The 115,343-nt window shown below is 51.9% G+C and carries 104 protein-coding genes and 1 pseudogene (1 of these 105 cut by a window edge); 39 read left to right on the top strand and 66 right to left on the bottom strand.

Annotated features, from left to right (window positions below; genetic code table 11):
* Window positions 1-463: 463 nt before the first annotated feature.
* Window positions 464-2,860 carry an AAA family ATPase gene (locus HRU77_15660; protein ID QOJ21997.1) on the top strand — a complete coding sequence of 799 codons (2,397 nt, stop codon included), beginning with the start codon at window positions 464-466 and terminating at the stop codon, window positions 2,858-2,860.
* 80 nt (window positions 2,861-2,940) lie between these two features.
* On the opposite strand, the gene HRU77_15655 is transcribed toward HRU77_15660, so the two are convergent.
* The 8 genes from HRU77_15655 to HRU77_15620 all read right to left on the bottom strand — a co-directional run bounded on the left by HRU77_15655 (window position 2,941) and on the right by HRU77_15620 (window position 16,326).
* Window positions 2,941-8,064 carry a malto-oligosyltrehalose synthase gene (locus HRU77_15655; protein QOJ21996.1) on the bottom strand — a complete coding sequence of 1,708 codons (5,124 nt, stop codon included), beginning with the start codon at window positions 8,062-8,064 and terminating at the stop codon, window positions 2,941-2,943.
* A complete protein-coding gene (gene treZ, locus HRU77_15650; protein ID QOJ21995.1) occupies window positions 8,057-9,886 on the bottom strand; it encodes a malto-oligosyltrehalose trehalohydrolase in 1,830 nt (609 codons plus the stop codon). Before treZ ends, HRU77_15655 begins: the two co-directional genes overlap by 8 nt.
* A 42-nt stretch (window positions 9,887-9,928) precedes the next feature.
* Window positions 9,929-13,252, bottom strand: a complete 3,324-nt coding sequence (treS, locus tag HRU77_15645; protein QOJ21994.1) for a maltose alpha-D-glucosyltransferase — start codon at window positions 13,250-13,252, stop codon at window positions 9,929-9,931.
* A 160-nt stretch (window positions 13,253-13,412) separates the two neighbouring features.
* A complete protein-coding gene (locus HRU77_15640) occupies window positions 13,413-13,946 on the bottom strand; it encodes a peptide deformylase (GenBank protein QOJ21993.1) in 534 nt (177 codons plus the stop codon).
* Window positions 13,936-14,682: an S-methyl-5'-thioinosine phosphorylase gene (locus HRU77_15635; protein QOJ21992.1), complete on the bottom strand. Its 747-nt coding sequence runs from the start codon at window positions 14,680-14,682 to the stop codon at window positions 13,936-13,938. Before HRU77_15635 ends, HRU77_15640 begins: the two co-directional genes overlap by 11 nt.
* Before the next feature lie 14 nt (window positions 14,683-14,696).
* The gene (locus HRU77_15630; protein ID QOJ21991.1) at window positions 14,697-15,242 is read right to left on the bottom strand and encodes a hypoxanthine-guanine phosphoribosyltransferase; all 546 of its coding nucleotides are present in this window, start codon (window positions 15,240-15,242) and stop codon (window positions 14,697-14,699) included.
* A gap of 286 nt (window positions 15,243-15,528) precedes the next feature.
* Window positions 15,529-15,966 carry a DUF2231 domain-containing protein gene (locus tag HRU77_15625; protein ID QOJ21990.1) on the bottom strand — a complete coding sequence of 146 codons (438 nt, stop codon included), beginning with the start codon at window positions 15,964-15,966 and terminating at the stop codon, window positions 15,529-15,531.
* Window positions 15,967-15,987: 21 nt separating this feature from the next.
* Window positions 15,988-16,326 carry a hypothetical protein gene (locus HRU77_15620; GenBank protein QOJ21989.1) on the bottom strand — a complete coding sequence of 113 codons (339 nt, stop codon included), beginning with the start codon at window positions 16,324-16,326 and terminating at the stop codon, window positions 15,988-15,990.
* A gap of 110 nt (window positions 16,327-16,436) precedes the next feature.
* Here HRU77_15620 and HRU77_15615 point away from each other — a divergent pair, with 110 nt between their 5' ends.
* Window positions 16,437-17,081 (top strand): ArsR family transcriptional regulator, encoded by a 645-nt coding sequence (locus tag HRU77_15615; protein QOJ21988.1) that lies wholly within the window; start codon window positions 16,437-16,439, stop codon window positions 17,079-17,081.
* A 30-nt stretch (window positions 17,082-17,111) separates the two neighbouring features.
* Here HRU77_15615 and ligA read toward each other — a convergent pair whose 3' ends face one another.
* Window positions 17,112-19,139: an NAD-dependent DNA ligase LigA gene (gene ligA / locus HRU77_15610; GenBank protein ID QOJ21987.1), complete on the bottom strand. Its 2,028-nt coding sequence runs from the start codon at window positions 19,137-19,139 to the stop codon at window positions 17,112-17,114.
* Window positions 19,140-19,266: 127 nt separating this feature from the next.
* Between ligA and HRU77_15605 the strand changes: the two genes are divergently transcribed.
* From HRU77_15605 to HRU77_15570, 8 genes are all read left to right on the top strand, one after another.
* The gene (locus tag HRU77_15605) at window positions 19,267-20,124 is read left to right on the top strand and encodes a DUF2914 domain-containing protein (protein ID QOJ22214.1); all 858 of its coding nucleotides are present in this window, start codon (window positions 19,267-19,269) and stop codon (window positions 20,122-20,124) included.
* A 40-nt stretch (window positions 20,125-20,164) separates the two neighbouring features.
* Window positions 20,165-20,710 (top strand): NUDIX hydrolase, encoded by a 546-nt coding sequence (locus HRU77_15600; protein ID QOJ21986.1) that lies wholly within the window; start codon window positions 20,165-20,167, stop codon window positions 20,708-20,710.
* A 94-nt stretch (window positions 20,711-20,804) separates the two neighbouring features.
* On the top strand, window positions 20,805-21,926 hold the full coding sequence (locus tag HRU77_15595; protein ID QOJ21985.1) for a D-alanyl-D-alanine carboxypeptidase: 1,122 nt from the start codon (window positions 20,805-20,807) through the stop codon (window positions 21,924-21,926).
* 30 nt (window positions 21,927-21,956) lie between these two features.
* Window positions 21,957-22,826, top strand: coding sequence for a D-amino acid aminotransferase (locus tag HRU77_15590; GenBank protein ID QOJ21984.1), 870 nt, complete (start codon window positions 21,957-21,959; stop codon window positions 22,824-22,826).
* 20 nt (window positions 22,827-22,846) lie between these two features.
* Window positions 22,847-23,113: a DUF493 domain-containing protein gene (locus tag HRU77_15585; GenBank protein QOJ21983.1), complete on the top strand. Its 267-nt coding sequence runs from the start codon at window positions 22,847-22,849 to the stop codon at window positions 23,111-23,113.
* Between the two features lie 18 nt (window positions 23,114-23,131).
* Entirely contained in the window at window positions 23,132-23,785 is a 654-nt protein-coding gene (gene lipB / locus HRU77_15580; GenBank protein ID QOJ21982.1) for a lipoyl(octanoyl) transferase LipB, read from the top strand.
* 4 nt (window positions 23,786-23,789) lie between these two features.
* Window positions 23,790-24,734, top strand: a complete 945-nt coding sequence (gene lipA, locus HRU77_15575) for a lipoyl synthase (protein ID QOJ21981.1) — start codon at window positions 23,790-23,792, stop codon at window positions 24,732-24,734.
* 263 nt (window positions 24,735-24,997) lie between these two features.
* Window positions 24,998-25,855: an HDOD domain-containing protein gene (locus HRU77_15570; GenBank protein QOJ21980.1), complete on the top strand. Its 858-nt coding sequence runs from the start codon at window positions 24,998-25,000 to the stop codon at window positions 25,853-25,855.
* Window positions 25,856-25,925: 70 nt separating this feature from the next.
* Here HRU77_15570 and HRU77_15565 read toward each other — a convergent pair whose 3' ends face one another.
* The 3 genes from HRU77_15565 to ilvD all read right to left on the bottom strand — a co-directional run bounded on the left by HRU77_15565 (window position 25,926) and on the right by ilvD (window position 28,733).
* Window positions 25,926-26,342, bottom strand: coding sequence for an OsmC family protein (locus HRU77_15565; protein QOJ21979.1), 417 nt, complete (start codon window positions 26,340-26,342; stop codon window positions 25,926-25,928).
* Window positions 26,343-26,439: 97 nt separating this feature from the next.
* The gene (locus tag HRU77_15560; protein QOJ21978.1) at window positions 26,440-26,751 is read right to left on the bottom strand and encodes a c-type cytochrome; all 312 of its coding nucleotides are present in this window, start codon (window positions 26,749-26,751) and stop codon (window positions 26,440-26,442) included.
* Between the two features lie 308 nt (window positions 26,752-27,059).
* Window positions 27,060-28,733, bottom strand: coding sequence for a dihydroxy-acid dehydratase (gene ilvD, locus HRU77_15555; protein QOJ21977.1), 1,674 nt, complete (start codon window positions 28,731-28,733; stop codon window positions 27,060-27,062).
* Between the two features lie 99 nt (window positions 28,734-28,832).
* On the opposite strand from ilvD, the gene HRU77_15550 reads away from it, so the two are divergent.
* Together HRU77_15550 and HRU77_15545 are read left to right on the top strand one after the other, a co-directional pair.
* Entirely contained in the window at window positions 28,833-29,669 is an 837-nt protein-coding gene (locus tag HRU77_15550) for a prolipoprotein diacylglyceryl transferase (protein ID QOJ21976.1), read from the top strand.
* Between the two features lie 170 nt (window positions 29,670-29,839).
* Window positions 29,840-30,223, top strand: coding sequence for a hypothetical protein (locus HRU77_15545; protein QOJ21975.1), 384 nt, complete (start codon window positions 29,840-29,842; stop codon window positions 30,221-30,223).
* A gap of 82 nt (window positions 30,224-30,305) precedes the next feature.
* Here HRU77_15545 and phoR read toward each other — a convergent pair whose 3' ends face one another.
* Entirely contained in the window at window positions 30,306-31,613 is a 1,308-nt protein-coding gene (phoR, locus tag HRU77_15540; protein QOJ21974.1) for a phosphate regulon sensor histidine kinase PhoR, read from the bottom strand.
* A 50-nt stretch (window positions 31,614-31,663) separates the two neighbouring features.
* The gene (gene phoB, locus HRU77_15535) at window positions 31,664-32,386 is read right to left on the bottom strand and encodes a phosphate regulon transcriptional regulator PhoB (protein QOJ21973.1); all 723 of its coding nucleotides are present in this window, start codon (window positions 32,384-32,386) and stop codon (window positions 31,664-31,666) included.
* A gap of 85 nt (window positions 32,387-32,471) precedes the next feature.
* Between phoB and HRU77_15530 the strand changes: the two genes are divergently transcribed.
* Window positions 32,472-32,882 (top strand): DUF971 domain-containing protein, encoded by a 411-nt coding sequence (locus HRU77_15530; GenBank protein QOJ21972.1) that lies wholly within the window; start codon window positions 32,472-32,474, stop codon window positions 32,880-32,882.
* Between the two features lie 44 nt (window positions 32,883-32,926).
* Window positions 32,927-33,661, top strand: a complete 735-nt coding sequence (ubiE, locus tag HRU77_15525; protein QOJ21971.1) for a bifunctional demethylmenaquinone methyltransferase/2-methoxy-6-polyprenyl-1,4-benzoquinol methylase UbiE — start codon at window positions 32,927-32,929, stop codon at window positions 33,659-33,661.
* Window positions 33,662-33,693: 32 nt separating this feature from the next.
* Here the strand turns inward: ubiE and HRU77_15520 are convergent, their stop codons facing one another.
* Entirely contained in the window at window positions 33,694-35,112 is a 1,419-nt protein-coding gene (locus HRU77_15520; GenBank protein ID QOJ21970.1) for a hypothetical protein, read from the bottom strand.
* Between the two features lie 425 nt (window positions 35,113-35,537).
* Between HRU77_15520 and HRU77_15515 the strand changes: the two genes are divergently transcribed.
* Window positions 35,538-36,488 (top strand): chemotaxis protein CheV, encoded by a 951-nt coding sequence (locus HRU77_15515; protein ID QOJ21969.1) that lies wholly within the window; start codon window positions 35,538-35,540, stop codon window positions 36,486-36,488.
* Between the two features lie 31 nt (window positions 36,489-36,519).
* Here HRU77_15515 and HRU77_15510 read toward each other — a convergent pair whose 3' ends face one another.
* The 3 genes from HRU77_15510 to HRU77_15500 all read right to left on the bottom strand — a co-directional run bounded on the left by HRU77_15510 (window position 36,520) and on the right by HRU77_15500 (window position 40,279).
* On the bottom strand, window positions 36,520-37,173 hold the full coding sequence (locus HRU77_15510; protein QOJ21968.1) for a redoxin domain-containing protein: 654 nt from the start codon (window positions 37,171-37,173) through the stop codon (window positions 36,520-36,522).
* A gap of 167 nt (window positions 37,174-37,340) precedes the next feature.
* On the bottom strand, window positions 37,341-39,695 hold the full coding sequence (locus HRU77_15505; GenBank protein QOJ21967.1) for a polysaccharide deacetylase family protein: 2,355 nt from the start codon (window positions 39,693-39,695) through the stop codon (window positions 37,341-37,343).
* Window positions 39,692-40,279 (bottom strand): hypothetical protein, encoded by a 588-nt coding sequence (locus tag HRU77_15500; protein ID QOJ21966.1) that lies wholly within the window; start codon window positions 40,277-40,279, stop codon window positions 39,692-39,694. Before HRU77_15500 ends, HRU77_15505 begins: the two co-directional genes overlap by 4 nt.
* Before the next feature lie 202 nt (window positions 40,280-40,481).
* Between HRU77_15500 and HRU77_15495 the strand changes: the two genes are divergently transcribed.
* The 3 genes from HRU77_15495 (at window position 40,482) to HRU77_15485 (ending at window position 42,038) form a co-directional block, all read left to right on the top strand.
* A complete protein-coding gene (locus tag HRU77_15495; protein ID QOJ21965.1) occupies window positions 40,482-40,937 on the top strand; it encodes an EVE domain-containing protein in 456 nt (151 codons plus the stop codon).
* 32 nt (window positions 40,938-40,969) lie between these two features.
* Window positions 40,970-41,767: a sulfite exporter TauE/SafE family protein gene (locus tag HRU77_15490; GenBank protein ID QOJ21964.1), complete on the top strand. Its 798-nt coding sequence runs from the start codon at window positions 40,970-40,972 to the stop codon at window positions 41,765-41,767.
* A gap of 112 nt (window positions 41,768-41,879) precedes the next feature.
* A complete protein-coding gene (locus tag HRU77_15485) occupies window positions 41,880-42,038 on the top strand; it encodes a hypothetical protein (GenBank protein ID QOJ21963.1) in 159 nt (52 codons plus the stop codon).
* A 139-nt stretch (window positions 42,039-42,177) separates the two neighbouring features.
* On the opposite strand, the gene HRU77_15480 is transcribed toward HRU77_15485, so the two are convergent.
* The 8 genes from HRU77_15480 to HRU77_15445 all read right to left on the bottom strand — a co-directional run bounded on the left by HRU77_15480 (window position 42,178) and on the right by HRU77_15445 (window position 52,117).
* Window positions 42,178-43,479, bottom strand: a complete 1,302-nt coding sequence (locus HRU77_15480; protein ID QOJ21962.1) for an MFS transporter — start codon at window positions 43,477-43,479, stop codon at window positions 42,178-42,180.
* A gap of 6 nt (window positions 43,480-43,485) precedes the next feature.
* A complete protein-coding gene (fumC, locus tag HRU77_15475) occupies window positions 43,486-44,871 on the bottom strand; it encodes a class II fumarate hydratase (protein ID QOJ21961.1) in 1,386 nt (461 codons plus the stop codon).
* Between the two features lie 94 nt (window positions 44,872-44,965).
* Window positions 44,966-45,298, bottom strand: coding sequence for a helix-turn-helix transcriptional regulator (locus tag HRU77_15470; GenBank protein ID QOJ21960.1), 333 nt, complete (start codon window positions 45,296-45,298; stop codon window positions 44,966-44,968).
* A gap of 107 nt (window positions 45,299-45,405) precedes the next feature.
* Window positions 45,406-45,642 (bottom strand): type II toxin-antitoxin system RelE/ParE family toxin, encoded by a 237-nt coding sequence (locus HRU77_15465; protein ID QOJ21959.1) that lies wholly within the window; start codon window positions 45,640-45,642, stop codon window positions 45,406-45,408.
* A 216-nt stretch (window positions 45,643-45,858) separates the two neighbouring features.
* Window positions 45,859-47,178, bottom strand: coding sequence for a hypothetical protein (locus HRU77_15460; protein ID QOJ21958.1), 1,320 nt, complete (start codon window positions 47,176-47,178; stop codon window positions 45,859-45,861).
* Window positions 47,179-47,224: 46 nt separating this feature from the next.
* Window positions 47,225-48,424 (bottom strand): ribonucleotide-diphosphate reductase subunit beta, encoded by a 1,200-nt coding sequence (locus tag HRU77_15455; protein ID QOJ21957.1) that lies wholly within the window; start codon window positions 48,422-48,424, stop codon window positions 47,225-47,227.
* Between the two features lie 36 nt (window positions 48,425-48,460).
* Entirely contained in the window at window positions 48,461-51,319 is a 2,859-nt protein-coding gene (locus tag HRU77_15450; GenBank protein ID QOJ21956.1) for a ribonucleoside-diphosphate reductase subunit alpha, read from the bottom strand.
* A 357-nt stretch (window positions 51,320-51,676) separates the two neighbouring features.
* Window positions 51,677-52,117: a YaiI/YqxD family protein gene (locus HRU77_15445; GenBank protein ID QOJ21955.1), complete on the bottom strand. Its 441-nt coding sequence runs from the start codon at window positions 52,115-52,117 to the stop codon at window positions 51,677-51,679.
* A gap of 376 nt (window positions 52,118-52,493) precedes the next feature.
* Here HRU77_15445 and HRU77_15440 point away from each other — a divergent pair, with 376 nt between their 5' ends.
* Complete coding sequence (locus HRU77_15440) at window positions 52,494-54,152, top strand: alkaline phosphatase D family protein (GenBank protein ID QOJ21954.1); 1,659 nt, start codon at window positions 52,494-52,496, stop codon at window positions 54,150-54,152.
* Window positions 54,153-54,205: 53 nt separating this feature from the next.
* Here HRU77_15440 and pgsA read toward each other — a convergent pair whose 3' ends face one another.
* The 16 genes from pgsA to HRU77_15360 form a co-directional block, all read right to left on the bottom strand.
* Window positions 54,206-54,799, bottom strand: coding sequence for a CDP-diacylglycerol--glycerol-3-phosphate 3-phosphatidyltransferase (pgsA, locus tag HRU77_15435; GenBank protein ID QOJ21953.1), 594 nt, complete (start codon window positions 54,797-54,799; stop codon window positions 54,206-54,208).
* Window positions 54,800-54,858: 59 nt separating this feature from the next.
* A complete protein-coding gene (gene uvrC / locus HRU77_15430) occupies window positions 54,859-56,676 on the bottom strand; it encodes an excinuclease ABC subunit UvrC (GenBank protein QOJ21952.1) in 1,818 nt (605 codons plus the stop codon).
* A 5-nt stretch (window positions 56,677-56,681) separates the two neighbouring features.
* Window positions 56,682-56,870, bottom strand: a complete 189-nt coding sequence (locus tag HRU77_15425; GenBank protein ID QOJ21951.1) for a 4-oxalocrotonate tautomerase family protein — start codon at window positions 56,868-56,870, stop codon at window positions 56,682-56,684.
* A 27-nt stretch (window positions 56,871-56,897) separates the two neighbouring features.
* Window positions 56,898-57,572: a uracil-DNA glycosylase gene (locus HRU77_15420; GenBank protein QOJ21950.1), complete on the bottom strand. Its 675-nt coding sequence runs from the start codon at window positions 57,570-57,572 to the stop codon at window positions 56,898-56,900.
* 69 nt (window positions 57,573-57,641) lie between these two features.
* Entirely contained in the window at window positions 57,642-60,320 is a 2,679-nt protein-coding gene (locus tag HRU77_15415) for a bifunctional acetate--CoA ligase family protein/GNAT family N-acetyltransferase (protein ID QOJ21949.1), read from the bottom strand.
* Window positions 60,321-60,426: 106 nt separating this feature from the next.
* A complete protein-coding gene (der, locus tag HRU77_15410) occupies window positions 60,427-61,824 on the bottom strand; it encodes a ribosome biogenesis GTPase Der (GenBank protein QOJ21948.1) in 1,398 nt (465 codons plus the stop codon).
* Between the two features lie 209 nt (window positions 61,825-62,033).
* Complete coding sequence (bamB, locus tag HRU77_15405; GenBank protein QOJ21947.1) at window positions 62,034-63,296, bottom strand: outer membrane protein assembly factor BamB; 1,263 nt, start codon at window positions 63,294-63,296, stop codon at window positions 62,034-62,036.
* Window positions 63,274-63,909, bottom strand: a complete 636-nt coding sequence (locus HRU77_15400; GenBank protein ID QOJ21946.1) for a tetratricopeptide repeat protein — start codon at window positions 63,907-63,909, stop codon at window positions 63,274-63,276. Before HRU77_15400 ends, bamB begins: the two co-directional genes overlap by 23 nt.
* A 27-nt stretch (window positions 63,910-63,936) precedes the next feature.
* The gene (gene hisS, locus HRU77_15395; protein QOJ21945.1) at window positions 63,937-65,214 is read right to left on the bottom strand and encodes a histidine--tRNA ligase; all 1,278 of its coding nucleotides are present in this window, start codon (window positions 65,212-65,214) and stop codon (window positions 63,937-63,939) included.
* Complete coding sequence (ispG, locus tag HRU77_15390) at window positions 65,214-66,452, bottom strand: flavodoxin-dependent (E)-4-hydroxy-3-methylbut-2-enyl-diphosphate synthase (protein QOJ21944.1); 1,239 nt, start codon at window positions 66,450-66,452, stop codon at window positions 65,214-65,216. Before ispG ends, hisS begins: the two co-directional genes overlap by 1 nt.
* A gap of 38 nt (window positions 66,453-66,490) precedes the next feature.
* On the bottom strand, window positions 66,491-67,774 hold the full coding sequence (locus HRU77_15385; GenBank protein ID QOJ21943.1) for a DUF4115 domain-containing protein: 1,284 nt from the start codon (window positions 67,772-67,774) through the stop codon (window positions 66,491-66,493).
* Window positions 67,771-68,562, bottom strand: a complete 792-nt coding sequence (gene pilW, locus HRU77_15380; protein QOJ21942.1) for a type IV pilus biogenesis/stability protein PilW — start codon at window positions 68,560-68,562, stop codon at window positions 67,771-67,773. The genes HRU77_15385 and pilW overlap by 4 nt, the downstream gene beginning before the upstream one ends.
* Window positions 68,559-69,659: a 23S rRNA (adenine(2503)-C(2))-methyltransferase RlmN gene (rlmN, locus tag HRU77_15375; protein ID QOJ21941.1), complete on the bottom strand. Its 1,101-nt coding sequence runs from the start codon at window positions 69,657-69,659 to the stop codon at window positions 68,559-68,561. Before rlmN ends, pilW begins: the two co-directional genes overlap by 4 nt.
* A 24-nt stretch (window positions 69,660-69,683) precedes the next feature.
* Window positions 69,684-70,109, bottom strand: coding sequence for a nucleoside-diphosphate kinase (gene ndk / locus HRU77_15370; protein ID QOJ21940.1), 426 nt, complete (start codon window positions 70,107-70,109; stop codon window positions 69,684-69,686).
* 148 nt (window positions 70,110-70,257) lie between these two features.
* Window positions 70,258-71,091 (bottom strand): DUF3025 domain-containing protein, encoded by an 834-nt coding sequence (locus HRU77_15365; GenBank protein QOJ21939.1) that lies wholly within the window; start codon window positions 71,089-71,091, stop codon window positions 70,258-70,260.
* Between the two features lie 48 nt (window positions 71,092-71,139).
* Window positions 71,140-71,889, bottom strand: a complete 750-nt coding sequence (locus tag HRU77_15360; protein QOJ21938.1) for an EI24 domain-containing protein — start codon at window positions 71,887-71,889, stop codon at window positions 71,140-71,142.
* Window positions 71,890-72,172: 283 nt separating this feature from the next.
* Between HRU77_15360 and flgM the strand changes: the two genes are divergently transcribed.
* On the top strand, window positions 72,173-72,478 hold the full coding sequence (flgM, locus tag HRU77_15355) for a flagellar biosynthesis anti-sigma factor FlgM (GenBank protein ID QOJ21937.1): 306 nt from the start codon (window positions 72,173-72,175) through the stop codon (window positions 72,476-72,478).
* Window positions 72,478-72,942 (top strand): flagellar protein FlgN, encoded by a 465-nt coding sequence (locus tag HRU77_15350; protein QOJ21936.1) that lies wholly within the window; start codon window positions 72,478-72,480, stop codon window positions 72,940-72,942. The genes flgM and HRU77_15350 overlap by 1 nt, the downstream gene beginning before the upstream one ends.
* 11 nt (window positions 72,943-72,953) lie before the next feature.
* Here HRU77_15350 and motD read toward each other — a convergent pair whose 3' ends face one another.
* The 7 genes from motD to flhB all read right to left on the bottom strand — a co-directional run bounded on the left by motD (window position 72,954) and on the right by flhB (window position 80,785).
* Entirely contained in the window at window positions 72,954-73,748 is a 795-nt protein-coding gene (motD, locus tag HRU77_15345; protein QOJ22213.1) for a flagellar motor protein MotD, read from the bottom strand.
* Window positions 73,749-73,782: 34 nt separating this feature from the next.
* A complete protein-coding gene (locus HRU77_15340) occupies window positions 73,783-74,523 on the bottom strand; it encodes a flagellar motor protein (protein QOJ22212.1) in 741 nt (246 codons plus the stop codon).
* A 70-nt stretch (window positions 74,524-74,593) separates the two neighbouring features.
* Window positions 74,594-75,310 carry an RNA polymerase sigma factor FliA gene (locus tag HRU77_15335; GenBank protein ID QOJ21935.1) on the bottom strand — a complete coding sequence of 239 codons (717 nt, stop codon included), beginning with the start codon at window positions 75,308-75,310 and terminating at the stop codon, window positions 74,594-74,596.
* 6 nt (window positions 75,311-75,316) lie between these two features.
* The gene (locus HRU77_15330; GenBank protein QOJ21934.1) at window positions 75,317-76,213 is read right to left on the bottom strand and encodes an AAA family ATPase; all 897 of its coding nucleotides are present in this window, start codon (window positions 76,211-76,213) and stop codon (window positions 75,317-75,319) included.
* Window positions 76,206-77,513, bottom strand: a complete 1,308-nt coding sequence (gene flhF, locus HRU77_15325; protein QOJ21933.1) for a flagellar biosynthesis protein FlhF — start codon at window positions 77,511-77,513, stop codon at window positions 76,206-76,208. Before flhF ends, HRU77_15330 begins: the two co-directional genes overlap by 8 nt.
* A complete protein-coding gene (gene flhA / locus HRU77_15320) occupies window positions 77,510-79,594 on the bottom strand; it encodes a flagellar biosynthesis protein FlhA (GenBank protein QOJ21932.1) in 2,085 nt (694 codons plus the stop codon). Before flhA ends, flhF begins: the two co-directional genes overlap by 4 nt.
* Before the next feature lie 39 nt (window positions 79,595-79,633).
* Window positions 79,634-80,785, bottom strand: coding sequence for a flagellar type III secretion system protein FlhB (gene flhB, locus HRU77_15315; protein ID QOJ21931.1), 1,152 nt, complete (start codon window positions 80,783-80,785; stop codon window positions 79,634-79,636).
* Between the two features lie 210 nt (window positions 80,786-80,995).
* Here flhB and HRU77_15310 point away from each other — a divergent pair, with 210 nt between their 5' ends.
* Complete coding sequence (locus HRU77_15310; GenBank protein ID QOJ21930.1) at window positions 80,996-83,380, top strand: penicillin acylase family protein; 2,385 nt, start codon at window positions 80,996-80,998, stop codon at window positions 83,378-83,380.
* A 36-nt stretch (window positions 83,381-83,416) separates the two neighbouring features.
* Here HRU77_15310 and HRU77_15305 read toward each other — a convergent pair whose 3' ends face one another.
* Genes HRU77_15305 through HRU77_15290 form a run of 4 tightly spaced genes read right to left on the bottom strand, consistent with a single transcriptional unit; the run spans window position 83,417 to window position 86,851 of the window.
* Window positions 83,417-83,785 (bottom strand): hypothetical protein, encoded by a 369-nt coding sequence (locus tag HRU77_15305; protein QOJ21929.1) that lies wholly within the window; start codon window positions 83,783-83,785, stop codon window positions 83,417-83,419.
* The gene (pepP, locus tag HRU77_15300; protein ID QOJ21928.1) at window positions 83,782-85,089 is read right to left on the bottom strand and encodes a Xaa-Pro aminopeptidase; all 1,308 of its coding nucleotides are present in this window, start codon (window positions 85,087-85,089) and stop codon (window positions 83,782-83,784) included. The genes HRU77_15305 and pepP overlap by 4 nt, the downstream gene beginning before the upstream one ends.
* Window positions 85,090-85,107: 18 nt before the next feature.
* Window positions 85,108-85,824, bottom strand: a complete 717-nt coding sequence (locus HRU77_15295) for a nucleotidyltransferase family protein (protein QOJ22211.1) — start codon at window positions 85,822-85,824, stop codon at window positions 85,108-85,110.
* Window positions 85,825-85,843: 19 nt separating this feature from the next.
* Window positions 85,844-86,851, bottom strand: coding sequence for a phosphotransferase (locus HRU77_15290; GenBank protein ID QOJ21927.1), 1,008 nt, complete (start codon window positions 86,849-86,851; stop codon window positions 85,844-85,846).
* Between the two features lie 230 nt (window positions 86,852-87,081).
* On the opposite strand from HRU77_15290, the gene HRU77_15285 reads away from it, so the two are divergent.
* Window positions 87,082-87,378, top strand: coding sequence for an accessory factor UbiK family protein (locus tag HRU77_15285; GenBank protein QOJ21926.1), 297 nt, complete (start codon window positions 87,082-87,084; stop codon window positions 87,376-87,378).
* Between the two features lie 84 nt (window positions 87,379-87,462).
* Window positions 87,463-88,974, top strand: coding sequence for a YifB family Mg chelatase-like AAA ATPase (locus HRU77_15280; protein QOJ21925.1), 1,512 nt, complete (start codon window positions 87,463-87,465; stop codon window positions 88,972-88,974).
* 134 nt (window positions 88,975-89,108) lie between these two features.
* Here HRU77_15280 and HRU77_15275 read toward each other — a convergent pair whose 3' ends face one another.
* From HRU77_15275 to HRU77_15265, 3 genes are all read right to left on the bottom strand, one after another.
* Window positions 89,109-89,873: a hypothetical protein gene (locus HRU77_15275; protein QOJ21924.1), complete on the bottom strand. Its 765-nt coding sequence runs from the start codon at window positions 89,871-89,873 to the stop codon at window positions 89,109-89,111.
* A gap of 21 nt (window positions 89,874-89,894) precedes the next feature.
* A complete protein-coding gene (locus tag HRU77_15270) occupies window positions 89,895-91,673 on the bottom strand; it encodes a hypothetical protein (protein ID QOJ21923.1) in 1,779 nt (592 codons plus the stop codon).
* A 300-nt stretch (window positions 91,674-91,973) separates the two neighbouring features.
* Window positions 91,974-92,429: a helix-turn-helix transcriptional regulator gene (locus HRU77_15265; GenBank protein ID QOJ21922.1), complete on the bottom strand. Its 456-nt coding sequence runs from the start codon at window positions 92,427-92,429 to the stop codon at window positions 91,974-91,976.
* Between HRU77_15265 and HRU77_15260 the strand changes: the two genes are divergently transcribed.
* The 4 genes from HRU77_15260 to trmB all read left to right on the top strand — a co-directional run bounded on the left by HRU77_15260 (window position 92,395) and on the right by trmB (window position 94,880).
* Window positions 92,395-92,907: an ATP-binding protein gene (locus HRU77_15260; GenBank protein QOJ22210.1), complete on the top strand. Its 513-nt coding sequence runs from the start codon at window positions 92,395-92,397 to the stop codon at window positions 92,905-92,907. The two genes, HRU77_15265 and HRU77_15260, sit on opposite strands and share 35 nt — an antisense overlap.
* Before the next feature lie 219 nt (window positions 92,908-93,126).
* A complete protein-coding gene (gene thiS / locus HRU77_15255) occupies window positions 93,127-93,330 on the top strand; it encodes a sulfur carrier protein ThiS (protein QOJ21921.1) in 204 nt (67 codons plus the stop codon).
* Between the two features lie 41 nt (window positions 93,331-93,371).
* Window positions 93,372-94,184 carry a thiazole synthase gene (locus HRU77_15250; GenBank protein QOJ21920.1) on the top strand — a complete coding sequence of 271 codons (813 nt, stop codon included), beginning with the start codon at window positions 93,372-93,374 and terminating at the stop codon, window positions 94,182-94,184.
* A gap of 30 nt (window positions 94,185-94,214) precedes the next feature.
* On the top strand, window positions 94,215-94,880 hold the full coding sequence (gene trmB / locus HRU77_15245; GenBank protein QOJ21919.1) for a tRNA (guanosine(46)-N7)-methyltransferase TrmB: 666 nt from the start codon (window positions 94,215-94,217) through the stop codon (window positions 94,878-94,880).
* Between the two features lie 29 nt (window positions 94,881-94,909).
* Here the strand turns inward: trmB and HRU77_15240 are convergent, their stop codons facing one another.
* From HRU77_15240 to HRU77_15215, 6 genes are all read right to left on the bottom strand, one after another.
* The gene (locus HRU77_15240) at window positions 94,910-96,154 is read right to left on the bottom strand and encodes a vanadium-dependent haloperoxidase (GenBank protein QOJ22209.1); all 1,245 of its coding nucleotides are present in this window, start codon (window positions 96,152-96,154) and stop codon (window positions 94,910-94,912) included.
* Between the two features lie 78 nt (window positions 96,155-96,232).
* Window positions 96,233-97,441, bottom strand: coding sequence for an HD-GYP domain-containing protein (locus tag HRU77_15235; GenBank protein QOJ21918.1), 1,209 nt, complete (start codon window positions 97,439-97,441; stop codon window positions 96,233-96,235).
* Window positions 97,442-97,779: 338 nt separating this feature from the next.
* A complete protein-coding gene (locus HRU77_15230; protein QOJ21917.1) occupies window positions 97,780-98,565 on the bottom strand; it encodes an aldolase in 786 nt (261 codons plus the stop codon).
* 26 nt (window positions 98,566-98,591) lie between these two features.
* Window positions 98,592-98,993 carry an RNA-binding S4 domain-containing protein gene (locus tag HRU77_15225; protein ID QOJ21916.1) on the bottom strand — a complete coding sequence of 134 codons (402 nt, stop codon included), beginning with the start codon at window positions 98,991-98,993 and terminating at the stop codon, window positions 98,592-98,594.
* A 7-nt stretch (window positions 98,994-99,000) separates the two neighbouring features.
* Window positions 99,001-100,233, bottom strand: a complete 1,233-nt coding sequence (locus tag HRU77_15220) for an OsmC family protein (protein ID QOJ21915.1) — start codon at window positions 100,231-100,233, stop codon at window positions 99,001-99,003.
* A 168-nt stretch (window positions 100,234-100,401) separates the two neighbouring features.
* Window positions 100,402-100,614: a hypothetical protein gene (locus tag HRU77_15215; GenBank protein QOJ21914.1), complete on the bottom strand. Its 213-nt coding sequence runs from the start codon at window positions 100,612-100,614 to the stop codon at window positions 100,402-100,404.
* A 141-nt stretch (window positions 100,615-100,755) separates the two neighbouring features.
* On the opposite strand from HRU77_15215, the gene HRU77_15210 reads away from it, so the two are divergent.
* Entirely contained in the window at window positions 100,756-101,568 is an 813-nt protein-coding gene (locus HRU77_15210; GenBank protein QOJ21913.1) for a transposase family protein, read from the top strand.
* Here HRU77_15210 and HRU77_15205 read toward each other — a convergent pair.
* Complete coding sequence (locus HRU77_15205) at window positions 101,544-102,179, bottom strand: hypothetical protein (GenBank protein ID QOJ21912.1); 636 nt, start codon at window positions 102,177-102,179, stop codon at window positions 101,544-101,546. The genes HRU77_15210 and HRU77_15205 overlap by 25 nt on opposite strands.
* 197 nt (window positions 102,180-102,376) lie before the next feature.
* On the opposite strand from HRU77_15205, the gene HRU77_15200 reads away from it, so the two are divergent.
* The 10 genes from HRU77_15200 (at window position 102,377) to HRU77_15155 (ending at window position 113,202) form a co-directional block, all read left to right on the top strand.
* Window positions 102,377-103,273: a hypothetical protein gene (locus tag HRU77_15200; GenBank protein QOJ21911.1), complete on the top strand. Its 897-nt coding sequence runs from the start codon at window positions 102,377-102,379 to the stop codon at window positions 103,271-103,273.
* A gap of 126 nt (window positions 103,274-103,399) precedes the next feature.
* Window positions 103,400-104,320, top strand: a complete 921-nt coding sequence (locus tag HRU77_15195; protein ID QOJ21910.1) for a branched-chain amino acid transaminase — start codon at window positions 103,400-103,402, stop codon at window positions 104,318-104,320.
* A 24-nt stretch (window positions 104,321-104,344) separates the two neighbouring features.
* On the top strand, window positions 104,345-104,548 hold the full coding sequence (locus tag HRU77_15190; GenBank protein QOJ21909.1) for a zinc-finger domain-containing protein: 204 nt from the start codon (window positions 104,345-104,347) through the stop codon (window positions 104,546-104,548).
* A gap of 102 nt (window positions 104,549-104,650) precedes the next feature.
* Entirely contained in the window at window positions 104,651-106,027 is a 1,377-nt protein-coding gene (locus HRU77_15185; protein ID QOJ21908.1) for a phosphomannomutase/phosphoglucomutase, read from the top strand.
* A 25-nt stretch (window positions 106,028-106,052) separates the two neighbouring features.
* The gene (locus HRU77_15180; GenBank protein QOJ21907.1) at window positions 106,053-107,687 is read left to right on the top strand and encodes an NAD+ synthase; all 1,635 of its coding nucleotides are present in this window, start codon (window positions 106,053-106,055) and stop codon (window positions 107,685-107,687) included.
* Window positions 107,688-107,724: 37 nt separating this feature from the next.
* Window positions 107,725-109,239, top strand: a complete 1,515-nt coding sequence (locus HRU77_15175) for a M48 family metallopeptidase (GenBank protein ID QOJ21906.1) — start codon at window positions 107,725-107,727, stop codon at window positions 109,237-109,239.
* 74 nt (window positions 109,240-109,313) lie between these two features.
* Window positions 109,314-110,459, top strand: a complete 1,146-nt coding sequence (locus HRU77_15170; GenBank protein QOJ21905.1) for an efflux RND transporter periplasmic adaptor subunit — start codon at window positions 109,314-109,316, stop codon at window positions 110,457-110,459.
* The gene (locus HRU77_15165; GenBank protein ID QOJ21904.1) at window positions 110,459-111,220 is read left to right on the top strand and encodes an ABC transporter ATP-binding protein; all 762 of its coding nucleotides are present in this window, start codon (window positions 110,459-110,461) and stop codon (window positions 111,218-111,220) included. The genes HRU77_15170 and HRU77_15165 overlap by 1 nt, the downstream gene beginning before the upstream one ends.
* 4 nt (window positions 111,221-111,224) lie before the next feature.
* The gene (locus tag HRU77_15160; GenBank protein ID QOJ21903.1) at window positions 111,225-112,448 is read left to right on the top strand and encodes an ABC transporter permease; all 1,224 of its coding nucleotides are present in this window, start codon (window positions 111,225-111,227) and stop codon (window positions 112,446-112,448) included.
* A gap of 136 nt (window positions 112,449-112,584) precedes the next feature.
* Window positions 112,585-113,202 (top strand): exopolysaccharide biosynthesis protein, encoded by a 618-nt coding sequence (locus HRU77_15155; protein ID QOJ21902.1) that lies wholly within the window; start codon window positions 112,585-112,587, stop codon window positions 113,200-113,202.
* 17 nt (window positions 113,203-113,219) lie between these two features.
* Here the strand turns inward: HRU77_15155 and rimO are convergent, their stop codons facing one another.
* The 3 genes and pseudogenes from rimO to HRU77_15140 form a co-directional block, all read right to left on the bottom strand.
* Window positions 113,220-114,560: a 30S ribosomal protein S12 methylthiotransferase RimO gene (gene rimO, locus HRU77_15150; GenBank protein ID QOJ21901.1), complete on the bottom strand. Its 1,341-nt coding sequence runs from the start codon at window positions 114,558-114,560 to the stop codon at window positions 113,220-113,222.
* A gap of 95 nt (window positions 114,561-114,655) precedes the next feature.
* Complete coding sequence (locus HRU77_15145) at window positions 114,656-114,883, bottom strand: hypothetical protein (GenBank protein ID QOJ22208.1); 228 nt, start codon at window positions 114,881-114,883, stop codon at window positions 114,656-114,658.
* A gap of 31 nt (window positions 114,884-114,914) precedes the next feature.
* Window positions 114,915-115,343, bottom strand: a pseudogene (locus tag HRU77_15140) (hypothetical protein) (it continues 266 nt past the right edge of the window).

The raw sequence follows: 115,343 nt of genomic DNA, 5'->3' as shown, positions 1-115,343 counted from the left end.
ACACGATTAACCGGCTCATTATTAAGCATGGCTTCCCCGGTTCACTATGGTTTTTGTCACAAAAACCGCTATTCCGGCAGTACACGATCAGTTCCGGGTTAACAGGCCGTTGAAAAACTATCTGCGTTGCCGCTACGGTGTTAAAAACAGGCTCAAAATGCTCATTTAATACACATAAACTGCGCTTTTTCTCCTGTTTTTGCCTTGTATCGACTGTCTCGAAAACGTTTTTCAACGACCTGTTAAGGGGATGTAATCAACAAATCTTTCCGGCCCGGCATCCGTGCTCGCGCCTACACGACTTGCAGTGCGCTATTGATTATCTTCTGAAAAAGTAAATTGTATTGGTCAAGCGCTTACTTCCATTACAATATGGCTATTGCATCAATGCTCTGGGCGCTACTTTACTCACAAAAGCATCCATCAGGCAACCCATTATCAGTTAATCCAGTCAAGAAAAACAATGACCACAATGACTCCTCTGGAAGCGCGGCAGCTTCACCGGGCGTGCGATCCCGATCAATTTTCATTCCGAACAACGGCGGAAGTAGCGGACCTGACGGACATCATCGGCCAGGCGCGGGCCATGGATGCAGTGCGCTTCGGTTCGGATATCCGCCGCGAAGGCTACAACCTTTTTGTACTCGGCTCATCTGGCATGGGCAAGCACAGCTTGGTGAAGCAATTCCTCGAAAGCCGGGCGAGCCGGGAAGCGGAACCGGCGGATTGGTGTTATCTGAACAATTTTACCCAGCCACACAAGCCGAAAGTGCTCAAACTTCCGTGCGGCAAAGGAGAAGAATTGCGCCAGCACATGGAACGGCTGGTGGATTATCTGCGCAGCGCCGTTCCGGTACAATTTGAAAGCGAAGAGTACCGCAACCGGGTCAATGCGATCCAGCAAGAATATAACGAGCGCCAGGAACGTGAAATTGCCGATCTAGGGGAAGAAGCGGAGAAAAAAGAAATCATCCTGCTGCGCACACCGGAAGGATTCGCTCTGGCGCCGAGCCGCGATCGCGAAGTCATACCGCCGGAAGAATACGACAAGCTGCCGCAGGAAAAAAAAGACCGGATCGAAGCGGACATCAGCGAGTTGCAAGCGCATCTGGAAAAAATCCTCAGCCATCTGCCGCAGCGTCGTCGCGAGCGCAGTGAGCGCATCAAGCAGCTCAATCGCGAGATGATGTTATCCAGCGTTGCGCACATGATCGACGAATTGCGCGCAATCTATGCCGGTTTACCTGACGTGCTCGCCTATTTCGACGCTGTGCAGCAGGACATGGTGATGCGCGTCGACGATTTCCGCAAACCCGATGAATCGATCAACATTTCCGGCATGTCGGTCGTCACGCACCAGACGTTCAATAATTATCAAGTGAATGTGCTGACCTCCAACCATCATACAGCCGGTGCGCCGGTCATCAGCGAAGATAATCCGACGTACAGCAATCTGGTCGGACGGGTCGAGCATATTTCCCAGTTCGGCGCGCTGGTCACCAATTTCACATTGATTAAACCGGGCGCGTTGCACCAAGCCAACGGCGGCTACCTGCTGCTGGATATCCGCAAAGTGCTGATGCAGCCGTTTGCCTGGGAAGGTTTGAAACGCGCATTGCAAGCACGCAAGATTCATATCGAATCGCTCGGGCAGGTTTACAGTCTCGTCAGCACCGTATCGCTCGAACCGGAACCGGTTCCGCTCGATGTCAAAGTGATCCTGTTCGGCGAGCGGTTATTTTATTACCTGTTGCAAGAATACGATCCGGATTTCAAAGAACTGTTCAAAGTCGCCGCGGATTTCGAGGAAACCATCGAGCGCACGCCGGATAACCATTTTCTCTACGCGCAACTGATCGCCACATTGACTCGTAAGGAGGGATTGCTGCCTTACGACCGCCATGCAGTCGCCCGGGTGATCGACCATAGCGCCCGCCTGACGGGAGATTCGGAGAAACTCTCCATGCATATGCGCAGCATCGCCGATCTGTTGCATGAGGCCGATTACTGGGCGCGCGCCAACAATCTCGATGCCGTGCGGGCACGCGATGTGCAGCAAGCGATCGACGCGCAGATCCGCCGCCAGGATCGCATTCGCGACCGGTTATACGAAGCGATTCAACGCGATATTCTGATGATCGGCACGCAAGGCGCGGTAACCGGACAAGTCAACGGTTTGTCGGTGATCGAACTGGGCGGCTTCGCCTTCGCGCAACCAACCCGCATCACCGCCACCACGCGTTTCGGTAAAGGCGATGTCATCAACGTGGAACGCGAAGTCAAGCTGTCCGGCGCCATTCACTCCAAAGGCGTGTTCATTCTCTCCTCCTTCCTCGCCGCGCGTTACGCCAAGGATCAGCCGTTCGCGTTGTCCGCCAGCCTGGCGTTCGAGCAATCGTACGGTATGATCGACGGCGACAGCGCGTCGCTGGCGGAATTGTGCGCACTGCTCTCCAATCTGGCGGATGTGCCGGTCAACCAATCGCTGGCAGTGACCGGTTCCATCAACCAGCTCGGCCAGGTTCAAGCCATCGGCGCCGTCAACGAAAAAATCGAAGGTTTCTTTGACATCTGCAACGCGCGCGGACTAACCGGCAATCAAGGCGTATTAATTCCCGCAGCTAATGTGCAGCACCTGATGTTGCGCCAGGACGTCGTCGAAGCGGCAGCGGCGGGTAAATTTCACATTTATGCGGTAGCGGATATCGATCAGGCCATTGCGCTGCTGACCGGCCTAACGGCGGGAGAAGCAGATGCAAACGGTGAATATCCGCAAGGCAGTATCAATGGGCTGGTAGCAGCGCGCGTGACAGAACTTGGAAAAATCAGCCAATCGTACCTGGGAAATAAATCGCACTAAAGGGGAAACTCGGGCGCATCGGCGGTACGCGGCAGGTCAGTCCGATTCTCTCAGAAAGCCCGGTTGCTCCGCTTAATCCATTAGAATTGCAGCAACGCAACCGGAAACGATGTAAACAAGCTTGAAACGAGCAGTTGCGGCACGCCATCCCTATCAGTGACCGGTACCGCTTCTTGCGTCAATACATTCAAACCTTGCCGCTTGACGGTAAGGTCAGGAATATCGATCACTGTCGTATCATCCCACTGGAGGGTTTCCATCAGCGGTCCGCCGGCATCCGCCGCTACCAGCTGCGAAAACCAGCGCGGCGCAATGATGACTAACGTCGTTTCTTCGCTCCGGCGGGCAAATGCGCAAATATGATCTTTTTGAGCACCCGCCGCGGCCAGCGGCAGGTAAGCGCCATTCTGAAAAACTTCCGGCCATCGTTTGCGGCATTGTAACAGCCGCCACGTTAAGTACAGCTTGGCGCGCCCGTCGGTCATATCCTCCAGCAGCTGTTTTACCTGTTGCGCCAGCGCATTCTGCGGTACGTTGACATGAGCTTCCAGGTCTTTCAGCAGTTGCTGGTTTTGCGTGTAATCGACAGCTTTCCGGTTATCCGGATCTACCAGACTGAAATTCCATAATTCATTACCCTGATAGATATCGGGCACACCCGGCACGGTCAATTTGAGCAAAGTTTGCGATAACGAATTCAGCATTCCCCATTGCGCGATGATTGGATGAAACGCCTGAAAGGCTGATAAAAAAGTATTCTTTTCCGGAAAACACAACAGTTTCTTAATGAAAGCCGACAAACCTTCTTCATAGACTGTATTGGGATTGATCCAACTCGTGTGCTGTTTCGCTTCGCGCACTGCTTTGAGCATATAGGCTTCCATGCGCTCGATCAGTGTTTGGTGTTTATCTCCGGTGAATTCTCCCAATGGCCAGATACCGGCCAACGTTTGATAAATCAGGTATTCATCATTAGCACTCGGGATTTCTTCGTCATTGACACGCATTTTCTTATGCTTATTCAGTTGCCGCCAGCGCAGTACTTGTTTATGCCAATTACCGGAAATCTCGGATAAGACATTGATGCGCGCACGCACATCTTCGCTGCGCTTAGTGTCGTGCGTGGAAGTGTTGAGCATGGAATGCGGCCAATATTCCAAACGCTTGCTATTTTCGGAATGAAAGGCATTGACCGAAACACCGAAAATACGCGGATCGCCGCCGACTTCATTCAGCGAAATCAAGCGGTGATACTGGTAAAAGGCGGTATCTTCGTAACCTTTGGCCATCACCGGGCTGGAAAATTGCTGAAACTTCATGGCAAAGCCGGTGATAGCGGCTGCATAAAGCGGGTCTTCATCCGTTGCGGCATCAAGCAACAACACCGAACCGAGAAAATCGAAAATACTAATATCCATGATTTGGGTGAGTTTCTTGGCCTTGGCTATCGCCCACTCAACGTAGCGCCGATCCAACGCCGTGACTTGATTGTCACGGACATAAGTACGGTAAACCGGCAAGCAAGCGGTTACCTCGGCCAGTGCATGGCGCAGATTATTGGTAGTGAAGTCTCTTGTGTAAGGCCGCAGCTCGCAGATACGGCTCAATTGCCCCGCCATGACATTGAGCTCGCTCGCCATCGCATGCTTCATAATCTGATGCTTGCTGTAATAAGCCAGTTCTTCAAAATCGAACCGGCTATGAGCAAACGAACGGTAAGTGCGTTCCAATGCGGCTTTGGCTTGAGGATTAACAAACAGTCCATTGACTAAGTTGCAGAAATCATAGCCGGTGGTGCCATGAATGGCCCAGTCCGGGCGTAATGATTCGTGGCTGGCGAGGATTTTCTCGGCTACGATGTAAATCGCTTTTTCTCCCTCCACCGGCAGCGATCGCATGGCGGCACGGTCCTGCAGCCGCTGAAAATACTGCAAGGGATCGTACAATCCGTCGGGATGATCGATACGCAGACCGTCAACTTTGCCGCCGGCAATCAATTCCAGCGCCAGCTGGTGGGTGATCTCAAAAACATGATGATCTTCCATACGCAAGGCTGCCAGATCGTTGATATCAAAAAAGCGGCGGTAATTGATTTCATCGGAGGCGACGCGCCAGTTGGCAATCCGCCAGGACTGAACTTCAAGCAATTCATGCATCAGCGTAAAAGATCCGAGACTATCCAAGCTGCCGTTATAATCGTTGAGGGTGTCTTGCACCATCTGCCTAATGGATGGCGAAACCTCGATCAATGCCGCCAGACGTCTCTTGAGTAATTCCTGATCGCGCCGCCGTTCCAGAATTTTTTCAGGTGCGGTAGTTTCCTGCGGCGGCAGATTATCAAAAGCGGTGACCAGGCTTGCTAGTTCTTGCAAGTAAAGATCATCGGGAGGCAATTGCGCTTCCACTAGCGACAAGCGATGCCGCAATAACCGCGGATAGGCGCGTGGAGTAATCGGCAGACGATGTTGGTAATACCATAAACTGAAGCTACCGCAATTCTCGTCGAAGCTGAGCTTCAATTCACCATCTTCCAGCGTCTTGCCGTAGGATTTCCCCAGTATGGGCAGCAGCACTTTGCCGCATAACTCTTTTTTGAGCGGCTGCCAGTCGATATCGAAAAAAGACGCAAAAGCCGAGGCAGGCCCGTTTTCGAGTACATCAAGCCACCATTGGTTATCGGCTCCCATCACGCCCATGTGATTGGGAACCAGATCGAGGATTTGCCCCATACCGTGCGCATGTAGCGCTGCGCAGAACGATTCAAATTCCTCCTTTGTTCCGATTTCAGGATTTAACGCGTTGTGATTAACGATATCGTAACCGTGATTACTGCCGGGGCGCGCCTTGAGATAAGGCGAACAATACACATGGCTGATGCCGAGCTGAGCCAGATAAGGCACCAGCCACGCCGCCTGCACAAAAGTAAAATCCCGGCTGAGCTGCAAACGGTAGGTAGACAACGGGATGCGCAAATGCCGGTTGCGCTTGGCTATAGTGCGCATTCGAGGGCGTTCCTGACGCATTGCGGCACATAGGGCAAGCACCCTATGGTCGGTTGCGCAAGCTTCGAGGCAAATGGGAATTTTGCGGCGCCAATTCGGATGTTGCGTCGTGGTGGAAGGAATATTGATCTGCTCCGCCACCTCGAGCACATCCTCCATTTGCACCATCAATAGCTTGGCGGGGCTGCGCGCCAGGTAACTATAGACCGCGACAATGAATTCCGGCGTTGCAGTGGACAGTGACGCGGGATTGGCCGCCAAACCTTGCGGCAATAATTCCGCTTGCTCCAGCAACAGCAGCAGATGAGCGCGCTCCTGCGCGCGGCCGACAATTTGAGCGCGGCGCGCGTCATCCGAGCTGAATAATTGCAATGCCGTGCGCTGCACAATATCCCGTCCTTGCCAATAACCCGGCAGCGTCGGCAAGTCATGCGTTGTCACCGCTGCAAGCGCTTGGGCGGGATAGTTCTGTGGCGCAATGAAGTTGCCGGCCGTATCCTTTTCCAATATCAACAACCGGTAAGAAAGAATATCCGCCGGCGGCAAAGCAGCCTGCACCTCGGCCGGCACCGTTCCCAAATCTTCACCGATAATCAAGCATTGGTTGCGTTGACTTTCCAGAGCCAGGATCCCGAGCAATTCTTCAAAAGGATAACGCACATAAGCACCTTCCGCGGGCGTCAGGCCAGCCGGTATCCAGTACTGACGCATCAATCCCATGACATGATCAAGACGCAAAGCGCCCGCATATCGCATAGCGTGCCTGAGCGTCGCAATGAACGGCGCATAGCCCGCTTCGCGCAGGCGATCGGGTACGAGCGGCGGCAATCCCCAATCCTGGCCTCGCTGATTGTTCAGTTCCGGCGGCGCCCCTATTCCGACCCCCATTGCGTAAAGCGCCTGATTGGCCCAGGCCTCGGCCCCGCTGCCATCCACCGAAACCGCCAGATCCAGATACAAACCCACACCAAGCCCTAATTCCAATGAACGCCATCCGGCCGCACCCAGCTGCAAATCCGCCTGCCATTGCAGGTAAGCAAAAAATTTGATGCGGTCAAGGTGCTGTTGTTCAAATGCATGTACTTCGTCCGATCCGAATTGGCGGTATGGTTCCGGCCATACCGGCCAGCCCCATACGCCGGGGTCTTGATTATGGAAATATTCTTGCAGCGCTTCGAATAAGGCAAGATGATGCAAATGCTCGCCTTCCTGCGCCTGGAAAGCGCGAAAGGCCGTGGCACGTTCGCTGTTTACCGCAATATGCCGTGTTGAAAAATGCTGGAATAACATTTCCAGCAAAGGCAACTTAAGCGCGGCGACACCGGCATAATCGACCCTATCGGTTGCGCGCAATCCTTCCAAGCGGATTTGAAACTCCGGCGTTCTCAGGATGGAACGCACCGCCTCGCATTCATGAAAATCGGCAATCGCCTCGACATCAAGGTAAAGAATGTTCAGAAACAGACGGCTGGAAGGACTATACGGGCTGGCATGCTCCGGGTTATGTGGAAACAATGCATGCAGCGGATTGATGCCGATAACATCGGCGCCTTGCGCCGCCCATTGCTCCAGCAGTCTGCGCAGATCGGTGAAATCACCCATGCCCCAATTGCGTTCCGACCGCACGGCATAGAGCTGGATGGCGGGGCCCCAGATGCGGCCGGTGCGGGCAACCGCTTCCGGTTGATAACAGTTAACCGGGGTAACAATGAGTGTCTGCTGCGCGCAAGATTCACCGGAGCGTAATAGCGTCAGATGGTGGTAGCCCGGCGTCAGGCACTTGGGTAAATTCAGACGCCAAGCGGTATGAGCAACGCGATCGATTTTTCTGGTTTTAATTTTTCGCAACACTTGAGGACTACAATGTCCTTGCAGGCTACCGCCTGTCTCAAGATCCAAACGCCACTCCCAGTCACCGGAAAAAAGATTGTCCGGTATAGCCAGGCGCACCCAGGGCGTATGCCAGGGCACTACCGATACCGGCTCAAGTATGCAGCGCCAAGGGCGCAGTTTGTGTTCCTGGATGGCGGCCGCGATTTTTTCCGCTGTGGAAACATCGAACCCCATGGCGGTCAACAGCAGACGCTGGGTTGTTGCAGAGGTGAGATGCCGCCGCTGCCAGTTATCGGTATATTCCGGCAAGATGCCGGCCAGATCGCTCAGTTGCGCCAATAACTCGGTTTCATTTCCGGACTTAGCCATGATGCTCGTTCAAATACCAGACGGTAGCGAAAGCGGGTAGGATGCCGGATGAAAGGCTCTGCTCCAGTTTCTCTTCACTGCCGAAGAATGCCTTGCCTTGCGGCAAACCGGCCAAGCTGACCGGTATCGCACCCAAATTGACATAGACCGACAATTGCGCGTCAGCTTCAAGTGACCAGCTGGCATGCAGCGCAGAGGGCGAAAGCACTGCAAAATGGCCGTCATGCACACCATGCAGACGCGGCACAATGATGCGTTGACGGATCTCCAGCAACGTATGATACAGCTTGAGCCAGTTGCGATTGTCCGGCTGCTCTTGCGCCTGCCAATCCAGTTTGGCCAGCTTGAAGGTTGACGCGGCGCAAGGATCCGGGATTCTATTGCGTGCCGCAGGATCATGGAAACGCTCAAAGCGGGCGAACTCGTTGCGCCGCCCCTGTGTCACAGCTTCCGCAAGATCGCCGCTGAATTCGCAAAAAAAGGGAAACGGTTCACGCGCACCCCATTCCTCTCCCATGAACAGCAACGGCACGGCGGGCGATAGCAAAAACAAGGCTACGGCGGCACGTAATGGTGCGGCTACCGTCAAGGTCACCAAGCGCTCACCCATAGCACGATTACCGATCTGATCATGATTCTGAAGAAAGCTGACAAAAGCCGAAGGCGGCAGAAAGGCGCTTGATTCACCGCGCGGCTTGCCGTTGCGATAAACGGAAATTTCGCCCTGATACGCGAATCCTTCCGTGAGGCAGCGCCCGAGATGACAGATCGGCTGGCGGACGTAATCCGCGTAATAACCATCGCTTTCATGGGTTAGCAGAACATGACAGGCATGGTGTGCATCGTCGTTCCACTGCGCGTTGTAGCGTAGCGCTTGTCCGTCCCGCTCGCGCATTAGATAACGGACGGCATTGCGATCATTTTCCAGAATCAGGTGAATAGGGCGTTGTGCGGCGAACGTTTGCCGCACGGTGTGCGCCAGCTCCTCGAGAATATCGGGATGACCGTTATCGTGCATAGCATGCACGGCATCCAGCCGCAAGCCGTCGAAATGGTATTCTTCCAGCCAATAGAGCGCGTTATGCCGGTAAAAATCACGCACCGTTGTTGAACCGTCGCGATCGAAGTTGATCGCCGCGCCCCAGGGCGTATGATGCCGATCATTAAAGAACTGCGGAGCGTAATGATGGAGGTAATTACCTTCCGGTCCAAAATGGTTGTAAACGACATCCAGCAGCACCATTAACCCGCGCCGGTGAGCGCTTTGTATCAAACGCTTGAGATCGTCCGGAGTTCCGTAAACGCTATCCGGAGCAAATAACAGGGTACCGTCATAGCCCCAATTGCGTTGCCCGGGAAAATCGGCTACCGGCATCAGTTCGATCGCGGTCACACCCAGTGCAGCCAAATAATCCAGCCGCTGCTCAACGGCGGCGAAAGTCCCTTCAGGCGTGAAAGCGCCCACATGGATTTCGTATATCACCGCCTCTTCCCACGGCCTGCCGCACCAGTCGTCATCTTGCCAATCGAATGCGGCAGGATCGATGACCTGACTGGCTCCATGCACATCGTCAGGGTTATAGCGCGCGGCGGGATCGGGTACGCACAGCCCGTCATCGATTTGGTAACGATAGAGACAGCCTGCTTGCGCTCGCGGACTTATCCACTCATACCAGCCTTCTTCCGCAGCGGGCATGGCAACAGGCGCTTCATCGCCGATAAGCAGCACGACCCGGGCGGCCGATGGCGCCCATAAGCGGAAACGCACCTGGCTGGCTTGTGTCAATTCGGCGCCGAAGGGCATGCTGTGTTGTCGTTTCATATGTTCCCTTATCAATAGTGCTGCTGTAAGGAGCGAAGCCGGTCAGATGTCGGTATTATTTTCCGCGCCTGCGATGGCCTGATCAAACAAGTCGAGCAATAAGAGTACTGGACTCTCCAGCAATACAGGGTCGCCGTCGAGTGCTTTTTTTACTTCAGCGAGTATTTTCTCAAGCTGAAACCGCAGGAGTAATTGATGCCATTGCACCGGCTCGATCGGATATGAATCGACTTCAGCCATAGTCATGCGGTAGCCCGAAAGAAAACTATCGATGGCCGCTCTTTGCCATTGCAGCGCGCGGCTCTCGAGCAAATCGCGGAGCGTCCGGTTTTCAGTAAAATGCCGTTTTACCGTGAGCGCGGCGGCCATGCTCAGCGAATAGCACATTGCCGCAACATCCTTGAGAGGTGGCTGCTTGGCGCGGCGGAGTTCGAGCGGCAGACTGGGATCACCTTCAAAATCGGTAATTATGAAATCGCTATGCGCCATCAATATCTGATCGAGATGATAATTTCCGTGGGTGCGGCTTTTGTACCCGCACAACTCATCGCCTTGCGCACTCGCAAAACGGTCCAGTACAGGCTGGCGCAGACTGAGCAGGCGCGCGCAAACAGTTTGCAGCGGCTCGGGCAACTCGAAGGATTTCCGTTCGAGTTGATTAAAAGTATCGATGAGATCCGCGCGCAATTGTTCCGCGTGCGCCGCCGCTTCGCTCATTGTCAGCGTTTCAGGGTCGAATGCCGGATCTCCGGTGATCTTGGCTAAGGCACAATGCAAGCCGGCAGTGCACCGCCCCAGCACTTCCATCTGCGATAGGTAACCGGCATGTATTTCCGGCTCGCACGCTTGATCGAGTTCCGTGGCGCATAGTTTGAAGTAGCGATCCAGATAATCCTGCGTGTAATCCCAGGCAGTACCTTGATTGGGAATATAACCATGCAACACGGCAATGGCAGTCGCGCCATTTGCGGTCTGATACTGCAAACTTCCTGCCAAAGGCGCCACACACCGGCAGGGTGAAGTTTCGGTCAAAAACCTGCCCATTTCCAGTTCAGGATTGATACCCTCTCGCACCCGCCGGTAAACCTTGAGAATCAACTGTTCACCATACACGATGGCGGTATTGCTTTGCTTGAGCCGGGGTCGCGTCACCTGGATCGTTTCCGGCAGATCGGGAAATGCCGCAGTGCTGGAAAACACCATTTCACCGGAAGCGAAGGGAAAGCGTAGGTTGGCTGCGATAGCTCGCAGAAAAAAACAGCAAAATGCATCTTCACCCAAGGCATCATAAAGTATACCCTCGCGCGCATGCTGCCTGACCTTCGCCAGCATCCAAGGCGACATCGCATGGTATTGCTGTTCCGCTGTTTCGCCGAGCGACAGGCCCAATGGCAAGAAATAGGTTTGCGCCGTACCGTTATCCAGTGCAAGTTTGATCAATAGCGGCAACCATCCTTGGCCTTCCGCAGTTTTCCAGACATCGCTCAGCTGCAGATCCAATTCAAGTTGCGCAATCGCATGTTCCGCCCCGGCATACCAGTATTGCGCGGCAAGAAACGGCGGCAATATTTCCGTCTCCAATTGCAGCCGGGTTTTACGCGTCAGCAGATCACTCACTTTACCAACCGGATCGGCCATCAACGCGCTTAGCAATCCTTCAGGCAAAACCAATACCGGCATCATTTCCCGGGGAAGCTTGTCAATGTGCCAGACGGGCGCTGCCACATCGGTTGCCAATCGAAACCAGTAAAAACTGTAACTCGGCAAACTCAATAGATAGGGCAACTCGCCAATGGCTGGAAAAGCGGTACTGCCGATCAACTCAACCGGTACGCGGCCCTTGTACGCAACCAGATCCAGTTCGACGGGCTGCGCGCTGCTCGCAAGGTTGGCTACGCACAGAATGCTTTCTTCCTGATATTCGCGTAAATAGGCGAGTACTTTGCGATTGCCCGGATGTAAAAATTTGATGCTCCCGCGTCCAAAGGCTTTATGACTTTTACGCGTCACAATCAAGCGGCGCATCCAGTTCAGCAGCGAGCTTGCATTGCGGCTTTGCGCTTCCACATTCACGGCCTCATAGCCGTAGAGCGGATCCATAATGGGTGGCAAATAAAGCCGCTGCGGGTCGACATTGGAAAACCCGGCATTGCGGTCGGGGCTCCATTGCATCGGTGTGCGCACGCCGTTACGGTCGCCGAGGTAGATATTGTCGCCCATGCCGATTTCATCACCATAATAAATGATCGGAGAGCCGGGCATCGACAGCAGCAAACTATTGAGCAGTTCTATTTTGGCGCGGCTACCGCCCATCAACGGCGCAAAACGACGCCGGATGCCCAAATTAAGCCGCGCGCGCGAATCGACAGCATAAATCCCGTACATGTAATCACGTTCCCGGTCAGTCACCATTTCCAGCGTCAATTCATCGTGATTACGCAGAAAAACCGCCCACTGACAGTTTGCCGGTATCTCCGGAGTCTGCGCCAGTATTTCAATGATGGGATGGCGATCCTCCTGGGCTACCGCCATGAAAATACGCGGCATCAAAGGAAAGTGAAAAGCCATGTGACACTCATCGCCGTCGCCGAAATACTCGCGCACGTCTTCCGGCCATTGATTAGCTTCGGCCAGAAAAATACGATCGGTATAATGCCGGTCCAGGCCCGCGCGCAAATGTTTGATGACGGCATGGGTTTCGGGAAGATTTTCATTATGCGTTCCCTCGCGCTCGCACAGATAGGGAACGGCGTCCAAGCGCATGCCATCCACGCCCAGATCGAACCAGAATCGCATGGCACGCAGTATTGCGTTCATCACGTGAGGGTTGGCAAAATTGAGATCGGGCTGGTGGGAAAAGAAACGATGCCAGTAATACGCTTTGGCCACTTCATCCCAAGCCCAGTTCGATTTCTCCGTATCGGTGAAAATGATACGGGTATCTTCGTACTTCTTGATCGTCTCGCTCCAGACATAATAATCACGCTTGGCGGAGCCTGGCGGTGCTGCGCGCGCTGCTTGGAACCACGGATGCTGATCGGAAGTATGGTTGATAACCAGTTCGGTAATCACTCTCAGATTACGTCTGTGCGCTTCTTTCAAAAAGACCCGGAACTCGGCCAACGTTCCGTAATGGCTATGAATATCGCGGTAATTCGAAATATCGTAACCGTCGTCGCGCAACGGCGATGGATAGAATGGCAACAGCCACAGGGTATCGATGCCGAGATCCTTTAAGTAATCCAGCTTGGTGACCAAGCCGGGAAAGTCGCCGATGCCATCGCCATTACTATCGCAATACGCACGTACATGCAGCTGATAAATAATGGCGTCTTTGTACCAAAGGGTATTTTCTGCGGTATTCATAAACTCCCTCCGCCAGTCAAATAATTGATACCTCTGCGATTGCTTAAAAGATTACCGCGCAGCCGGCCGCTTTAATTCACTTTAATAGTCAGTACTTCAAATAATTCATCTATTCACGCAAATTGTTCTGTATTTTCTCTGTGTTTCAAATTGCACCCATCTAATCGTCCGCAATCCCCTGCCCCGGAAACAGCACATCGGTGAATCCGAACAAGCGAAAATCCTTGATGCGCATCGGATACAAAATGCCTTGCAGATGATCGCATTCATGTTGCACGACGCGCGCATGAAAACCGCTGACGCTGCGGTCGATGATCTTGCCGTATTGATCCGCGCCGTGATAGCGCAACCGCGCGTAGCGCGGCACCATGCCGCGCATTCCCGGCACACTCAGGCAACCTTCCCAGTCGTCCTCTAGTTCATCCGATAACGGTGTCAGTTGGGGATTGATCAACACGGTGAAAGGCACTTCTTCGGCACGGGGATAACGCGGATTTTGCTCGAAGCCGAAAATTACCACCTGCAGGCTCACACCGATCTGCGGCGCGGCCAAGCCTGCGCCGTTGAGATACGCCATGGTATCCTGCATATCCTGGATCAATTCGTGCAACTCGGCGGTATCGAAGCGCTCGACCGGTTTGGCGGCTTGCAACAATACCGGATCGCCCATTTTAAGTACCGATCTAATGGCCATCGCAACCCACCGCATGTTCCAGGATGTTTCTGACATGCGCCATCGCTTGCTCCAAAACCGCATAGATTTCCTTTAGCGCTATGGCATTCACATTGGCGCCCCGCCCGGCGGCATGGTTGGCAACCACCGCGAGAGTGGCATAGCTTAATCCCAATTCTCTCGCCAAGGCCGTTTCCGGCATACCGGTCATGCCGACCATATCCGCGCCATCGAGCTCCAGCCGGTTGATTTCCGCAGCGGTTTCCAATCGCGGCCCTTGGGTCGCAGCGTAAACGCCGCCATCGGTAATGGCTTGCTGTGCATTATGCGCCGCTTGCAGCAACAGCGCGCGCGTCTGCTGGCTGTACGGCAAGGTAAAATCAATATGTGTCACCGGTTGATCCTTTCCTTCAAAAAAAGTGAAATTGCGTCCATAGGTATAATCGATAATCTGATGCGGCACCACCAGTCTGCCCGGCGCCAGATCGGCGCGGATACCGCCGACCGAAGCTACTGAGATGACATGCTCCGGTTTCAGCGAATGCAGCGCCCATAAATTCGCGCGGTAATTGATCGCATGCGGCGGGATGGTGTGGCCATGTCCGTGCCGCGCCAGAAATACGATGTCCACACCGCGCAATTTGCCGAATGTCAGCGGCCCGGAAGGTTCGCCGTACGGCGTGCGGATGATTTGCCGGTGTGATATTTCGAGACAGGATAATTGCGTCAACCCGCTGCCGCCGATAATTGCCAGCACTGTTTCCCTCCGTTTTAGTCTTTTGCTGCATAAACTGCGGGCAGATTGCGCCACGCGCCATGAATATCCATGCCGAAGCCGAACACGTAACGATCCGGCACCGTCAAGCCGGTAAAATCGGCCTGGAACGGTTTCGGCCTGCCCGTTTGTTTCTCAGCAAAAACCGCACTATAAAACGCTTTCGCGCCGTTCTCCAGCACTTTGTCGCGGATCGCCGCCAGCGTGATGCCTTCATCGAGAATATCATCCAGCACTAGTATCACCCGGTCCTTGACACATTCTCTGGGCTCCACCCGCCAGCGGATTTCTCCACCCTTCAATGCATTGCCGTAGCGCGTCAAATGCACATAATCAAAATCCAACGGAAATTGCAACTGCGGCAGTAACTGTCCGGCGAAAATCACCGCCCCTCGCATCACGCACAAGACTAACGGTTGCTGCTGCGATAACACGTGTGTGATTTGCGCTGCCAAACGATGCACGGTTTGCTGCACGGTTTGCTCGGAATGAATCAGCTCGGCTGTTGCAAATATTTGCTGCGCTTGCGAGGCATTTATCATGACAATGAAATGTTCAAACTTAACAGGATCAAGTTTGAGTAGTGTGCAACAAAACCGGATATTTTCCTACTGGTACAGAATACTCATTTGCAACTTGTAAACCGCGCTTTTTCACTTGGTTCCGCCTTGCTTGACCACCGCTCGCCAGCATTTTCAGAGCCTCCAAGGAAAATCTCACGTGAAATCATTGCAATACACACGATTTGGCAGGATAGCGGCGAATTCCGCCGCTCATCGCCTTGACGATTGGCAGTTTATTGAATACGGCAGGAAATACTTGCGGGGATTACTTGGAACGGCTCGGATTGTTGAGATGAGTACCTACGCCATATTCATACACCAGTTTCCCGCCCAGCCATCCGGCGCCGCAAAGAAAAACAAAACCGGTAACCGACAAAGCGATGGCGATCAAACCCGGTTGTTCGAGTTGCGTGCCGCTCAGTCGCAAAAATAAACTGACCGCATAACAAGACCAGCTGGTCATGACCAGTATCATGTGCTGATTGGCTATCTTTGCCGCTGGGCTCTGCGGATCGATTTTCCCTAGTTCCAGCAGGCCGGTCGTCATCGCCAGCAACGCGGTAATCGTGCCGGTAACCAGCAACACCCCAGCCACCCAACCGACTTGTTCATTAGTAAATAAACTGGCAATGTCTGCGAGCGTGGCAAGAAACCAGGTTGCTACCGGGAAATGAACCAACATCGGATGGATAGGGTGTTTCATGGGCGTTATTTTCCTTGTTAACTAAAGAAACAGACTCAGCAGTGTAAGAAAACCAGCTACTGCCACACCTGCATGGATCAACACGACACTCTTAGGAGCGACGGTATTTTTAATATGAATCGAAGCCAAATAGAAGCCGCCCAATGCCGCCACGACCAGCAAACCCAATGCGGCGGTCAGGCGCGAATCCCCCGAGCCTTCCAGCACCAGCATGATGAGCATGACCAAACCTGCCGCTCCCAGCAAAGCATGCACAATGGACAAAGACCAAGGCGCCAACTGCCCGGCAAATACTTTCAGAGCCAATACGGCGCCACCGACAGCTGCGATTGCTAAAACAATGACTAAATATGTAAGCATTCACTTCTCCTTTCCTTATAATGTCAGGGCCTGTACTTTACTGCACCTTTTATAACTTTTGCAATATAAAAATGTCAAAACTGATTTTATTAAATATTTCAAATAGTTAAATGTCATCGTTATCCTTCCTAGGCCAGAGCCAGCAATCATTAGTCACCGCTTTACTGCGCAACCGCGCCGGACTCACGGTGGACGAGTTGTCACAGTTATTGTCTATTTCCCGTAACGCGGTCAATCAGCATCTATCCAGCCTGGGAAACAGCGGCTTGATCCAAAGCGCCCAGCGGGAAAGTACCGGCGGCAGGCCCAGCAAAATTTATTCGTTGTCACCGGACGGTTTGGAGCTTTTTCACAGGCGCTATTCGTTCATTGCCAAACTGCTGCTTTCCTGGGTCGACAAAAGCCTGGGCGAACAGGAACTGCAAGCGTGTTTGCAATCGCTGGGAGAGCAAATAGCAGGCGAGTTCGAGCATCGCATGGCGAAACAGCCAACACCGGCTGATAAACTTCGTGAGGCGGCGGCGATTATGTCCGAGCTGGGCTACGATGCCAACGTGAGGCAGGATTCGGAGAATTCCGCCGAGATAATCGCCAATAATTGCATTTATTATCAATTGGCCGAACAACACCAAGGATTTTGCGCACTCGATTTGAGTTTCCTGTCCGCTTTGTTAAAAGCCGACATTCAACACAAAGAATGCATCGTCAAAAAGGGGAACTACTGCTGCTTCGCGATTGCGGGGCATGCGGAATAATGGAAACGCGCGATTAGAAAGCACTGAAAACTACTGCAACAATGCTTGCAATCCGGTTTCATCGAGCAACGTTATCCCCAAACTGACCGCTTTGTCATACTTACTGCCGGGATCGGCACCCACGACGACATAATCGGTTTTCTTGGAAACGCTGCCGCTGACTCTGCCGCCCAGCGCTTCGATTTTTTCCTTGGCGTCTTCTCGGCTCATCGTCGGCAACGTGCCGGTGAGCACGAATGTTTTACCGCTCAACGGTACGGCTGTTCCGGTTAGTAACGATTTCCCTTCGTGCTCATCCCAATGCACGCCGCAGGCGCGCAGTTGTTCGATGACTTCACGGTTATGCGCTTCGGCAAAAAAATCGGCGACACTTTGCGCCACGACCGGGCCGACATCGGGAATTTGCTGCAAATGCTCGCTGTCCGCTGCCATCAAGCGGTCCAGACTACCCAAATGCGCCGCCAGATCTTTCGCCGTCGCTTCACCGACATTGCGGATACCGAGTGCGTAGATAAATCGCGCCAGTGTGGTGCGCTTGCTTTTTTCGATCGCGTTTACAATGTTGTTCGCCGATTTATCCGCCATGCGTTCCAGATTAGCCAGCGCAGCGATTCCCAATCGATACAGATCCGCCGGTGTACGCACGATCGCCTGGTCGACTAATTGATCGACCAGTTTATCACCCAAACCTTCGATATCCATCGCCCGGCGCGAAGCAAAATGTAACAGCGCCTGTTTGCGCTGCGCCGGACAAAACAATCCACCGGTGCAGCGCGCCACCGCCTCGCCCAGCAAGCGCACCGCTTTCGCGCCGCACACCGGACAATGTTCCGGCATGGTAAATACCAAAGCACCCGGCAGGCGTTTTTCCGCCACCACCGCTACCACTTCCGGGATCACATCGCCGGCGCGGCGTACAATCACGGTATCGCCGATGCGTATATCCTTGCGTTCGATCTCGTCAGCGTTGTGCAAGGTCGCATTGGTCACGGTGACACCGCCGACAAATACCGGTTGCAGCCGCGCAACCGGCGTCAACGCACCGGTGCGGCCGACCTGCACGTCGATATCGAGCAATTGCGTCATCGCTTCTTGCGCGGGAAATTTATGCGCAATGGCGAAGCGCGGCGCGCGTGACACGAACCCGAGCTTCTCCTGGAACGCCAGTGAATTGACTTTATATACCACACCGTCGATAGCATACGGCAGATCGTCCCGCTTGGCGCCAATCGCTCGATAGTATTCCAGCAATCCGGGTAATCCCGTCACTACCCGGCATTCCTGAGATACCGGAAAATGCAAGGCGGAAAGATATTGCAGCATCCGATAATGCGTATCCCGCGGTAAATTTGCATCGTCGCATTGCCCAATGCCATACGCGAAAAAAGTGAGCCGCCGGGTCGCCGTTATACCGGGATCGAGTTGACGCAACGAGCCCGCGGCGGCGTTGCGCGGATTGGCGAATTCCTTTTCACTTTTGGCCAATTGCTGCTGATTTAGGCGTTGAAAATCTTTTTTCAACATCAATACCTCACCGCGCACTTCCAGCAACGCGGGTGGATGAGACAGCGGCAATCTTAAGGGAATCGACCGGATTGTCCTCAGGTTCAGCGTAATATCTTCACCGGTATAGCCATCGCCGCGCGTTGCGCCGGTTTTAAAGTCACCATCCTCATAACGCAAACTGACTGCCAATCCGTCAAATTTCGGTTCTGCGGTATATTCGATCTCATCAACAGCCAGCCCTTCGCGCGCACGCCGGTCGAAGGCGTCGGCTTCGCTATCTTCAAACGCATTGCTCAACGACAACATCGGAATAGCATGCGTAATTTGCGCGAAGGCTTTGAGCGGCGCTGCACCCACCCGTTGCGTCGGTGAATCGGCGGTGATCAGTTGCGGATAATCCTGCTCGATTTGCTGCAATTCGCGCAGCAATCGATCGTAATCCGCATCGGGAATGGCAGGATCATCGAGCACATAATAACGGTAATTATGCCGCTCGATCTCCGTTCGTAACGCCTGCGCGCGCCGATTCATTTTTTCAATATTGTCGTGCATTGCCAAAGTATAACCAATCGCGGCAAAACGCGGTTTTAGTTATTGGCTAAAAATCCTTTATACTGCGCACTCCATCGAAAAATTCCTTTACGAAATCCCAATGTCTCAAGAAGAAACGTCACGCGACATGAGTAGCAACACATTAAAAATCCGCATTCAGATTCAACAACCGCAACCGCAAGCCATCGAAGAGCTTTATCCCGAACCGGAAGTTACTTATGAAGAAACGCTGGATTGGAATAGAATCGCCATCGCAGCGGTATTACTGCTGTCTCTGCTTGTTTTGACCGGCTATTTGCTCTTTGCCGGTGGAGATGGCGAGAAAATTCCGGCGGACAGTACAACCGCTACGGTTCCTGAGGATTCGGCGCTGCAGAAAAAAACCAAACCGCAGCTCGGCACGGCAAACGACACAACCGGAACGCAATTCAGCGAATTGATCAGCGCACAAAAACCGACGTCCGAACCAGCCGAGCCAGTCAAATCCAAAACCTCGAACAATTCGATCAAACCCGTCGTAATACCGGCCAGAAAACCGCCATTCAATTCAACAGCCAATCCATCCGGCAATGCCGGAAAAAAAATCCCAAAAACGGCTGTACAAACGAAGCCGCAGGCATTAGCCGAGGTGAAACCGCAAGTGCCAACGGATCAGGCGGAGGTTGTCCGGGCGCAATTGAGTCATGCGATCGAAGCACGCGAACCGGTCGATTCCATCGACGCAGTGCATCTGCAACCGGGAGAATCCAAACCCATTTATTTCTATCTGCATTTAAAGAATTTGCAAGGAAAGAATGTCCGCATCGACTGGTATTACAATGACAAATTGGATTCAAAATTGAATCTGCGTGTGCACAACAACAATTGGCGCACGCACGCCAGCAAACAACTGGATCAACGGCGCCTGGGCGCATGGCGCGTTGAATTGGTCGATGAAACCGGAAACCGCCTGGCGGCAAGAAACTTTACCGTCACTCAGCCGTGATGTCCGCTCACAACCTGTTGTACGCATCCAAGGATTAATTATGAAATATTGCAGCCATTGCAGCGCCACCGTCGAATTGAGCATCCCGGAAGGCGACTCATTGCTACGCTACATATGCACTGTGTGCAAAACCATTCACTATCAAAATCCCAAAATGGTGGTCGGCTGCATTCCGGAATGGGAGGATAAAATCTTGCTGTGCCGCCGCGCCATCGAACCGCGGCTGGGCTGGTGGACACTGCCGGCCGGTTTTATGGAAAACAATGAAACGCTGGCGCAAGCCGCGGCGCGCGAAACGTTGGAAGAAGCCAATGCGCGCGTGGAAATCGGCGATTTGTACGCTGTCTATAGCCTGCCGCATATCAGCCAGGTTTATTTCTTATTTCGCGCACGGCTGCTCGACCTCGATTTCAAACCCGGCATCGAAAGCCTGGAAGTCAAATTGGTTTCCGAGCACGAAATACCCTGGGAAGAAATGGCGTTTCGCGTCATCCACGATCCATTGCAGCAATATTTCAAGGAACGCAAAGAAGGGAAACTGGGATTTCATATGGGTGTTATCGACAAGCCATCTGGTCGTTCCTGAGTAAGGCTATTGTTTCCTTGTGCAAAACACCCCTAAGGTTTTAGATTCCCCCTCGGCGCGCTATAATGTCCATTTTTCCAGACTTCAGACTCCTATGAAGCATTTACTCGGATTATTGTTATTGTTTTTCGCTTTTTCATCGGTATCCGCCCAGCCGCAAAATATCTCCGTCGCAGCCAAGGCTTACATGCTCTCGGATTTTCAAACCGGTCAAGTACTGGCCGGTCAAAACGAAGATGAGCGCATAGAGCCGGCGTCATTGACAAAACTCATGACGGCGTATGTGGTATTTGCCGCGATCAAACAAAAATTGCTGGCACTGGATCAAGCGGTTCCGGTATCCGAAAGCGCCTGGCGCATGATCGGTTCGCGCATGTTCATCGAACCCAATAAACCGGTGACTGTGGACGAGTTAATCCGCGGCATGATCGTGCAATCCGGCAATGATGCGTGTATCGCTTTGGCGGAAGCAGTCGCGGGCTCGGAAGCCGGCTTTACCGATCTGATGAACAAAGAAGCAGCCCGGCTGGGAATGAAAAACACTCATTTCACCAATTCGACCGGCTTGCCCGATCCGGATCATTACACAACAGCGCACGATCTGACACTACTGGCAACGGCGATCATCCGCGATTTTCCGGAATTTTATCCGCATTATTCGCAAAAAGAATATACCTACAACAATATCACGCAACCGAATAGAAACCGGTTGCTATGGATAGATCCGCATGTCGACGGCATGAAAACGGGATGGACCAAAACCGCAGGCTATTGTCTGATTACCTCGGCGATTCGCGACAAACGGCGGCTCATTTCAGTCGTCATCGGCGCCAAATCCGCCAATGCGCGCAGCCAAGAAAGCCAACGGTTACTTAATTATGGCTTCCAATTCTACGATACGCTGCATTTATACAAAAAGAACGACTCATTGACCACCATCCATCTATGGAAAGGCGCACGCAACGAGCTAAAAGCCGGGTTCGACCGGGATGTTTATTTCACGCTGCCTAAAGGCCAAGGTGACAAACTGAAGGCCACCATGGAATACAAGCAGCCACTCATCGCTCCGGTGCAACTCGGTCAGGAAGTAGGCACGGTAAAATTCACACTGGACGACAAAACCATCGAAACCTATCCGTTAGTCGCGCTGGAAAAAGTCGATAGCGCGAACTTCATCGGCCGGGCCTGGGATAGTGTAAAATTACTCTTTAATTAATACAGTCTTAACCCATTACGGAAGGTTCGCATGATATATCTGAACGGTAAGTTTATGCCTATTGAGGAAGCGTGCATTCCGGTGCTGGATCGCGGTTTTATTTTCGGCGACGGTGTGTACGAAGTCATTCCGGCTTATTCGCGCAAACCCTTTCGTCTCGGCAAGCATCTCAAGCGATTACAACACAGTCTGGACGGCATCCGCTTGAAAAACCCGTTCAGCAACGACGAATGGAAAAATCTGCTAGAACAAGTCATCGCAAAAAATGACGGAGAGGATCAATATCTCTACCTGCACATCACACGCGGTGTCGCCAAACGCGATCATGCATTTCCGGCCAACGTGCCGCCGACTGTTTTCATCATGAGCAATCCGCTGCTGCCGCCGCCCGCGGAGCTGCTGGTCAGCGGCGCTTCGGCCATCACCGCACTCGATAACCGCTGGATCCGCTGCGACGTCAAGGCCATTTCGCTGTTGCCAAATGTGTTGTTGCGGCAACTGGCGGTGGATGTGCAGGCGCTGGAAACGATCCTGATCCGCGACGGATTCCTGACCGAAGGCGCTGCCAGTAACATTTTCGTGGTCAAGAACGGCGTGCTGCTGGCGCCACCGAAAAGTAATTTGATGCTGCCCGGTATCACGTACGACGTGGTGCTGGAGCTGGCGGCGGCGAATCGCATTCCGCACGAAGTGCGCGACATTTCAGAAGCGGAAGTACGCACGGCGGACGAGATTCTGTTAACTTCCTCGACCAAGGAAATCATGCCGATCACTTCACTGGACAATCAACCGGTTGGAAAAGGAAAACCGGGCGAACTGTTCGCGCGTTTGCACGCGCTGTATCAGGACTATAAGGCCACGAACATGCGCGGTCATTCCTGCGGTTGCTCGCATTCGTAACCGACAGTTTGAATTCACCGATGTCAGAACAACCTTCACTGATCGAATATCCTTGCGACTTTCCCATCAAAATCATGGGCAAGGCTCAGCAGGATTTCACCCAGATTGCGCTGGCGATTGTTAAATTTCATGCGCCCGATTTCGATACCGCGACTTTGGCGGTCAAAGCCAGCAAGAACGGCACTTATTTAAGCCTTACCTGCACCATCCGCGCGACTTCCCGCTCGCAACTGGATGCTCTGTACCAGGCTTTATCGAGCCATCCCATGGTTGCCGTGGTATTGTAATTGTTGTGCTCTTTCACGATGCAAAATCAATCCTTGTCTGTTTCCACTCCACAACATTTCGTCGTCAAAACACTGGGGTTATGCGATTACCAGACAACCTGGCAGGCCATGAAGGATTTTACGCATCACCGCAGCGAGCAAACCCGCGATGAAATTTGGCTTTTGCAACACCCGCCGGTTTTTACTCAAGGCATTGCCGGAAAACCGGAGCATCTGCTGCACGATCATGGCATTGCGGTGATTAAGACGGATCGCGGCGGCCAGATTACTTATCATGGGCCGGGACAAATTATTGCGTATTTGTTGCTGGACATCCGCCGCCTGAAACTCAGTGTGCGCGAATTGGTCAGACAAATGGAAAATGCCGTGATCGACGTGCTGCAAGATTATCACGTCAAAGCCGCCGGCCGCACAGAAGCGCCCGGCGTGTATGTCGGCAAAGCCAAAATCGCATCGTTGGGTCTTAAAATCCGGAAAAACTTTTGTTACCACGGCATCGCGCTGAATGTGGATATGGACTTAACGCCGTTTTCGTACATCAATCCTTGCGGTTACCAAGGATTACAAGTCACGCAAACCAAAGATCTGGGCATTCCCGACGGCGTGGAAGTTTTAGGTGCAAAACTAGCAAATCATTTACAAGAAACACTTCTTACCAGAAAAATCAACTGAATATATGACTACCGATACCCGCCAAAAAGGCGCCGACAAAACGGCGCGCAATCCCGTCAAAATAGCACCGCAATCGCGTGACGATCTGCTGCGCAAACCCTCGTGGATTCGCGTGCGCTCATCCAACAGCGAAAATTATTACGAAGTCAAACGTCTGTTGCGCGAGCATAAACTACACACCGTATGCGAAGAAGCATCCTGCCCCAACATCGGCGAGTGTTTCGGCAAAGGCACCGCCACCTTCATGATTCTGGGCGATTTATGCACGCGCCGCTGCCCGTTCTGCGATGTTTCGCACGGCCGGCCAAAACCGCCGGATGCCGATGAACCGCTGCATCTGGCACAATCGATCGGTGCCATGAAACTACGCTATGTGGTCATCACCAGCGTGGATCGTGACGACTTACGCGACGGCGGCGCACAGCATTTTGCCGATTGTATCCGGGAAATACGCGCCCATTCGCCACACACTAAAATCGAAACCTTGGTACCGGATTTCCGCGGCCGTCTCGAAGTGGCGCTGGAAAAACTCGCCGCCTGCCCGCCGGATGTTTTAAACCATAATCTTGAAACGGTACCCCGCTTGTACAAACAATGCCGCCCCGGTGCAGACTATGCGAATTCCTTAAAACTGCTGAAAGACTTCAAGGCGCAATTTCCGCATATTCCGACTAAATCCGGTCTGATGCTGGGATTGGGCGAAACCGACGAAGAAATCCTGCAAGTTTTGCGCGACCTGCGCGAACACAATGTGGAAATGCTGACCATCGGGCAATATTTGCAGCCCAGCATCGGTCATCTGCCGGTCATGCGCTACGTCACGCCCGAAGGCTTTAAAGTGTTTGAACAAGCCGCGCTGGAAATGGGTTTCAGCCACGCCGCCTGCGGCCCGATGGTACGCTCCAGCTATCATGCCGACCAACAGGCGCACGAATCCGGTTTGCTTTAAGAAGAAAATTCGAGAAAACCGCTACACTCAGCGATACTGCGTTGAAATCAGGTTATAAAGCTCATTGTCCACTCGAAAACTGCGCTTTTCCACCTGATTTCACTTGCCTGATCATCGCCCTCACTACCTTTTTCAGAAACTTCCCTAAGCAGAATCAGAAAAAGCTTCAACTCATCGCATTTTTTCCGATATTACTTCCCAAATGTTTGCAGTAAACTGCGGATCGTTGATCCACCTTGATTCAAAAATAAACAGGGGTAACTATGGAGAAAAGCGCAATACTGAGTGCGTTGGCTACCGAAGTCGAGCAAGGAAGATTGATTTTTCCCACCTCGACGCATGCAGCGATCAAAATTAATCGTGCTTTAAACGATCCCGATTGCAATCTTGAGATGGTGATCAAATTGATACAGTTGGAGCCGTTGTTGTCGGCCAAAGTTGTCGCTATCGCCAATTCCGTGGTTTTCAACCGTTCGGGAAAAAGAATCACCGATGTACGTTCGGCCGTGAATTTGATCGGCGTGCGGACGGTGCGCAATCTAGCAACGGCTGTCGTGGTGCAGCAGCTTGCCGGAGCGCAAGCGCGAAGCGAAATGGTGACACAATTATGGCAGCATTCCGCTCATGTGGCTGCACTGGCGCAAGTCATCGCCCGCCGCATTACAAAGCAAGACCCGGAGACCGCGATGTTTGCGGGCATCATTCATGAGATCAGCTGGTTCTATCTGTTAGCGCGCGAAAAGTATTATCCCGGCTTGGTCGATGAGAGCCTAGCCAGTTCCTGGAACAGCGACGAAGATTTGGAGGATGAAACGGAACTCGAGTGCGAAATAAAAATCGGCAGCGCGATCCTCAAAGCGCTATCGATTCCGGAATCGATCATCGACAATATCGTTTATTTATGGCGCGGTTACCTGGCATTTCCTCCTGCCACGCTCGGCGATACGCTGTTGTTCGCCGATCAACTGGCTCCCGTCAAATCTCCTTTCATGCTACCTTCAAATCAAACGGGTTTCAGCATCGCAAATATCGATCTATTATCCGACGAGGAAACGTTGAGTAATATCCTCAAAAACTCGCAAGAGGAAGTCAACTCGCTAACACACGCACTGTGTGTATAAAAAGCCGGTGATTTTTTTGCCAGCCTGAAACCTCTCTATGATTCCATTCGCTGCCAGGCACACAGAATTATCAAGCAGCAATGATCTCAAAATCATGCGTTATGTTTACCGTCTGCTTCAGCATGATGGAAGCCGAGCAATATTTCTCCGCGGACAGATTAATGGCGCGCTCGACCGTTTGCGGATTCAGATTGTGACCAGTAATAACGAAGTGCAAATGAATATCGGTGAATACTTTCGGATCGACCGGCGCGCGTTCGGCTTCGATTTCAACGACGCAATCGGTGATGTCCTGACGGCTTTTTTTCAGAATCAGCACCACGTCGAATGAAGTGCAACCGCCCAACCCCATTAGCAACATCTCCATCGGCCTCGGTCCAAGATTCTGTCCGCCGGCATCCGGTGCACCATCCAACAATACCGAATGACCACTGCCAGATTCCGCCAGGAAACTGACATTTCCTTTCCATTTAATACGAGTTTTCATCACGCCCTCAGCAAATCAGGATTTGTCGCAAATTTTGTTTTGATGCAAATAAAAAGCCGACGGTGTTAGGCGTCGGCTTTCCTGAATTCAGGATGAATTACTTCAGGGTCAGAATAAAGTCGGCTAACGCTTTAGCATTTTCCGGGCTGACGTTAGCATTAGGTGGCATTGGGATTGTGCCCCAAACACCGCTACTTCCTTTTAATATTTTATCTGTCAGGTATGCAGAAGCATCAGCTTGGCCTGCGTATTTACCAGCGATATCTTTCAGAGCCGGGCCAACCAGTTTGGTGTCTACATTATGGCAATTCAAACATCCACTACTTTTTGCCAAATCAGCGTTGGCTTGAGCAACACCAGCTAATAAAATGGCAGATGCAGCAACTGCTCCAATTAAAACTTTTTTCATATCTCTTCCTTATAAAAATAATAAAAGGGTTGATATTCTAACCCGAACTTAACAGACTTGCAGCAATTCCTGTCAATTTGCACCAGCAGTACGGCGTTGTCGCGCTTCGACTCGAACATTGACCGGCTCGCTGCTAACTCCGATGATACTGCGTTGCTGAGACTTAAAGGTAAATTATTTAGTTCCGGCGCAACAACGAAATTGCAGCGAGCATTCCTTCACGGCGGAGGAGCCAGCTTAACCGGCAACCAGCACACCTCCGCCAGGAACTGATACCACTGACCACTGTCGGGAATGTCACTTCCGGGCTAATCCGTTATCGCACCTGCGCTGGCGCTGGAAACCAGTTGCGCGTATTTCGCCAAAACCCCGCGCGCATAACGCGGTTGCGGCGGTTGCCAGGCGGCGCGCCGCTGCGCCAAAACGTCATCCGGCACATTCAGTTGCAGTAAGCGCTGCTCGGCATCGATGGTGATTGAATCGCCTTCCTGCACCAATGCGATAGTACCGCCGACAAAAGCCTCCGGAGCAACATGCCCGACCACCATGCCGTAAGTGCCGCCGGAGAAACGCCCGTCGGTGATTAAACCAACGGAATCGCCCAAGCCTTCGCCGATTAGCGCAGCGGTCGGTGATAACATTTCCCGCATGCCGGGGCCGCCTTTCGGACCTTCGTAGCGGATCACCACGACATCACCCGGCTGGATTTTACGCGCCATGATGGCCACCATACAGGTTTCTTCCGATTCGAACACGCGCGCAGGCCCGGTAATTTTCGGATTCTTGATGCCGGAAATTTTCGCCACGCACCCTTCGGTCGACAGGTTGCCTTTCAGAATCGCCAGATGACCTTGCGCGTACATCGGATTACCCCATTGCCGGATCACGTTTTGGTCGGCGCGCGGGGTATCGGGAATATCCTTCAGCACTTCCGCCACGGTTTGACCGCTGATGGTGATGCAATCGCCGTGCAGCAATCCATGATTCAGCAACATTTTCATCACTTGCGGAATACCGCCTGCTTGATGCAAATCGGCCGCCACATAACGCCCGGATGGTTTCAGGTCGCACAATACCGGTACTTTGGCGCGTATCCGTTCGAAATCGTCTATGCGCCATTCGACTTCGGCGGCGTGCGCAATCGCCAGAAAATGCAAAATCGCATTAGTGGAGCCGCCCACCGCCATGATAACGGTCACGGCATTTTCAATCGATTGTCGCGTGATGATGTCGCGCGGCAGGATTTGCTTTTTGATCGCATTGACCAGCGCTTCGGCGGATTGTCCCGCGCTGATCAGCTTCTCGTCGTCTTCCGCCGACATGGTGGAAGAATACGGCAAACTCATACCCATCGCTTCGAACGCCGACGACATGGTATTCGCGGTATACATACCGCCGCACGAACCGGCACCGGGACACGCATGCCGTTCGATCTGCAACAATTCCTCGTCGTCGATCTTATGCGCGCTGTGCTGCCCTACCGCCTCAAATACGCTGACCACCGTCAAATCCTGATTCTTATAGTGACCCGGCTTGATCGTGCCGCCATAAACAAAAATCGCCGGCACATTCATGCGCGCGATCGCGATCATCGCACCCGGCATATTTTTGTCGCAGCCGCCGATAGCGATCACACCGTCCATGCTTCCGCCCTGCACGCAGGTTTCGATCGAATCGGCAATCACTTCGCGCGACACCAGCGAATACTTCATGCCCTCGGTGCCCATCGAAATACCATCCGATACCGTGATGGTACCGAACATCTGCGGCATCGCCCCTGCTTTTCTAAGCGCCGATTCGGCTTTCAATGACAGATCGTTCAATCCTTTATTACACGGCGTAATCGTCGAATAACCGTTAGCCACACCGACAATCGGCTTGTTAAAATCCCCATCGCTGAAACCGACCGCGCGCAACATGGCGCGGCTGGGTGCGTGTTGTGTCCCTTGGGTAATAATCTGGCTCCGTTTATTGTCTGGCATGCTTGCTCCTGAATAAAATAAAAATACAATTTATGACCAAGCGTGCGCAAACGCACTTGGTATAATGTCCGCTATTTTACCGTAAATAAGGCCGAAACTATGCTCATTCACCCGCAAATTAATCCCGTTGCCATCGCTATCGGACCGCTTTCCATTCATTGGTACGGATTGATGTATTTGCTGGGTTTCACGTTCTTTATTTTGCTTGGCCGGTATCGCATCAAACACAATCCGCAATCAGCTTTTACTTATGAAATGCTCGATGATGCCCTGTTTTATGGCATGCTCGGCGTGATTCTGGGCGGACGCCTGGGGCACGTGCTGTTCTACCAATTCGGTTATTACCTGGAACACCCATTGCATATTTTCGCCATTTGGGAAGGCGGCATGTCGTTTCACGGCGGCTTTCTCGGCGTTTTCGCCGCCATGATGTTACTGGCGCGCAAATACAAACTCTCCTGGCTTACTGTCACCGACTTCGTTACTCCGCTCATTCCACCGGGATTAGCCGCGGGCCGCATCGGCAATTTCATCAACGGCGAACTGTGGGGACGGCACACCGATGTACCATGGGGCATGGTTTTTCCTTATGTCGACGAATTCCCTCGCCATCCGTCCCAGTTGTATCAATTCGCGCTCGAAGGCGTATTGTTGTTTATTTTTATCTGGATTTATTCGTCCAAACCGCGCGCCACCGGCGCGGTCACCGGTATGTTCATGATCGGTTACGGCGTATTACGTTCATTTGCGGAATTCTTCCGCGAACCGGAAGACGGTTTCATGGGCGTAATGACACTCGGAATTACGATGGGTCAATGGTTATCGATTCCGATGATTGTGGCGGGAATTGCTGTCGTGCTGTGGTCCAAGCGGCAAAAATCTAGTGACATCGGCGTTTCCTTAAGAAATAATCAGCGGAAAAGTAAAAAACATTAAGGATTGGCAAGAACATATTCACATCTAATAAAATACCTTATCATATAATCAAATTACCCAAGCCGCATCTAGTGTAAATCATTAGATAAAAACAAAGATTTCCCCAATAGGCACATACCCTCCCGTACGATAAGATGGCATCGTACATTCATCCTCGGAGGGTACTGATCATGAAAGCATCAAAATCATTCTCCATTATACTTTTAGCTGCCGTTGGTTTTCTTGCCACACCCGCAATTGCTGTCGATGGCATTCACGATAACGATCATGCCGCACTGGCGCAATATTACGAAAATCTAGCCGATGAGGCAAAAGTAAAGCTCCAGCAAAATAAATCCTTACTTGAACAATACGAAATGCACCCCTACTACTTCGGGCGGCAAGGACAGGATATCAAATCGCATTCCTCCGCCAATGTTCGTGAATACGAAAAAATTTTACGTCAATACTTGAAGCAAGCGGATTTGCACAAAAGAATGGCTGCCGATCAAGAAAATCGGGCTATAAACAAAGCCAGAATCAATCATAACCCGGATACAACTGTAATCAGATAGTGCCGGCTAAGTAATCGGCGATCAAAAACCGCAACCGGAAGTTCACCCGTCGGATTCTGGCGGGTGAGTCATTGCAATACAATCACTCATCCGCCTCCAGCAACCGCTTGGCAGGAAACCAGACGGTGAACCGGCTGCCTTTTCCCACTGTGCTGGTAATTTCGAGACGCGCTTCGTGCCGGTTCAACACATGCTTGACGATCGCCAGCCCCAATCCGGTTCCGCCGGTTTCTCGCGAACGGCTGCTGTCGACACGATAAAAACGCTCCGTTAAGCGCGGAATGTGCTCCGATTCTATGCCGATACCGCTATCCTGCACAAAGAATACCCCTTGCCCGGCGCGCTTCTCCCAATTAATCGTAATTTCACCCTTATCCGGCGTATAGCGGATGGCATTGCTGATCAAGTTTCCAAATGCGCTACGCAACTCTTGCTCGCTTCCCAGCAACTGGTCATGCGTTGCAATGTTTAATTTGATTTGGTGGCGACCCGAGCTGAGCGATTCGGCATCCTGCAGGACATCGTTCAACAAGCTGACGACATTTACGGTCTTTTCGCTTGCTTTACTCTGTTCATTTTCCAGGCGCGATAAAATCAGCAAATCTTCGATCAGCCGCTGCATACGGGTTGTTTGTTCCGTCATCAAAGCCAGAGCGCGCTTATTGAAGCCGTTATTCACGTTTTCATCGGCTGACAAAGTTTCGAGAAATCCGCCAATCACCGTTAGCGGCGTGCGCAATTCGTGCGAAACATTGGCGATGAAATCGCGCCGCATCGTTTCTATTTTCTCAAAGCGCGTAATATCCCGGCTGATCAGAAGCTTCTGGTTATAACCGTACGGTACTAGTTGCAACGAAACGATCATACCGTGCTGGCGCGTTTGTTTCAAAATCAGCGGATTACTGAATTGGCGCGCAGCCAGATACTCGACGAACGGTATTTGCCTGACCAGATAAGTGATTTGCTGCCCGGCATCCAATGTCAGATTAATCCCCAAATGTTGCTCGGCCACCGGATTACACCACTCAATCCGGTCATGTTCATCCAGAATGACGATGCCATCCGGCATCGCCGACGTCACACTACGCATACGCTCCAGCGCCAGGCTCAATAATTCCCGGCTCTGGCTATGCTGACGCACGTAGCGCGCCAAATGCGCAAAAACATCATCCCATGCGCCGGAACCGGCCGGGATGCTGCCCGGTGTATGATCGGAAAGCTGCAACCAGCGTTCCAGCGCAACGATGTGGCGGGTATGATGCAATACCATCCATAGCATCGCTACGCCAAAAAAGATCAATGCATTCACGCCGCCGAGAATCATCCACAACACTGCGGTAATAAAGATGATCATCAGAATGTTAGAAGATCGTTGCCAAATATCAGACACTGAATAAATCCTGAAAAAAATGATTGCGCGGAAAAAAGTTGGGGAATGGCTTAAATTTCCGCATCGGAATCTTTTACCGGCGGCGCAGCCAGCGCGGAAAACCGGTAACCTGTGCCCCGCACCGTTTGTATCCATTCATCCTTACCCGCTGGTTGCAATGCCTTGCGTAATCGCCGGATATGCACATCGACGGTGCGTTCTTCGACAAACACATGATCGCCCCAAACCCGGTCGAGCAATTGACTGCGCGAATAAACCCGTTCGATATGTGTCATCATAAAATGCAGTAAACGATATTCCGTCGGTCCCAATGCAATTTCCTGATTCCCGGCCATCACACGATGATTAACCGGTTCAAGCCGCAAACCGTCAATTTCAACTGCCTCGTCCGAAGCTTCCGGAATCAGCCTGCGCAGCACGGCGTTGATGCGAGCGATCAATTCACGCGACGAAAAAGGTTTGGTGATGTAATCGTCCGCTCCCATTTCCAATCCCGTCACCTTATCCAATTCCTGCGTGCGCGCTGTCAACATGATGATCGGAATCAACCGGGTGCGGTCATCGCGCCGCAAAACGCGCGCAAATTCAATGCCGCTCATTCCGGGCAACATCCAATCCAGCAAAATCAAATCGGGTAAGGCTGCCTTGATAACTGCCATGGCTTTTTCGGCGTTATCCGCGCAAACCGTTTCATAACCGGCTTGCTGCAGATTATAGGTAATCAACTCCTGTATGGCCGCTTCATCTTCCACAATCAATATCGTTGCCGTCATATACGCTCCTAAACCGGTCGATTTTTCCCTGCAGTTTGCTACAATGCGGTCAATGAATTTTTAGTCCGTAAACATTGAATACACTATGGCCGGTTTAACCAAAGATACACCTTACCCTACCGAAATTAAGCTGCACACGAAATCCAGGATACTCGACATCGCTTTCTCCGACGGCAAAGCATTTCAATTTCCCTGCGAGTTTCTGCGCGTTTATTCACCATCAGCCGAAGTAAGCGGCCATGGCCCAGGGCAGGAAGTACTGCAAACCGGCAAGAAAATGGTCAACATCACCAAAATCGAACCCGTTGGCAATTATGCCATACAGCTTAATTTTACTGACGGCCATAACACCGGGTTGTATTCATGGGATCTGTTGTATAACTTCGGGCTCAATCAGGATAAAATGTGGCAGCATTATTTGCAACGCATGGCTGAGGCCAGCGCCAGCAGGGAGCCGGCAACCCGTCCTAATACTGTAAATCATTCCTGCAAATAAATTTTTTAGCCTTCGCCAACTAACCTGAGAACTCAATTCCTGTCATGACAAAAACCACCCATTTTGGCTTTAATACCGTTGCGGAAGAAGAAAAAGCCGGCAAGGTCGCGGAAGTCTTTCATTCGGTAGCGGAACGCTATAACTTGATGAACGATTTGATGTCGGCAGGTCTGCACCGTCTATGGAAGCGCTTTGCTATCGAAGTCAGCGGCATTAAAAGCGGCGACAAGGTTTTGGATATCGCCGGCGGCACCGGGGATCTAACCGCACTTTTTTTACAGAAAGTGGGCAAGTCCGGCGAGGTTTGGCTGACCGACATCAACAATTCCATGCTGTCGATCGGCCGCGACCGCATGATCGACGAAGGCACGCCGACACCTGTCGCGCAGTGCGATGCGGAAAAATTACCCTTCCCCGATAACTATTTCAACTGTGTGAGCGTCGCTTTCGGTCTGAGAAACATGACGCACAAGGATGCCGCTCTCAGGGAAATGCTGCGCGTCATCAAACCGGGAGGAACTGTCATTGTGCTCGAGTTTTCAAAAGTCTGGAAACCGCTGCAACCGGCCTATGATGCGTACTCATTCAAATTACTTCCCGCCATGGGAAAAGTCTTCGCGAATGATGCGGATAGCTACCGCTACTTAGCCGAATCCATCCGCATGCACCCTTCCCAGAATGAATTAAAGGATTTGATGGAGCAAGCGGGCTTTGAACGTGTCGAATACTTCAATATGACGGCGGGCATCGTGGCACTTCACCGCGGCTATAAGCTATAAGTAAAAACAAACGATTTCCCGGCGGCTTCCGCTCAATTCAGTTGATCCTGGGGAATCGCCGCTTTTGCAATATCCCGTTCCAACAATTTCAATTTTTCCTTCATCAGCTTACCGATAAATAATTGCGGTTCCGAAGGGATCAGATTTTCGTGCAACTCACGTTGCCGGACTTTCTCCATCGCCTGAACAAAATGTTCGACAAACTGATAGGGTTTGTCGTCCATATTTTTAAATAGCGCTTCGCCAAAATAGGTATATTCATTTTCGTTGGCACAACCGAAAGAGGCTTTGTCGGACGCAGCCGCAGTAAAAATCAGACTGTGTTCGTTTTGCAGCGCCTTGATAAACCCACCGGAATAGCAAGCCGAAATCAGAATAATGCGCCAGTGGATACCGGCATCATCCAGGTATGTTCTGATATCTTCCGGGCGTATGTAATTGAGATCGAGCGGCCACATTTCCACAGCCAGTTCATGATTCATCGATCCATGGCTGGTCAAATAAAGCAATACCACATCCTCGTCACGATTCATTTTACTGCCGATATGCTGCAGCGCAATCCTGAGATTGGTGGACGATGCCAGCGGTGTCGTATCGAGCGTTTTCAGGTTATTGACCAAAGCAACGGAACGCCCTGACACGCCCAGACGCTCGGTCATGACGCGCTGCACATGGTCGATTTCCCGCATAAAAACATCTTGCGTGGAATCGGCGCCAAAACCGACAAAGAACAAATCGTTAATCCCTGCGACGCCCGGTTTGATTGGATCCAGCGCATTGTTCAACAGCCGATACTGGCTATAGTAAACATACTCCTGATTGACATCGTAGCGGGCGTCATCGGCATGCGCAGCCAGCTCACCGCCATCGTCATAACCTTCGTACCAGAAACTGAACGATAAATTGGCCAGCGGATAAGATGCGCTCAACCACAACAGGGTAATCAAGGCAGCTTTAGGTTTATTTCCTGCGAGCAATTGCAGTGCGATATAAAAACAAACCGCTAAGGCCCAGGCGATAAAAAGGATATAACCGGCAGCCAGGAATGTTTCCGGCAAGTAAGTCAGAAGAGTAAAAGAAATCAAGTAAAAGAAAGGCAAAACACAATACGTGATCACCAAAATTTTCAGCAAATCGCCTCGATTACCGGTCAGCTTTGCAAATACAAAACTGACCAATAGAGCAATCAATAATTTGACACCGACATAACCCAGTCCCGACAAATCAAAAATTGCACTGGGTGTAACCACATACGAAACAACCACTGCCGTCAACGCATAAAACCCCAGCAACAGAATGAGCTGATCGTAAGAAACGGTTATTTTTTCGATGCTATCGCGGCGAAAAGCCAGCAACCGGATTCCGCAATAAAGATTCAGAAACACAATCTGGAATTCCCCGATCAACCCGGATTGTTTCGATTCTTTAGAAATGCTTGCGTATAAATCCATTCTTTTCTCCAGAATAATGTCAGCTGCTATAGCGCGTTATGAACGGCATTTATCGATCCGAATATAGGGGATGTGAAAGCCGATTCTGGCGAAATCATCGCCCATGCGCATCCCATCTAAGTTTGATCAAATTGAGGAAAAACAAAGGAAACCAGCTTTCATTCAGATAACCATTGTGCGGCAAAGTTCAGTGATCGTCATCAAGGTTTTATCACATGAGCGCTTCCGGCAAGATTAGTTTCCGGCTGCGGAGCAGAATGTATCCACTAGCATCGCTAAAACGCAAATAAGCGGGTATTTTGCCGCGCTTCTAAAGTTTTTCCCGCGCGGATCGATACGATACACTTCTGATATTAATCCCGATTTTCTCTTGGGTTAGCCAAAGATCCAAATATAACTTACTTATCAATTGCGGGGAATACCACATGAGCACAGCATTGCATGAAATCGACGAGCGCGCTAATTTGACCACCAGCAACAAGTTCGAACTATTGCTGTTCAGGTTGGGCGAGGCCTCCGGCGATGGACAGCGGGAGTTGTTCGGCATCAATGTTTTCAAAATTCGCGAGATTCTGGTCATGCCGACCATCACCGCCATCGCCAATGCACCTGCTAATGTAATGGGCGTGGCCAACATCCGCGGCCAAGTGATTACCGTCATCAATCTGCCCAAGGTCGTCGGCTGCACGCCGAAAAAAGGACTCCCGATTCTATTGGTTACCGAGTATGCACGCTCGACGCAGGCTTTTGCTGTCGAGGAAGTCAACGAAATCGTGCGTCTTGAATGGAATCAGGTCATCGCGGCGGAAGGCAAAGGCGGCAAACTAGTCACCAGCATCGCCAGAATCGACGGTAATACGGAAGATTCCCGCTTGGCGCAAGTACTCGACGTCGAACAAATACTGCGCGACGTTTTACCCGCACCCGATAACGAAATGACGCCGGAAAAACTAGGCCCGGCGATAAAACTCCCGGACGGGAAAGTCATTCTGGCGGCAGACGATTCCCCGCTTGCCCGCAGCATGATCGAAAGCGAACTGAAAGCGCTAAATGTTCCATTTGTCATGACCAAAACCGGACTGGAAGCTTGGAATCGCATCCAATCGATGTCGGATGCCGCCGCCACCGAAGGCAAAACCATTCAGGATAAAGTCGCGTTAGTGCTGACCGACTTGGAAATGCCGGAAATGGATGGCTTCACGCTCACCCGCAACATCAAGAACGATCAACGATTCAAATCGATCCCGGTGGTGATTCATTCCTCATTGACCGGCGAAACCAATGAAAAACACGTCAAATCGGTAGGTGCGGATGCTTATATCGCCAAATTTGTCGCGGAAGAACTGGCCGAAACCATCCGCAAGGCGTTAGCGTAGTGATTGCTGCGGCTGATATAAACTCCGGCTATCATTTTTCCGCCAAAAAATGTTCGACCATGGCTTGTTTATAATCGATCTGGCCAAACGAAATGTCCTTTAACTCGCCCTTGCGGTCGAACAAAATACAGGACGGCGTTCCCTGGAGCGCAAAGCGCTCGAAAGTTTCCGCGCGCATCGATTTCTGCTCCATGTAACGCCGCACCTGCTGCAGCACGGTTTGTTGCTGCTCGGCGCTGAATTTATCGAAATCGGGCAGAAACTTTTGCGCATACTGCAGTACACGCTCATCGGTCACCGGCTCGGTTTCCGCCACGACGCGATCCATCCCCACGGCAAACGGTATTTTCCACGGCAACATGCCTTCCCGCAACAGGTTATATTGACTGAGCGCCTTATGGGTTTCGCCGATCACTTCACCGCTAGTCACCAGCTTCTGCAAGTTCTCCAGTGTATTTTTATCGTAATCCTCAAATGCGGTAGCCAGACCGATCACAACCAGCCCCCGCTGATGATAGCGTTCATGTAAATCAATCGCCCTGGGAAGCGAATAAATAAAACAACCGGGACAGTTCACCTGAAAAACCTCGATCAATACCACCGAACCGGTCAGATCGTTGAGCGAAAGCGGGCCGCCTTGCACCCAGGTAGCCACCGTAATATCGGAAAATGTGTGATTAGTCATTGTTTAAAAGCGTTAGAAAGTGCAAATATTTTGGAATATTACAGAAACTGTCGGCTAGCGTGCAGAATTTTCGAGATCTTTGCGAATCTCTATCGCTCAAAAAATTTTAATCAACAGAAAAATGATCGAACTCCCCCATAAACTAAGATATCGTTATTCCATCCGTTTTATTTTGAAACTGTCACATTGAATGTTCGGTATGCAGTAGCGACACCGTCACTGACTTGTATTGTGAAAGTATCTGGACCGAGATAAGCGGGTTTTGGTCGGTAAGAAATGGTACCGTGAGGAGTGATATTGGTACTACCGGAACTAGCCGTAGCACCTGAAATAGTCAATGCGCCTTTTATTGGTGCAACAGCTTGACTCCAAGTTAATGTTTGCCCGCTATCCTTATCGCTGACATGCAGGTAAGGTTTCAGGTCTGTTACGCTATTTTTGTGCACCAGGATAGTGGTAGAACCGCCCACAAAGACGGGTGCCACGTTCGGCAGCGGCGAGACCGTGACGGTGAACACTCGCGCTTCGCCGGCCGTGCCGTCGCTCACATGCACGGTAAACGTGTCGCTACCGTTATAACCAGGTGCCGGCTGATAGGTGATGATGCCACCGGGGGTGATGTCGCTTGCGCCCGTGCCGGCGGTCGCGCCCGAGATTGTCACCGTGCCGTGCGCGGGCACCGCATTCAAAGTCCATGTCAGCGTTTGGCCGCTGTCGGTGTCGCTGACATGCAGGTTAGGTTTCAGATCGAGCGGCGGGCTGTCTTGCGCAACCGTCAGCACCGCCGTTCCTCCCACAAAAGTTGGCGCTACGTTCGGCAGCGGCGTGACCGTTACGGTGAACACCCGCGCTTCACTGGCCGTGCCGTCGCTCACTTGTATGGTAAATGCATCGCTACCGTTATAACCAGCCGCGGGTTGGTAAGTGATGATGCCGCCGGGGGTGATGTCGCTTGCACCCGTGCCGGCGGTCGCGCCCGAGATTGTCACCGTGCCGTGTGCGGGCACCGCGCTCAAAGTCCATGTCAGCGTTTGGCCGCTGTCGGTGTCGCTGACATGCAGGTTAGGTTTCAGATCGAGCGGCAGGCTATCCTGCGCAACTGTTAGCGCCGCCGCCCCCCCCACGAAAGTGGGCGTTACGTTGGAATCCAGAACCTCGGTCATTAAGTACTCGTCCGTTGTGAGAGTGCCGACACCGGTTAGTGCGATACCAAAACTTAAAGCTTGCGCACCCTCAGGTAATGGTCCGATTACATAACTCATGTGCGTCCAATCGCTGGCCGCTTGCAAGCTCGGAGCAGTACGCCAATACTTCCAGACACCATTTGCATCAAGATAAAATAGAGGCACCCAAGCTGAAATGGTGGATTTATAGTAGGCCTCAATCTGATAATTGGTACCCGGATTCACAGAAGGAGCACACTGACCGGATCGCTGACCGGCATCGAGTTTGGGCAGTAGTTTACGGTCACCGCTGGTATAAGAAGTGATCTGAAGTTTTTCTGCGAAGTCACCGGCATAAGCATCGCTAGTATGTGTCCACGTTGCAGTACTGACTCCATAGTCGCCAACCTGCCAGCAATACGGAAAACCGTTACTGGCCAGTACCTCAAGCGATGAATTGATGATCATGTTGGGACCAAGCGGCGGAGGCGGTAATGCCGGCGGATAGTCTCCGGACATGACTTGATGGACGGTTCTCACATAAGTACCTTGCGATTCCCGGTCTTTTAACCATGTCAGAAAATTAATCAGCGTTTCTTGCGTTATTGAGCCTGTATCGCAGCCATCGCACACGCTATGAAACAACAATACAACCCATCCTCCCGAATAGGCTTCCGCTTGCAGTACGTATTTTTGTATATCCGCCAGCGTATCCGTTGACAGCACCCCTTTGACTGTCGGCAAATAATATGGATTGGCCGGTGGCAACGGCACACCCCACGGACAACCTTGGCACCCTATCCCCGTGGTGGTCCGCGCGCTTTCGTATTTACCAATCGGTTTATCCAAAACGCCATAGGTGCCAGGGCATCCTCCTGCGATAAGGCTTTGCGTAGTAGGTCCGGTAGATCCGTACGGATAAGCGAATGAATGCACTTCATCGCCGTACCACTCCCGGAGATTCTTCAGGTCGTCGCAAATAGCCTGCAATTGACCGGCATCATCCAGTGTCGCGAGATTGACATGGTTTATGGTATGTCCGCCGATTTCATAACCGTTGCCAAACAGAATATCAAGCTCGCCTTTGGTCAACCAATTGTTGCCGTCAATGGATCCAGTCAGGCGTATTTTATTGGAGTTGACGTAGAAAGTAGCCTTCAGTCCGCTATCCAGCAGTGGAACAATTGCGGCCGACTGTCTCAAACCATCGTCGAATGTAAGCGACACTACCGTGCGGTATTTCGGACTCGAAGCTTCAACCGGTAATATCGGATGTAACAACAGCAGAAAGCACAGCAACCACATCTTTACGATGAATGGAATTCTGCGCCGTTCGCTGTGCAACACGAATAACTTCACAATACCTCCACCGTGATGAATGAAGGTTCTGCCAAATGAGTGTTGCCGTTATCGGGTGAAACCGCCGCCACCAGTTGATACACACCGGGTTTGTGCGCCGTAATCCGCAGTTGCCATAGCACGCCTGATTCATTCTGTATCGCAAAACTCGCATGCCGATGCTTCCCATCATGCCCAATCTCGGCTAAATCGATAGCGCTCATCGCACCGCCGTCAATCGGCTCAGCTGGGATTGACACCCATGATGCCGCATCTTTCCTTACCTCGATAGCGATGTCGTTTGCTTCAATATCAAAATCATGCACTTCGCTTCCCAAATGGATAAAAAAGCGCAATTGCGCATCTTGTCTGATTCTTTCGGAACTGGGAAAGTACACATTAATGGCAAACGGCTGGTGTGCGATGACTGCCAATCGTTCGGTCGATTTTTGCGGTTCCATTAGTTTGAGATTAAGTTTCGGTAAAGCTACCGATGCGGCCTGCAATCCGTAATCAGTTCCGCTCAGAATCGACAGTGCGAGAATACAGAAAAACTTACATAATCTAGCGGTCGATACGGCCACATAACGTCTGCAGTTTCTCATATGGCTTACCTCATGCAAGGGTAATGTCAGAATTATTATTATGTTTGAAGAATTATTTCGGTATTTTTCTAGGGCGGGGTTAAAATGAATCTCGCCATTTCAACTTCAATAATCATTTCTTCAAGACATTTCCATGATAACAGTAAGGGATGCTGAAGAAAATAAGCAAATCTCTTATTTTCAAGGAAAAATACTAAGTGTCATGCGCTACTGGTTAATGAAGTCCGAGCCTTATGAATTCAGTATCGACGATTTTGCCGCACGGCCTAATCAAACGGTTGCGTGGGAAGGTGTGCGCAATTATCAGTCGCGCAATTTCATGCGCCATCAAATGGCGGTTGGAGATCCGGTGTTTTTCTATCATTCGTGCTGCAAGGATCCCGGCATCATGGGCATTGCTGCCGTGAGCAAACCGGCTTACCCGGATGCCACACAGTTCGACCCCGCCAGCAAATATTTCGATTCCAAAGCGGCCAAAGACAACCCGCGCTGGTTTAACGTCGAGATTACCCTGCAACGAAGAACCCGTCTGATCGCGATCAAGGAACTGCGGCAGTATCCCGAGTTGCAGCGCATGCGCGTGTTGCAGACCGGCAACCGCTTATCGATCACGCCGGTCGATCCGGCCGAATGGCAGTTCATCATGGGTATTCTGTAATGCGGTTCGACTCTTCTTATCCGGCTTAAATCATGGAATGGTGGTTGATTTATCTGTTGACCGGAGCATTTGTGGGATTCTTTGCCGGTTTACTCGGCATTGGCGGCGGCCTCATCATCGTGCCGGTGCTGATTTCGCTCTTCACCGCGCAAGATTTTCCCGCCGGCCGCATCATTCATCTGGCGCTGGGCACCACGATGGCGACGATCATTTTCACTTCGGCTGTCAGTTTGCGCACGCATCATTTACACGGCGCAGTGAATTGGCCGGTTGTGAAAAACATCACCCCCGGCATTTTTCTCGGCACATTCGGCGGCGCAGCGCTCGCCGGATCGATGACCGGGCAGCTGTTGAGCATTATTTTCGTCATTTTCATCTTTTACGCCGCCACCCAAATGCTATTGCAATTCCGCCCCAGTCCGATGTTCCAGCTGCCCGGGCGAATCGGCTTGTTTCTCGTGGGTAACGTCATCGGCGCGTTGTCCAGCCTGGTTGCAATCGGCGGCGGATTGTTATCGGTGCCTTTCCTGACGCTGTGCAACGTTAAACTGCAACACGCCATCGGTACCGCTGCCGCGATCGGTTTTCCCATCGCACTGGCCGGCACGGCCGGTTACATCGTGAACGGCATGCTGCAAGCGGAAAGACTGCCCGATTATTGCCTAGGTTATGTGTATCTACCGGCTTTGTTCTGGCTGGTAGCCGCCAGCATGATGACAGCGCCGCTCGGAGCGCGACTCACGCATTCCACCCGGACGGCCATCCTGCGGTCAATCTTTGTGGTACTGCTTTATGGCTTGGGTATCCGCATGCTGATCGGTATTCTTTAAGGAAATACCAGATAACAATTTTTCAGAGTTTTTTTCTTGTATCATGCTATAGTCGCAATGTAGTAAAAAAGTAAGTGATGTATTTTTTAAAATTTTAAGGATATAGCTACAAATGAAACTCTCAGTATTTTTGATCGCAGCAATGTTCGCATTAACATTATTAACCGCATGCGGCAAGCCTACAGCACCGGAAAGCGCAAGTTCCGACAACTACGGCACCACGCACGAAGGTAAACCAGCTGAAGGCCGTAACGAGCTGCCAGGTAAATAATCGTTACTTTAATTACGAAGTAACAGATTTATCGTTTCAAGTTGTTGAGTTGCACCCTGTAGGATCTATCATTGTTCCTACAGGAATTTTCAAATAAGCAGTCAATCCTCAAAAATTTCCCTGGTTTTAAAAAAGTCTGTCAGTAATCGGCTTTAGCCATTTCACGCCCTCTTTTCTCATCGACGGCTGCAAGCATCACAAGACCAAGAACAAAAAACGCCAGCGTGCTGAGTAACGCAATGCGGTGATCTCCGGCAAACAGGTAAACCATGCCGCCATACGTCAGCGGGCCGATAATCGCGGACAGTTTGGTCGCCAATCCCCATAAACCGAAAAATTCGCCCTGCCGCCCGGGTGGTGTAAATTGTCCCACCAGCGCCCTGCCCGCCGACTGCGCGCCGCCGAGTGCAGTGCCGATCAAATTGGCGGCGACCCAAAACAGCCATTCATCCGTCGCGAAATACGCGCAGACGATTGCCGCAATCCAGATCAGCAGCGTGATGGCGATACAGCGCAGCGAGCCGATGCGATCCTGCAAGTGGCCGAACAGAAAAGCGCCGATCGCCGCAGTGACATTCACCACCATAATCAGGATGATCGTATCCTGCGTTTTGAATCCCATCACCTCTTGCGCGTACACCGCCGCCAGCACGATCACGATATGGATACCCGCATAGTACGTAGTCAACGCCAGTAGAAAACGAAACAGATCGATGTGCAAACGCGCTTCGCGCAGCGTGGCGCGCAAACGACTAAACCCTTGCCGCACGATATGCGCGCTGTCGAACGATTCCACAACCGTGGCGCGCTCGCGCAGCCACAGCAGCGTCGGTAGCGCGGCCAGCGCAAACAACGCCGCCACGATCAGATTGGTCACCGGCACATACTGCGCGGCTTCGATGCCCTGCTTCTCGGCGTACGTGACATAAGCCAGACACAACACCAGCGCCAGCAAGCCGCCCAAATAACCGAGCGCCCAGCCGTAGCCGGACAGCCGCCCGATCGTCTCCGGTGTGCTGATTTCCGGCAAAAAAGCCGCGATCAGGTTTTCGCCGCTGGAAAACATGAACGTCGCCAGAATCACTAGCGCCATCGCCAACGCAATATCTCCTGGCCCGGCAAAATACAACAATGCGGTAAACACCACGCAACCGATGGTGGTGACCGTCAGAAAGCGTTTCTTAGCGCCGGAATAATCGGCAATCGCGCCCACCACCGGCGCGCTGATTAAAACCAGCGCATTCGCCGCCGCCATCGCCAGTGTCCATAGCAGCGTGGCATCGCCACTACCCTGCCCGGCGGCAATCACGCCGACAAAGTAAGCATTGAAAATAGCCGTCAGGATAACGGTGGTATAGCCGGAATTGGCGAAATCGTACATGCACCACGCGAAACGTTCGCGGCGCGTGACCGGTCCGGAAGTATGGGAAGACGAATTCATCAAGCGCTATTTGCCCACCATCTTTTCCGGCACCACCCACGCGTCGAACTGCTCCGCCGTGACATAGCCGGTGGCAATCGCGGCGGCTTTCAGAGTCGTGCCTTCGCGGTGTGCTTTTTTGGCGATCTCGGCGGCTTTGTCGTAACCGATATGCGGATTCAGTGCGGTCACCAGCATCAACGAGTGATGCATCAGCGCATCGATGCGTTCAATATTGGCTTCGATACCGGTGGCGCAATGATCGTTGAAACTGACCATAGCATCCGCGAGCAGCCGCACGCTTTGCAGGAAATTATGAATGATCAGCGGTTTCATCACGTTCAGCTCGAAATTCCCCAACGCGCCGCCCATGTTGACCGCGACATCGTTGCCCATGACCTGGCAGCACACCATCGTCATCGCTTCCGATTGCGTCGGATTGACCTTGCCCGGCATGATCGAACTGCCCGGCTCGTTCTCGGGAATGCGCAATTCGCCGATGCCGCAACGCGGCCCGGATGCCAGCCAGCGAATATCGTTGGCGATTTTCATCAGCGATGCGGCCAGCGTTTTCAACGCGCCGTGCGCATGCACCAAGGCATCATTACTTGCCAGCGCCTCGAATTTATTCGGTGCGGTGACGAACGGCAGCCCGGTCAGACGCGACAACTCCGCCGCCACGCGCACGGCGAATTCCGGATGCGCGTTCAGCCCGGTGCCGACCGCCGTGCCGCCGAGCGCCAGTTCGCACACATGCGGCAACGACGCTTGCACATGCTTCAACCCGTGATCCAATTGCGCGACATAACCAGAAAATTCCTGCCCCAGCGTCAGCGGGGTCGCATCCTGCAAATGCGTGCGGCCGATTTTGACGATGGCTTCAAACGCTTGCGCCTTGGCCGCCAAGGTGCCGCGCAACAATTGAATCGCCGGAATCAAGCGCTGCTGCAATTCCTGCACCGCGGCGACGTGCATCGCGGTCGGGAACACGTCGTTGGAAGATTGCCCTTTATTGACGTCGTCGTTCGGGTGCACCTTGCGATCCGCGCCGCGCCCGCCGCCGAGAATTTCCGACGCGCGATTCGCCAGCACCTCGTTGACGTTCATATTGGTCTGCGTGCCGGAACCGGTTTGCCACACCACCAGCGGAAACTGATCGTCGAAATTCCCGGCGATCACTTCATCGGCCGCCTCGATGATCGCCGCTGCACTCGCCGCATCGAGCAATCCCAAATCGTGATTAACCTTGGCGGCGGCGCGCTTGACCCGGGCCAGCGCATGAATCAGCGCCACCGGCATATGCTCGCCGGAAATCTTGAAATTCTGCAACGAGCGCTGCGTTTGCGCGCCCCACAATGCTGCGGCGGGCACTTCGACCACGCCCATGGTGTCGCGTTCTTCACGAGTTTGCATGCGGTTTTACCTCATTAAATAAATGGGATGAATTGGAGAAATTGGGAGGATTGGTTAATCGAAATTGCGATTTTGTTTAACACAAACGCGCCTTTCAATACGCGAGCTGTTCCAAGGTAATACCCATAGCCGCCGCGGCTTTCTCGAGTGTTGCCTTGCGCGGGCGTTTGGCAGCTTCGATCTGCGCGTAACCGGCTTGCGTAATCCCCATGCGTTTAGCCATTTCCTCTTGCGTCAGCATCAGGTATTCGCGCCAGGCGGCGAGCATACTGACTTCATTCATGATGCGTTTACCAACGACCTCGTTGGGGATCATGCCCGGGCGTACCACGCCGGGAAGTTTGACAAACTCGGCATAAGGCACGACGACAAAAGCCGGTTTTCCGTTGCTATCCAGAATGGTTTGGTAATTAATAAGTGCGCTCATCGCGTTTTTTCACCTCTTCAATATCAATATTCCGTTTCCAAATCAAACATGACGCGAAAGCTATCCGAAGGACAGTATAATTAATACGACAAGGATGGCTGACAAACTCATGTTTGATTTAGAAATGGAATAACATGCACGCTGCCGTCAAACTCGAAAAATACCCGATATTCACCAACCCGCAACCGGTAGCTATACGCATGATTGGCGAGTTTCTTGACACCTTGGCAATCAGGAAAATAAGCCAGCGACTGAACCTCAGTAAAAATTCTTTTGCGCACGGCGGTAGCCTTGATTTTCTCAATCTGTTTAAGCGCTTTGGGTTTCCAGTCAATGTCATTCACACTTATGATTATAAGCCTAAAATAAGTTTTTTAACAAAAATATAAGATTTAAGGTCTTTGTAAGCTTTATCTCCTAAAATGCGACCCTGCCGCCGAGCTCCGCGTCATCTTCAATGGCAACAACCCGTAGGTTGGGTTGAATGAAATGAAGCCCAACGATTGGCGACCTTGTTGATGTTAGGGTTCGTGCCTCACCCCAACCTACGAGCTGCTGTGCTATTTAAGAAATGTCTCGTAATCGGCCTTAACCCCACTTGGTACACTTGCAGCATCAATCAAATTTAGTGCTTCTTTATACCTGCTCTTGCATGATGTGTTACTTGAAATTCTCCTATTAAGAGCACCGCCTGCGCCTGCAAGCTTAATCATGTGTGAGATTTCGCGAGGCGAGAATGACTCAATCATCTTCTTGTAGTAGGGTTCAGCCGCCCACGAGACACCATATCCATTCCCAATATAACAACCAACCACTGCGGACACATACGCCTCTTGGGCAGTTTCTGGAACCTCGCCTTGCCGTGATAACTCAGAAAGCCTTTCTGCGAATGGGGGTTCATTATAAAAATTATTCAGGGCCAGATGCGCCGTCATCAATCTTTCAATCGCCCTTGAAAATACCGCGTGTTGTTCAGACTCATTTAGAAGACCAAGCAAACCTAGCTTTTCAAAGAATTGCTGTGATGCGATGTAGCGTTTTTCGTCACCCTTCGCTAAATATTCCGAGTGCTTATTTATAAGATCAGATTTTACAGAAGCGGTAAATCCTTCTTTTAGTGCAAAGCAAATATCCAGCGAATTTAGACGGGCTGGCTCAGGCGTGCTTGGATCGCAGTAAATCCCATGAGCCATACCAATCAGTAGTTGGCGTTGGGCATCATGTGTTTGAGTTAATCGGTCTATCCAGATTTGGCATTGCCCCCCAGAAAACCGAGCATTCTTGATTGCAGTAATGTACGCGCTTATATCTACGCCGCGAGGTGATGATGATTCACCCAATGCATACTTGGTACATCTGTTAAGGAATGTAACAAACTCCCTGTCATTGATTTTGCCAAGCGTAGGATGCGCTGCTGAAAAGTTGTTTCTTACATCACGGCATTGATCCAAGAAGAAAAAACCGTCTTCATTTATAAGATTCAGCTTTAAGCAAAGCTCCAGCAACTTGCTGTCTTGCAACTCAAGCAAGTGTTTTTCTTCAAAATCAGATGCCAATATTTGAGCAACAACGGGTAGCCCGAAGTTACGAACTTTATCTCTCAAATGAAGTATTGCGGCGTTCCATGCGTAGTTAACCGCGCCATCAAATAAGCCAGTACTGACTGCAACACACATGCGGGCTACCAACTCGCCACGCAACTGAGGGGGAATTTGCTTTAATTCCCTAGGCAGATCCTTCCATGCGTATTCTATTTCCTCGTCACTAGCGAGCACTTCACGAGGAATACCAAGCGAAGCCACTAATTCGTTAATTGCTGGCATCACTTTTTCAGGCAAGGCAGGTAGTTTTGGTTCTTCGTACTTTATGATTTCAGCCATGAATGTGTCCTGTTCATATTGCGCGGCTAACGTGCTACAGCAACCCTCAATCCCAACTCAACGCCCCACCCGTTTGATACTCCGTCACGCGTGTCTCAAAGAAATTCTTTTCCTTTTTGAGATCGATCATTTCCGACATCCACGGGAACGGGTTGTTGGCGTTCGGGTACAGCGCGTCCAGGCCGATTTGCTGGCAGCGGCGGTTGGCGATGTAGCGTAGGTATTCCTTGAACATCGGCGCGTTCATGCCGAGCACGCCGCGCGGCATGGTGTCTTCGGCGTAGCGGTATTCCAATGCGACGGCTTTTTGCATCAGCGCGCTGATTTCGTCGCGGAACGCTTTGGTCCACAGGTGCGGATTTTCCATTTTGATCTGGTTGATGACATCGATGCCGAAATTGCAGTGCATCGATTCGTCGCGCAGGATGTATTGGTATTGTTCCGCCGCACCGGTCATTTTGTTTTGCCGGCCCAACGCCAGGATTTGCGTGAAGCCGACGTAGAAGAACAAGCCTTCCATGATGCAGGCGAACACGATCAGGCTTTTCAGCAATTGCTGATCGGTTTCCAAGGTGCCGGTTCTAAAATTCGGATTGGTCAGCGTGTCGATGAACGGAATCAGAAACTCGTCCTTGTCGCGGATCGACGATACTTCATGATACGCGTTGAAGATCTCGCCTTCGTCCAGGCCCAGCGATTCGACGATATATTGATACGCATGGGTATGAATCGCTTCCTCGAATGCCTGGCGCAGCAGATACTGGCGGCATTCCGGGTTGGTGATGTGGCGGTAGGTGCCGAGCACGATGTTGTTCGCCGCCAATGAGTCGGCGGTGACGAAAAAGCCGAGATTGCGCTTGACCAGGCGGCGCTCGTCCTCGGTCAGGCCGTTCGGGTCTTTCCACAACGCGATGTCGCGGCTCATGCTGATTTCCTGCGGCATCCAATGATTGGCGCAAGCACCGAGGTATTTATCCCACGCCCATTTGTACTTGAACGGCACCAGTTGATTGACGTCCGCTTTGCAATTGATGATGGATTTGTCCTCGACTGAGATGCGGCGGTTAGCGCTGCCCGCTACGTCTTGCGCGCCCTCCATCCCTGCTGGATGGCTGGCGGTGCTGTGATCGCGGTCATCCTGTGCCGGTGTGGCCAGCGGCAATTCAAAATCGTGCAAGGCGGTGCGCGGCATGGCGTTGACCGGCGGTGTTTGCGGTTGTTGCGGTTCGTCTTCAAATGTCAGCATTCTTCACTCCTCGTTATTCTCATTGATTCGGGCAGGTTATTGGCAGGATTCGCAGCTCTCGTCATCGATCGCGCAGTACTTGATTTCCACCGTGGACACTTCCACCGCGGCTTTGACCACACCACCGTCGGACGGCACCGCGTTCAATGAACCGGCGCGCACCGTGGATTTTTCCGCTGCTGTCGCGCCCATCGAACGCAGGTAATACGTGGTTTTCAAACCGCGCAGCCACGCCAGCTTGTAAGTTTCGTCCAGTTTCTTACCGGAAACGCCACCCATGTAAATATTCAGCGATTGCGATTGGTCGATCCATTTCTGCCGCCGCGCGCCCGCTTCGATCAGCCAGCGCGGATCCATCTCGAACGCGGTAGCGTACAGCGTGCGGATATTGTCCGGAATGCGGTCGATCTTGCTGATCGCGCCGTCGAAATATTTCAGATCGGCGATCATCACTTCGTCCCACAGATTGAGTTTTTTCAGATCGTTGACCAGCGATTTATTCGCAATGGTAAATTCGCCCGACAGATTGGATTTGACGTACAGGTTCTGATACGTCGGCTCGATACTGGCGGACACGCCGACGATGTTGGAAATCGTCGCGGTCGGCGCAATCGCCAGGCAGTTGGAATTGCGCATGCCGTATTGCTGGATGCGCGCACGCAATGCGTCCCAATCGAGTGTCGCGGACAGATCCGCTTCGACAAAGCCGCCGCGCTCGTTACGCAACACTTCCAGCGTGTCGTGCGGCAGAATACCGCGATCCCACAGGCTGCCTTTGTAGCTGCTGTAGCAGCCGCGCTCTTGCGCCAATTCGGTCGACGCCCAATAGGCGTGATACGCCACCGCTTCCATCGAACGATCAGCGAATTCCACCGCTTCTTGCGAGCTGTATGGAATGCCCAGTTGATGCAGACAATCCTGGAATCCCATGATGCCCAGGCCGACCGGACGGTGCTTCAGGTTGGCGTTGCGCGCTTTGGCGACGGCGTAGAAATTGATGTCGATGACGTTGTCGAGCATGCGCATGGCAATGCGCACGGTGCGCTTCAGTTTGTCCAGATCGAGCGCGCCGTCCTTCAGATGCGCGAGCAGATTGACCGAACCGAGATTGCACACGGCGATTTCCTTGTCGTTGGTGTTCAACGTGATTTCGGTGCACAGATTCGAGCTGTGCACCACGCCGATATGGTTCTGCGGCGAACGCACGTTGCACGGATCCTTGAACGTGATCCACGGATGGCCGGTTTCAAACAGCATGCTCAGCATCTTGCGCCACAACTGCACCGCCGGGATTTTTTTGTACAGCGTCAGTTCGCCGCGCTCGATTTTCGCTTCGTAGCCGAGATACGCTTGCTCGAACTGCTGGCCGAATTTTTCGTGCAAGTCGGGCGTATCCGATGGCGAGAACAGCGTCCAATCGCTGCCGTCCATGACGCGTTTCATGAACAGATCGGGAATCCACGTCGCGGTGTTCATGTCGTGCGTGCGGCGGCGGTCGTCGCCGGTGTTTTTGCGCAATTCCAGGAATTCCTCGATGTCCAGATGCCAGCATTCCAGGTACGCGCACACCGCGCCCTTGCGCTTGCCGCCTTGGTTGACCGCCACGGCGGTGTCGGACACCACTTTCAGGAACGGCACCACACCTTGCGATTTGCCGTTGGTGCCCTTGATGCGCGCACCCATCGCCCGCACCGGCGTCCAGTCGTTACCCAAGCCGCCGGCGTATTTGGCCAGCAGCGCGTTTTCCTTGATCGCTTCGTAAATGCCGTCGAGATCGTCCGGCACGGTGGTCAAGTAGCACGACGACAATTGCGAACGGCAAGTGCCGGAATTGAATAAGGTCGGTGTCGAGCTCATAAAATCGAAACTCGACAACACGTGATAAAACTCGATGGCGCGCGCTTCGCGGTCGATTTCGTTCAACGCCAATCCCATCGCCACGCGCATGAAGAACGCTTGCGGCAATTCGATGCGGCGTTCCTTGATATGCAGGAAATAGCGGTCGTACAGCGTTTGCAAACCGAGGTAATCGAATTGCAAGTCGCGATCGGCGTCCAGCGCTTCGGACAAGCGCTTCAAGTCGAATTGCGCCAGGCGCGGATCGAGCAATTCGGCTTCGATGCCGCGTTTGATGAATACCGGGAAATAATCCTGGTAGTGCGCCTGCATCGCCTGTTGCGTGACTTCCTCGCCCAGCACTTCGTGGCGCACGTTGTTCAGCAACAAGCGCGCGGTGACATAACTGTACGCCGGGTCTTTCTCGATCAGCACGCGCGCCGACAGCACGACGGATTTGCGCACTTCGTCGAGCGATACGCCGTCGTACAAATCTTTCAAGGTAGCCTTCAGAATCAGCGACGGGTCGACGGTGTTGCCGAGACCGGCGCAGGAGGATTCGATCAATGCGGATAATTTGGCGACATCGAGCGGCACGCGCTGGCCATTGTCGGTCACGGTCAGCGTTTCCACCACCGCTTCGGCGCTTTGCTTCAGCTTGGCGCGTTCACGCGCCCGCGCTTCGCGGTACAGCACATACGCGCGCGCCACATCGTGTTCGCCGGAGCGCATCAATGCCAGCTCGACTTGATCCTGAATGTCCTCGATATGGAACGTACCACCGTCCGGCTGACGGCGCAGCAGTGCATTCACCACATCGTTGGTCAACCCGGCCACCACTTCGCGCACCCGCACCGACGCCGCGCCCTGCCCGCCGTCGACGGCGATAAACGCCTTGGTCATCGCTACTGAAATCTTGCCCGGCTCGAACGACACCACCGCACCGTTGCGGCGGATGACTTTATGCTGGGAAAAACGGGAATTTTGCGCGGGTGTATCCATAAAACTTTGACTTCCGGAAACCGGTTTGTGGTGAATTTGTTCTGTCGCGAGCTGCATGGGTGATCCTCCTGACTGGTGATTCATCAAAGAAAAATACAAATTTCTGTTGATTCAATGAAATAGCATTACTTTCGATAAAACCACAATATCTAGTGGTTAATGAAGAATGCTACGGCACTAATGGTACAACACAAATTATTTTTATGCAGGAAATTTTTAACAATTTTGCAATTCAGAAAAGAAAATCCGCCACCGCTCCCGGCTAAGATCGATTGCTATCAGCGAGTTGGAAATTGTTGTTTTTGATACAGCGGAAAAAGAAAATGACCCGGGCGCAGCCAGGCGGAGGACTTATAGCGATGAATTGCGGCAACGGGCGGAAGCAATCACCGCGTCATGACAGACCCGCGAATGCTATTGTGCCAGCAATTTATCCAATTGATTGGCAAACGTTTTTCGGTCATTTTGACTCAAGGCGGACAGGCCGCCGGTATCGACGCCGCTGGCGCGCAAATCTTCCATGAAATTCCGCATACTCAAGCGCGCACCGATGTTTTCCCGGGTATACAGCTCGCCGCGCGGACTCAGCACCAGACCTTGTTTTTCGATGACTTGCGCCGCCAGCGGTATATCGCTGGTAATCACGAGATCGCCGCTTTCCAGCCTTTTGACGATTTCATTATCGGCCACATCGAACCCGTGCTCGACTTGCTGCATGCGGATAAAGGGCGACGGCGGAACATACAAAGGATGATTGGCGATCAATATCAAATGCCGTTTCGTTCTTTCCGCCGCGCGAAAGAGAATTTCTTTGATCACGCCGGGGCAAGCATCCGCATCAATCCATATTTTCATTTTTGTTCACTTGAGTTGAGCACATTCATTTTCAGTTTTTTCTTTTTCGCGTGCTTCATGCACCTTGGCCTGCGAATGACACCGCAAAAAACCGGATCGGCGTCTATATTAATACAAGAATGCCGGCGCTATGGCACAATGGCTTTTATAGCGGCTACCTAAAATAAAAAAAGTCTCTGCAGCGCGTTGATGTTTTTCTAAGGAAGCGCTGATTAATTCGGTGAACGAGATGAAGCACGAGACGCACGGAACGCAGCAACCGAGACATATCAACATGATAGGCGAGGAAGCGAGTACCGCGCAATGAAGTGATTCGCTCGTGTAGTCAATTAATCAGCGTTTCCCTAACCCGACTTATTTTCACTAAGGAGTTCACATGCCTTTACTTGATCCGACCTCGAATGAGCTGAAGAAAGACAAGCTATATAGCGCAGCAATCATCGGCGCCACCACATCCGGCAGCTCGCGCATCTGGATACGCACGTATACGGAAGGCCATTGGACGCTGGTGATTGCCAGGACACCCTTGCACGGCGACCTGGTGCGGCTGCAGGAAAAACCGATTGCGCAATTCATGGCGGATATGGGCATAGACATCGCCGATACGCAATCGCATGACTTTACCCAGCAAACGAACCTGACACATACCTTCGATGTTACCGGTCTGGACGCCGATACCATTTATTACTACGCCGTGATCTCCGGCGAGCTGGACGCCGCTAAAGTACCGCGCCGTACCGAATTGGGCGGCGACAAGCCGCTGTGGTTCCGCACCATGCCCGAGTCACCGGCAGAACTCACCTTCGGCTTTTATAGCTGCCACGATCATATCAGCGCCAACGGCGATGTCGGCGCCTGGCCGCATTTTCATGAAAAACTGACCGATACCGGCGCGCATTTCGTCATCGGCGGCGGCGATCAGATTTATGTCGATACCAATGCCAAACAAGGCTTCCCGGATATTTGGCAGTGGCTGAAAGACAATAGGGAAGATTTGCTGAAAACTTTCGCCAAGGGCGATAATTATGACCGGGAAGGCATTCAGCTGTACTTGCTGAATATTTACCGCTGGTATTACCGGGTTTATTGGAATGTATCGTCGTTGCGCGAAGTATACGAGCGTTTTCCGCAATACATGGTATGGGACGATCACGAAATCATGGACGGCTGGGGCTCTTACACGCACGACGACAGACTGGACAGAATTTTCCGCATGTTTGAACACGAGGACGAAAAAGTCGGCGATATGCTGGTCGATTTGATGTGGAAAGCAGCTTGTCAGGCTTATTACGAATATGAACACAGCCACAATCCGCCGACGGCGATCAATTTGCAGAACCCCGACGAGTGTCAATGGGATTATGCCTTCAGTCACGGCGGCTCGGCGTTTTATATGCTGGAAATGCGCGGCCATCACGATCTGGAAAAGGATAAAAAAATCGATCCGTACATCATTCTCGGCCGCGATCAATTCAACCGCTTCAAAAACTGGCTGGCTGCGCAAGCCAACAGCGACAGCAGGTTTCTGTTTGTCGTTTCGCCCGTTCCCATCCTGCATTGGATCGATAACATCGTGAATTACGCCGATCTGGGCGGCGCGAAAGACGATTTCATGGACGAATGGAGTCATGAATCCAACTGGAGTGAACGGAATCAGTTGCTGGAGGAAGTGTTCAACCAACTGAAGAACGGCAATAAGACGCTGATTTTTCTCAGCGGCGATGTACATTGCGCCTCGGTATTCAGGCTGCACCATAAAAACTACCGCGGCGCAAAAGTCTATCAACTGACATCCAGCGCTATTTCCCGTAAACCCGCTCCGTCGATCAGTTATCTAGGTATTACGAATGGCGGTGCGATGAAAGGAAATGACAATATTTACAGTGAACGCCTGTTCGCACTCGCCGGCAACAAGAATTTCTCTATTTTTCGTGTACGGCAAAACGAATCCGGTGCGCCAATGGTAACCGCCGACTTATACTGGCCTTCCGGCGATAGCGGCGAAATCACCAAGAAGCAAATCGTTTTCGACTGAAGCCGGGGATTCGTTCAATGAGCAGTGTGCGGCTTCTCTGTTGTACGAATGATTCAATGCTCAGGCGGCGTATTTTTTTCGCTGGTCAAAACCTGCGGCAGCGCCGCCTTCAAATAATAAAACATCGACCATAACGTCAGCACCGCGGCAATGTAAATCAACCATGTGCCGGCTTGTTGCGGATCGAAGTGTTCACCGATTTTCTCGTGATACAGCAGCAGCGGGATCGCGATCATTTGCGACGTGGTTTTGATTTTGCCGAGAAAAGACACGGCCACGCTTTTCGACCGGCCGATTTGCGCCATCCATTCGCGCAGCGCCGACACGGTGATTTCGCGTCCGATGATGACGAGCGCAATCGGCGCGTCGAGCCGCCCCAAGTAAACCAGCACGATCAGCGCGGCGGATACCATCAGCTTGTCGGCGACCGGATCGAGAAAAGCGCCGAATGCCGAAGTTTGATTCAGAACACGCGCCAGATAACCGTCGAACCAATCGGTAATCGCCGCACCGGCAAAAATCAGCGTTGCCACCAGATTTTGTTCGGATGGCGGCAACCATGAATGCGGCAGATAGAAAATACCGACAAATAACGGAATGGCGAGAATGCGCAGCCAGGTCAGAATATTGGGAAGATTGAAAGGCATGATGATAGAGCGATTAAGTGTTTAACGGATAGCCGCCTGGATTGCTATCCAGCACGCGGTCAATGTAATTCCTTGTAGATTTTTTCTGCCAGCTTGCGACTGATCCCTTCTGTTTGTTGCAGCTCTTCGATGCTTGCGGTCAACACCCCTTTCAATCCGCCGAACCGCCCCAGCAACTGCTGCCTGCGCTTGGCGCCGACGCCCTCGATATTTTCCAGCGTGGAACTGGTGCGGGCTTTGGCGCGCCGCCCGCGATGGCCTTGAATGGCAAAACGGTGCGCTTCGTCGCGGATTTGCTGAATCAGGTGTAGCGCCGCATGCTCACTGGGCAATTGTAACGGCTTTTCGAACAGCGGAGAAATCAATTGTTCCAATCCGGGCTTGCGTTCTTCGCCTTTCGCCACGCCGAGCAGATTGGCGTCGGATATGCCGAGCTCCTGCAACGCTTCCTGCGCCGCCGCGACCTGCCCCTTGCCGCCATCGATCAGAATCAGATCGGGCAATTGCCCTTCGCCGCTGACTACTTTCTGATAACGCCGGGTCAGCGCCTCGCGCATCGCGGCATAGTCGTCGCCCGGCGTGATGCCTTCGATGTTATAACGGCGGTATTCGTTATTGCGCATGGCGCAATTATCGTACACCACGCACGACGCCACGGTCGCTTCGCCGAGTGTATGGCTGATGTCGAAACACTCGATGCGCTGGATTCCCGGCATATTCAATTCCTGCTGCAACGCGTGCAAGCGTTTTTCCTGGCTGGCCTGACGGCCCATCATCTGCTGCAACGCCAACTGCGCATTTTCGGCCGCCATGTTGAGCCACACGCGCTTTTCACCGATCGGATTCAATTGGATGGTGATTTTATGCCCGCATTGCTCGGTCAGTAATTGCTGCAATGCCTCGCGCTCGATTTTCTCGCCCAGAATAATCAGCGGCGGCGCGCTGCGGTTCAGGTAATGCTGCGCCAGAAATGCTTCCAGCACACCGGCTGCGCTGTAATCGTCGGCGTTCTGCGGGAAAAAGCTCTTGTCGCCCAAATGCCGCCCGCCGCGGATCATCGCCAGATTCACACATACCTTGCCGGAACCATCCAGCGATTGTACGCAAGCGACCACATCGGCATCCAGCGCCTTGCCGCTATCGACGAACTGTTTTTCGCGGATGCGGCGCAACGCCTGAATCTGATCGCGCAATAACGCGGCTTGCTCGTACTCCATCCGTTCGGAGGCTTGCAGCATCTTGGTGTTGATCACTTCCATCACTTCCGTTTGCTTGCCTTGCAAAAACAATTCCGCGTTTTTCACATCCGCTTCGTAAGCCTGCCGGCCGATTTGCCCAATGCACGGACCGCTGCAACGCTTGATCTGATACAACAGGCATGGCCGGGTGCGATTGCTGAATACGCTGTCTTCGCAGGTGCGCAAGCGAAAGATTTTTTGCAGCAATTGGATGCTTTCGCGCACGATACCGGCGTTCGGATACGGCCCGAAGTACTGATGCGCTTTGTCCAGCACGCCGCGGTAAAACCCCAAGCGGGGAAATTCGTGTCCGCTCAGAATCACGTACGGATACGATTTATCGTCGCGGAACAGAATGTTGTAGCGCGGCTTCAGGCTTTTGATCAGATTGTTTTCCAGCAGCAACGCTTCGGCTTCCGAACGCGTCACCGTGGTTTCAATCCCGCTCACTTGCGACACCATCAATTGCGTCCGGGGCGCCAGATTGCTTTTCTGAAAATACGAAGACACTCGCTTTCTCAGGCTCACCGCCTTGCCGACGTAGATCACCTCACCCTTGCCGTTGAGCATGCGGTAAACGCCCGGCTGCAACGGCAAACCGCGGCAAAACGCCTTGGCGTCAAAAACGGTATCGGTCAAACCGCTTAATCCCCGTTGCCGAGCAGTTTTCCGCCCACCGCCCAATTTTCATCGGGCAGCTCGTCGAAACTGATGTAAGTGTACGACTTCGGTTTCTTGGCGATGCGTTCCAGCGTATCGGTCAATTCCTCGGCAATCTGTTGTTTCTGCTCGCGCGTTAATGTTCCCGCCACGCGGATATTGACGTAAGGCATGTAAAATTCCTCCTTCCAAATAGGTTGTTATGGTTGTATATCAGCAACAATGTCCGCAAACACCTGCTCGAACATTTCCGCCGTCAAGCGTTTGGTTTGCGTATTGTAGCGGCTGCAATGATAGCTGTCATAAAGCCGCACACCGCTGCCCGGCGGCAAACGATGCGTCGCGCCGTGCGCAAACGGATAATCCTTGGCTTTCAGGCGCAAGCTCAGCAACACCGCTTGATGCGCCACCGTGCCGAGCGCCAGCACGGCGGCGCCACCGCGCTGCACGAACCGGTTCATCTCAACGGCGAGATATTGATTGCACTGCTTGATTTCCTGCGGCACCGGCTTGTTTTCCGGCGGCAGGCATTTCACCGCATTGGTGATGCGGCAGCCGGTCAATTGCAACCCGTCATCGGCGGAAACCGATTCGGACCGGGTGGCAAATCCGTACTTGTGCAGGGTTTGGTATAGCAAAATCCCGGCATAGTCGCCGGTAAACGGCCGCCCGGTCCGGTTGGCGCCGTGCATGCCGGGCGCCAAGCCGACGATCAGCAACTTGGCGTCCGCATCGCCGAATGCGCTGACGGGGCGCGCGTGATAATCCGGGTAACGCGTTTTCACCGTTTGCAAAAAACCGGCTAGACGCGGGCATTGCGTGCAGTTCAGCACGTCCACGTCATCGTATGGGTGGGGTGAAGAATCGTTCGTCATTGGAGAAACCGGAATTGTAGTTTTAGGTACATCGTTTCAATCACGCCAGGAATAATTTGCCGTCAAACATCACAATTGTTTGACAATCCTTTTCACGGCAACGTCCTCCTGGCTGGCACTCACCGCGAAACCAAGACGGCGCACCAATTCCAGCATTGGCCGGTTGGCCGCCAGCACTTCGCCTTCCATGACTTGGATGCCCTTGGCGCGCGCGGCGTCGAACAGGCAATTCATCAGTTTGTTACCGATGCCCTTGTTTTGCCATTCGTCGGCAACCACCAAGGCAAACTCGCACGATTGATTGTCGGCGCTTGCCACGTAGCGGCATACGCCCAATTCCTGTTCCTGCTCATCCCGTTCCAGCACCGCGACCAACGCCATTTCGCGGTCGTAGTCGATCTGCGTGAAACGCACCAGCATGCCTTGCGATAATTCCTGCAGCGCATCCATGAAGCGGAAATATTTCGATTCATCGGACAATCCGCGCACAAACGCCTGCTCGATCCCGGCGTCTTCCGGGCGGATCGGGCGAATGGTCAAGTTGGTGCCGTCCGGCAACTGCCAGTGCGTGATCAAATGCGTGGGATACGGATGTATCGCCATATGCGCGTAGCGGTCGGCGGAGGGTTGCAGATAATCCACGACGATGCGCGCGTCGACGGCGCACGCGCCATGCTCGTCGACGATCAGCGGGTTGATATCCATTTCCTTGATCCACGGCAGCGCGCACACCATTTCCGATACGCGCAGCAAAACACTTTCCAGCGCCGCCCGGTCGGCCGGCGGCATATGGCGGAAAGCGCCCAGCAAGCGGGCGATCCGCGTGCGTTGGATCATGTCCTTGACCAAGAAACCGTTCAGCGGCGGCAAAGCCACCGCGCGGTCGCCGAGCACTTCGACCAGCACGCCACCCGCGCCGAATGTGATGACGGGACCGAACACCGCGTCAGTGGTCATGCCGACCATCAATTCCCTGCCGTTGGGTTTGACGATCATCGGTTCGACGACGATGCCATCGATCCTTGCACCGGGATTTTTCTTTTGCACCGACTGAACGATGTCGTGATACGCCGACCGCACAGCTTGCGCGTTACCGAGGTTGAGGCGGATTCCGCCGCAATCGGATTTGTGCGTAATGTCCGGCGAGTTGATTTTCATCGCCACCGGGAAACCGAATTCTTCCGCAATCAGCAAGGCTTCATTTGGAGAACGAGCCACCACGGCCTTGGCGATCGGAATGCGAAACGCCGCCAGAATCGCTTTCGATTCCATCTCGCTCAGAATCTTGCGATGTTCAGCCAACGCGCCTTCGATCAGCAAGCGTGCGCCCTCCTCATCCGGCACGCAGTGATCGGCAATCGGACCAGGCGTCTGCAATAGCAATTTCTGGTTTTGATAATAGGCGGAAATGAAGGAAAACACTTCAACCGCCGGTTCCGGTGTGCGGAAATTAGGTATTTTCGCTTGGTCAAAGGCTTGCCGGCATGCAGCAACTTGCACCTCCCCCATCCAGCAAGCAATCAACGGTTTGTCGAACTTCGCTGCGAGCTCAATGACCGCATGGGCGACTTCCAGCGGTTGCGTCATCGCTTGCGGCGTCAGAATGACCAGCACGCCATCCACGCCGTCATCTTGCAAACACTGCGCAACTGCATAACGGTAGCGCTCCGCAGTCGCGTCGCCGATGATATCGAGCGGATTACCGTGCGACCAGGTCGCGGGTAACAACGCATTCAATTGCGCCAGCGATTCGGCGGATAATGCCGCCAGCGTCACGCCCAGATCCGCTGCGCGATCCGCCGCCATGACACCGGGGCCGCCGCCGTTGGTGACAATCGCCAGACGGTTGCCGCTCGGGCGGAAATGTGTTGAGAGCGCTTGTGCGGCGGAAAACAGTTGCACGATCGTATCCACCCGGACAACCCCGGCGCGCTGCAAGGCCGCATCGAATACATCGTCCGAGCCGACTAGCGCGCCGGTATGTGAAAACGCCGCTTTCGAGCCTGCCGTATGGCGCCCTGCTTTGACGATGAAAATGGGTTTGATCCGGGCCGCTGCGCGCAATGCGCTCATAAAACTACGAACGCGTTGGATGCCTTCGATATAGAGCAAAATGCTGTGAGTGTGCGGGTCGGACGCGAGGTAATCGAGAATCTCGCCGAAATCCATCCCGGCGGCGCTACCCATGGAAATAATGTTGGAGAAACCTACGTCGTTGGGCTTGGCCCAATCCATGATGGCGGTACAGAATGCGCCCGATTGGGAAATCAACGCCAATCCGCCCGCTTGCGCGCCACCGTTGCTGAAAGTCACGTTCAAACCCGACGCAGGACACAGAATCCCCAGGCAATTTGGCCCGACCAGCCGTATACCGTAACGCCGGGCATTTTCAACCACAGCCTGTTCCAGTGCCGCGCCCTGCGGCCCGGTTTCCCTGAATCCGGCCGACAACACTAGGGCAAAACGCACGCCGCGTTTACCGCACGACTCGATGATGTCCGGCACCGTCGCCGCGCGTGTGATGATGACCGCCAGGTCGACCGGCTCAGGAATCGACTCGATTCCGGCATGGGTGCGCACGCCTTGTATTTCGGCGTGATTCGGATTCACCGCATAAAGCTTGCCCTGGTAACCGCTTTCCCGCATGTTGCGGAACACCACGCCACCGACGGAATCCATACGGCTGCTGGCGCCGATCACCGCCACGGAACGAGGAGAAAACAGCAGACTGAGATAATGTGCATTCATGGATTTATCCGCCTCAATTAATCAGCGTCTCCTTTACTGACAGACAAAAGGCGCGAAGCTTGATGATACCGAGCGCAATCACTTCGCTCCGGCCGGTTATTCCGATTTAACCATACTTCTTGCGATTACGGCGCCGCCGGTTATGCGCGCGGCGCAAGTCATCCTCGGTCGGCGGAGCGGGTTTTTTGTCGGCGTAGGGATTATGACCAACTTTAAAATCGACGCGCAGCGGCGTACCGGTCAGTTTGAAAGTTTCGCGGAAGGTGTTTTCCAGATAACGCCGGTAGCTATCCGGCACATGTTCGAGCATGCTGCCGTGCACGATGATCAGCGGCGGATTGGAACCGCCTTGATGGGCGTAGCGCATTTTCGGGCGCGACATGCCGCCGCGCGGCGGCGGATGTTTCGCGACGGCGGCGATCAACGCGCGCGTCAGTTTTGGTGTCGGCAAATGCGCCATGGCCGCGGCATAGGCGGCATCGATCGAAGGCAACAAGTTTTTCATACCGCTGCCGTGCAGTGCGGAAATATAGTGCAGCTGCGCAAAACCCAAGAAGGCCAATTTGCGGTTCAATTCACGTTTGATGGTGTCGCGCTGGTAGTCGTCCAAACCGTCCCACTTATTCACCACGATGACCAATGCACGGCCGGTTTCCAGGATAAATCCGGCAATATGCGCATCCTGGTCGGAAATTTCATTGCGCGCGTCCAGCACCAGCACCACGACATTGGCGTCCTCGATCGTTTGCAGCGTTTTGATGACGGAGAATTTTTCCACGGTTTCATGCACCTGGCCGCGGCGGCGCAATCCGGCCGTGTCGATCAGCGTGTATTGTTTGTCCTTGTGGGTAAAGTCGATGTAAATGCTATCGCGCGTGGTGCCCGGCTGATCGAAGGCGATCACCCGCTCTTCGCCGAGCAATGTATTGATCAATGTCGATTTGCCGACATTCGGGCGGCCAACGATGGCGATTTTGGGATGATTGCTTTCCGGTTCTTCCTCTTCAGCCTCGGGAAAATCCGCCAGCGCCACATCGGCGAGTTCCTGGATGTTATCGCCATGCATGGCGGAAATCGCATGCGGTTCGCCCAAGCCCAATTCGAAAAACTCTGCCGTAACGACAGCGGTCGCCATGCCTTCGGTTTTATTCACCACCAGTAAAATTTTTTGCCCGGATTTGCGCAATTGCTCGGCGATGATCCTGTCGTGCGCCGTTACACCTTGGCGACCGTCGACGATGAACAATACTTTGTCCGCTTCGTCGATCGCTTGCAGCGTCTGTTTCGCCATGGCGTGCAAAATACCGTCCTTGACAACCGGTTCGAGACCGCCGGTATCCATGACCAGATAGGGTTTGTCCCCCACCCTGCCCTGGCCATAATGCCGGTCCCGTGTCAAGCCGGGAATATCCGCGACGATGGCGTCGCGCGTGCGCGTCAGGCGGTTAAATAAAGTCGATTTGCCGACATTCGGACGGCCAACCAGAACAAGGGTGGGTTTCATGATTTTTTACTGCTACCGTAATGCGGTGTGTGCCGCTTAATGAAAAAATGGAAAAAATGCGGTTGCTAGGGAAACTCTGAAAAACTACTGCACGCGGTTATGCTGCATTGAAATCAGTCTCAAAATGCTCATTTACTACCTGTAAATTGCGCTTTTTCGTTTGATTTCACTTTGCCTGACCATCGCTCGCTACCTTTTTCAGAGCTTCCCTAGAATTGCGTGCTGAAAGCGTAAACGCCACCATTGTCTGTCTGCACCGCAAAACCATCCGGCAACAGGCTGGCGGCGTTGTGAATCATACTGCCATCGGTGGGTGCGCGGGCGATCAAGGCGCCATCGTAATTGCGCAGCAAATTGACATAACCCTGATCGTCCGCCACCACAATATATTGTCCGGTAATGACGGGCCGGGTTAGTTTCTTGCTGCCCAATCGGCCTTGTTTCCACATACTGGCCCCGCTGAGCAAATCGTAAGCGGCCACCACGCCGTTCTCTTCGGTTACATAGACATAATCGTTATCCATTGCCAGGCCGGCGCTGCTGGAAGATTCGCGCGCCCAAATCGGCGCGCCATCGTTAATGGCAAAGCACGCGACACGGCCGCGATAGGCAGCCGCACACACCAGGCGGTCATTGATCACCGGCGCGCTGGTAATATCCGTCATGCGCTCCAGTTCAGTCACGCCGCGCGGCTGGGAAACGGCGACTTCCCAGCCGATGTTGCCGTTGAATAAGCTCATCGCCACCATTTTGCCACCCGGAAAACCGGCGAATATCGCGCCGTGCGCCAAAGTTATCCCGGCTGTGCTGCGCACCGTCAAGGACGGCGTTGCGCCCTGGTAAATCCACTTGCGCTTGCCGTCGATGGCGTCGAGCGCGAAGATGCGGCCATCGACAGTGCGCACGGCGACAACATTATTTTGCACTTGCGGCGGACTCAGGATTTCGCTGGTAACCGACGATTGCCATAACATATGACCGGATTCGTTATAGGCCAGCACTTCGCCCTTGAAAGTTCCGATCAGAATCAATCCATCGCCAATGCCCACGCCGGCGGAAAATTTGCTTTTGGTTTTGACTTGCCACTCTTGCTTACCTGTCGCGGCGTTATATTTAGTCAGTTTTCCTGCTTCATCGGCGACATAGACCGCGCCGTTGTCATACGCAGTATAGAAGGAAGCAATTTCGTTCTCGCTGACTTTGTCTTTCCATTTCAGCGGAATACGCTCAACGGCCTTTAAAGCGGCCAGTTCTTCCTTGTCGTAAACAATCGGTTCATCGGTTATCATCAGATCGGATATCCCTGTGCTCATCGATTCAATGAGGCGCATATCAAAGGGATTCATCGTGCCACACCCCGGCAGTAGCAACGCGCAAATCAATCCGCAGTAAAATAATCGCCCGAAGGATCGGGCGCAATCCGGCAGGATAGCCACTGCAATGCGTAATCTAGTCGGAAACACCCAGCGCATCCAATTTCATTTGGACAATATTGAAATAATTGTTACTTTTACTTAATTTGTCGATCGCTTCCTGATAACTCAACTTGGCTTCGGCAATTTTACCCGCCGCAACCTGAATGTCGCCCTTGCGATCCAGATACAACCCGGCGAACGCTTTACCGTGACCGGTGCTCAACGTCCGTAATGCTTCATCGTATTTACCTTCGTCGAGCAAAATACCGGAAATTCTCAACCGCGCCACATCGTGCATTTCCGTTTCCTTGGCGTGATCGATAATCCATTGCAGGTTTTGTATCGCGCGTTTGTTGTTGCCCGCTTGCACATCCGCTTGCGCGGCAATCAACGCTGCACGGGGCGCGTAACCGCTGGAAGGGTATCCTGCCGTCAGCAATTGCGCCGCGTCGTTGATTTTCGCCGCATCGCCGCCGGATTGCACTTGCTGCAATAAAGCATACAAATCGGCCGCCTGCGACGCCTGCTTCTGTTGATAATATTGCCATGCCTTGGTAGCACCGGCCGCTACCAGAACCGCCGTCAACACGATAGTGATCGCGTTGCCGTATTGCTTCCACCATGCCGCGAGTCCTTCGATTCTTTCCTGATCTTCATGAGAGTATGCCATGGTATTTTCCTAATTAACGCCAGTTTATTAATAGTGTGATTCTTTGTTATTAATCAATTCAGCAACCAGATCCAGCTTCACGCTCGCCTGTTCAACCGGTTCGCGCAACGGCTTGAGCATCACTTCTTGCGCCTTACATTCATCGTCACCGATAATCATGGCATAGCGCGCGCCGCAAGCATCGGCTTTCTTCATTTGCGATTTAAAGCTGCCGCCGCCGCAATGCAAAATGACGTTAAGACCTTGATCGCGGAGCGATTCGGCGCACTTCCAGGCATAGCCCGCCGCCTGTTCTCCTTGATGCACGATATAAATATCCGGTATCGGTTGCGGAGGAATCTTTCCACCGCCTTCCTGCATCAGCGCAAGCAAGCGCTCAATGCCCATGGCAAAACCGCAAGCGGGCGCCGGTTTCCCGCCGACCTGTTCGATCAAGCCATCGTATCGTCCACCCGCACAGACAGTTCCTTGCGCGCCGAGCTTATCGGTGACCCATTCGAATACCGTGCGATTGTAGTAGTCGAGCCCTCTGACCAAACGCGGATTAATTTCGAAGTTAATCCCCTGCTCGCGCAAGATATGCTGTAAGGATTCAAAGTGACTGAGCGATTCGGTATCGAGATCGTCCATCAGCTTCGGTGCATTATCGATGATGCCCTGCATGGCCGGATTCTTGCTGTCGAGGATGCGCAATGGATTGGTATGCAAGCGCCGCAGTGAATCTTCGTCGAGCACGCCGCGATGTTGCTCGAAGTATTTGATCAGCCGGGAACGATGCAACGCGCGCGACTCGGCGTTTCCCAGCGTACTGATTTCCAGCCGCAAACCGGAAATTCCCAGCAAATCCCACAGACGCGCGCACATCACGATCAATTCCGCGTCGATATCCGATCCGGCGTAGCCTAATGCTTCCACACCGACCTGGTGAAATTGCCGGTAGCGGCCCTTTTGCGGGCGTTCGTGCCGGAACATCGGGCCGGCATAATACAAGCGCTGCGGGCCGGCATATAACAAACTATGTTCGATCACCGCACGCACACAGGAAGCGGTGCCTTCCGGCCGCAGCGTCAGACTGTCATTGTTGAGATGATCGACAAAGGTATACATCTCTTTTTCCACAATGTCAGTCACTTCGCCGATGGAACGGATAAACAAATCGGTCTGTTCGACGATCGGCGTGCGGATATTGCGGTAACCGTAAGCGGCGAGCCAGCGTTGCACGGTCTGCTCAAAATGCACCCACAAATACGATTCATCCGGCAGGATGTCATTCATCCCGCGGATCGCTTTTACGCCATTAGCCATCAGACAGCTTTTCTCGGATACTTTTCGCTGACATAGCGATCGACAATCGCGCGGAATTCGTTGGCGATATTATCGCCTTTCAAAGTCACTGTTTTTTGACCGTCGACGAATACCGGCGCAACCGGGGTCTCGCCGGAACCGGGCAGGCTGATGCCGATATTGGCATGCTTGCTTTCACCCGGGCCGTTCACCACACACCCCATGACCGCCAGCGTCATATTTTCCACGCCATCGTATTGCTCGCGCCACACCACCATTTCGTCGCGCACATACGCTTGAATGCTTTCCGCCAGCTCCTGAAAATACGTGCTGGTGGTGCGTCCGCACCCCGGGCAAGCGGCTACCAACGGAACAAACGCGCGCAATCCCATAGTTTGCAGAATTTCCTGCGCGACGATCACTTCGCGCGAACGCGTTCCACCCGGTTCCGGTGTTAGCGAGATGCGGATGGTATCGCCGATACCTTCCTGCAGCAGCACGGCCAATGCCGCCGTCGATGCCACAATCCCTTTGGAGCCCATGCCCGCTTCGGTCAGGCCTAGGTGTAGCGCATAATTGCAACGCTCGGCCAGTTCCCGGTACACCATAATCAAATCCTGCACGCCGCTCACTTTGCAGGACAATACAATCTTGCTGCGTGGCAGACCGATTTCCTCCGCCTTGGCCGCACTCTCCAGCGCCGACGTAATCAACGCCTCGCGCATGACGTATTTGGCGTCTTGCGGATCACTGGAAGCCGCATTCTCATCCATGATGCGCGCCAGCATTTCCGGATCCAGACTTCCCCAGTTGACACCGATGCGTACCGGCTTGTCGTACTTGCAGGCAATTTCGATCAGCGTGCTGAATTGTTCGTCGCGTTTCTTGCCATGCCCGACATTACCCGGATTAATCCGCAATTTATCCAGTGCTTGTGCGCATTCCGGGTAACTGGTCAACAACTTGTGACCGTTGAAATGAAAATCGCCCACTAACGGCACGTGGCAACCCATATCATCCAGACGCGCGCGAATTCCCGCTACCGCTTTCGCCGCTTCCATCGAATTGACGGTTATACGCACCAGCTCGGAGCCGGCGCGCGCCAATTGCGCCACTTGTTCGGTTGTGGCAACCTCATCCACCGTATCGGTGTTGGTCATGGATTGCACTACGATCGGTGCGCCACCGCCCACCATAATTGGGCCAACCCGGACGCCCACACTGGGCCGGCGATTTATTGAAGAACTATTGTCAGACATAATTTAATGGTATTGAGATCAAAAGATTACAGAGATTTTTATTCGAGCGTGAAACGCGCGGTTCCACCTTGTTTTTTATAGGACGAAATGTCGATTTCCTTGTCATTATAGGTGAGATTGACACCCGATGCATTGCCTATCACGATCGACAATGGCCGCTTGCCGGTGACCATCTGCTCGCTGCCGCCCTTCTTGAGCTGTTCGAATACGGAAGTACCGGCGCCGTCAACAACTTTGACCCAGGAGTCGGCAGTAAATTTGAAATATAAATGGCCTATGTTTTTCGCCGTATCCGCTTTCTTCTCTACTTTCTCGGTTTTTTCGGTTTTTTCGGTTTTTTCGGTTTTTTCGGTTTTTTCGGCTTTTTCGGCTTTTTCGGCTTTTTCGGCTTTTTCAGTCTTCTCTATTTTTTCGGTTTTCTCAGTTTTCTCTATAACAGGCTTAATGTCGACTACTACGGTAGTTGTTTTTACGTCCGCCGCTGTTTCAGCATTTTCCGGATTACGTGCCGTGTGGGTGGCCTCCTCAGATGATTTATTCACTGGTGCATCGGTTGAATTCTTAACAACCGCCGGCAAAGGCAATTGAATCTCCACCGACGCCACAGATGTTGTTGCAGGTTCATTTTTTGTTTCTTCACTTGTGGTATTGGAATCGTAATTCTTATTCCAACCGCCGTTTTCAAATAGAAAATATGCACCTAACACGATTACAAGCAAAATGACAGCGATAATCAACGAATGATTCCCCGGAGCCTCGCGGTTCGAGGAAAACGATATTTGTTTGTTCTTGAACGGGGTACGTTCATAGGTTGATACTACCCGTGTCGATGCCGGAAGCATTTGCAGCAACGGAGCCGGATCCAATTGCACCAGATGGGCATAATTGCGAATAAAACCACGTAAAAACGTACGTCCGGGTATTCGCTCAAAATCTTCTTTTTCAATCGCCTCGATTTGCGGCACGGAAAGGCGCAATTGCCGCGATACCTCATCGATACTCATGCCTTTGGCCATTCGCGCGTTGCGCAATAAATGGCCGACACTCTGCACAACGCTCGCCGCATCAATGTTGTTGAATTCGGTTTTTGCCGGCGGATTATCAAACGGCATACTCATGCTGTTGTAATTATTATTGGTTTGAAGTTGTCCGCGGTGATGATCAGCGCCGGACGCCGGCGCATTGAAATCCTCTTCATGCTGATCAGTTAAAGTGGTCTGCTCTGCGGCCATAGCGACATTTTCTTGCACCGTCGGCACGGCCTGAGCGTTTTCGGAAAATCGCTGATTGCCGCCGTTTTTCTCATCGGTTGTATTCATCATTTCACCGCTCCTTCTCGAATCATGGCTGTTTCTTTGGACTCAGGAAAATGTTTCTGCAACTGAAAAATATAGCTGTCAACGGCCAATTGATTCCCCATTGCCTGCTCAATTTTTATCGCCATCAACAGACTTTCCGCAGTGGGGGGGTTATTCTGCGAAAACTGCGCCAGCTTGGATTTTGCTTCCGCTAAATTACCGCGCTGAAAATCAATATCGATCAATCCGATTATCGCTGGCGAATAGTTAGACTGAAGGGATAATGCTTTCTGAAACAAAAGCCTTGCTTCCGTGTAATTCTGGCGTTTTGTCTCGCAAATCCCGGCGTTGGCATAAGACATTTCCGGTGTGGCATAGAGTGGATCCTTGGCCGCCGTCATGAAATGTTCAATCGCTTGATCCATGCGTTGGGAAAAGCGCTGACATAAAAACCAGCCATAGTTATTGCGGATTTCGGAATTTCTCGGCGCCAAGCGGACGGCGCGCTCAAAATTCTCCAGCGCTTTGCTGTTTTCATTCAAAGTCATATTAATCAACCCCAGCACATTGTAAGCCAGCGCGTAATTGGATTGAGCTTTCAAGGCTTCATTGACTTCTTCGATGGCGACATCAAGTTGCCCGCGATAATAATATTCGGCCGCCAGTTCGGTATGGATTTTAGCGCTTTGCAGCGCCCGATCCGATCCAGTCTGAACCGGCATGCCACTGTTCACGGCTTGCTGCACGCACCCGCTCAATCCTAATAAGACCGGCGGCAGTGCAAAAAGCAGCAGCAACCAATTTTTTTTCACTGTACAGCCTCTGTTTTCAAACCGGCCGTACGGCGTGTCTTGTCTTTCACTTGCCCAGCAAGTTGACCGCACGCTGCGGCAATATCGTCACCCCGGGTTTTCCGCACCGTGGTAACCAATCCTGCTTGCATCAATATATCCCGGAAAACCCGCACGGTTTCAGCAGAAGAACGTTTAAACCCGGAGTCATGAAATGAATTAAACGGAATTAAATTAAATTTACAAGGAACATCCTGCACCAGTTTGATGAGCTCACGCGCATGCGCGGCGCTGTCATTGACACCATCCAGCATGACGTATTCAAACGTGATGAAATCACGCGGAGCGGACGGTAGATAGCGTTGGCAAGCCGCCAATAATTCCTTGATCGGATACTTCTTATTAATCGGCACCAATTGATCACGTAATGCATCGTTCGGCGCATGCAAAGAAATCGCCAAAGCGACCGGGCAGCGCTCCCGCAACCGGTCGATCGCGGGCACCAACCCGGATGTGCTGACGGTTACACGACGGCGGGAAAGACCATACGCATGATCATCCAGCATAATATCCAGCGCGGTAACCACGTTATCAAAATTTGCCAGCGGCTCCCCCATGCCCATCATGACCACGTTGGTCACGGCTCGGTTTGCCTGCGGCACCTTATCTCCGGTCTCCAATCCGATCATCTTGTTGGCAATCCACAGCTGCCCGATGATTTCGGCCACTGTTAAATTACGATTAAAACCTTGTTTTCCCGTCGAGCAGAAAGCACACGCCAAAGCGCACCCCACTTGACTGGATACGCAGAGCGTGCCGCGATTGGCTTCTGGTATGAATACCGTTTCTATACCGTTGCCGGAACCGACCGACAGCAGCCACTTGCGCGTGCCGTCCGCGGCCTCGGAGTCATAGGTGATTTGCGGCAATTCGATAACCGCCATCGCAGCCAGTTTCTCGCGCAAACTTTTGGCCAAGTCACTCATTGCGGCAAAATCAGCAGTACCGAACTGATGAATCCAGCGCAGCAGCTGTTTTGCACGGAAAGGTTTTTCACCTATTCCGGTGCAAATATCAACCAGGCCCTTGCCATCGTAATTTAACAGATTGATTGTCACTATTGAGCTACAAAACTTGGTGTTTTAACGTGAATAGATATTCAACGCCGGGAAGAAACAGGCAATCTCAACCGCAGCCGTCTCAGGTGCGTCCGAACCATGCACGGCATTGGCATCGATACTGTCGGCAAAGTCGGCGCGAATCGTTCCTTTCTCCGCTTTCTTGGGATCGGTCGCGCCCATTAAATCGCGATTCTTCTTAATGGCGTCATCTCCTTCCAGCACTTGCACCATCACCGGACCGGATGTCATGAATTTAACCAGATCGTTGAAAAATGGGCGTGCTCGATGCACAGCGTAAAATTGCTCCGCATCGGCTTGCGATAAATGCACCATGCGCGCCGCGATAATTTTCAAACCGTTTGATTCAAAACGGGAATAAATCTGTCCAATCACATTCTTTGCCACAGCATCCGGTTTAATAATGGATAGTGTTCTCTCAATCGCCATCAAATACTCCAATAAATTAATAAATTAAACGTTATATTTTAACAAAAAAACAACCGTGATTCGAAAAACATCGGGATTAATTCGCTCATCGATCATTACCCGAAGGGAATTTCCCGGAATGGGCGCTATTATCAATGAAGAAATATTTCTAGATCATTTGATTAGGCTTATGCCGCTCGCGAAAATATTTCTTATTTTCATAATATGTTTCATTGTTATTATCCTCAACCCAGCCTGGGTAACCTAATAGGGGGACAGGCGCGAGATCGGAGCTGGCCGATAGTGTATGTAACAAAAAAGATTCCAGCATCGAATCAATCGCAACAAGTTGGTCTGGCAGCGCTTGTGCAAAAAAAGTTTGATGCACTTCAAAAATAATAGCTTTTCCAGTCATACCGGTATAGGGATTCAGTGCTTTTTCATACAATCCATGACCAAAAATAAAAAACCGCATGGATGACAACGCTGCACTTCGCTGCCGCCAAAATAATTCTTTCCACTCAAAATCTTTGATTAATTGAATTAATGCAGTTTGACTGCCAATGACGATCACGCCGGATTCGTCAAAAAGAGTTGCAGCGTCTCTTAATCCGCACCGGTTTTTGTCTTTATTGGATAGTTCCGCCAGCTGCGCCTGAAAATGCAATTCATTGAGCGCCGATTTGGCGCGCGGAAATAATTTCCATACCAACGCATTAAAAAAATCATGCCAGTTCCCGGCCCTTGTCGGCACTTGGCCAGTCAAATAAATTCTTGATTCATATTTTTGCCCGGCATCCTGTTTTCCAGGAGTTTGGGATACAAAACGGACAAGTTTTCCCGAGCGGGTAAAAATCTGCCGGTTTTGCCGGAAATTGAAATGATTGAGATCATCCGGCTCCGGCCAGTTTTGTTGATTCTCTATATATCCTTTCAGATGGAGAAAGGATTCAAACATCGGCGAACGATCAACGAAACCGGGATCCCACTCATGCACACCCATATTGAAGTTCGATCTGACCGGTGTAATTTTTGTTTCAATGTGTAAAAACTATTGATTATCGATAGATGGACCATTCTTTCCCGCTTCACCGGCCCGCACCAGCTTCAGATGATCCAAACCAAAATGAATAAATGCCAAGGCCGTATAGATCGGAGCCAACAAATTGAGTACCGGCACAAACTGAATAAATCCCGTTAATAATCCCAATCCCCATAACGAATACCGGTTTTGCGCGCAGATCAATTTAATTTCCTGCTTAGTGGCATGCTCGGATAGCGCATCATAACGGAATAACTGTTGGTTCATAAATGCCGCTGCAATAAAGGGAACGATAATACCGGCTCCTACTGCCCAAAGCGGCACAGTGACAACCCAGATCAGTATAAATACGCCGCTGGCAAGTAGCGCATTGATGATGCTTCCGGCGATACTCCCCCCATATTCACGCTTAAGTTCGGGATAGTCACGATTCGCCACCAGATTGATCAGTGCCGGCATTATAAAAATAGCCGTTATAATTAAAGTAGTTACTATTACAAGCGGTATATATACCATGATGTAAATCAGATTCTCAATGGCAGCAGAAACCCAATCAGAACCGTGATTTTGCAGCCACTCACCGATACCAGCTTCATTTAAAAATAAAATAACCAGTTCGGAAAAATTTTCACGAAAAACAAAACCAATAACAAGCCACAAAAGAGTCGAAACCAGAATCGGCCAAACTATAATCCAAGCAATCTTAAAACGTATCAGATCGCGAAATGCACTTGCAATTGCTTTAAATATAAAAGACATTTAATTACCAGTTAAATAAATGATTATGATCAGGTGGCGAAATTATCTATGATATCCATCGGGTTTGCTAGCGCCCACACAATAAATCCGGATATTTATGAAACACTGAATTTATCCCTGCATATGCCGTAAAAAAATCACAACAGTAGTGCAGTTTTTGAAAAACTGATAACTTGATTCTTGATTCAAATCGTCCCAAGTCACATGAAAATGCTTTGCATACTAAAGTTCCAAACAAAGGTGTCGATATGACACGCAATGAATTTCGTTAAGAGGTATAAAAATGAAAATAGATAAAACATTACAGCCAGTGTCTACCGTATCAGTCAATGATGGGAAAAGGCGTACTGATGTCACTTCAGCTGCGGATACCAGTCAAGAAGAAAGCGTGCATTTAAGTGCAAATGTTGCGAAACTGCAAAATATTGACAGCAGCTCGGCGAGCGGTTCGATTGTAAACTCAGCTCGGGTTCAAGAAATAAAGCAAGCAATCAGTGAAGGAAATTTTCAAATAAATCCTGGCGTAGTTGCTGACCGGCTACTTGAAACAGTTAAAGAGCTAATTCAGTCTAAAAAAGGTGCGGCTTAATGTCTTCATCACAACACATAGCATGCTTTCTGAAAGAACTCGAAACTGAAAAGAATATCTTTCAAGCATTCATCGAGATTCTGAAAAAAGAAGAAAATGCACTCATTGAAGGAAAAATAGAAGATATCGATTATCTCGCCTCGGATAAATCGCGTTTAATTGAAGAATTGATTCAATTTGATGAAGATCGTAATGAATATCTGAAGAAACAAGGACTCATCCTGGAAAAAAATAGTATCGATAATTGGCTAACCGAGTTAACCAAACAACATTCCAGTTTGTCTGAAATAAAAATTTTATGGAATGAGTTACTCAATTTGGCAAAAATTGCTCAGCAGCTTAATTACTCCAACGGCTTGATGATTTCGTCCCAACTACAACATAACCAACGTACTTTTGCCGCTTTGCATTGTGCGGCGGGAAATGTTTCGCTCTATGGTCCCAAAGGTCAAACTTACATTTGATCTCAATCTACTTATTCAACAATTGGAATCTCAGTGACCTTATCCGGGTTGGTTGATAGAATCATAACCGATACCCGGCGATTCCTTTTTCTACCGTCCAATGTTTCATTGCTCTCTATTGGTCTATTTTCACCATAGCCGATTGCAGTAAGCCGATGCGCTTCAACACCGTTTTCTATAAACAATCTGACCACGCTGCTTGCGCGGGCTGTCGATAATTCCCAGTTTGATGGAAAGTTGCCATTGTGGATAGGTAAATTATCCGTATGCCCCTCGACATGAATCTCATGTTCATGTCCCTTGATCACATTGGCAACCGCTTGCAGCGTCAAACTTGAATTCTCGGCGAGTTTAGCCTGTCCCGGTGAGAAAAGAACACTGGCGTTAATCTCCACCGTTATTCCCTGAGAACTTTGCGTAATCCTTACCTGACCGTCTTTTACCAAGGGATCCAAAGCATGCAGAATGTCTTTGGCCATGCTTTTCATTTTTTCCTGCTTCTTCGCTGTGTGTATGCTGAGATTGTCAATCAGCTTGATTGAATCCGTTTGATTCGATGGGTGGATGTTAATAGGCACAAATTCCGTCGATTGCACGGGCACCGCATTGGTAGGGTTGCTGCTTTTGAATGCACTCACTAATGAAGAGCTTAAGACACGATACTTACCTTCGTTGACCGATGAAACCGCGTACATGACCACAAAAAAAGCAAATAGCAGCGTTATGAAGTCGGCGTAGGATACCAGCCAGCGCTCCTGATTTTCAGCATAGTCATCGGTTTTTTGCCTTCTTTTTCTTCGTAACATAGCCATTCAGTAATCGTTTAATCCAAGGCGTGCATTAAATGAAATAACCATTCAACCGGCTCTCGATAAGACGCGGGTGTTCGCCGTGCGCAATGGCAACAAAACCGTCGACCAGTATTTCTTGCAGCACGACATGTTCACCGATGATCGTTTTCAGCTTATTCGCGATCGGTAAAAAAACCAGATTGGCCAAACCGACGCCGTAGACGGTCGCGACAAAAGCAACGGCAATGCCATTTCCTAGCAGATTGGGATCGGATAAGTTCTCCATCACATGAATCAATCCGAGTACCGCACCTAAAATACCGATGGTCGGCGCATAGCCGCCGGCAGCTTCCCAGATTCGTGCTGATTGACGCAGATAATTCTCCACAGCCAAGATCTCAATTTCCAAAGCTTCACGCAATTTGTCCGGCGGACTGCCATCCGCAAGCAGCTGCAATCCTTTTTTCGATAACGGATCTTTTACCCCGGGTACCAGTGCTTCAAGCGCCAATAATCCATCCTTCCGGGATATTTGCGACCAATTGATAATTTGTTTAATCAAAGCTTGCGGGGAATTGGATGGCGGGAAAAAAACCCAGGTACTCATGCGGATACCATTGACAAAAATTTTTACCGGACTTTGCAGCAACACCGCCCCGACAGTACCCCCCATGACAATTAATAAAGCCGCGGCCTGCATCAACGAACTGAGATGACCGCCCTCTAGGAATTGCCCGCCGATGATCGCGACAAAGGCCAGCAGAATGCCGAAAACACTGTTCAAATCCATTTTTGATTTTTTGAACATGACAAAATCCGTTTACGGCTCCGGTGCTGGATAATCGGGATAAAAAAACGCCTTACGTATTTCTCAAGCGGCTGCGCAGCCGGGCAACGGCCTGCGTATGCAGCTGGCAAACACGGGACTCGCTGACACCGAGCACTTCGCCGATTTCCCGTAAATTCATTTCCTGTTCGTAATGCATACCCATCACCTGTTTTTCCCGCGGCGGCAGGTTATCGATGGCGGCAATCAAAGTGTTGCGAAAATTTTCGTCCAGTAGCGCATTCAATGGATCGCCTTCAGAATCGATAAACAGGCGATCCAGAAACGGTTCTTCGTCTTCCTGCTGAAAATCCTCGTAATAAATCAATTGCGCACCGCGCGCGCTTTGCAGCGTTTCATGGTATTCATCCAACGACATATCCAGTTCCGTCGCCAGATCTTGTTCGCTCGGTGCGCAACCGTTGCGCTGTTCCAGCATACTCACTGCTGCTTCAATACGGCGCATCTTTTTCCGGATGCTGCGCGGCAACCAATCGGCTTCGCGCAACTCATCCAGAATTGAGCCCCGTATCCGCTGCGCCGCATAGCTTTCAAACTGGCGCCCGTATGAGCCCTCGTAGCGATTAATCGCATCCAACAAGCCGATCATCCCGGCTTGAATCAGATCATCGACCTGCACGCTGGCCGGTAAACGCGTCATCATATGATAGGCAATGCGCTTTACCAGCGGCGTAAATTCAGTGATAAATTGTTCTTTATCAATCGTTTTAGTTCCAGTCGCAGTATACATATTCAATCACACCGTAAAATTGGCCATACTCAAATGACTCGTCATAATCAATCGCTGCATGAAATGATCCATTCCTCCGCTATATCTATCCGGGCAAGTGGAACGCAAAATATTTCGCGCCGCATGCCGGAAACAAACCGCCGCTTGCGAAGCCGGGAATAGCTCTATCACCGGTTTACACAATTGCGTTGCATTTCGTAATCGTTCGTCGCTTTGAACGTAACCGGCATATTCCAGCGATATCGTCAAATACTGACGCGCCACCCGGTATAAATTCTGGTAAATCATCAACGCCTCCGTTTCCGATTCAACTTTATTCACCAAAATCAGAAAATGCTGCTTGGCGTATTCCTGACTCATGATTTTGATCAGCGCGTAAGCACCGGTAATCGACGACGCCGAGCCGGAAATGACGATCATCACTTGCTCCGAAGCCAGACTGAGTGGCAAAACATGCGTCGTGCCAGTCATCGCGGTATCGATCAGCACGATATCGACCGACTCGGTCAGCTCGGAAAAACTCTTAACCAGCCAGTCCTGTTCCAATGGATTCAACGTGCTCAGCGCATGAATGCCGCGCATCGCAGATAACACGGTGATATTGTCCGGACTGTGCAGCAGCACTTGATCCAGTCTTTTGTCTTTATGAATTACATGCAATAAATCGAAGCGCGCTTGCAAACCCAAACTGGTGCAAATATTGTTATGGCAAGGATTTTCATCGATCAATAAAACCCGCTGGCCGTTCTGCGCCAGCGCGGCGGCCAAATTGACCACGACACTGGTTTTCCCGACGCGCGATTTGCCGCCGGCGATGGTAAAAACACGCGCCGCATCATGTCCCCGGTACGAAACCAGGTTACGCAAACCCGCCGCTTGGTCTTGTAAAATCAGCCTAGTCATACATCAATCCCGCCAGTGATTTTTCTTCTGCCTGCGGTAACTCGGCGTTATTCTTGCTTGCCATGATCAAAGCAAATTCCGCATCCTGTAGTGTGAAAGCGCTGTCTCCCGGCGCCGATTTGAAAATGCGATGAAGCAGGTAGCGTGCATTGGCGGCATGAATATCTTCCGGAACCTTCTGCCCGTTCGCGACATAGTGCAACGGCAATTTTCTGCGGATGACGACATCCAACGACACCCCCAGGCTCGCGGCCTCGTCGACTTTGGTGATGATGCAGCCGTAAACGCCGTTCTTCTGGTAGGCGGAGATAACTTCATCCAGCGTTCTGCCGTTAGACGCGGCGCTGAGGATGAGCATGCGCTTCACATCCGCGCCGCAGTTGCTGAGCATCGCGATTTGCTGCGCCACCATCTGATCGCGCTGACTCATGCCCACGGTATCGATCAGCACCATGTGTTTGTTTCTCAGTTCCGACAGCGTTAACTGCAGATCCTCAGTGTCTTTGATATTGCGCACCGGAACACCCAATAACTGCCCGTAAATCCGGAGTTGTTCGTGACCGCCGATCCGGTAGCTGTCGGTCGTCAGCAGCGCGACTTTGTCGGCACCGTGCCGAATGACGCAACGCGCCGCGATTTTTGCCGTGGTCGTGGTTTTACCGACGCCGGTGGGACCGACCAGGGCATACACGCCGCCTTTTTCAATCATGTCGTCGCTGGCAACCGTGTGTAAATTGAACGTCAGAGCGGATAGCGCTTGTTTCAAACTTTGTTCGTAATCGAGACCATCCGGTAATTTGTCGATCAGGCGGCGTGCCAGCAGCGGACTAAAACCGTTATCCAGCAGTGTGCGCAGCAGTTTCATTTTTTCCGGCCTGCGCTGAGTGAAATTTCCCCAGGCCACTGTCGCCAGTTGATCTTCCAGCGTGGTTTTCATGGCTTGAATCTCGGCGATGATGTCTTTGGCCAGCGATGCGGATAATCCGTTATTCGAGTTTTTCTGGCTTTCCGCCGGCTCATTGGCCATCGATAACAACGTTGAATACGACGGCTCCGGGGCGCTCAGCGCTTTACTTTGTTCGTAGTGCGAAATCCCAATCCCCTTTGACGGCGACATTGAAGGCGGCGGCGATGCCGGCGTGTGCACCAGATTACTCATGTCGGAATCCGCCAATGCCATGATCTCCACGCCGTCCCGGGTTTTCCGGTTCGACAGAATGACGGCATCCTCACCCAATTCCTCTTTAACTTGACGCAGCGCTTCGCGGGATGTGGCAGCAAGATAGCGTTTTACTTTCATTTGTTACCTCCAATCATGGAAGTGATTTTGATTTTTCGTGAATCCGGAATTTCGGAATGCGCCAGCACACGCAATTGCGGAATAGCGCGGCGCAAAAATCTTGCCAGCAGGAAGCGGACTGCGCCCGGTACCAGCAGCACCAGCGGCAATCCCAGTTTTTCCTGCTGTTGCGCGGCGTTGCGAGCTTCCCGCAACAGCGTATCGGCAAGCCCAGGTTCGATACCGGCACCTTGCGCACCGCCGGTTTGCATGACGTGCGTCAGAATATTTTCCAGCTCAGGGTGCAGACTCATTACCTGGACTTCCGCGCCGGCAGGATAATATTGATCGACGATCGCACGCCCCAGGGCGGCTCTGACGACCGCGGTCAAGTCGATAGCGTCTTGTGTTTGCGCCGCATGCTCGGTCAATACGTCAACGATGGTGCGCATATCGCGAATATGCACATTCTCTTCCAACAGATTGTGCAGAACCTTTTGCACCGTCGACAGCGGCAGCAGTTTCGGCACCAGATCTTCGATAAGTTTCGGAAATTGCGTATTGAGATGATCCAGCAATTTCTGCAATTCCTGCCGTCCCAGTAATTCGGCGGCATAGGTATGGATCAGATGATTGATATGTGTGGTCACCACCGTACTGGCATCGACCACGGTATAACCGTTGATTTGCGCTTGCTCGCGCAAGTTCGCTTCGATCCACACGGCGGGAAGGCCGAATGCCGGATCGGTCGTCGCCGTGCCCGGCAATTGCGCCGTGACACGCCCCGGATTGATCGCCAGATACATTCCGGAATACGATTCCCCTTGGCCGATGATCGAACCTTTTAACGTGATGCAATACGCATTCGGCCGCAGTTCGAGGTTATCGCGGATATGGATGACTGGCGGCAAGAAGCCGATATCCTGCGCGAATTTCCGACGAATGCCGTTGATCCGCTTGAGCAAATCGCCTTGTTGCGCTTTATCGACCAAAGGAATCAGGCGATAACCGACTTCCAGTCCCAGCGTATCGATCGGCGTGACGTCATTCCAGCTCGCATCGGCTTTTTCAATCGAAGGCAGTTCCGGTGCAGGAGGCGCTGCAACCGGCTGCACCACCGGATTCTTCAGTTTGAAATAAGCGATTCCACCCAGAATCGAGGCAATCAGCAGAAATACAAAATTCGGCATGCCGGGAATTAAACCCATGATGCCCAATATGACAGCAGTGATGATCAATATCTGCGGTTGATTGAACAATTGATTCAAAACTTGTTCGCCCAGATCTTCATCGGTCGTGACACGGCTCACCATCAAACCGGCGGCGGTCGAAATGATCAGCGCGGGGATTTGCCCGACCAGCCCGTCGCCGATGGTCAGCAGAGTATAATTTTTTGCCGCCGTACCCAATTCCAGATCATGTTGCATGACACCGACAATCAACCCGCCGACGATAGTAATCAGCATAATCAAGATGCCGGCAATGGCATCACCGCGCACGAATTTGCTGGCACCGTCCATGGAACCGTAAAAATCCGCTTCCTGGGAAATAGTTGCTCTGCGTTTGCGCGCTTCATCCTCGCCGATCAAACCGGCGTTCAGGTCGGCATCGATCGCCATTTGCTTACCCGGCATGGCGTCCAAGGTAAAACGCGCGCTGACTTCGGCAATACGTCCTGCACCTTTGGTAATCACAACAAAGTTGATCACCACCAGAATAATGAACACCACCAGCCCGATCGCGTAATTGCCGCCCACCAGGAAGTGCCCGAACGCTTCGATTACTTTACCGGCCGCATCCGGTCCGGTATGACCGTACAGCAATACCACCCGGGTCGAAGCGATATTCAGCGACAACCGCAGTAACGTGGTCAGCAGCAGAATCGTCGGGAAGACCGCAAAATCGAGCGGATTGCGGGTATACAAACTGACCATCAACACGATGATCGATACCGCGATATTGAAGGTGAAAAACAGATCCAATACGAACGGTGGCAACGGCAGCACCATCATGGCCAGAATGATGATAATCAGGATCGGACCAGCCAGGTTCCTGAGGTTGCTCAGTGTTCCTATCGATGACAAGGTGAGTGCATTATTCATAGTGCCGCCCAGTAAAAACTCATCAGTAAAATTGCCGGTTTACGCATTGCCCGGCTCTGCCGCGCCTGGGTCCAATTCCGCCGGAACCGGTACATCCACCGGCGGTTGCGGTACTTTTCCGCCATATTCGTTATAGCGTCTCAGCTGAAAGACGTAAGCCAGCACCTCGGCAACCGCGGTATACAACTTCTCCGGTATTTCGCTTTCCAGCTCGGCATGGTGATATAACGCCCGCGCCAGCGGCGGTGCTTCAAGAATCGGAATGCGATGTTCCGTCGCAACTTCACGGATACGCGCCGCCAATAAATGCACTCCTTTGGCGACGACTTTCGGCGCGCGCATGCTATTGCTTTGATAACGCAGCGCCACGGCGTAATGCGTCGGGTTGGTGACAATCACATCGGCTTTCGGCACTTCCGCCATCATGCGGCGACGCGCTGCTTCGCGTTGCAGGCCGCGAATACGCGCTTTGATGAACGGATCGCCTTCGCTCTCCTTGTATTCCTTGCGGATTTCTTCCTTGGTCATGCGCAATTGCTTGGCGTGTTCCCACAGCTTGTAAGGCACATCGATCAAGACGACCAAGATCATGGCGCCGACAATCAACAGAAAACTCATGGTCAGGAATTCACCGGTGCGGCTAATGCCCAAATCGACCGGCACCGTCAGCAGCATCATCACCGCGTCCTTATTGCTCCAAATGACCAGCGCCGCGACACCGCCGATCACAATGGTCTTGAGAATCGCTTTGACCAGTTCAACCAAGCTGTGCATCGAGAAAATCCGGCCCAAACCACTGATAGGATTGATGCGGTCGAATTTAGGCATAATCGCCTTGGTGCTGAACATCCAGCCGCTCAACGACATTGGCGCAAAAAAGGCCACAATCACCAGTAAAAACAATAACGGGGCCATCGCCAGCAATCCTTCGAAAGCGAGCTCGTAAAAACGGTTGAGCATCAAGTTGGGCTGATGCGCCAATTCCCGTTCTATGTACATGCCTGTTTTCATGACTTTCAGCAATCTATCCATCAAGCCGGAACCCATGAACAGGATGCCGGCCGCAGCCGCCAGCAATAACGTGAATGTCGTCAGTTCTTGAGAACGCGCGATCTGACCCTCCTCTCGCGCTTTCTCCAAGCGCTTCGGCGTCGCCTCTTCCGTTCGTTCTAAATCACTGTCTTCAGCCATGATCAGCTCCAAATTTCCACAAATGAATTATCATTGCGAATACTCGGCTTCAATGCCGGGAATAAAGAAGGATTCATGCCTTTTATTATCGAAATATCGAAATCAATCATTTATAAATATTAATATCAATGAGTTAAATAACAATTACAAGATGTTGCTGGGCATCGCAAAGCTGTACCGCTAGCAAGATCTGATTACCCTCATATGCTTATGCAGTCTACGTTACGTTTGGTCCGCTACTTCCTGATAACAGTCGTGTTAATCACCGGCTTTTCGATACTTGCAGTCGCCCTGATGCTGCGCGGCAGCTTGCCGCAATATGACGGAAAAACGGCAGTGCCCGGTTTAACCGCGGCAGTATCGATCGACCGCGACGTATTGGGCAGTGTCACCTTGCAAGGCGCCAACCGGTTGGATCTGGCGCAGGCAATGGGTTATGTCCATGCACAGGAACGCTTTTTCGAGATGGATTTGATGCGCCGCCAGGCCGCGGGCGAGCTGGCGGAATTGTTCGGTCCCGGCGCAGTGGCGCACGACCGCAAGGCGCGGCCGTTCCGCATGCGCGCACGCGCCGCCGCAGTGCTGCAACAACTCCCTGCGGAGCAATGGCAACTACTCGATGCTTACCGGATGGGCGTCAATCAGGGTCTCGGCGCGTTGACGGTGCGGCCGTTTCCTTATCTGTTGACACAAACCGGACCGGCAGCCTGGCGCAATGAGGACAGCATTTTGGTGATCTACGCGATGTTTTTCACCTTGACTGAAGAGAATATTTACCGTGAATTGGCGCTTTCGCACATGCACGCCGCATTACCGGAGTCGGTCTATCAATTTTTGACACAAAACGCCGGTGTCTGGGATGCGCCGCTGATCGACGAACCGTTTTCCCTGGCGCAGCTTCCGCCGGCAGCGGATCTCAATTTGCAAACGCTGGACGAGCGTTTATTCCAGGACGGTGACTTGAATAGCGAAGAAACGCCGGGCAGTAACAGTTTTGCGGTTTCCGGCGCATTGGCGGACGGCGCTGCGATCGTCGCCAATGACATGCATTTGACGTTGCGGGTGCCCAATGTCTGGTTCCGCTCGCGGTTGATTTATCCGGATACCGCCGCAAGCGGCAAAATACATGACATCACCGGCATCAGCTTGCCCGGTGTCCCGGCCATTGTCACCGGCTCAAACCGTCATATCGCCTGGAGTTTCACCAATAGTCACGGCGATTTTTCCGACTGGGTGCGCATTCAAATCGATGACCAAGATAACACGCGCTATCTCGGCGCAACCGGCTGGCAGCCGCTACAGATCGTGCAAGAAACCATCCGTGTACGCAATGCACCGGATGAGATGCTCACGATTTCCGAGACCGAATGGGGGCCGGTGATTGCGCAAGATCACGATAAAACCCCGCTGGCATTGACCTGGACGGCACTGCTCCCGGATGCGGTCAATCTTCAGCTGGTCGAACTGGAAACCATCACAAACGCAGCGCAAGCGGCGGAAATTGCGCCCAAGTTCGGTATTCCGGTACAGAATTTTATCGTCGGCGATCGCGACGGCGATATCAGTTGGACACTCGCCGGCCGCATCCCCGCCCGTTCGCCTGATTATGATGCGCAAATCCCCGCCGACTGGACGTCTGCGGGTACCGGCTGGCAGGGCTGGCTCGATCCGGACGATTACCCGGAACTCCACAATCCGCCGTCAAAACGTTTGTGGTCGGCCAATTCGCGCACCGTTTCGGGCGAACAGCTTGAGCTGCTCGGCAACGGCGGTTTCGATCTCGGTGCGCGCGCCTTGCAAATTCGCGATCGATTGTTCGCCAGAGAGCGGTTCGATAGCGATGAGATGCAAGCGATTCAATTGGATTATCGCGCGTTGCTGCTAACCCGCTGGCATCAACTGCTGCAAACCACGCTCGAATCGGCCAACAGTAATGCAGCGTGGATTGACGCGTTGAAAACCGCATTGTCCGATTGGAATGGAGAAGCTTCGGCAAATTCCGTCGCGTACCGCATCGTGCGCACGTACCGCTATGAAGTCATGAAAACGGTATTGAACGGCTTTGCCGCTCCGGTGCGGCGGCAACACGCCGGTTTCGAGCTGCCCCGGCTCAGCCAAACCGAATTGATTTTGTGGCAACTGATCGAACAACGGCCACAGCATCTACTGCCGCCACAATTCAAAAATTGGCAGGAATTGTTGCTGCGCTGCGCACAAAGAAGCGCGCAACAAATGCAGCAAGATGGCGGTATCGCGGAACGTAACTGGGGAACGCAGAATGCGGCGCGCATCAAACATCCGCTGAGCCAGAAGCTGCCGGGATGGATTTCACAATGGCTCGACATGCCGCACGATCCGCTGCCGGGGGATCACAATATGCCGCGCGTACAATCACCCAACTTCGGCGCCTCGCAGCGTTCCATCGTTGCGCCGGGACAGGAAGAACGGGGTTATTTCGATATGCCCGGCGGACAAAGCGGACATCCGCTGTCACCGTATTACGGCAGCGGGCACGCCAATTGGGTCAGCGGCGAACCGACGCCGTTCCTGCCGGGTGCGGCCGAGCGGCAGATGAAATTGATTCCACGGCGATAAGCTGGGATTGTATCGGCCCGGCCGGTCCGATGCAGCTCAGTGCTTTTTCTGTTCAGTGCGGTGCGCTTCGGTTTCTTCGATGATCTGCGCATCTTCGATGATCACGGTTTGCTCCGCCTCGGACTGCCGGTGTGCTTCGCCGGATTGCTGCATGGCATTTTCATACTTCCGGCGCAGCCACCAGAAGCGTATCCCCACCACCACCACGGCGACCGCTAATAAAGCCAGGAAAGCGGCAAAAAAGAAAATGCCCAGAATGGCCATGATGATCACGACCGGAATGAGGATCGCGTAGGTAAGCCAGCGGTTGACGGGGGAAACCGGCACACGCTGGTATTCGCCCGATTCGTTCTGGCGGTACTCGGAAACTCTGCTGATGATAATTTTCCTCTCTTCGTCGCTCATTGCATCAACTCCTCTATTTCGGCTATTGCTTTGGGCGCTGCCAGCGTCAGAATTTCATGCCCTGACGGCGTAACCACGACATCGTCTTCTATACGAATCCCGATATTCCAAAAATGTTCCGGAACATCATCCGCCGGACGGATGTAGCATCCCGGCTCGACGGTCAATACCATACCGGGTTCCAGTTCGCGCCATTCGCCCTTCAGTTTGTACTCGCCGGCGTCGTGCACATCCAATCCGAGCCAATGTCCGGTGCGGTGCATGTAGAAGCGTTTGTAATCTTCCGATTCCAGCACAGCTTCGACGCTGCCCTGACACAATCCCAGATCGATGAAACCCTGCGCCAGTATCTGCAATGCCGCCTGATGCGGATCATTCCAGCGGTTCCCCGGTTGCACTTGCGCAATCGCCGCCGCCTGCGCGGCCAGCACCAATTGATAAACATCGCGCTGCGCCGCGGTGAATTGGCCGTTCACCGGAAAAGTTCGGGTGATATCCGATGCATAGCCGTCCAATTCACATCCGGCATCGATCAGCAATAAATCGCCTGATTTCAGCTCGGCATTATTCTGCACGTAATGTAACACACACGCATTGGCCCCGCCCGCGACAATGGAGGTGTAAGCCGGTGCTTGTGCACCGTGCCGGTAGAAGGTGTAGAGCAACTCCGCTTCGATCTCGTACTCGCGCATGCCCGGGCGCGTTGTCTGCATCGCGCGCTGATGCGCTTGCGCGGAAATATCCGCGGCGCGCTGCATAGTCTGCAACTCGTCGGTATCCTTGATCAGGCGCATTTCGTCCAATAACGCGCGGCTATCGCGAATTTCCGCCGGGGCGGCAATACCCGTGCGCGCCAGCTCGCGCACCCGGTTTAACCAGCCGATGACGCGCTGGTCCCATGCCGCATCCAATCCTACTGCCGTATAAACCGCCGGTTGATCGGCCAATAATTTAGGCAGCAGCTCATCCAGCTTGTCAATCGCATGCGCTTCATCGAAACCGAACATTGCTCTCGCGGCTTCCGGCCCGTGGCGGAAACCGTCCCAAATTTCCCGCTCCTGATTCTTTTCGCGGCAGAACAACAGCTGTTTCAGCGGCGCATCACCACGGGCGGCAACGAGCACCAGCACCGCTTCCGGTTCGCGAAATCCGGTCAAATAATAAAAATAGCTGTCGAAACGGTAAGGATAATGCGCGTCCCGATTGCGCAGCCGCTCCGGTGCGGTCGGAATGATCGCGATGCCGGATTGCATTTTGCTGGCCAGAAGCTGGCGGCGGGCGATGAAATGTTGAAAGTGTGTCATAAGCGAGTTCTTTATTCCTTAAATCGATCTGGCGGATGATTCCGCGCGGGATTTGAGTTGTTTGTCTAATAATTCCAGCCGCTCCGGCGTTCCGACATCGACCCATTGCCCGGAAAAATATTCGCCGCTTACCTGCCCTGCCTGCATGGCCTGGCGCAACAACGGTGCGAGTTTCACCGGCAATCCCGGTTGCAGGCCATGAAAAAGCCGCGCCTGATAAATACCGATGCCGCTGAATGTCAGTTTGGCATTGCCGTTGAGCATCACCCGGTCATGTGCCAACGCAAAATCGCCTGCGGCATGGTGCGGCGGGTTATCAACCAGAACCAGATGCGCAAGCCGTCGGCCGGAGTCCGACTGCATGGCTTGGAAGGCCGGTAATAACGTGGCGTAATCCATAGCGCAAAAAATATCGGCATTCACCACTAGAAACGGCTGATCGCCGGATTCTCCCGTCAGTAACGGCAACGCATTGGCGATTCCGCCGGCGGTTTCCAGCACCACCTTTTCGGGTGAATAACGGATACGAACACCGTAACGTTCGCCGGTTCCCAGAGCGTTTTCGATCATTTCACCCAGATACGCATGATTGACGACGATGTTGGTAAAACCAGCGCGCGCCAGATTGTCCAGTTGATGTTCGATCAACGCGCTGCCGCCCGCTCTCAGCAAGGGCTTGGGCAGCGCATCGGTAAGCGGGCGCATGCGCTCGCCGCGCCCGGCCGCGAGAATCATCGCTTTATAGGGGATGCGCTCAGAAGGTATAGCCAACTTTCTGACCGGATGATTCGGCCGGATGCAATTCATCCAGCAAATTCAGCAACGGATCAAGCTCGCGGTAGCGCTCGCACGCTTTGCGTAAATAGTGCATCACCAGCGGTATGTCGTTCAAATACGCCGCCTTGCCGTCGCGGTAATTGAGCCGGGCAAAAATTCCCAGCACCTTGAGGTGACGCTGCACCCCCATCCATTCGAAATCCCGGTAAAAATCCGCAAAATCGGCGCTAACCGGCAACCGCGCCTTGCGCGCTTTCTCCCAATAACGGATGGCCCAATCGAGAATACGCTCCTCGTCCCAGTGAATATACGCATCCTTCAACAGCGACACCAGATCGTACGTAATCGGGCCATGCACGGCATCCTGAAAATCAATGATGCCCGGATTGGGGGAAGTCACCATCAGATTGCGCGAATGATAATCGCGATGCACCAGTACTCTGGGTTGCGCCAGATTGTTTTGCACAATCCGGGAGAAAACCGTGCGCAAGGCAGCCTGTTGTTTTTCCGTCAAATCAGTCTGCAAATGTTTCGCGATGTACCAATCGGGAAACAAATCGAGTTCTTTTTGCAGCAAAGCCTCATCATAAACCGGCAAGCTGTCCGCTTGATGCGACAATTGCATTTTGACTAGCGCATCGGTGGCCTCGCCGTACAGTTGATGCGCGCTCTCGATCCGGTCATTCAATGCTTGCAGAAACGTTGTACTGCCCAGATCGGATAGCAGCAAAAAACCCAGCTCCCGGTTTTGCGCCAGTATTTCCGGCACATGCACACCGGTTGCCGCGAGTATCTCCGCGACCCGCAAAAATGGCGCGCAATCCTCGTGTTGCGGTGGCGCATCCATGACGATAACGGTCCGGTCGTCAAAGATGGCACGGAAATAACGCCGGAAACTGGCGTCCGCCGATGCAGGCTGCAATGTAAACGGCCGCGCGGGAAATTGATCTTTCAGCCACTGCTCAAGTAATTGTTTGCGTTCCATTCATATATCCGGATTATTAACCGTTATTGAAACAGTTCATGATTTTAAGGGCATGCCTCTATTCACCGGTTATCTGCAGCATGGCAGAATAAAGGCGGATCCTTAACACTGGAACCGTTCGCAATAACAGTGGATAATCCGTTTTCGTAAAATAAAATTGTTTCGGATTTTATCACGTAGCCATTCCAATCAGCTGATCAACTGGTGAGTCATCAACAAGGAGAACATCAATGCTTAACAAAAATGTAATCGACGAAATCAATGCCAAAGTCAGCGAAATTCTGCACCACAGCCCAGCCAAGGATATAGAAAAAAATATCCGGGTGTTGCTGTCGGGCGCATTTACCCGGCTTGATCTCGTCACGCGCGACGAATTTGACGTGCAACAGGAAGTTCTGCAGCGCACCCGGGAAAAATTGATCCTGCTCGAAGCCCGGGTTGCCGAATTGGAAGCACGCTTAAACCAATCCACACTGAGTTCAACAGAAAATAATGAAACATCGGATCGCGTACAAACGGAAGGTTAAGCCGAAACAATCTTTGCTTGCGGCTTGCTATCCTTGAGCTTTTCCCCTTCCGCGCCTGGCTAGACTCAGGATTGCGTTTATTAAATGTCTCTCGCCGTTCTGTATAGCCGGGCAGTCTCCGGCGTCCAAGCACCGTTGGTGACGGTGGAAACACACATCGCCAACGGCTTGCCCAGTTTCACCATCGTCGGTCTTCCCGATACCGAAGTCAAGGAAAGCAAAGACCGTGTCCGGGCGGCGTTGCAAAATGCGCAATTCAAAATGCCCGCGCAACGCATCACGGTGAATCTGGCGCCCGCTGACTTGCCGAAAGAAAGCGGGCGTTTTGATTTACCGATCGCGCTGGGAATACTCGCCGCCACTGGGCAAATCCCCGGCGGCCAGCTGGATCAGTACGAATGGGCCGGAGAACTCGCGCTGACCGGCGAACTGCGCCCCATCCACGGCGCGCTGGCGATGACCTACAACGCCTCGCAATCCGGCCGCAGTTTCGTACTGCCGCAACAAAACGCCGCCGAAGCCGCGCTGGTCGACAAAGCCACGATTTATGCCGCCAAGTCGCTGCTGCAAGTCTGCGCGCACTTGAGCGGGCACGAACCCTTGCCGGTTTACCGCAATCCTCCGGAGAGTGGCAGTGGCACACAGGATTCTGCCTATCCCGATCTGGATGAAGTCAAAGGACAAACGCATGTCAAACGCACGCTGGAAATTGCCGCCGCCGGCGGACACAGCCTGTTGATGATCGGCCCGCCGGGCACCGGAAAATCGATGCTGGCGGCGCGTTTTCCCGGCATTCTGCCGCCTATGACCGAGCAAGAAGCCCTGCAATCCGCCGCGATTCAATCGCTCGGCTACGGTAATTTCAATATCGAAAACTGGAAACGGCGGCCGTTCCGTTCCCCGCATCACACTGCTTCCGGTATCGCTTTGGTCGGCGGCGGCAGCCAGCCGCGGCCCGGTGAAATTTCGCTGGCGCTGCACGGCGTGCTGTTTCTCGACGAGCTCGCAGAATTCGACCGTAAGGTACTGGAAGTTCTGCGCGAACCGCTCGAATCCGGCAAAATCACCATCTCCCGCGCCGCCCGCCAAGCCGAATTTCCGGCACGCTTCCAATTAATCGCCGCGATGAACCCCTGCCCCTGCGGCTACCTGGGCCACCCTTCCGGCAAATGCCACTGCACCCCCGACCAAATCGCCCGCTACCGCGGACGAATCTCCGGCCCGTTACTCGACCGCATCGACATGCAAATCGAAGTTCCTGTGGTACCGCAACAAGAGCTGATGAAACAACAGACTACCGGTGAGAAAAGCAGCGCCATCCGCCAGCGTGTTGAAAAAGCGCATCAATTACAACTGAACCGGCAAGGAAAAACCAATAGCGGTCTGAGCGTCAAGGAAATCGATCAGCACTGCGCGCTCGATAGCGCCAGCGAAAATCTGTTAACGCAAGCCATCAGCCGTTTGAACCTGTCCGCCCGTGCGTATCACCGTATTCTGAAACTGGCGCGAACCATTGCGGATTTATCAGGTACCAAGAAAATCAATAATCAGCATATTGCGGAAGCGATTCAGTATCGTAGGTTGGATAAACAATAGGTTTCATTTTGCATCATCTTTTAAAACCAAATTAGAGAACATGATATTGGTCTTGATTCTTCATTCTGGACCTGACACCAGCTTTTGCATCGTCAAATCGTGTAACTGTCAGATCGGATCTGAATTACTACAAATTATTCAGGTTTTCTTCGAGGCAAGCTTCGTGGACGAAATTGCTCACAACCAGTATAGCATCTAGTACCGTCTAGGCTTGCTTTAATGCCAACATGATCAGCACTCCAATCTCCGGCACAGTCTTCAAATGATGCATTCCAAGTAAGCCCTTTCACCACTACATTTTTCACTATATCTATCCCTTCACGGCCCACGTTCATAATTTCCGCCGAAAGCAAGCCTCCCGGCCCTCTCGATGTTGATTCACAATTAGCCATACAATGAAAATATCTATCTGCCCCTTTTGTATTGGCAGCTTTCATATCATTATAGTTGCGAATAAAGTCACCTATACCTCCGTAGAAATCAGCTGCTACATTCAATGCGGTACCATAGCCACCTAATGAGTTCGCCATATCCAAACCAGACCAGTCAGTAGAGCGCTCAGTTGCACCGGATGAATTTGATCCTGATACTGGAGGATCAACTGCATATTGGTTGGGTTGCATCAAATTTTTAAATATCGAAAGAGTAAGATCTTGAGATTTATCTTGGATAAGATCAGAGTATCCTTTTTTTGTGGCATTTCCACTAGCATTTTCAAGTCTTGTAGTTTCCGATTGTGTATTAGTGGCTCGATTTATTCGGTCTTTATTTGAGTTATTTAATAAATGACTTGGCAGATCTGACTTTCGAGTGGATTTATCTGGTTTATCTGCCTTATCTGGTTTATCTGCCTTATTTGGTTTATCTGCCTTATCTGGTGTGCTGTCTTTTTGGTACATAATCCTTGCCTTTTCTTTAGCTCAGACTGCACGAAATGATAAAAGTAAATCCAGCGAAAGATCCTCCAACGGCTGTACATCCGATTCTAGAGGCATACCACCTAGAGCACGTATTGTCCATATGCCAATAGGACTTACATTATGCAACGATGCAACACCAACAACATCTGGTTCACGAATGGCATCTCTCCGACCAACACGCGCCAGTTGCGATGGTGGAACTTTTGATTGATCCACTGTAACAATTTTGCCAGACATATGCTGGATAGTGGCTTGCATTGGCGGTTTAACCGATATCCTCCATAACGTATCGAATCTCCGATTTATATTTACAAATGCACTCAATCCTCTTACACGCACATGCGCCATATTCAAAAAAAAGTTTTTGGTAACATCAACATTCCAAACACCCCTACTTCGTCCATCTAACCATGCATCATCGCCAATTAGACCTCGTATAGATATCGGTAAAACAAAACACTGTTCCTGCCGAGAAAAGCGAATTAGCCATTGCATTGTTTGTCTTGTCCAAAGCAGGCAACGATCGTAATAATCAAGATCTTCTGATTGTTGTGGTAAAGGAATATCATAACCATAAATATCGCTAAGGCCTCTTTGGATCACTAAAAGTCTAGCCAATGCATCGCGAAAATCCAATTGGAATCTCGCTTTGATTTGTTCCAAACGTTTTCCCGCGTTCAGAATACCATCTGGATCAGTTGCTGCGCGAGCTTTAATATCTTGTATTTTTCTTGCAACTAGTGTTCTTCTCCTCAAAAAAACTGAGTTCCGCTGATCCCACTCTTTTTTGGCATTTGCACCATTCATACGCTCAGCAGCACTGTACATGGAAGCATTAAAGGAAAATAGTTGACTAGATGCAAAGGATCCTTGCGTAGAAAACTCATGATCGGATTGAGTCTCTGCTGCATCGGCTGCATGCTGAGCAACTGTAGCTGTCACTTTTCCATATGTGTGAACTGAATAGCCATTAAAGTGCTGGTCTTTCCAAGTGTATGGAACTAAACCTGCTAGCCATGCTCCCTTTCTATTTGCATTTAGAACTTCAGTAAGCTCTTTGGAACCAAAATTGACATCAATTATGCCTTCTATCACATTCGAACTAAGCGAGTTAAAGAGGTGGGTGACATAATTAGACCTGTAATCCGCTGTGCTTTCCTGTAGAGGTACTTCGTAGATGCCGGCCTCTTCTTCTTCTACGTGAATCTTGTCGAGCTCAGCGTACTCATGTATTTCTAACATCGTAGCAAACCATTTCTGCGCTAAGTCATCCCAGTTTGATCTTTCACGCAGTGCTCGATCCAGAAGATCTGCGGCTTGATCAAGTAGTGGTTCAACATGTTGCCAACTAAAATCTGTATCCGCTTGATCAGATTTAAAAATGAATCCATATTCAATTCTACGTATTTGATCGGTAAGAGTCGCTGATGTGGATCCATCCTTGGTTAGTTTAAACGTTGTATCCAGAGATTTAACTATTCGATCCCATGAACTTTTTTCCGTATTGGCTCGCTTAAATGTTATTTTAGGAATTGGATCTTGAGAAAACACCTTGGCGAAGCTAGTTTCCTGATTGGATAAGCGCTCCTTGAGCTCTCCAGTTATCTGTTGAGCCTTTTTTAAAATTTCAGTATTACCCTGATCGGATTTCTTGAGCGATTCGACTTCTGCTAGTGATTGTTGTTCTGGAGTGTTTCCATTTTCAGCAAGAACTGAGCCAGCAAATCCCATTAATCCAGCACCCAACAGCATTCTTCTATCTAATCCATCTTTATCCATGACCTCTCACTTACAAAGTAGCTGTATACCACTACATAAATGGTAAAAAACACCAATTAATAAGTAGCTATTGAAATCAAAATACTAAATTAAATATGAAAAAATAAATTTCCTGTTTCTACTATAGAAACCTACTTAAAACCGTTCTTCATGTCAAACACTTGCTTAATTTTTAATAATGCACTCCCTTAAAATACAAATTTAGGTAAAAGTTGCCCAAGAAGCGGATCACTTCAGTCAAAAAATCAAAAATCGCAAATGTAAGCAATTAACATTAATCTGATTTACTTGCCATGTTTCTTATTCCACTCCTTTTCTTTCGTCAATAATATTTTGATTTATACCAAGAAACAAAGCAACAGCTCGCCGATGCTCATTCATCATAATTATCCCACCACACTCCCAACTCGACCAAGTACAAGGATCAACACCAAGATTCTTGGCAGCGACTTTCTGTGCCCAACCTAATTCTCTCCGCTTGGCCAGCAATAACTCAGCAATCGAACTTGGGTTTGGTAACTCCGGATCATAACCAAGAAACTGAATTAATTTTCCAATGTGGTTAATACTCGGTTTCCTGTAATTTAATTCCCAGTTCAGAACTGTTTCGGCAGCAACTCCTAATAACTTGGCTAATTGAGGTTGGGATAGCTTGAGAAAAAGCCTGCGCTTTAATACATGCTCACCAAGAGTTTTAGGCTCAAAATCATAAGACTTAAAAATTAATGATTTAAGAGAAATACGGGCATATTGCAAAAAGGCAACGCAACTATGCCCCTGCGGCTACCTGGGCCACCCTTCCGGCAAATGCCACTGCACCCCCGACCAAATCGCCCGCTACCGCGGACGAATCTCCGGCCCGTTACTCGACCGCATCGACATGCAAATCGAAGTTCCTGTGGTACCGCAACAAGAGCTGATGAAACAACAGACTACCGGTGAGAAAAGCAGCGCCATCCGCCAGCGTGTTGAAAAAGCGCATCAATTACAACTGAACCGGCAAGGAAAAACCAATAGCGGTCTGAGCGTCAAGGAAATCGATCAGCACTGCGCGCTCGATAGCGCCAGCGAAAATCTGTTAACGCAAGCCATCAGCCGTTTGAACCTGTCCGCCCGTGCGTATCACCGTATTCTGAAACTGGCGCGAACCATTGCGGATTTGGCGGGAGTTGAGAAAATCAGCAATCAACACATTGCGGAAGCGATTCAGTATCGCAGATTGGATAAGCAATAGACTTCATGCATCATTCCGGCAGTACCCATAAAAATACAAGGTTTGTTCAAACTCACGGAACGATGGCCGGTAAGCTGCGGTTTTAGCTGCAATATAACTTTTATCATTACCGGTTCAAATAAATTACTCCAATGCCTTATTGCCCACATGATAAAATTCACCCTGATTTTTGATTGTTCATCCGGTTAACCTGAAATATCAATCCCCGCTTGATTATCCATGATACAGCTCACTATTAATGGACAGCCGCAACAATTCGAAGCGCCGATTAATGTAGCGCAATTGATCGATCACCTTGCGCTGCACGGCAAACGCATCGCCATCGAATGCAACGGTGAGATCGTGCCGCGCAGCCGGTTTTCGGAACAGATGCTGACGCATGGCGATCAGCTTGAAGTCGTCGTCGCCGTCGGCGGCGGTTAGTTGGTCATTTCGTTTTAAAACACTTTAAAAAATATCATCGCATGGACAATTTAGTCATTGCCGGCAAAACGTATTCGTCCCGTTTGCTGGTCGGCACAGGTAAATATAAGGATTTCAACGAAACCCGCGCAGCGGTGGAAGCCAGCGGCGCGGAAATCATTACGGTGGCAATCCGGCGCACCAATATCGGGCAAAACGCCAACGAACCGAATCTGCTGGACGCGTTGCCGCCGTCGAAATATACGCTGCTACCCAACACGGCGGGCTGTTACACGGTTGACGACGCGGTACGCACATTGCGTCTGGCGCGCGAATTACTCGATGGCCACAGTTTGGTAAAGTTGGAAGTGCTGGGCGATCCCAAAACCCTGTACCCGAATGTGGTGGAAACGCTCAAAGCCGCTGAAATCTTGATCAAGGAAGGATTCCAGGTGATGGTGTACACATCGGACGACCCAATCATGGCTAAGCAATTGGAAGAGATGGGATGCGTAGCCGTGATGCCGCTGGCGTCGTTGATCGGCTCCGGCATGGGTATTTTGAATCCGTGGAATCTGCAAATCATCATCGATAACGCAAAAATCCCGGTGCTGGTCGATGCCGGTGTCGGCACTGCTTCCGATGCGACCATTGCGATGGAATTGGGTTGCGACGGCGTATTGATGAACACCGCAATTGCCGCTGCGCAAAACCCGGTCTTGATGGCCTCGGCCATGCGCAAAGCCGTCGAAGCCGGGCGCGAAGCTTATCTGGCCGGCCGCATGGCGAAAAAACTTTACAGCGCCAGTCCCAGTTCGCCTACGGAAGGTGTCATAGCCAAAACTGAAAAGAAACCGGCCGACGGTAAATCCTGACCGGTTTGGCTATTGCCACCCCCTGAATTCATGCAACAATCCATCCGCAGTTTTGTTCTTCGCCAAGGACGCGTTTCCAACGCGCAACGCCGCGCCTGCGAAATGTTGCTGCCCACCTACGGCATTCCATTCAGCGAGAACCTGCTCGATCTGGATCAGGTGTTTGGCCGTCCAGCGCCTAAAATTCTGGAAATCGGGTTCGGCATGGGGGAAAGTACCGCGATCATCGCGCAATCGCATCCGGAAAACGATTATCTGGGCATCGAAGTACATACGCCCGGCGTGGGCAGCCTGCTCAATCAAATCGAACAGCACGGTTTGACGAATCTGCGCATCATCCAACATGATGCCGTGGCGGTGTTGCAGCATATGTTGCCCTCCGCGTGCCTGGACGGCATACACATCTTTTTCCCCGATCCCTGGCCGAAAGCCCGGCATCACAAGCGCAGACTGATTCAGCCGGCATTCGTTGCCCGCTTATGCAGCCATTTGAAACCGGGGGGGTATCTTCACGTTGCGACCGATTGGGAAGACTATGCCATGCAAATTTTGCAGGTGCTGAGTCAGGAGCCGCAGCTCAGCAATACCGCAACGGAGTATGCGCCACGGCCGGATTACCGGCCATTGACCAAGTTTGAACAAAGAGGGATCAAGCTTGGCCATGGCGTATGGGATTTGATTTTCCAGAAAAGCTGAAGCCTTGCACGCCACTGGATTTTTCCGGTTTACTTTGTTTTCAATGCGTATTTCTCAGCAGCCAGATTGGCGATTTTCCGCCCCATCTCGGAACCCACTTTGCCGGAATTACGGTAATGCACACCGTCGTAAATACGCGCGTCGGCAACTTCTTGCATGAAATCGCTCAGATTGGTCCAGCTGCGCGCCACGCCACCCGCAGCAGTGCTGGTCGTTGTCAGCAGCGGTGTTTGACCGTCGCCGATTTCGATTTGCAGTACCGTGCCGACGGCAGCGGAAACGATGCAGTGTGCGCAAGGATATTCCGGATGCATCGGTGTATCTATAAATGGCAGCCACGCAGCATCGCGCTCGGTTGCGTCATTACCGTCGATATCCGCGTTGCGGATCGCCGTCACCGGCCGCCAGAAGCCGTAATGATATTTGGCGTCGAATACGGCGATCAGTCCATCGTCCGAAGCTTGCGTCACGGCGGCAAACAAGCGGGCGTTTTGGGTAATTTCCCTGCCCGGCATATTGGCGACCGAACGTACAACACCGTGGTAAATCGGCGGCATGACTTCTTCCCAGAAACGGGCGATGGCGGTTTGTTCCGCGCTTCTTTCCCGGCTATTCTTGGCGCCGAGCACCTTAACTTCGTTATAATCGCGCGCCCATAATTCGCTGCCCAATTCCGGCGGCGGGGCCGGGCGGAATTGCGCCGGTTGCGACATCAGCCAAGGCTTGCGGTGCATCCACTGCGGCGCTTCGGGAATCACTGTGGACACATAGACGCCCGCTTTCGTGAAAGGACGGTAAGACTCACCGGCAGCCGCGCCATCACCGGCGCGTAATGCCAGGATCGCTTGCGCTGCTTTTTCACCCACGGCGATGCCGCCGGCCTTGCTCTCTCCGTCGGCAATCACGGCCAATGCGGCTTGATAGATGTGATCGATCGCCGATTGTTGCGACGGCACCAGTTGGGTCAACGCCGCACGATTCGCCGCGGCTACCGCCGCTTCAACCGACGCACCTGGCGCGGCTTGCAATTTTGTATCCTGCACCGCATAGCGTTGGGTAATCGCATTGACCGCCTCGTAAACGGATGCTTGCACAATCGCCAGCGCCCGTTCGGCCGGTAACGGCCCGATCTTGGCGTTCACCACAATATCGCCCGCGCGCTGATTCCAGTCGGTTACCGCATCGGCGGTTGCGTTCAGCGGCGCCGTTATCAATAAAAACGAGGTAACAACAAGCACGTTCTGTATTTTCTGGTATTTACCGGTCATCACTATCAGTCCTCTTCACATGGATTATTTTTTGCAGTATAAATATTTCCGCTTGCACTGTATTGATCAAGGTCACGGAACCCTTCATATCCCTTGTATTTTATTGATGTCAAATCCCCATTGAACCGGGTCCTCAATTTTTTCTATGCCGTCGGTGCCTTTGGATAAATCCAGAATCTCAACCGGAATATGCGCATTGGCGCGTGTCGAAAAGAACGTTTTAATGATAGGCGTGGTTAATTTTTTCGTGGATTGCTCCATCACCACCCCCAATCGCCCGGATTTAAGTTTCAACAAGGTGCCACTTGGATAGATGCCGATTGTTTTCACAAAAGCTTGAAACACGGTTTCATCGAAATGCCCATCCTTCCACGAAGCCATTTTGCGTATCGATTCCGCCGGTGACCAGGCGGGTTTGTAGCAGCGATCGGAAGAAATCGCATCGTATACATCGCACACCGCTCCCATGCGGGCAAACAGTGTCAACGCCTCACCGGATAGTTTTTTCGGATAACCTTTGCCATCGACGCGTTCGTGATGGTGTAAACACACATCCAGAGCCGTTTCATGCACTTGATAACAGGATTTGAGAATTTCCCAGCCGCGCTCCGGGTGGCTTTTCATGACGGCAAACTCTTCGTCGGTCAATTGACCCGGTTTGTTCAGCACCTCGTTCGGAATCACCATTTTTCCGATGTCGTGCAACAATCCGGCTGTGCCCGCCTGTTTGATCTGCGCTTCATCCAGCCCCAACTGTCTTCCCAGTGCCACCATCAGCATGCAAACCGCAACCGAGTGCATGTAGGTGTACTCATTGACAGTTTTCAGCCGGATCAATGTCAGTAGTGCATTCGGGTTGCGTTCCATCGATTGATTGATTTCTTCGACCAGCGACTCCGCGCCTTCGATTTCAAGCGCTTTTCCCATGCGCACCTCGCTAAACATCGAAGTCACCGCTTCTTTGGCTTTCTTTTGGATTTTCTTGGCGGTATCCAATTCTTCTTCCATCGAAACCCGCGCCACGGGTTTCTTGACTGGCGGCGGCGTGCTGTTAATGATCGGCTTTGCAGGCTGAGGACTTTCCGTATGAATCTTTTTATCGCCGGCAACGTCAAGCCCTTTGCTGGTATCGATCCATATCTCATCCAGATCACAGCTTACAAGCTTATCCAAGTCTTTTTGCTGCTCCAGCTTGAATGATTTTTTCCAAAACGGATGCTCCAGCCAATTACCGCGGATCGCATGAATGTACATCCCCAACCGGACATCGCTTGCTTGCACTTTCTTTATCATAAAGATTCAATATAAAAAGTAGAGAAATTACTTATATCTTTAAATCCGGCCCCTGCCATCAAGATCGGATCGATTAATCCGGGTTTCAGATTGAAATCCCAGCCGAAAAAGAAATGTGTATATTGTGCATTTTTCAGTCGGTGAGTTAACGGTAGGATTACGTGGTTTTTATAGGGGTATTCAAATCATCGCAACCCGGGCTTGCGGATCTCTTTAAAATTTAGCGGTAATTGCAACCGGCACCGGTAATATGATCCGCGAACCGGATCGGCCGTTGGATTAGTGAGGAAAAATCATGCGCCATTTTCCTGACAATGGAATATCCCCCAACGCATGATTTATTGCAAACAATCGGCGCCCTTTCTCAGAGTACGCCGCGCGTAGTAAGCGAAAGCCACGGCGCTGCGCTGTCCGCGCAAAATCCAGTCGCGCGCTTCCCGGCCCAGATCGGGGTCAATCGGCTGAATGGTTCCGGCGGAAGCCGCCAGCAACTGCATGCGCGCCGCGCGTTCAAAGGCGAGCGCCAGAATGCAGCCTTCCTCAATACTCGAGCTGGCGATCAACAAGCCGTGATGCGCCAGCAATAACGCATGTTTGTTGCCAATGGCTTTGGCAATCAATTCGCCTTCTTCATTGCCGACCGGCACACCGGGCCATTTAGGCAGGAAAGCCACATCGTCGTACAGTACGCAATTATCCATATGCGATATTTCCAGCGGGGTTTCGAGCATGCTGAGCGCGGCAGTATGCACCGCATGCGTGTGGATAATGCATTGCACATCGGGCCGGGCGCGATACAGCCAGGAATGAAAACGATTGGCCGGATTAGCCATGCCGTCGCCTTGCAAAACCTGTAAATCTTCATTGACGAGCAGTAAATTACCCGCGCAAATTTCATCAAAGCCAAACCCCAGGCGCTGCGTCAAATAAGTCCCCGGTTGTTCGCCGCGCGCGGTGATTTGTCCCGCCAGCCCGGAATCGTGACCGTTATCAAACAGAATCCGGCACGTGAGCGCCAGCTTTTGCGCTTGCGTGTAATTGGCGCCTTGCAAATGCTTATCCATTTGCACGAACGATTGTTGAATCAATTGCTCTTTGTTTAAATTGAAAGTGTCATTGCTCATATTTTTTCCCGGATTTTAATATTCTATTATTCGTCGTGATTGGAAATGAACCGCTCGATTTCGCGCCGGTCGCGCTTAGTTGGCCGCCCTCTGGTGTAACACGGCTGCGGCTGCGCTTTTAAGCGGGCTGCCAGCAACTCCCGCTTTTCCCGGCTTTCATCGGTTTCACGGTACAACTGCTGAGCTACCGGTGCGGATCCTCTTTTATTGGATAATCCCAATACTTCAACATCATACTGATAATTATTAATGCGAATAGTTAATCTATCTCCGACAGCGAGCACTTTGGCCGGTTTAACCCTTTGATCATTCACGGTTACCCGGCCGCGTTCGATCGCTTCGGCGGCCAATGAACGTGTTTTGAAGAAACGCGCTGCAAACAGCCATTTGTCGATGCGGAATTTTTCTACAGTATCGTCCGATTGCATAGCGAAGCTAATCCACCAGACGGGTTTCTATTTGTATCTTGCTGTTCAGCGTTTTGTGCACCGGACATTGATTGGCGATTTCCAGCAAGCGGTTTCGTTGCTGCTCGCTCAGATTGCCGCTCAGTTGAATTTTGCGCGTAATGACATCGATCTGCGTTTTCTGCTTTTCGCAACCGCCGCAGTCTTCGGCATGAATCCGGCTGTGATGCAATTCGACATGAATATCCTGCAAATCAATTTGCTTGTGATTCGCATACATACGCAGCGTCATCGAAGTGCAACTACCCAATGCCGCGAGCAACAATTCGTAGGGATTGAGCCCAAGATCGGCGCCGCCCAATGCGATGGGTTCATCACTAATCAAGCGGTGATTCGGTGTCAGAATTTCGCGGGTGAATTTTTTATCGCTTTCGCGCACGATCACACTGCCCGGTTCAACGGCTGGCTGCTGAACTCCATCTGTTTTGGCCGGAGCCTGAGCGGTTTTCAGATAACGGCCGGCCCAGGCGGATAAAACTTCCGCGACATAATGAGAATCGTGCGGATTGGAAAGTAAATGATCGGCATGATCGAGCGACACAAAGCTCTTCGGGTGTTTGGCCGCGGCAAAGATTCGCCCCGCTTCGTCGATAGAAACGATTTCATCCAACGGTGAATGAAATATCAATAACGCTTTCCTTAGCGCACCGATATGCGCTACTGAATTGTATTGTTCCAAGTCGTCGATGAATTGGCGCCGTATCTTAAAACTTCTTCCCGCCAATTCGACTTGCACCGACTCTTCATTTTGCAATTTCCGGTAAGAATCGACGAACAAATGCTTGACATGCGCGGCTGTCGCCGGTGCGCCGATGGTGGTCACCGCTTTGACCGAGGGCAGATCTTGAGCGACCGCCAGCACAGCCGCACCGCCCAGGCTGTGCCCGATCAGCAACGCCGGAGCGGCATAGTGCTGCTCCAGATAACGCGCCGCGGCTAATAAATCCTGCAAGTTGGAGGAGAAATTGGTATTCGAGAAATCCCCTTGGCTATTGCCGAGGCCGGTAAAATCGAAACGCAATACCGCGATACCGCGATCTGCCAAAGCCAGCGCAATCCGTGCCGCCGCCGGATTGTCTTTGGAGCAGGTAAAACAATGCGCGAACAGCGCGTACGACTTGACCGCGCCGGATGGCATTTCCAGCAAGCCGGATAACGATTGACCTTGCGAATTTTGAAATACGGCTTCAATGCGGGACATGGACTATTTACCTTTCAACAACGGATCAGAAACTTTTTTATGCTGAATGCTGCTGGCAAATAGTACCAAAAATAGAATAAAAAGATTCTTTTCTTCGCGGGAAAATTAATAAGCTCCGGGGTAATTCGAGTTTATGTCGAATGCTGCAAAGGTCAATGCTGCCTGCGATCAAATCGCCACTTCGGTCGACTTTGTTTTTCCTTGCGGCATGGATGATACATTACGTTTTTGCATTTTCAGCACCTCATCCAAGCGCAAATCGCCATCAGAATGACTGGCAAAAGCACCGCCATCACTGAGCAAGTTATCGATCGCAGCTTTGGCGGTCACAATCGTACGGGCATCAACCGTAACTTCCGCCAAAATTTTTTGCAGAAGCACATGATCGATCGCAATGCCCGCCCGGTCAATCGAGTAATATTTGGCAACCTCGGTGCGGTTGCTTAAAAGCGCCGCCGCACTTCCCCATACTACATGTAAGAATTTCTAGCGTTGTTTACAGTATTCAGGAGAATACTGTAGATGAACATACACAAACGCACTCGTTTAACATTATTGGATCGTCAGGAAATCTGGCGGCTGTATCAAACCCGGCTGTGGAAGGTAGTTCAGCTGGCAGAATACTTTCACGTCAGCCGGCCAACGATTTATGACGTACTGAAACGAGCCAGACTCCAGGAATTTACTCCGCGTAGCAGTACCAATCAGCGCTTCAAGACACTGCAGTATGGCCTCAAACGTTTGGCTAAAGTAGAGCAAACCATCCAGGAACGTCTCAAGCGCGAAGCGAAGCGCTATAACAAATCTTATCCGGGCGAGCTCGTTCACCTCGATACCAAGCGGCTTCCATTATTGAAAGGACAGTCTGCCAATAAACCTCGCGAGTACCTGTTTGTGGCCATCGATGATTTCTCCAGGGAATTGTATGCCGATATCTTCCCCGATAAAACTCAATACAGCGCCGCTTGCTTTCTCATCGCTACTGTTGCCCAATGTCCTTATCAAATCGATTGCACTTATTCCGATAACGGCACGGAATTTAAAGGAACTGACGATCATGCTTTTGTCAAAGTTTGCAGGCAACACGGTATCGGTCAGAAGTTTACTCGTGTCAATCGTCCTCAAACCAACGGGAAAGCTGAGCGGGTCATCCGTACTCTGATGGACATGTGGCACAGTAAGATTCACTTTAAAGACAGCGCCGATCGACGCATTCAGCTTCTCCGTTTCATTAACTTCTACAATACCGTTAAGCCTCATAAGAGTTTGAATAATGCTACCCCTTATGAAATACTCAACGCTTATTTCAATCAACCTCTCTGTAAACAACCCTGAGATTTCTTACATACTACATTGTCACGATCAACACTCGCTATCGTATCGACCACCCACACGACCATATCGCCGAAGGTCTTACCGGCAGATATCTGCGTGAGCATATGATCGACCACCACCGCTTTATTGGCCGGCGAAAATGTATTATCAAACAAATGATTGACGACTCTGGATACATTATGAGTATTGTAATGCAGCGAAGCTTTGCCCCAGTTGGGATCTGAGAATGATACAGACGACAAAGCACCGGTCACTTCCGCAATGATTTCACCTTGCGTTGCGCCGTTAGCTTGCTTGTGCGCAATAAAATCAACCATCAGATTTTTATCACTTTCCGATGCACGGTTACCAACCAAATCGTCGATAAATGAGGTGGCAAATTCCGTGTGACTTAGTTGCACGAGATAATGTTTGTCAAAGAATAAAGCACTTTGCGCCAAGGATTGCGCTAAATTGGTCAATAATTGACCATTCTGTAGCTGTAAACCGAGGATTGTCAGATTCATTGCGCCTGGCGCGGTATTAAACAGCGCCAGTATGAGTTGCAGAATAGAAGTCTGTTGTTGAATGGTTAGCATCATATGAGGTTTTTGCGGTTTGCATCCGGTCATTTAATATGCAATCCGGAAAAGTGATTTAGATTGCATCTGATTACAAATATTAATCTACAAACAAAATCGATTCCAAAATTCTCACAAGCCCGACCGCCCGATTTTCGGTGATAATGCTTTCTTTTACAATGCGGCAAATTGTCGCATCCAAAGACTATATTATCAGCATGAATTAACGCTATACATGAGCTTTAACTATGACTGTATCATTACAAATTCTCGTCCTGGGTCACGGCGAAATGGGGCATGCGATGGAATATCTGCTCAAAGACCGGCATAGGCTGAGTATCTGGGAGAAATTTCCCAAAAACGATTATCTCTATGCCGCTTTGGAGGATAGCGCAGCGCATGCCGACATCGTGTTATTTTGCCTGCCGGTTAATCCGCACCGCGAAGTTGTTCAACACATCGCACCACTGCTGAAAAAAACCAGCCTTTGCATCAGCATCGCCAAAGGACTCGATGAATCCGGGCAAACAGCGGCGCAAATCTTTGCCGGAAACCTGCGGACGCAACAACCGTATGCACTGCTGTACGGTCCGATGATTTCCGAGGAAATCCGCGTAGGACGGCACGCATTTGCGCAACTCGGCAGCCTCGATCCCGCCGCATTCAACATTGTGCAAACCTGCTTCAGTCACACCCGGCTGCATATCGAGCATACTTTTGACATCGATGGCATCAGCTGGTCGGTAATTTTAAAGAATGTCTATGCGATGGCATTCGGTATGGCCGATGAACTGCAACTCGGCGATAACGTGCGCGGGTTTCTGGCCGCCGCGGCACTGCGTGAGCTTAGCCAAATTGTGCTGGCGATGGGTGGACAGGCCGATAGTCCATATCAGTTAGCGGGATTGGGCGACTTGATCACCACGGCGACCAGCGAAAGCTCGCATCATCATGAACTAGGCCGCAAACTGGCGCGCGAAGAAACCGGCAACATTTCCGGCGAGGGGCCGCATACCCTAAAGATGATTCGCCGGTATCGCCTATTGGACACACAAAAATATCCGATTTTTCAAATGATTCAGTCTATTGTGCAAAATCCCCGCGATGTCCGGTCGCAATTCGAGGCATATTTCGAGCATTTATAACGGCGGTGATGCGGGTGGCCGTACGCATGCCGTGAAAGAATTCCATTCATGTTGCTGTATTTCATCGCTGCGGTAAAAATACGTTAGAATATGCGCCTTTTAGAAATTTTTATCGGGAGTTCCTGAATGTCAATGGCTGACCGTGACGGTGTAATCTGGTATGACGGGAAAATGGTTCCCTGGCGGGATGCCAATACGCACGTGTTAACACACACGTTGCATTACGGTTTAGGTGTATTTGAAGGATTACGCGCGTATGAAACCGCGCAGGGCGCGGCGATTTTCCGCTTACAGGAGCATACCGACCGCCTCTTCAATTCCGCACATATTTTCATGATGAAAATGCCGTACGACAAGGCCACGATCATGCAAGCGCAACGCGATGTGGTCAAACAAAACAAACTGTCGTCCGCGTACATCCGCCCGATCGCTTTTTATGGCGCCGAAGCGATGGGACTTTCCGCCAGAACGTTATCGGTGCATGTCGCCATTGCCGCCTGGTCATGGGGAACGTATTTAGGACCGGAAGCGTTGGAAAATGGCATCCGTGTCAAAACCTCATCCTTCACCCGGCATCACGTCAATATCAATATGTGCCGCGCCAAATCGGTCACGACCTACGCCAATTCCATTCTGGCGAACCAGGAAGTGGCGCTGAACGGTTACGACGAAGCCTTGCTGTTGGACGTGGAGGGTTACGTGGCCGAAGGTTCTGGGGAAAATATATTCATCGTCAAGCAAGGCAAACTGTACACGCCGGATCTAACGTCCTGCCTGGAAGGCATTACGCGCGCATCGATTATCGAATTGGCTGGAGAACTCGGTATCCCCGTGATTGAAAAACGCATCACCCGTGATGAAATTTATTGCGCCGACGAAGCCTTTTTCACCGGTACCGCCGCCGAAGTCACACCGATCCGTGAATTGGACAATCGCATCATCGGCGCCGGTAAGCGCGGCCCGATCACGGCACAACTGCAAAACTTATTCTTTGATTGTGTCAAAGGCAGAGCTAAAAATCACGCCGACTGGCTTACCCTGGTTTAATCCCGTTATTTTGGAGTTACTCATATGAATCAACAAAGCAATAATAAAAGCCGAGAAATCGAAGTCACCGCCGACGATTTACCGCTGCATTGCCCGACACCGGCGATGATGCTATGGAATACCCATCCACGGGTTTTTCTCCCCATCGAAGCCACCGGTGAAGCGCTTTGTCCCTACTGCGGCACACATTACACATTGAAAGGCGGCGCTGTCGCAGGGCATCATTAAAACCAGCCGGTTTCCGCGCAAACTTGCGTTGCGGCGATAGCGACGGGGTCAATGATGGTGGATCGCGTTTTATCAACACTCTTTCTTTCGGACGATTAACCTATGCCAGCCATTCCTCATGAAATTTTCAAAGCGTACGACATTCGCGGCATTGTCGGCAAAACAATCACCGCGGAAAATGTCGAAAAAATTGGTCATGCCGTCGGCTCCGAAGCACGCGCCAGAAATCTGACCGCCATCGCCATCGGCCGCGACGGCCGGTTATCCGGACCGGAATTATCGCAAGCGCTGGCACGCGGCATTCGCAAAAGCGGCATCGATGTCGTCGACGTCGGCATGGTGGCCACACCCATGCTGTACTTCGCCGCGCACGAACTGTGCCGGTACTCCGGCGTCATGGTTACCGGCAGTCACAATCCCCCCGAATACAACGGTTTCAAGATCGTACTGGGCGGTCAGACACTGGCAGCCGACACCATCCAAGCGTTGCGCCTGCGCATCGAAAACAACGATCTGACGCAGGGCGCGGGCAATTATTCCGAGCACAACATCGCCGCAACTTATTTGCAGCGCATTACCGGCGACATCAAACTGGCGCGTCCGATCAAAATTGTGGTCGATTGCGGCAACGGCGTAGCAGGTGCTTATGCACCGGCGCTTTATCGCGGCTTGGGTTGCCAGGTGACGGAATTATTCTGCGATGTGGACGGTTCTTTTCCTAACCACCACCCCGATCCTTCGGTACCCGATAACCTGCACGACGTCATTCAAGCGCTAAAAACGAGCGACGCAGAAATCGGCTTGGCATTCGACGGCGACGGCGACCGGCTCGGCATCGTCACCAAGGACGGCCATATCGTCAACGCCGACCGGCAACTGATGCTGTTCGCCGCCGACGTGCTGTCGCGCAATCCCGGCGGAAAAATCATTTTCGACGTGAAATGCACGCGCAATCTGGCGCCGTGGATCAGCCAGCACGGTGGCACGCCGGTGATGTGGAAAACCGGCCACTCGTTCATCAAATCCAAGCTCATCGAAGAAAAAGCCTTGCTGGCCGGGGAAATGAGCGGGCATTTATTCTTCAAAGAACGCTGGTACGGCTTTGATGACGGGTTATACGCCGGGGCGCGCTTGCTGGAATTGCTGAGCCGCGAACAAGACATCACCGCCACGCTGAAAAATCTCCCCGATAGTCTCAACACGCCGGAATTGCAGGTGCGCACAGCGGAAGGCGAGAATCACACGCTGATCGCGCAATTGCAGAAAAACGCCACGTTCGATAATCCGCAGCAAGTCATCACCACCGATGGTTTGCGCGTTGAATACCGCGATGGCTTCGGCCTGGCGCGTGCCTCCAACACCACACCGGTTGTCGTGCTGCGTTTTGAAGCCGATAACCAAGCCGCGCTGCAACGCATCCAGGAAGATTTCCGCCGCAATATCCTGCAAGCCAAACCGGACGCGCAACTGCCGTTCTAGTCCGCGATCGCGGTTTTGCTCCACGATGCGTATCGCAGTCGCACAAATCAACTGCACGGTCGGCGATATCCGCGGCAATGCCGCCAAGATACTGGCGGCAACGGAACAAGCCAAACAAGCGGACGCAGCATTAGTCATCACGCCAGAACTGGCGTTGTGCGGCTACCCTCCCGCCGATTTGCTGCTGCGCGAAACCTTCTGCCGGTCATGCGATCAGGCCCTGACGGAACTGGTTGAAGCGGTTCAAGGCATCACGTTGATCGTTGGTCACCCGCATTTTCAGGACGGCAAGTTGTACAACGCCGCTACGGTGATTCGCGACGGTGAAATCCTGCACCGCTATCACAAAAGAATCCTCAGCGCTTCCCCGTTCTTCAACGAGCATTATTACTTCGATAGCGGTACTGCCCCCTGCATTTTCGAGCTTGGCGGAATAACGTTCGGCATCGCGATTTGCGCCGATTTTTGGCTGGAAAGATTGCCCGATGCGGCCGCCTACGGCAATCCCGATATATTGCTGGTACTCAGCGCATCGGCTTTCCATATCGACAAGCAAGTCTCCCGCTATCAAATCTCGCACCGCATCATCACACGCACCGGCATCCCGGTTATTCACGTCAACTTGGTTGGCGCGCAAGACGAGCTGGTTTTTGACGGCGCATCGTTCGTCATGAACGGACTGGGTGAACTCACGCAGCAGTCGGCGGAATTTGCCGAAGCCGTCGAGTTGATTGAGATTCGCGTTAAACAACCGGTAAAAGCCAATCTACCGGCTACGCAATCCGCGATTGCCAGTGTTTACCACGCATTGTGCCTGGGGGTAAAAGATTACGTGCGGAAAAACGGTTTTCCCGGCGTCATTCTGGGGCTTTCCGGCGGCATCGATTCCGCCTTGACGCTGGCGATCGCAGCCGACGCGCTGGGTGCGAACAATGTAACCACCGTCATGATGCCGTCGCAGTACACAGCGGATATCAGTGTGCAGGACGCCCATGAAATGACCGAATTGCTCGGTGTAAAGCACACCGAATGCAGCATCCAATCGTTGTTCGATCACACTGTGGCCACCGTCGAACACGCTTTCGACATTTCTCATGACGCCGCCGCATCGACCACCATGCCGGAAAATCTGCAAGCGCGCATCCGTGGCACCTTGTTGATGGCGCTATCCAACCAAACCGGCGCGCTGCTGCTGACGACCAGCAACAAATCCGAAATGGCGACCGGCTATTGCACGCTGTATGGCGACATGGCGGGCGGTTTCGCGGTTTTGAAAGACATCAGCAAAACCCGGGTGTATCAGTTATGCGAATACCGCAACCGGATCAATCGCGTCATTCCCGAGCGCATCATCCAACGCGTCCCATCCGCCGAATTGCGCGCCAACCAAACCGATCAAGACACTTTGCCGCCTTATGAGATTCTGGACGCCATCATCGAAGCCTACGTGGAAAAGAACTACTCACCGACTGAGATCATCGCACAAAATCACGATGCAGCCGTTGTCGCGCAAGTGATCCGGTTAATCCATCGCAACGAATACAAACGCCGCCAATCGCCACCGGGAATCCGCATCTCCCGCTGCGATTTCGGCACGGCATGGCGTTACCCCATTACATCCGATCATCGGGATTTATTATCACCGGCAAATGAGCAGTAGCGCTGGAACTAGAATAATAAATCGCTATCCTATCGTCATGAAATTAATCTGCTTGATCATTGCGTTGCCCCTTGTCTTTCCGGCCAACAGCTTAGCGCACGAACTCCCCAATCTGGGCGATGTGTCGCGCGCCACCATTTCGGCGCACGAAGAACGCCAGCTTGGTTTGAAGATCATGCGGCAAATCCGTGCCGATCCGAGTTATATGGACGATCCGGAAATCGCCAGTTACCTCAGCAATCTCGGCCATCGCCTGATCGCCAATTCCGACGAGGCCGATGCCAATCAGTTATTTGAGTTTTTCGCGGTGGAGGATCCATCGATCAATGCATTTGCTTTGCCGGGCGGATTCATGGGGTTCAATAGCGGATTGATCATTGCCGCGCAAAGCGAATCCGAGTTGGCCGCAGTGATGGCACATGAAATTGCGCATGTCACGCAAAAGCATCTGGCGCGCATGATCGCATCGCAGAAATACGACCTGGTCAAAATGCTCGCTGCGCTGGCCGTGGCGATCGTCGCGGCGCGTTCCAACAATCCGCAAGCGAGCCAAGCGGTGCTGGTGACGTCGCAAGCCAGCATGATCCAATCGAAGCTGGATTTCACCCGCAATCACGAAAAGGAAGCCGACCGGATCGGTCTGAATATCTTGTTGGATGCGGGATTCGATCCGCAAGGCATGACCACGTTCTTCGACCGCTTGCAAAGATCCGGGCGTTTTTATGAAAACGGCGCACCCTCCTACTTACGCACGCACCCGATCACGTACGAGCGTATTGCCGACATCCAGAACCGCACGCGCGAAATGCCTTACCGCCAGGTGCCCGACAGCATCGACTTTTTACTGGTGCGCGCCAAGCTGCGCGCGTTTCAGGGCAAACCGCTCGATGCCGTGGCGCAATTCAAAACCCGCCTGGATGAGAAACGCTATGCCAACGAAGCGGTTGAACGCTACGGCTATATTCATGCGCTGTTGCGCGCGAAAAAATACAAACAGGCGGATAGCGAACTGGCGCATTTGTACGAGCTGCTACACGGCGATTCCGCATCGGCCGCTTTGATCAATCACCCGCTGGGAAAAACCATCCAGGTTGAACATAAAAATATCATCGCCGGCGCGATGATCGAAACATTGTCTGCCAGCGTGAAGCTGGCCAACGGCAAAACCGCCGATGCCTTCGCCACCTACAAGACCGCATTGAAAGTCTATCCGCAGTACCGCGCGCTGATCCACGGCTATGCCAATGCGCTGATACAAAATAAACAAACCGAAACCGCGCTGGAATTCATCAACCAACAACTGCAAACGATTCAAAACGACCCGAAACTATACAATTTGCAGGCGCAATGCTATGCGTTGCTCGGCAATAAAATGCTCGAGCATCGCGCGCTGGCGGAAGTATATTTCCTCAAAAACCACTTCAAAGCCGCCGCGGATCAATTGAAAATCGCGCTGCAAAGCGATAATGGCAATTTTTATCAGCTATCGAGCATCGAAGCGCGCCTGAAACAGATGAAAGCGCTCGTCGAGGAAGAAGAAAAAGAAAAATAAGTGCCCGGAACCGTTTCCCGGCCGGCAATTAACGTATCATGGAATCCTTTGATCATTATTAAACGTATCGTTGCATGCGCACTATCAATTCCCGGAAAATTTTCCTAGCCGTCATCGTAATTGCCACAGCGGCCGCATTCTGGTACAGCGGTGGCAAAAAAGAATCCAAGGCAAATCAATACAAAACCCGCACCATCGAGCGCGGCGACATCATCCAGACCATCTCGGCCAATGGCACGTTAACGCCGGTGATTCTGGTCAATGTCGGCACCCAGGTCTCCGGCACCGTGGCAAAGTTGCACGCCGACTATAACGATCACGTGAAAATCAACCAGGTCCTGGCCGAACTCGACCCCGCCTTATTGCGTGCGCAATTGCAGCAATCCAAGGCCAATCTGTTCAGCGCGCAAACTGCGGCAAAAATCGCTGAAAGCAAATTAAATCGCCAACGCTTGTTGCGAGAAAAAGACTTTGTTTCACCCGAAGCGCTGGAAATCGCCGCGCAGGAAGCCGAAGCGGCGCGCGCCCAGGTGGCCGTCAGTAAAGCGCAAGTCGATCGCGACCAGGCCAATCTCAACTACAGCGTGATCCGCTCGCCGATTTCCGGCGTGGTTATCGCGCGGGATGTCGACATCGGTCAGACTGTCGCCGCTAGTTTTCAAACGCCGACACTGTTTCAAATCGCCCAGGACTTGCGGCAAATGCAAGTGAACATCAGCGTCGCGGAAGCCGATATCGGCCAACTGCATATCGATCAATTGATCAACTTTACCGTTGACGCCTTCCAGCAGCGCAAATTTACCGGTATGGTCAAGCAAATCCGCCTCAACCCGACCATTCAGGAAAACGTCGTCACGTATAACGTCGTTGCTATGGTCGATAACGCCGATGGTGCCTTGCTGCCCGGCATGACGGCCAATATCAACTTCATTGTCATGCAGAAACACGATGTATTGCGCGTATCCAACGCAGCGCTGCGCTATCAGCCTAAAGATGTCGAGCCGGGTGAAAGTGCTAAAACAGCCCGGGTACCGAATCAAGCCACGCTGTACCTGTTATCGCAGGATCGCCCCGAACCTATCCATGTGACGACGGGAATCACCGATGGCAATTACACCGAAATCACCGGCGGCGAAATTAAACCGGGCGATAAGGCCATCATCAGCGAAGTGGCGGATAAGAAAGAATCGGACAGCAAATTCAAGCTGAGGGTATTTTGATGCCCTCAGTTCAGGTTGCACCTGCTCCCGGTGTGCTCATCCAAATCGAGGATCTGTGCAAAAGTTACAGCTTGCAAGATGCAAACGGCCACACCATTTCCAATCAAGTGTTGTTCAATATCAACCTGACGATCAACCAAGGTGAGTTTGTCGCCATTATGGGGCATTCCGGCTCCGGCAAATCGACATTGATGAATATCCTCGGTTGTCTGGATACGCCGACCAGCGGATCGTACTGGCTCGCCGGAAAAAACGTTGCGGCGTTGTCGGGTAATGAATTGGCGCATATTCGCAATCAAAGCATCGGTTTCGTGTTTCAGGGTTTTAATCTGCTCAAGCGCATGACCGCGCTGGATAATGTCGCCACACCACTGCTTTACGCCGGTGCCAGCCGTTCGCAAAGCCGCCAGCAAGCGCTGGAATTGCTGCGCCGCACCGGATTGGAAAATTTTGCCATGCACCTGCCGAACCAACTTTCCGGCGGCCAGCAACAACGGGTCGCGATCAGCCGCGCCTTGGTCAACCGGCCGCCGCTGATTCTGGCCGATGAGCCCACCGGCAATCTGGATACGCAAACCAGCCGGGAAATCATGCAATTATTTGAACAATTGAACCGCGAGCAAGGCATGACCATCGTCTTGGTGACGCATGAAGACGATATTGCGGCTTACGCAAAGCGCCTGATCCGTTTGAAAGACGGCCATATCGTCGTCGATCAGCATAACAACGCAAACACAGCCGTTCCGGCAGAAACTGCATGACATTATGAATCTGTTGACAATCATCGGCGAAGCACTGCGCGCATTGCGGCAAAACCGCCTGCGCACCGGATTAACGATGCTGGGCATGATCATCGGCGTGGCCGCCGTGGTTTTGATGCTGTCCATCGGCCAAGGCGCGCGCACTAAAATCAATGAAACCATCGCCGCGATGGGCAGTAATTTGTTTCTCGTGGTGCCGGGCGCCACGTCTTCCGGCGGTTTCAGCTTCGGCAGCGGCAGCGTGAGAACGTTGACCATCAACGACGCGTACGCCATCGCCGAATTACCGTCCGTGAGCGCCACCGCGCCGGTCACCACCGGCACCGTGCAACTCAATTATGCGGCGAAAAATTGGAGCACCATCATTACCGGCACCACACCCAATTATTTCGCCGTCGGCAACTGGAAAATGGATGCCGGCACTGCGTTTACCGAATCCGATTTGCGCTCGGCGGCGCGCGTGGTTGTGCTGGGTTCGGTGACGGCCAAGAATCTGTTCGGCGACGAAGAGCCCATCGGCAAAGCGATCCGTATCACCAACCGGCCTTTTGTAGTAGTCGGCGTGCTGATGGCGAAAGGACAAAGTCTGACCGGACGCGATCAGGATGACACTGTGCTGATCCCGATCACCACCAGCGAACGCCAGATTACCGGCAATCAGTTTCCCGGCTCCATCCGCTACATGCTGGTGCAAGGCAAATCGGCCAGCGACATGGATATCGCCGAAATTGAAATCACCCAATTGTTGCGCCAGCGTCACCGTATCGCCAAAGGTAAGGAAAATGACTTCACCGTACGTAACCTGACGGCAATCGCCGATGTCGCGACCGACGCCGCCAAGATCATGTCGATCGTGCTCGGTGCGATTGCATCGGTATCGCTGCTGGTCGGCGGCATCGGCATTATGAATATCATGCTGGTGTCGGTTACCGAGCGCACGCGTGAAATCGGCATCCGCATGGCGATTGGCGCCGATCAACGCGCCATTCTGACGCAATTTCTGCTCGAAGCGATCGTAATCTGCGTCATGGGCGGCGTGATCGGCTTGTTGGTGGGCATCGGCGGCGCGTGGATCGTCAGCCGGGTGGCCGACATGTTGATCGTGATCACCGTCGGCATGATCGGATTGGCTTTTTTATTTTCCTCCGCGGTCGGCATATTTTTCGGCTTTTATCCGGCCAAGAAAGCGGCCTCTCTTAAACCGGTCGATGCGTTGCGCTACGAATAGCAAATGTACCCAGCGGGAAACACTGTTGTGATTACACCACAGAATCTTTTCATGACTTGACTCTCCAACGATGAGTATTAGTTTATTTGCTGGTTACCCGATACTATGGATAACAATCTGACAACGGGAGTCACTCATGACAGTCAAAGAAAAAGAACGCCCTACTTCGGAATTCCTGGCTATTGTCGTCGTTGAGAATAAGAATGAGGTCATCTCTGTCGGCGAAATCAAGAATGCATTGCATGAACGCGGATTCGGCATCTTGATGGCGATCGCCGCAGTGCCTATCTGTCTCCCGATTCCTGTCCCACCCGGTTACACCACGGTTTTTTCAATTCCGCTGTTCATTTTCTCAACGCAAATGATCCTGGGCATGCGTGCACCCTGGTTGCCTCTCTGGCTGGAAGGAAAACACATCAAACGCAGCACGCTTGAGAAAATACTGGCTAAAGCAAACCCCTGGCTGAAGAAAATCGAGGAACGCATGCAGCCGCGCATTACCTATATCAGCGTGCATACCTGGGAACGGATTATAGGCTTCTTTTCGTTCGTGTTCGCTTTAGCGATTGCGCTACCGATACCACTGATCAATTTTTCGCCGGGCTGGGGAATTTTGGTAATGTCGCTCGGACTACTGAACAAGGACGGCCTTACTATTCTGATCGGCATGATTATCGGAATCATCGGTATCGGCATCGCGATGATCATTCTGGTCATGCTGTGGATGGGAATGTCGTTGCCGTCGTTTTATTGACGGCATCAAGCGCACGATTAGTTGCGCCTCAAAGCGGCCGCAAACAGATCGTGCGCATCCGAGCCGGTAACTTCCACTTCGATAAAATCGCCCGGCTGCACCTCACCGGCTTCCTCCACATATACCAATCCGTCGATTTCCGGCGCATCGGCGCTGCTGCGCGCAATCACGTCATCATCGGTCACTTGATCGATCATCACAGTCATGGTTTTGCCGACTTTCGCGGCCAAGCGCTGATGGCTGATTTCTTCTTGCAGTTGCATAAAACGCGCGCGGCGGTCTTCCTTGATTTCCTCCGGCACTGCACCCGGCAATTGATTGGCGGCGGCGCCTTCCACCGCGGAATAAGCAAAACATCCAACGCGATCCAGCTGCGCCTCCCGCAGAAAGTCCAGTAATTCCTCGAATTCCGCTTCGGTTTCGCCCGGGAAACCGACAATGAACGTGCTGCGCAAGGTGATATCGGGGCAAATCTGGCGCCACTGCCGGATTCTCGCCAGATTATTTTCCGCATTGGCCGGGCGTTTCATCGCTTTCAGAATACGCGGATTGGCATGTTGCAGCGGCACGTCTAGGTACGGCAGTATTTTTCCTTCTACCATCAGCGGAATGACTTCATCGACATGCGGGTACGGATAAACATAGTGCAGACGCACCCAAACACCCAGCGAACCCAGCGCCTGCGTCAGTTCGGTCAGGCGTGTTTTGACCGGCCGCCCCTGCCAGAAACCGGTGCGGTATTTGACGTCAACGCCGTAGGCGCTGGTATCCTGCGAAATGATCAGCAATTCTTTCACACCGGCGTTCACCAAATGCTCAGCTTCCTGCATCACTTGATGAATCGGGCGGCTCACCAGATCACCGCGCATCGAGGGAATGATGCAGAACGTGCAGCGATGGTTGCAGCCTTCCGATATTTTGATATAGGCATAGTGCCGCGGCGTCAGCCGGATTCCTTGCGGCGGTATCAAGCTAGTGTACGGATCGTGCGGTTGCGGCAAATGAGTATGAATGGCCGACATCACTTCCGGCAATGCGTGCGGTCCGGTGACTGCGAGCACTTGCGGGTGGGCTTTTTTCACTACATCGCCGTCTTCTTTGGCACCCAGGCAGCCAGTAACGATCACTTTGCCGTTCTCGGCCAGCGCCTCGCCAATGGCATCGAGCGATTCTTCCACGGCGCTATCGATAAACCCGCAGGTGTTCACGACCACCAAATCGGCATCGTTGTACGACGGTGAAATTTCATACCCCTCGGCGCGCAACTGCGTCAGGATTTGTTCGGAATCCACCAATGCTTTGGGGCAACCCAATGAGATAAAACCAACTCTACGTGCAACTTGTTTTGACGAGGACATGACACTAAAAATCAAATAAAAATGTGGAGACTTTGCACAGCCCGGAAATCAATCCTGCCAACCGGCTGTATGCAAAAATTAAAATTATGAAATGACTAATCGGCGACCGTAAAACGCGCCGCGTCAATGATAGACCAGAGATGAACGATTCCGGCGATGATCGGCGGAATGATGAGCACCCAGAAAAAATATCCTACGCCGGTAATGATGAAAAACAGTAATGCCGGCAATAAACGTCCTTGCACCAATTGCCCCAATCCCGATATAAAAAAACTGCATACTGCCGCGACTACATTTCCACCCGATCCTTGCCCTGCTTGCATCATTTTCCCTATCCATTCGTTCATCATGCGATTACTTGCTTATTGTATCGCCATTCACCGCCGAATGCTCATAATCGATGCCGACCGTATCGCCCGCCATTTTTTTCTCACGGATTTCAGCCAGATTACCCAGCTTATTCAGGCGTTGTGAGGTATCGCTGATCAATTCATCAAGCCGTGTAACCGACTCGGGCGTCAGTGTTTTGTTTTTTTCAATCTCAAGCTTGAAAAAGTGCAAGCTATTGAGAAAATTGCCGGTGATATCCTGCACCATGAGCATGGTGGATTTCAGCACCCTTAATTTTTCTTCCCGTATTTCGACGTCTTTAACCGATTGCAAATACTGCATGCGCGCTTGATGCAATTGAGCCGTTTTATCGCGTTGCTTCAGTGCTAAAATTGCAGTCAGCCAAATCACAAAAACGCCAAAAAGCGATTTGCAAAAACCTGATACATCGGA

It is taken from the genome of Gammaproteobacteria bacterium (genome assembly GCA_015709615.1).
Lineage (GTDB): Bacteria > Pseudomonadota > Gammaproteobacteria > Burkholderiales > Nitrosomonadaceae > Nitrosomonas.
Note: the sequence above shows the minus strand (reverse complement) of the source record. Positions and strands in the feature narration are given on the sequence as shown.

What these genes read in the sequence shown, in the direction of transcription:
- HRU77_15660 (QOJ21997.1), top strand. Translation starts at nt 464, where the DNA reads ATGACCACAATGACTCCTCTGGAAGCGCGGCAGCTTCACCGGGCGTGC.
- HRU77_15655 (QOJ21996.1), bottom strand. Translation starts at nt 8,064, where the DNA reads ATGGCTAAGTCCGGAAATGAAACCGAGTTATTGGCGCAACTGAGCGAT.
- treZ (QOJ21995.1), bottom strand. Translation starts at nt 9,886, where the DNA reads ATGAAACGACAACACAGCATGCCCTTCGGCGCCGAATTGACACAAGCC.
- treS (QOJ21994.1), bottom strand. Translation starts at nt 13,252, where the DNA reads ATGAATACCGCAGAAAATACCCTTTGGTACAAAGACGCCATTATTTAT.
- HRU77_15640 (QOJ21993.1), bottom strand. Translation starts at nt 13,946, where the DNA reads ATGGCCATTAGATCGGTACTTAAAATGGGCGATCCGGTATTGTTGCAA.
- HRU77_15630 (QOJ21991.1), bottom strand. Translation starts at nt 15,242, where the DNA reads ATGATAAATGCCTCGCAAGCGCAGCAAATATTTGCAACAGCCGAGCTG.
- HRU77_15625 (QOJ21990.1), bottom strand. Translation starts at nt 15,966, where the DNA reads ATGAAACACCCTATCCATCCGATGTTGGTTCATTTCCCGGTAGCAACC.
- HRU77_15620 (QOJ21989.1), bottom strand. Translation starts at nt 16,326, where the DNA reads ATGCTTACATATTTAGTCATTGTTTTAGCAATCGCAGCTGTCGGTGGC.
- HRU77_15615 (QOJ21988.1), top strand. Translation starts at nt 16,437, where the DNA reads ATGTCATCGTTATCCTTCCTAGGCCAGAGCCAGCAATCATTAGTCACC.
- ligA (QOJ21987.1), bottom strand. Translation starts at nt 19,139, where the DNA reads ATGCACGACAATATTGAAAAAATGAATCGGCGCGCGCAGGCGTTACGA.
- HRU77_15605 (QOJ22214.1), top strand. Translation starts at nt 19,267, where the DNA reads ATGAGTAGCAACACATTAAAAATCCGCATTCAGATTCAACAACCGCAA.
- HRU77_15600 (QOJ21986.1), top strand. Translation starts at nt 20,165, where the DNA reads ATGAAATATTGCAGCCATTGCAGCGCCACCGTCGAATTGAGCATCCCG.
- HRU77_15595 (QOJ21985.1), top strand. Translation starts at nt 20,805, where the DNA reads ATGAAGCATTTACTCGGATTATTGTTATTGTTTTTCGCTTTTTCATCG.
- HRU77_15590 (QOJ21984.1), top strand. Translation starts at nt 21,957, where the DNA reads ATGATATATCTGAACGGTAAGTTTATGCCTATTGAGGAAGCGTGCATT.
- HRU77_15585 (QOJ21983.1), top strand. Translation starts at nt 22,847, where the DNA reads ATGTCAGAACAACCTTCACTGATCGAATATCCTTGCGACTTTCCCATC.
- lipB (QOJ21982.1), top strand. Translation starts at nt 23,132, where the DNA reads ATGCAAAATCAATCCTTGTCTGTTTCCACTCCACAACATTTCGTCGTC.
- lipA (QOJ21981.1), top strand. Translation starts at nt 23,790, where the DNA reads ATGACTACCGATACCCGCCAAAAAGGCGCCGACAAAACGGCGCGCAAT.
- HRU77_15570 (QOJ21980.1), top strand. Translation starts at nt 24,998, where the DNA reads ATGGAGAAAAGCGCAATACTGAGTGCGTTGGCTACCGAAGTCGAGCAA.
- HRU77_15565 (QOJ21979.1), bottom strand. Translation starts at nt 26,342, where the DNA reads ATGAAAACTCGTATTAAATGGAAAGGAAATGTCAGTTTCCTGGCGGAA.
- HRU77_15560 (QOJ21978.1), bottom strand. Translation starts at nt 26,751, where the DNA reads ATGAAAAAAGTTTTAATTGGAGCAGTTGCTGCATCTGCCATTTTATTA.
- ilvD (QOJ21977.1), bottom strand. Translation starts at nt 28,733, where the DNA reads ATGCCAGACAATAAACGGAGCCAGATTATTACCCAAGGGACACAACAC.
- HRU77_15550 (QOJ21976.1), top strand. Translation starts at nt 28,833, where the DNA reads ATGCTCATTCACCCGCAAATTAATCCCGTTGCCATCGCTATCGGACCG.
- HRU77_15545 (QOJ21975.1), top strand. Translation starts at nt 29,840, where the DNA reads ATGAAAGCATCAAAATCATTCTCCATTATACTTTTAGCTGCCGTTGGT.
- phoB (QOJ21973.1), bottom strand. Translation starts at nt 32,386, where the DNA reads ATGACGGCAACGATATTGATTGTGGAAGATGAAGCGGCCATACAGGAG.
- HRU77_15530 (QOJ21972.1), top strand. Translation starts at nt 32,472, where the DNA reads ATGGCCGGTTTAACCAAAGATACACCTTACCCTACCGAAATTAAGCTG.
- ubiE (QOJ21971.1), top strand. Translation starts at nt 32,927, where the DNA reads ATGACAAAAACCACCCATTTTGGCTTTAATACCGTTGCGGAAGAAGAA.
- HRU77_15520 (QOJ21970.1), bottom strand. Translation starts at nt 35,112, where the DNA reads ATGGATTTATACGCAAGCATTTCTAAAGAATCGAAACAATCCGGGTTG.
- HRU77_15515 (QOJ21969.1), top strand. Translation starts at nt 35,538, where the DNA reads ATGAGCACAGCATTGCATGAAATCGACGAGCGCGCTAATTTGACCACC.
- HRU77_15510 (QOJ21968.1), bottom strand. Translation starts at nt 37,173, where the DNA reads ATGACTAATCACACATTTTCCGATATTACGGTGGCTACCTGGGTGCAA.
- HRU77_15500 (QOJ21966.1), bottom strand. Translation starts at nt 40,279, where the DNA reads ATGAGAAACTGCAGACGTTATGTGGCCGTATCGACCGCTAGATTATGT.
- HRU77_15495 (QOJ21965.1), top strand. Translation starts at nt 40,482, where the DNA reads ATGCGCTACTGGTTAATGAAGTCCGAGCCTTATGAATTCAGTATCGAC.
- HRU77_15490 (QOJ21964.1), top strand. Translation starts at nt 40,970, where the DNA reads ATGGAATGGTGGTTGATTTATCTGTTGACCGGAGCATTTGTGGGATTC.
- HRU77_15485 (QOJ21963.1), top strand. Translation starts at nt 41,880, where the DNA reads ATGAAACTCTCAGTATTTTTGATCGCAGCAATGTTCGCATTAACATTA.
- HRU77_15480 (QOJ21962.1), bottom strand. Translation starts at nt 43,479, where the DNA reads ATGAATTCGTCTTCCCATACTTCCGGACCGGTCACGCGCCGCGAACGT.
- fumC (QOJ21961.1), bottom strand. Translation starts at nt 44,871, where the DNA reads ATGCAAACTCGTGAAGAACGCGACACCATGGGCGTGGTCGAAGTGCCC.
- HRU77_15470 (QOJ21960.1), bottom strand. Translation starts at nt 45,298, where the DNA reads ATGAGCGCACTTATTAATTACCAAACCATTCTGGATAGCAACGGAAAA.
- HRU77_15460 (QOJ21958.1), bottom strand. Translation starts at nt 47,178, where the DNA reads ATGGCTGAAATCATAAAGTACGAAGAACCAAAACTACCTGCCTTGCCT.
- HRU77_15455 (QOJ21957.1), bottom strand. Translation starts at nt 48,424, where the DNA reads ATGCTGACATTTGAAGACGAACCGCAACAACCGCAAACACCGCCGGTC.
- HRU77_15450 (QOJ21956.1), bottom strand. Translation starts at nt 51,319, where the DNA reads ATGCAGCTCGCGACAGAACAAATTCACCACAAACCGGTTTCCGGAAGT.
- HRU77_15445 (QOJ21955.1), bottom strand. Translation starts at nt 52,117, where the DNA reads ATGAAAATATGGATTGATGCGGATGCTTGCCCCGGCGTGATCAAAGAA.
- HRU77_15440 (QOJ21954.1), top strand. Translation starts at nt 52,494, where the DNA reads ATGCCTTTACTTGATCCGACCTCGAATGAGCTGAAGAAAGACAAGCTA.
- pgsA (QOJ21953.1), bottom strand. Translation starts at nt 54,799, where the DNA reads ATGCCTTTCAATCTTCCCAATATTCTGACCTGGCTGCGCATTCTCGCC.
- HRU77_15425 (QOJ21951.1), bottom strand. Translation starts at nt 56,870, where the DNA reads ATGCCTTACGTCAATATCCGCGTGGCGGGAACATTAACGCGCGAGCAG.
- HRU77_15420 (QOJ21950.1), bottom strand. Translation starts at nt 57,572, where the DNA reads ATGACGAACGATTCTTCACCCCACCCATACGATGACGTGGACGTGCTG.
- HRU77_15415 (QOJ21949.1), bottom strand. Translation starts at nt 60,320, where the DNA reads ATGAATGCACATTATCTCAGTCTGCTGTTTTCTCCTCGTTCCGTGGCG.
- der (QOJ21948.1), bottom strand. Translation starts at nt 61,824, where the DNA reads ATGAAACCCACCCTTGTTCTGGTTGGCCGTCCGAATGTCGGCAAATCG.
- bamB (QOJ21947.1), bottom strand. Translation starts at nt 63,296, where the DNA reads ATGCGCTGGGTGTTTCCGACTAGATTACGCATTGCAGTGGCTATCCTG.
- HRU77_15400 (QOJ21946.1), bottom strand. Translation starts at nt 63,909, where the DNA reads ATGGCATACTCTCATGAAGATCAGGAAAGAATCGAAGGACTCGCGGCA.
- hisS (QOJ21945.1), bottom strand. Translation starts at nt 65,214, where the DNA reads ATGGCTAATGGCGTAAAAGCGATCCGCGGGATGAATGACATCCTGCCG.
- ispG (QOJ21944.1), bottom strand. Translation starts at nt 66,452, where the DNA reads ATGTCTGACAATAGTTCTTCAATAAATCGCCGGCCCAGTGTGGGCGTC.
- HRU77_15385 (QOJ21943.1), bottom strand. Translation starts at nt 67,774, where the DNA reads ATGATGAATACAACCGATGAGAAAAACGGCGGCAATCAGCGATTTTCC.
- ndk (QOJ21940.1), bottom strand. Translation starts at nt 70,109, where the DNA reads ATGGCGATTGAGAGAACACTATCCATTATTAAACCGGATGCTGTGGCA.
- HRU77_15365 (QOJ21939.1), bottom strand. Translation starts at nt 71,091, where the DNA reads ATGGGTGTGCATGAGTGGGATCCCGGTTTCGTTGATCGTTCGCCGATG.
- HRU77_15360 (QOJ21938.1), bottom strand. Translation starts at nt 71,889, where the DNA reads ATGTCTTTTATATTTAAAGCAATTGCAAGTGCATTTCGCGATCTGATA.
- flgM (QOJ21937.1), top strand. Translation starts at nt 72,173, where the DNA reads ATGAAAATAGATAAAACATTACAGCCAGTGTCTACCGTATCAGTCAAT.
- HRU77_15350 (QOJ21936.1), top strand. Translation starts at nt 72,478, where the DNA reads ATGTCTTCATCACAACACATAGCATGCTTTCTGAAAGAACTCGAAACT.
- motD (QOJ22213.1), bottom strand. Translation starts at nt 73,748, where the DNA reads ATGTTACGAAGAAAAAGAAGGCAAAAAACCGATGACTATGCTGAAAAT.
- HRU77_15340 (QOJ22212.1), bottom strand. Translation starts at nt 74,523, where the DNA reads ATGGATTTGAACAGTGTTTTCGGCATTCTGCTGGCCTTTGTCGCGATC.
- HRU77_15335 (QOJ21935.1), bottom strand. Translation starts at nt 75,310, where the DNA reads ATGTATACTGCGACTGGAACTAAAACGATTGATAAAGAACAATTTATC.
- HRU77_15330 (QOJ21934.1), bottom strand. Translation starts at nt 76,213, where the DNA reads ATGACTAGGCTGATTTTACAAGACCAAGCGGCGGGTTTGCGTAACCTG.
- flhF (QOJ21933.1), bottom strand. Translation starts at nt 77,513, where the DNA reads ATGAAAGTAAAACGCTATCTTGCTGCCACATCCCGCGAAGCGCTGCGT.
- flhA (QOJ21932.1), bottom strand. Translation starts at nt 79,594, where the DNA reads ATGAATAATGCACTCACCTTGTCATCGATAGGAACACTGAGCAACCTC.
- flhB (QOJ21931.1), bottom strand. Translation starts at nt 80,785, where the DNA reads ATGGCTGAAGACAGTGATTTAGAACGAACGGAAGAGGCGACGCCGAAG.
- HRU77_15310 (QOJ21930.1), top strand. Translation starts at nt 80,996, where the DNA reads ATGCAGTCTACGTTACGTTTGGTCCGCTACTTCCTGATAACAGTCGTG.
- HRU77_15305 (QOJ21929.1), bottom strand. Translation starts at nt 83,785, where the DNA reads ATGAGCGACGAAGAGAGGAAAATTATCATCAGCAGAGTTTCCGAGTAC.
- pepP (QOJ21928.1), bottom strand. Translation starts at nt 85,089, where the DNA reads ATGACACACTTTCAACATTTCATCGCCCGCCGCCAGCTTCTGGCCAGC.
- HRU77_15295 (QOJ22211.1), bottom strand. Translation starts at nt 85,824, where the DNA reads ATGATTCTCGCGGCCGGGCGCGGCGAGCGCATGCGCCCGCTTACCGAT.
- HRU77_15290 (QOJ21927.1), bottom strand. Translation starts at nt 86,851, where the DNA reads ATGGAACGCAAACAATTACTTGAGCAGTGGCTGAAAGATCAATTTCCC.
- HRU77_15285 (QOJ21926.1), top strand. Translation starts at nt 87,082, where the DNA reads ATGCTTAACAAAAATGTAATCGACGAAATCAATGCCAAAGTCAGCGAA.
- HRU77_15280 (QOJ21925.1), top strand. Translation starts at nt 87,463, where the DNA reads ATGTCTCTCGCCGTTCTGTATAGCCGGGCAGTCTCCGGCGTCCAAGCA.
- HRU77_15275 (QOJ21924.1), bottom strand. Translation starts at nt 89,873, where the DNA reads ATGTACCAAAAAGACAGCACACCAGATAAGGCAGATAAACCAAATAAG.
- HRU77_15270 (QOJ21923.1), bottom strand. Translation starts at nt 91,673, where the DNA reads ATGGATAAAGATGGATTAGATAGAAGAATGCTGTTGGGTGCTGGATTA.
- thiS (QOJ21921.1), top strand. Translation starts at nt 93,127, where the DNA reads ATGATACAGCTCACTATTAATGGACAGCCGCAACAATTCGAAGCGCCG.
- HRU77_15250 (QOJ21920.1), top strand. Translation starts at nt 93,372, where the DNA reads ATGGACAATTTAGTCATTGCCGGCAAAACGTATTCGTCCCGTTTGCTG.
- trmB (QOJ21919.1), top strand. Translation starts at nt 94,215, where the DNA reads ATGCAACAATCCATCCGCAGTTTTGTTCTTCGCCAAGGACGCGTTTCC.
- HRU77_15235 (QOJ21918.1), bottom strand. Translation starts at nt 97,441, where the DNA reads ATGATAAAGAAAGTGCAAGCAAGCGATGTCCGGTTGGGGATGTACATT.
- HRU77_15230 (QOJ21917.1), bottom strand. Translation starts at nt 98,565, where the DNA reads ATGAGCAATGACACTTTCAATTTAAACAAAGAGCAATTGATTCAACAA.
- HRU77_15225 (QOJ21916.1), bottom strand. Translation starts at nt 98,993, where the DNA reads ATGCAATCGGACGATACTGTAGAAAAATTCCGCATCGACAAATGGCTG.
- HRU77_15220 (QOJ21915.1), bottom strand. Translation starts at nt 100,233, where the DNA reads ATGTCCCGCATTGAAGCCGTATTTCAAAATTCGCAAGGTCAATCGTTA.
- HRU77_15210 (QOJ21913.1), top strand. Translation starts at nt 100,756, where the DNA reads ATGAACATACACAAACGCACTCGTTTAACATTATTGGATCGTCAGGAA.
- HRU77_15205 (QOJ21912.1), bottom strand. Translation starts at nt 102,179, where the DNA reads ATGACCGGATGCAAACCGCAAAAACCTCATATGATGCTAACCATTCAA.
- HRU77_15200 (QOJ21911.1), top strand. Translation starts at nt 102,377, where the DNA reads ATGACTGTATCATTACAAATTCTCGTCCTGGGTCACGGCGAAATGGGG.
- HRU77_15195 (QOJ21910.1), top strand. Translation starts at nt 103,400, where the DNA reads ATGTCAATGGCTGACCGTGACGGTGTAATCTGGTATGACGGGAAAATG.
- HRU77_15190 (QOJ21909.1), top strand. Translation starts at nt 104,345, where the DNA reads ATGAATCAACAAAGCAATAATAAAAGCCGAGAAATCGAAGTCACCGCC.
- HRU77_15185 (QOJ21908.1), top strand. Translation starts at nt 104,651, where the DNA reads ATGCCAGCCATTCCTCATGAAATTTTCAAAGCGTACGACATTCGCGGC.
- HRU77_15180 (QOJ21907.1), top strand. Translation starts at nt 106,053, where the DNA reads ATGCGTATCGCAGTCGCACAAATCAACTGCACGGTCGGCGATATCCGC.
- HRU77_15175 (QOJ21906.1), top strand. Translation starts at nt 107,725, where the DNA reads ATGAAATTAATCTGCTTGATCATTGCGTTGCCCCTTGTCTTTCCGGCC.
- HRU77_15170 (QOJ21905.1), top strand. Translation starts at nt 109,314, where the DNA reads ATGCGCACTATCAATTCCCGGAAAATTTTCCTAGCCGTCATCGTAATT.
- HRU77_15165 (QOJ21904.1), top strand. Translation starts at nt 110,459, where the DNA reads ATGCCCTCAGTTCAGGTTGCACCTGCTCCCGGTGTGCTCATCCAAATC.
- HRU77_15160 (QOJ21903.1), top strand. Translation starts at nt 111,225, where the DNA reads ATGAATCTGTTGACAATCATCGGCGAAGCACTGCGCGCATTGCGGCAA.
- HRU77_15155 (QOJ21902.1), top strand. Translation starts at nt 112,585, where the DNA reads ATGACAGTCAAAGAAAAAGAACGCCCTACTTCGGAATTCCTGGCTATT.
- rimO (QOJ21901.1), bottom strand. Translation starts at nt 114,560, where the DNA reads ATGTCCTCGTCAAAACAAGTTGCACGTAGAGTTGGTTTTATCTCATTG.
- HRU77_15145 (QOJ22208.1), bottom strand. Translation starts at nt 114,883, where the DNA reads ATGCAAGCAGGGCAAGGATCGGGTGGAAATGTAGTCGCGGCAGTATGC.